Genomic DNA, 114,029 nt, shown 5'->3' on the forward strand with positions numbered 1-114,029 from the left:
AATTACCAGAAGGCGTGGAAATGGTAATGCCTGGTGATAACATCAAGATGACAGTAAGCTTAATCCACCCAATCGCGATGGACCAAGGTTTACGTTTCGCAATCCGTGAAGGTGGCCGTACAGTAGGCGCTGGTGTTGTAGCAAAAATTATCAAATAATTGATATATTCTTGAATGTCTTAAAGACAGAAAGAAGACAAAAGAAAAGTGCGGGGGAAATTCTCCGCACTTTTTGTTTATTCTATATCTGATACTTCGTTGAGTATTTACTAAATTATTTGATTTTTATAGTGATAGCTGTGGTGAATAATTCTCAGTGATTCCAACAAGTTCTTCTATTGAAATTAATTTTATCTTGCTGCTTTGAGGTAAAAGTGTGGTGAGATTTCTTGCTAAAATATCTTGTTTCAATATCATGCAATTCCCTTTACATTTTGCAAAATAATCAGGATATTTTACCGCCAATAGCACACCGTCTTGCCATAATACTACAGCATCTTTTTCTGTAATATATGAAAAATAGTCATCTAGTTCAGTTTTTGGATAATCTGATTGAGAAAATGTATAAAGCATAATATTCCTTAGAAAGTAAACAACTTTTCTGCTTGATTAAGCTTTTTTATCAATAAAGAGCGGTCAATTTTTTCACAAGATAGGATGAGTTCTTTATCCTCTAGCTTAAATTTCTGTAAAGACTCCGTACAGATAAAGCGTTGTTCTACATCATATAAATCTAATAATTTAAAGGTTCTAATGAAGTCTTTCTGTTGAATGATCTCAGGTTGTTGATGATTAATAAGATTTAGTACACCATCATCTATAAAAAATACGCCAATGTCATCTGGATCACAAAAAGCTGTTGCGGCAAGAATTGCATCTAAGCCTTCTCGTGAAATGGATGTGCCATGTGGAGATGTGCGAAATAAAAAGGCTATTTTCATAGGGTTATTACTCGATCTGCTTTTAAACTTGCTGCCATAAATTCACCAAGGCCTGCAATTGTGAATCTCTCTGCAAGATTGTAATGATCTGTGGTTGATGTGGTTAAGTTATCGACGACGCCTCGTCTTTGAGATGCTGTAACACATAAATGCAAAGGAACATTGTAGGTGATGGAAAACATTTGCCAATGTTTTTGTAAATTAACTTCATCATTAGCTGGATACACGAATGCATTTCCGTTACTCACGCCATCTTGAAAGAAAAAAATCTGTGAGATTTTGTGTCCTTTTTTGATTAAGGCGTCTGCAAATTGATAAGCTAAAAATGCCCCTTGTTTTCCGTAAATAGGGCTTTTGACGGCGATAACATAGCGCATTATTCTTGCTCTTGTTTGATTTGACGGATGTACAGGTAAACCGTATGTCGGGATATATCTAAACGTTCTGCGACTAAATTAATCGCATCTTTAATATCAAAAATACCTTTTTCGTAAAGAGAAAGGACGATTTGTCGGTTTTTAGTATTATTGGCAACAGAGCGATCCGCATTGACTTCTTCTATTGTTTTTTCAATAGTCTGCGCAACCAAGTCTTCAACTGAACTCGCAAAGTTCACTGGAGATGTTTCATTCGTATGCTCCGTTGGCATAAAGCATTGCAAAAATTGAGACACGGGTACATCTAAATTGATATTGATACAAAGCAAACCAATAATACGTTGAGTTTTATTACGAATGGCAATGGTGACTGATTTCATCAGTACGCTGCCTTTTGCTCGTGTAAAATAAGGCTTTGAAACACTTTCGCTTTGCATATTTCGTAGCGAACGTAAGGCAAGATCGGTGATTGGCGAACCAACTTGTCGATTAGTGTTATGTCCGTTAGCAATACAAATAGCAGAATGTTCAATATCTTCTAGAGAATGAAGTACGATTTCGCAGTGTTCGCCAATCAGTGCGCTTACACCATCAACGACCGCTTTGTAGGAGTTTATGATAGTGCGATCTTCGTCGGTGAAAGGATATTTGTCGTTTAAAGTCATGGTGTTAGGTTAAAAGTGCGGTAAAAATTTCGCTCGTTTTTATAATAAAAAGCACGCGTTAAAGAACGCGTGCTATTAAACTTATTAATTATTTTGTAGCTTTTGGATTGACGTCTAATACTTCCACATCAAAAATTAATGTTGAATTTGGTGGAATAGATGCGCCAGCACCTTGTTCGCCATAGCCTAATTCAGGTGCAATAACTAATTGAATTTTTCCGCCTTTTTTCACTAATTGAAGACCTTCAGTCCAGCCTTTAATTACCTGATCAAGTTGGAATTCTACAGGTTGACCACGCTCTACGGAGCTATCAAATACTTTTCCATTTGGTAATTTACCAGTGTAATGTACTTTAACCGTATCTGTTGCTTTGATTGCATCGCCTTTACCTGCGTTTTCAATTTTGTACATTAAACCAGATTGTGTAGTTTTTACATCTTTACCTTTAGCAAATTCAGCACGGAATTTATCACCTTCTTCTTTTGCTTGTTTAGCAATAGATTCTGCTTTTGCTTTTGATGCAGCCATTAATTTTGCTTCAATAGATTCTAAGGTTTTTTGGATTTTTTCATCTTTACGAACATCCACTTTACCTTCTAAGGCATCTTTTAAACCATCTAAAATACGCGCATTATCATATTTGATGACTTCTTTGTGTGAATCTACAAGATCTTTCATTTGACCACCCATGAGCGTACCTACGGCATAAGATGCAGCTTTCTCATCGAATGCGCTATCCTCTGCAAAAACTTGGCCAGAAATCACCGCACTTACCATTAATGCTGCGATAGATAATTTTTGAATTTTTAACATATGAGTTAATCCTTTATAATGAATGGAATAATACGAGGAATAGATTAAATGGCTTTCTATCTATTCTCAACTTTTTTTTAGAATTTAGAGAAAATTTATGCAAATTCAACAAATGTTAGAAAATCGCATCGAGGAACTTGAAACGAAAATTGCATTTCAGGAACAGTTATTAGATGAATTAAATCACGCTTTAGTTCAACAGCAATTTGATATTGATAAAATGCAAGTCCAATTGCGTTATATGGCAAATAAATTAAAAGATTTTCAACCCTCTAACATTGCAAGCCAATCTGAAGAAACGCCACCGCCCCATTATTGATTTTTGCAATAAATTCGAACAAATGAAAAGGGCGCTTAATGCGCCCTTTAAATTACATTCCCAAATAATAATCAGCTAAATACTTGCCTGCTTATGCAAAGTATTTTTCCAAATCGTCGCTACCGCCAATGTGTTTACCACCGATAAACACTTGTGGAACAGTAGTACGACCTGAAACTGCACGTACGCTCACGATTGTTGCATCGTGACCTAATACGATTTCTTCGAAGCTTAAGCCTTTATCGTGTAAAAGTTGTTTTGCTTTTGCACAGAAAGGACAGCCAGGTTTTGTGAAGATTGAAATAGACTCTTGCACTTGGTGTTGTGGCGCAAGGTATTTCAACATAGTGTCAGCATCTGATACTTTGAACGGATCGCCTGGTTCGTTTGGTTCGATAAACATTTTTTCAACTACGCCGTTTTTCACAAGCATAGAATAACGCCATGAACGTTTACCGAAACCTAAATCTTCTTTACCAACTAACATACCCATGCCTTCGGTAAATTCACCATTACCATCTGGAATGAAAGTGATGTTTTCAGATTTTTCATCTTCTTTCCATGCGTTCATTACGAAAGTATCATTTACAGATACAACAAGAATATCGTCTACACCGTATTTTTTGAATACTGGCGCTAATTCGTTGTAACGTGGTAAGTGTGATGATGAGCAAGTTGGAGTGAATGCTCCCGGTAATGAGAACACGATCACTGTTTTGTTATCAAATAATTCAGAGGTAGTTACATCAACCCATTTATCACCCTGACGAGTGCGGAATGTCACTTGAGGGACTTTTTTTCCTTCCATACTAGACATTGTTTTTTTCTCCTATTGGTTGTTAATTTAAATTTTACGCGCTGTATTATAGGGAAAATTATGATATAGTCATAATCAATTAATTCTATTCTTTTAATTGAATTTTTCTATAGGGAAAATCTCATGAATATCCGTGATCTAGAATATCTTGTTGCATTATCTGAATATAAACATTTCCGCCGTGCTGCCGATTCTTGTAATGTGAGTCAACCAACATTAAGTGGTCAAATTCGTAAATTAGAAGATGAGCTCGGTATTATCTTGTTAGAGCGCACCAGTCGTAAGGTGTTGTTTACTCAATCTGGGATGTTATTGGTTGATCAGGCTCGCACAGTTCTTCGAGAAGTAAAATTATTGAAAGAAATGGCAAGTAATCAAGGTAAAGAAATGACAGGGCCATTACACATCGGTTTAATCCCAACAGTTGGTCCTTATTTGCTCCCTTATATTGTGCCAACGTTAAAAGCGGCATTCCCTGATTTAGAAGTGTTTCTTTATGAAGCGCAAACACATCAATTATTAGAACAATTGGAAACGGGGCGTTTAGATTGCGCCATCGTTGCCACTGTTCCGGAAACTGAGGCTTTTATTGAAGTACCTATTTTCAACGAGAAAATGTTACTCGCCGTATCAGAGCATCATCCTTGGGCTCAAGAAAGCAAACTTCCAATGAACCAATTAAATGGTCAAGAAATGTTAATGCTTGATGATGGTCATTGTTTACGTAATCAAGCGTTAGATTATTGCTTCACTGCTGGCGCAAAAGAAAATTCCCATTTCCAAGCAACTAGTCTTGAAACTTTGCGCAATATGGTGGCAGCAAATGCAGGTATCACTTTTATGCCTGAATTAGCGGTATTGAATGAAGGCACTCGCAAAGGTGTGAAATATATTCCTTGTTATTCGCCAGAGCCATCACGTACCATTGCGTTGGTTTATCGCCCTGGTTCACCATTGCGTAATCGTTATGAGCGTGTGGCAAGTGCGGTCAGCGATAAAGTTAAATCTATTCTAGGTGGGTTGAAATAATGGCTGGTGTTCGTGCTGTTCAAAAAGAAAAGACTCGTCGCGCTTTAGTGGATGCGGCATTTAATCAACTTAGCGCAGAAAAAAGTTTTTCTAATTTGAGTTTGCGAGAAGTTGCTCGCGAGGCTGGAATTGCGCCTACATCTTTCTATCGCCATTTTAGCGATATGGATGAACTCGGCTTAGAAATGGTGGATGAAGCTGGTTTGATGTTGCGTCAATTAATGCGTCAAGCGCGTAAGCGTATCGATGCTGGCGGTAGCGTTATTTCTGTTTCTGTGGATACATTTTTTGAATTTATCACTAACAGTACGAACGTTTTCCGCTTGCTATTACGCGAAAGTTCCGGCACTTCTCAAGCTTTTCGTACTGCGGCAGCACGTGAAATTAAGCATTTTGTTGATGAGTTAGCAGAATATATTTCCTACAAACATCAATATTCGCAATATGTTGCTTATGTTCAAGCGGAAGGCATCGTAACAATCGTATTCACTGCAGGGGCTAATGCTTTAGATATGAGTAAAGCTGAACGTGAGCAACTTAAAGCTCGCGTGATTTTGCAATTGAGAATGCTTGCAAAAGGTGCTGATTTTGCAGCGAATAAGGAAAGAGGCAAGTAAGATAGTTTATATCTAGCCTATTAGTTTTCTCTTTGGGCTTAGATATTCACTATCTTTTATTTTTCCGAGTTATTTCTCATACCAAATTTTATTCACATAAAGTGTGATAAAACCTGAGGGCGTTTCTACCCGCACTTCGTCGTCTAATGTCTTTCCGATTAAAGCCCGAGCAACTGGGGAATCAATGGATATCCAATTTTTCGCAGGGGCAAATTCATCGCAACCGACGATACGATATTGCTTGATTTCACCATCTTCATTTTCCAATTCTACCCATGCCCCGAAGAAAACTTTTCCTTCTTGCTTTGGGTTGTAATCGACAATTTGTAGCACTTCCAATCTTTTAGTTAAAAAACGTACACGACGATCAATTTCACGTAAGCGGCGTTTACCATAAATATATTCGGCATTTTCGCTACGATCGCCTAAAGCAGCTGCATCTGAGACTGCTTGAGTGACTTTTGGGCGTTCTTCTTTCCACAAAAACTTGAGTTCTTGGTCAAGCTCATTCCAGCCTTGACGGGTAATATAATTTGATTTTGCCATAATAAAAATAAAAGAAAGTTTTTCGAATTATATTTGAGCCAACAGCCTAAAACCAGTATTCTATCCCCGTTTTTTCTCGAATCCTTTCATAACAAAGAAGTATGACAATGTTAAATCAACAAATTAGCCAAATTATTGCGGCTGAATTAACCGTTCAACCCCCACAAATCCTCGCCGCCATTCAATTATTAGATGATGGCAACACCATTCCATTTATTGCACGTTATCGTAAAGAGGCCACTGGTGGCTTGGATGACACCCAACTTCGTCATTTTGAAACCCGTTTAATTTATTTGCGTGAATTAGAAGATCGTCGTCAAACTATTTTAAAATCTATTGAAGAGCAAGGGAAATTGACTGATGAATTACGTGACAAAATCCATGCGACACAAAGCAAAACTGAATTAGAGGATTTATATTTACCGTACAAACCAAAACGCCGTACCAAAGGCCAAATTGCCATTGAAGCTGGTCTTGAGCCATTGGCTGATTTACTTTGGTGCGAGCCAAAAAATGATCCAGAATCAACCGCACTTTCCTTTGTTGATGCTGAAAAAGGCGTAGCTGATAGCAAAGCTGCGTTAGACGGTGCACGCTATATTTTAATGGAGCGTTTTGCTGAAGATGCGGGCTTATTAGCGAAAGTCCGTGATTATTTAGCGAAAAATGCCGTTATCGTATCCAAAGTGATCGAAGGCAAGGAAACGGAAGGCGCAAAATTCCAAGATTATTTCGACCACCAAGAATTATTGAAAAATGTGCCGTCTCACCGTGCATTAGCGATGTTCCGTGGACGTAATGAGGGGATTTTACAATTAAGCTTAAATGCTGATCCTGATGCAGAAGAGGGAAGTCGTCAAAGCTATTGTGAAGAGATTATTCGTGATTATTTAGATGTGCGTTTCACGGGACAGCCTGCGGATAAATGGCGTGAGCAAGTGATTGCGTGGACGTGGAAAATCAAAGTGTCGTTGCATTTAGAAACGGAATTAATGGCAAGTTTACGTGAAAAAGCGGAAGAAGAAGCCATTGATGTTTTCGCTCGAAATCTGACCGCACTTTTAATGGCGGCACCCGCTGGTGCGAAAAGTACTATGGGCTTGGACCCGGGCTTACGTACAGGTGTTAAAGTTGCGGTGGTGGATAACACAGGTAAATTATTAGATACCACCACCATTTATCCACACACGGGGCGTGAAGCTGAAGCGCAAGTGGCGATTTTCAGCTTAATCCGCAAACATAACGTGGAATTAATTGCCATTGGTAATGGTACAGCTTCTCGTGAAACCGAACGTTTTGCGAAAGAAGTGATTAAAGAAATCAAAGAGAATAAACCGCAAACCGTTGTGGTGAGTGAAGCTGGCGCGTCCGTTTATTCAGCTTCTGAATTTGCCGCAAATGAATTCCCGAATTTAGATGTATCTTTACGTGGTGCGGTCTCTATTGCGCGTCGTTTACAAGATCCATTGGCAGAATTAGTGAAAATCGAACCGAAAGCCATTGGTGTAGGGCAATATCAGCACGATGTAAACCAAACTCAACTTGCGCGTAAACTTGATGCGGTGGTGGAAGACTGTGTAAACGCAGTAGGCGTAGATTTAAATACCGCATCCGCACCATTGCTTGCTCGTGTGGCTGGAATGACGAAAACCTTAGCGCAAAACATTGTGGAATATCGTGATGAAAATGGTCGTTTTGAAAGCCGTAGCGAATTGAAAAAAGTACCGCGTTTAGGGCCAAAAGCCTTTGAGCAATGTGCGGGCTTTATGCGTATTGCAGACGGGAAAAATCCACTTGATGCTTCAGGTGTTCACCCAGAAGCTTATCCTGTGGTCGAAAAAATTTTGCAAGCCACTGCGCAATCTATCCAAGATTTAATGGGTAATGCGGGTGTGGTACGTCAGCTTGATGCAAAACAATTTATTGATGAGCAATTTGGTTTACCGACCGTCCAAGATATTTTCAAAGAGTTGGAAAAACCAGGGCGCGATCCGCGTGGTGAGTTTAAAACTGCTGTATTCGCAGAAGGCGTGGAAGAAATCACTGATTTAAAACCAGGTATGATTTTAGAAGGTACCGTCACCAATGTGACTAACTTCGGCGCATTTGTGGATATCGGTGTTCACCAAGACGGTTTAGTGCACATTTCATCATTAAGCGATAAATTCGTGGAAGATCCACATCAAGTGGTGAAAACTGGCGATATCGTAAAAGTGAAAGTCTTGGAAGTAGATGTGCCGCGTAAACGTATTGCCTTGACGATGCGATTAGATGAAAGTGCGGTCAAAAATGACGGCAAATCTGACCGCACTTTAAGTGCAAAACCAAGAAGTAATGCGCCTCGCCAAGATCGTAATCCAAGAGGAAATAGTATGATGGGCAATGCCTTTGCTGATGCGCTAAAAAATTGGAAAAAATAACAAGTTATAGGGCGAAATTAATCGCCCTTTTTTTATCGCTTTCCTTTCCCGAAAAGCATCGCCAAAACAGCGATTTTTTGCTATAATCCCGCCCAATTTTTATTTACAAAAGAATGAGATAAATTATGTCAGAAACGACCAATGATAACTATGGTGCATCGAGCATTAAAGTATTAAAAGGCCTTGATGCGGTGCGTAAACGTCCTGGTATGTATATCGGTGATACTGATGACGGTACTGGTTTGCACCATATGGTATTTGAAGTGGTGGATAATGCCATTGATGAAGCCCTCGCTGGCCATTGTTCCGATATTATTGTGACAATTCATGATGATAATTCTGTATCGGTGCAAGATGATGGGCGCGGGATTCCTGTGGATATTCACCCAGAAGAAGGTGTTTCTGCAGCAGAAGTTATCATGACTGTGCTTCATGCAGGCGGTAAATTTGACGATAACTCTTATAAAGTATCGGGCGGTTTACACGGTGTGGGCGTATCAGTGGTAAATGCGCTTTCTGATAAATTACAGTTAACCATTCGTCGTCAAGGTCACGTTCATGAGCAATTCTATCATTTAGGTGAGCCACAAGCGCCATTAACAGTGATTGGCGACACAGATGCAACGGGGACAACAGTTCGTTTCTGGCCAAGCTCAGATATTTTTGCTATCACAACCTTTGATTACAAAATCTTAGCAAAACGCTTACGCGAGCTTTCTTTCTTGAACTCAGGCGTATCTATTCGTTTAATTGATAAACGTGATGGCTCTGAAGATCATTTCCATTACGAAGGCGGTATTCAAGCATTTGTAGAATACTTAAACAAAAATAAAAACCCAATTCATCCAAAGCCATTTTATTTTACCGCTGAGAAAGATGGCATCGGTGTAGAAGTCGCATTGCAGTGGAATGATGGTGTAAATGAAAACGTGTATTGCTTCACCAATAACATTCCGCAACGTGATGGTGGTACTCACTTAGCAGGTTTCCGTGGGGCTTTAACCCGTAGCTTAAATAGCTATATGGAAAACGAAGGCATGCTGAAAAAAGAAAAAGTGGCGACTTCAGGTGATGATGCACGTGAAGGTTTGGTGGCGATTATTTCAGTTAAAGTGCCTGATCCAAAATTCTCATCGCAAACTAAAGACAAGCTCGTGTCGTCAGAAGTTAAAAGTGCGGTGGAATCCGCGATGAATGAAAAAATGCAGGAATATTTATTGGAAAATCCGGCAGATGCAAAAATCATCGTAAACCAAATTATTATGGCCGCTCGTGCGCGTGAAGCAGCACGTAAAGCTCGTGAAATGACACGCCGTAAAGGGGCATTAGATATTGCAGGTTTACCGGGTAAACTTGCAGACTGCCAAGAAAAAGATCCTGCGCTTTCTGAACTTTACTTAGTGGAAGGGGACTCCGCGGGTGGTTCTGCAAAAGTTGGTCGCGATCGTAAAACTCAAGCAATTTTGCCATTGAAAGGTAAAATTTTAAACGTAGAAAAAGCACGTTTCGACAAAATGTTGTCTTCCCAAGAAGTGGGCACATTAATTACTGCTTTAGGCTGCGGTATTGGTCGTGATGAATATAACCCAGATAAATTACGTTATCATCATATCATTATTATGACCGATGCTGATGTGGATGGTTCTCACATCCGTACGTTGCTTTTAACCTTCTTCTATCGTCAAATGCCTGAGCTTATTGAGCGTGGTTATGTTTACATTGCTCAGCCGCCACTTTACAAAGTGAAAAAAGGAAAACAAGAACGCTACATTAAAGATGCGGATGAAATGGAGCAATATGAATTAACGCTTGCGTTAGATGGCGCAGAATTACATATTAGCGCAAATGCACCAGCAATGAATGCCCTTGTATTTGAAAAATTGGTGGCAGAATATAATAGCGTACAAAAACTTATCAGTCGTTTAAGTCGCCATTATCCAACTCCAGTGTTGCAAGGATTAATTTATCAGTCGCCAATTTCTGTTGAAATGATGAAAGACGAAAGTGCGGTTGAAAATTGGGGTAAATCTTTTGTTGAACAACTGACTGCAAAAGAAACAGAAGCGCATCAATATTCAGTACGTACACAATTTAATGCGGAACGCCAAGTGTATGAAGCGGTGATTACTGTTCGTAAACACGGTATTGATACCGATTATTTCTTGAATTTTGATTTTGTTCACGGCAATGAATACGCGAAAATTGTTTCTCTTAATAAACAACTCAATGGTTTATTGGAAGAAGGCGCTTATGTTACACGCGGTGAAAAAGTACAACCAGTGCGTAGCTTTGAACAAGCCGTTGAATGGCTAGTGAAAGAATCTCGTAAAGGCCTTGAAGTACAACGTTATAAAGGACTTGGTGAAATGAACGCAGACCAACTTTGGGAAACTACAATGGATCCAAATTCACGTCGTATGTTGAAAGTTTCTATTAAGGATGCTGTTGCAGCGGATCAACTCTTCACGACCTTAATGGGAGATGAAGTTGAGCCACGTCGTGAGTTCATTGAGCTGAATGCGTTAAGAGCAAATCTGGACGTGTAAATTTTCGTCTATTTATATTAATAACTGAAAGGGCACTAAAGTGCCCTTTCTTTGTTTATCTTGTTATTTCATATCAGGATTACTATTGGTTTTTTGAACTTAAATGAGTAAACTAAATGCACTCATTTTCTCAACGGAGAACCTTTATGAAACCTTATCTTATCGCCCCATCAATTCTTTCTGCCGATCTCGCTCGTCTTGGTGATGATGTACAAAACGTACTTAATGCGGGCGCGGATGTTATTCATTTTGATGTAATGGACAATCATTATGTACCTAATCTCACTTTTGGGCCTGCGGTATGTCAAGCTTTACGTGATTATGGTATTACCGCACCGATTGATGTGCATTTAATGGTAAAACCCGTTGATCGCATTATTCCCGATTTTGCTAAAGCTGGTGCGAACTATATCACTTTCCACCCAGAATCTAGCGAACATATTGACCGCTCTTTGCAGCTTATTCGTGATTGTGGTTGTAAATCTGGATTAGTTTTTAATCCTGCAACGCCGTTGAGCTATTTAGATTACGTTTTGGATAAAGTGGATGTGGTTTTATTAATGTCAGTTAATCCTGGATTTGGCGGACAATCTTTTATTCCTGCAACATTGAAGAAATTACAACAGGCTCGTAAGATCATTGATGAAAGTGGTTATGATATTCGTCTTGAAGTAGATGGTGGTGTGAAGGTTGATAATATTGCAGAAATTGCAGCAGCAGGTGCTGATATGTTTGTGGCAGGTTCCGCAATTTTTGGTAAGCCAGATTATAAACAAGTTATTGACCAAATGCGTACACAGCTCGCGAGTATGGGCGCATAACCGTCGTTTTAATGAAATGCGATTGCAATAGAACAGAGAAAAACAATGAATACACAATTTAAACTTATTGGCTTTGATTTAGATGGCACCTTGGTAAATAGCCTGCCTGATTTGGCATTATCAGTAAATTCTGCCTTGGCTGAATTTGATTTACCGAAAGCGCCAGAAGAATTAGTGTTAACTTGGATCGGTAATGGTGCGCCTGTATTAATTGCCCGTGCGTTAGATTGGGCGCAAAAACAAACAGGAAAAGTGTTAACTGAAGAAGAGATTAAGCAGGTAACGGAGCGTTTTAATTTTTATTATGGCGAGAATTTATGTAATGTCAGTCGCCTGTATCCTAATGTAAAAGAAACACTAGAAACCTTAAAAGAAAAAGGCTATGTCCTAGCAGTTGTTACTAATAAACCCACAAGACATGTTCAACCTGTGTTGGCAGCATTTGGCATTGATCATTTATTTAGTGAAATGTTGGGTGGTCAGTCTTTACCTGCCATTAAACCACATCCAGGTCCGCTTTATTATTTATGTGGAAAATTTGGTTTTGAACCACGCCAAGTACTTTTCGTGGGCGATTCTAAAAATGATATTATCGCAGGGCATGCTACGGGCTGTGCGGTTGTTGGTTTAACTTACGGCTACAATTACAATATCCCTATCAGTGAATCCAATCCAGATTGGGTGTTTGATAATTTTGCCCAGCTATTAACGATTCTTTAAGTTTCCTATCTAACAAAAAAGTGCGGTGAAAATTCACCGCACTTCTTTTATCAAATGAATTGTTTTTTAAAGAATATTTGAAAATTCTTCTAACATTTCTTTTGGCCATACGCTTGATTGCACTTCACCGATATGTTTTTTACGAAGTAAAAGCATTGCTAAGCGAGATTGACCGATACCACCGCCGATAGTTAATGGTAATTTTCCGTTTAATAAATCTTGGTGCCAATCCATTTTTAAACGGTCTTCATCACCCGTTAGGCCAACTTGTAAGCGTAATGCACTTTCATCTACGCGAATGCCCATTGAGGAAAGTTCAAAGGCTTTGCCTAATTGGTCGTTCCATACCAAAATATCGCCGTTTAAACCTTTGTAGCCATTTTCAGATTCAGTTGTCCAGTCGTCATAGTCAGGCGCACGACCATCATGAGATTTGCCATCTGAAAGTTTGCCGCCAATGCCGATTAAGAATACTGCGCCGTATTCTTTACAAATTGCGTTTTCACGTTCTTTACTGCTTAAATCTGGATAGCGTTTTACTAAATCTTCGCTGTGCACAAAGGTAATGTGTTTTGGAAGAATTGAAGGAATATCAAAACGTGCTTCTACGGCTAATTCTGTTAAACGAATAGCACGATAAATAGAATTTACCGTTTCTTTTAAGTATGCAAAGTTACGACGACCTTCAGGAATCACTTTTTCCCAGTCCCATTGATCCACATAAACAGAGTGCGTTGGATCAAGAGAATCTTCATCTGGGCGTAATGCTTTCATATGAACAAACAAGCCTTCGCCTTCTTTAAAGTTGAAGCGAGCAAGGGTATGGCGTTTCCATTTAGCAAGAGAATGTACAACTTCAAATACAGCATTTGGAATACATTTCACGTTAACCTGAACGGCTTTCTCAATGCCAGATAAGTTATCTTGCATTCCGTTACCCACTTGGCTCAAGATAGGACCTTGTACTTCAATAATACCAAGTTGTTCAATAAGATTTTGCGTGAAAGTGTTCTTCACAAAGCTGATTTCTTGTTGTTGTAAAATAAATGTCTTTTTCATTTTGATAACCTTTTTTAATGAGGAATAATATTTTTAAGTATTATTCAATAAATTATGATTTTATTTCAAGTATTTTATTTACTTTCTTGTTTTGATTGAATAATATCTAATTCAGTAATGAAAAATTAAATAAAATCTAAAGGAGGCTATTTTATGCACAATATTGACAGTTTAGATCGGCAAATCTTACGTGTACTTACCAAAGATGCCAGAACCCCTTATGCAGAAATGGCAAAAAATTTCGGTGTTAGTCCAGGAACGATTCATGTTCGAGTCGAAAAAATGCGTCAATCTGGCATTATTGAAGGCACGAAGGTGATCATTGATGAGCGTAAATTAGGTTATGACGTATGCTGTTTTATCGGTATTATTCTAAAGAGTGCAAAAGATTATGAGAAGGTGATTAAAAAGCTAGAAAGTTTTGATGAGGTAGTGGAAGCCTATTATACAACGGGCAATTACTCCATTTTCTTAAAGGTGATGACACACACAATTGCAGAATTACATTCTGTTTTGGCGACCAAGATTCAGTTAATTGATGAAATTCAATCCACTGAAACCTTGATTTCAATGCAAAATCCAATTTTGCGAGATATTAAACCTTAAGAAAATAGAAAGTGCGGTGAAATTTTTATTCAAATTTATCCTGATGTTTAAATTTCAATAAATCTCTCCGCTCTTTTTTGTTTGGGCGACGATCAGGATGGGGCATGGAAAGCGAATTGTTTTTTCTTGCCCACGCGATTTCTTCTCTTTTTTTCACGCTACTTTCGGTTTCTTGATAGAGTAATTGTGCTTCTGGCGCACCTCGGCGTTGATCGCTTAAGGCGATAATTTTTATTTCTTTTTCTTCGTTTCCTTGACGAAGTTTTAACATTGCGCCGACTTCCACAATTTTACTTACTTTCGCACGTTGATTGTTGTAATGCACTTTGCCACTTTCAATCATCGCTTTAGCAATGCTACGTGTTTTGTAAAATCGTGCAGCCCACAACCATTTGTCTAAACGAATACCTTCTTTTTCTGCCATTATTTTCTCCTTATTTTAATTCGACAAAATAGTACCACAAAGTATGCTAATGAACTGTTATTAAAAATTTTATTCTTTAATAGGATTTTTATTAAATGAAAAAAATCAAAACAGGTTAATTTAAACATTTTTCAATAAAACAAAATTTATGTTAAAAAAACTTGAAAAATGGTCAAATTTTTGACAAGGTTGAGCGGTTTTCTTTTTTTACTCAAGGAACATTTTTATGCATAACGAAAACTTAAAAGAATTAACCGTTCGAGGAATTATCCTCGGCGCATTGATTACAGTGATTTTCACTGCATCCAATGTGTATCTCGGTCTAAAAGTGGGGATGACATTCGCGTCATCTATTCCGGCTGCCGTCATTTCAATGGCTGTGCTCAAATTTTTCAAAGATTCCAGTATCCTTGAAAATAACATGGTGCAAACACAAGCATCTTCAGCGGGGACACTTTCTTCTGTGATCTTCGTCTTGCCAGGCTTATTAATGATGGGTTACTGGCAAGACTTCCCATTCTGGCAAACTATGTTGATTTGTGCTGCGGGTGGTACATTGGGCGTGTTATTCACCATTCCATTACGCCGTGCGATGGTGGTAAACAGTGATTTACCTTACCCTGAAGGTGTAGCGGCTGCAGAAATCTTAAAAGCGGGTAATCATGCAGATGGCGATAGCGGTGTGAAAGATATTGCTTACGGTGGTGTTTTAGCAGGATTAGTTGCATTTTTAACGAACGGTTTACGCGTGATGGCTGATGGTGCAAGCGCTTGGATTCAAACTGGTAAAGCGGCTTTCCAATTACCAATGGGCTTTTCACTTGCCTTACTTGGTGCGGGTTATTTAATTGGTATCGTAGGCGGTATTGCGATGTTAATCGGTGTTATTTTGACTTGGGGTGTGGCTGTGCCATATTTCACTATGTCAGGTGATATCGCGGCAGACGCAAGCTTAATTGATGCTGCAATGATGGTTTGGAAAACGAAAGTGCGTTTTATTGGTGTAGGTACAATTGGTATTGCAGCGATTTGGACATTACTTATTTTAATGAAACCAATGATTGAAGGGATGGTACATTCTTTCCGTATGTTGAAAGGTGGACAAGCTGAATCTGAGCACCGCGTTGATATCGATCTTTCTCCAAAAACAATGATTTATATCTTAATCGCGACAGTTGTGTTAATTGTTATTTCATTACACCACTTTATCGCGGCTGCACCGATTTCACCTGAGCTTTCCATTTTATTAGTGGTAGTCTGTACTTTCTTAGCTGTATTTATCGGCTTCTTCGTGGCTGCAGCTTCTGGTTATATGGCAGGTTTAGTGGGTTCATCTTCAAGCCCAATTTCTGGTATCGGGATTATTTCTGTTATCGTGATTTCATTGGTATTGGTGTCAATCGGTAATGCATCTGGCTTATTTGAAACCGTGGATGGTCAGAAATTTTTGACCGCACTTACACTCTTTACTGCGTCAATTGTATTAACCACTGCAACGATTTCTAACGATAACTTGCAAGATTTAAAAACGGGCTTATTAGTGGATGCGACACCTTGGCGTCAACAAGTCGCATTAATTATCGGCTGCTTTGTCGGTGCGCTTGTTATCGCGCCAGTATTAGAAATCTTATATCACGCGTATGGTTTCAGCGGTGCATTACCACGTCCAGATATGGATCCTTCACAAGCCCTATCTGCACCACAAGCAACATTAATGACCACCATTTCTCAAGGTATTTTCACAAATAAATTGGAATGGACTTATATCTTAACTGGTGTCGGCTTAGGTGCGGTGTTAATTACGATTGATGCATTCTTGAAAAAAGTCAGCAACAAAGTCTTTGGCTTGCCAGTTATTGCTGTGGGGATTGGTATTTACTTACCACCATCAATTAATATGCCTGTGATTGTTGGTGCATTCTTAGCATGGATCATGACTCGTCATATTGCAAAAATTGGTAACAAAGAAGTATCAGCTAAAGCAGAACGTTTCGGTACGCTTTTCTCTGCAGGTTTAATCGTAGGTGAAAGCTTAATGGGTGTGATTTTAGCATTCATTATTGCGGCTTCTGTTACCACCGGTGGTTCTGAAGCACCATTATCCTTAAATCTTGAAAACTGGGATGCTATTGGCGAGTGGTTGGGTTTAATCGTATTTATCGTGGGCATTGTGATTTTTGCATCTCGCGTATTACGTGCGAAAAAATCTGATTAATTCTTAAATTTATTTTAGAATAGGCTACCTTTTGGATAGCCTATTTTTTTATTATGAAATCTTATTTAAAAACACTTATTTTTTTCCCTCTGATTTTACAGGTAATCGTCACCGCACTTTTGATTTGGTTTGATGATGATTCAAGTGGCGTTATCGTTCCTTTTTCTAGCTATGCTCTCACAGCATTTCTTCTCGCCACCATTCCCGCATTTTTAACCGCACTTTTAGCTGCAAAATTCCGTTACACACGTTATAACATTGCTTCGATTGTATTCGTTTCATCGATCATTTCATTTGTTTACTGCAATATGGCATCTTATTTTTATTTGTTATTGCTCGGTGAACAAGACACTTCGTTTTGGGGCTGGTTGACCGAAGGGGGATTATCCCTCGGCCTAATAAGCACATGCGGAATGGTATTTTATGCTCTGTTTGTGATGCCGTGGTTGCTACCAAAAACAAGAGAATAATTTTATGCTCACGCTAAACGAACACTTACTTAACCAAGTATTGCTAATTGCTTACCAAGCAGGTAAGCATTTGCAACAGTTTTATCAAAAACAGGTTCATGTTGAATTGAAAGAAGACAACACACCTGTGACGGAAGCGGATCTTTTTGTGAGCCAATTTTTAACAGAAAAATTGACCGCACTTTTCCCTAATGTCCCTGTTCTTTCGGAAGAAAATTGCCATATTTCCTTTAAAGAACGTAAAAATTGGAAAGAATATTGGTTGATTGATCCTCTTGATGGTACACAACAATTTATTAATCGTACCGATCAATTTTCTGTTTTGATAACCTTAGTTCGTAAAAATAAACCAGTGTTAAGCGTTATTCATGCGCCAGTTTTATCGACAACTTATTATGCAATGCGTGATTTCGGCACGTTTAAAAAACAACTCGATCAGGTAAAAAAACTTACTAAAAACACGACAAATTTTGACCGCCCTTTACGAATTGCGGTAGGTGCAACCACTTCACAAGAAAAAGTGCGGTCGATTTTGCCGAAGGATTTTCCTTGTGAATTTGTTGTGGTTGGTTCAAGTAGCTTAAAAAGCGGTTTAGTGGCTGAAGGCGCAGTAGATTGTTATGTTCGTTTAGGACAAACTGGTGAATGGGATACTGCTGGCGCTGAAGTGTTACTGGGTGAAACTCACGGTGCCATTTTTGACTCTCATTTTGAGCATTTAACTTATAACCAACGTGAAACCTTGATTAATCCGCATTTTGTCATGGTGGGTGATCAATCGCTCGATTGGCGTTCTGTCTTTCAATTTAATTGATTGGTTCGATTGGTTTTTTTCTCTAGAATACGGCATTATTTTCGACATTGCTCGGAATCTTATAAGGAATAATTATGCAAACTGATAATAACTGTATCGTCATCTTTGGCGCGTCTGGTGACTTAACTCACCGTAAACTCATTCCAGCTCTTTATAATCTCTACAAAATCGGGCGTTTGAGTGAAAACTTTTCCGTTCTTGGTGTTGCACGTTCTGAGTTGAACGATGAAACTTTCCGTAAAAAAATGCGTGAAGCGTTAATTCATAATGAAGAAACAACACCAGAAACCTTAGATGCTTTTTGCTCTCATCTTTATTACCAAGCAGTGAATACATCTGATGCGCAAGATTATGGCAAACTTGTTCCACGTTTAGACGAACTTCACGATAAATATCAAACTTGTGGTAACACGCTTTACTATATGTCCACTCCGCCAAGTCTTTATGGCGTAATTCCTGAGTGTTTGGCTGCACATGGTTTAAATACGGAAGAATATGGCTGGAAACGTATTATCGTTGAAAAACCGTTTGGTTATGATGAAAAAACAGCGCAAGCATTAGACGTACAAATCCACCGTTTCTTTGAAGAACACCAAATTTATCGTATCGACCATTATTTAGGTAAAGAAACCGTTCAAAACTTGCTCGTATTACGTTTTTCAAATGGTTGGTTTGAACCGCTTTGGAACCGTAATTTCATTGATTATGTAGAAATTACGGGTGCAGAATCTATTGGCGTGGAAGAGCGCGGTGGCTATTATGATGGTTCTGGCGCAATGCGAGATATGTTCCAAAACCATTTATTGCAAGTATTAGCGATGGTGGCAATGGAGCCGCCTGCGATTATTAATGCGAATTCAATGCGTGATGAAGTGGCAAAAGTGATGCATAGTTTACGTCCATTAACTGCCGAAGATATGGAGCATAATCTCGTTTTAGGTCAATATACTGCGGCTGAAATTAACGGCAAAATGGAAAAAGGCTATTTAGAAGAAAAAGGCGTACCGGCAGATTCTCGTACTGAAACTTACATCGCATTACGTTGTGAAATTGAAAACTGGCGTTGGGCTGGTGTGCCGTTCTATGTTCGTACAGGTAAGCGCTTACCAGCTCGTGTGACTGAAATTGTAATCCATTTTAAAACTACACCACATCCTGTATTCAGCCAAAATGCACCAGAGAATAAATTGATTATTCGTATTCAACCTGATGAAGCGATTTCAATGCGTTTTGGTTTGAAAAAACCAGGTGCAGGTTTTGAGGCGAAAGAAGTATCAATGGATTTCCGTTATGCAGATTTAGCTGGCGCACAAGTATTAACCGCTTATGAACGCTTATTGTTAGATGCGATGAAAGGTGATGCTACCTTGTTTGCTCGTACTGATGCTGTGCATGCCGCATGGAAATTTGTGCAACCGATTTTAGATTACAAAGCTAATGGTGGTCGTATTCATGAATATGAAGCCGGTACTTGGGGCCCTGTGGCAGCCGATAAATTAATTGCAAAACAAGGCAAAGTTTGGCGTAAACCGACAGGTTTAATGAAGAAAAAAGTTTAATTAATCTAATGTAGGGTGGGCTTTAGCCCACCGCTCTTAATATCGAATATAATAAATTGTGGGCTAAAGCCCACCCTACGGAACATCAATGAACACTATCAGCTTCCCAACTGCTCAACATGCAGTCGATAAAATTTCACAAGAATTTTTGATTTATAGTCAATTAAATCATCCCGTACATATTTCCCTTTCTGGTGGTTCAACGCCTAAGTTGTTATTTAAAACCTTAGCCAAAACGCCTTATGCGGAACAAATTAACTGGAAAAATCTGCATTTTTGGTGGGGAGATGATCGTATGGTTCCGCCATCTGATCCTGAAAGCAACTATGGCGAAGTACAAAAACTTTTATTCGATCACATTCAAATTCCAGCAGAAAATATCCACCGAATTCGTGGTGAAAATGAACCGCACTTTGAGTTAAAACGCTTCGAAGAAGAATTAAGTGCGGTCATTCCAAACGGTATTTTTGATTGGATTATTTTAGGCATGGGAACTGATGGTCATACCGCTTCTCTCTTCCCACATCAAACCAATTTTGATGATGAAAACCTTGCTGTCATTGCTAAGCACCCTGAAAGCGGCCAAATTCGCATTTCTAAAACAGTCAAACTCATTGAACAAGCCAAACGCATTACCTACTTGGTCACTGGAGAAAGCAAAGCGGATATTTTAAAAGAAATCCAAACTACTCCTGCAGAAAACCTGCCTTACCCTGCAGCAAAAATTAAAGCAAAAAATGGGGTGACGGAATGGTATTTGGATAAGGCAGCGGCGGAGTTGCTATAATAAGTTTAGAATCAAATATCTCAGGCTTGCAAAATGATAGACTACAAAGTGAATGAACCGATTTCAGTTAAACAATTTATTGCACTGCTAAATAAAACAACGCTCGGGGCACGCCGTCCGTTAGAGGATGAAAAACGCGTCGCGGCGATGTTGCACCATGCAGATTTATTAGTTACTGCTTGGGATGGTGAACAATTAGTGGGCATAGCACGTTCCGTGACGGATTTTGCCTATTGCTGTTATTTATCTGATTTAGCGGTTGATGAACAATATCAAAAACAAGGTATTGGATTGCAATTGATTGAACACACTAAACAAGCCTTACATCCACAAGCTAAAATTGTGCTGTTATCAGCTCCACAAGCTGTAGATTATTATCCGCATATTGGATTTACACAGCATATGAGTGCGTGGACGAGGAGTTAATTTATTAGCATTGTACGGACTAAAATAAGATATAGATACATCAGATGCGGAGTTACTTTAATGTTAAATTTAGATAATAAAAAATTTATTGCTGTTGAAAACACCGCAAATGGTGAGGTCAGCAGCCAAACCGAATTTCATTACCATCAGCAAGGTAAAATGATTTGGGCAGAATATGGTGGCGGTGAAATTTTAAAAGGTTTTTTAATTGGAAAATGGATTAACGATACTCAAGTTCAATTTACGTATCAACATTTAAATCAATCACTAGAAAATCGTTTGGGGCGTTGCTGTACAACATTTTCTTTAGAAAAAAGTAAACTCGTCGGTCATGAAAAATGGCAGTGGCTAGACACATTAGAGCAAGGCAGCTCTTTAATTAGAGAAATTTAAAATAAGTTTTGCTATAGAATATCTGAAACAAGCTTCTTATACTTTACAATAAATACTAAATGATAGGTGCATCGGTACCTCACAAACAGGAGAAAACAATGTCAGTAAAAGGCGACATCGGTGTTATCGGCTTAGCCGTAATGGGGCAGAACCTCATTTTAAATATGAACGACCACGGGTTTAAAGTGGTGGCGTATAATCGTACCACGTCAAAAGTGGATGAATTTTTACAAGGTGCAGCAAAAGGCACCAATATTATCGGCGCATACTCGTTAGAAGATTTGGCTTCTAAATTAGAAAAACCACGCAAAGTGATGTTAATGGTGCGCGCAGGTGATGTGGTGGATCAATTCATTGAGGCATTATTACCGCACTTAGAAGAAGGCGACATCATTATTGATGGTGGTAACTCAAACTACCCAGATACCAACCGTCGTGTAAAAGCGTTAGCGGAAAAAGGAATTCGCTTTATCGGTTCGGGTGTTTCTGGCGGTGAAGAAGGTGCACGTCATGGGCCATCTATCATGCCAGGTGGTAATCAAGAAGCATGGCAATATGTGAAACCAATTTTCCAAGCAATCTCAGCTAAAACAGAACAAGGCGAACCTTGCTGTGACTGGGTGGGCGGTGAAGGCGCTGGCCACTTTGTGAAAATGGTTCACAACGGTATCGAATATGGCGATATGCAATTAATCTGTGAAGCTTACCAATTCTTAAAAGAAGGTTTAGGCTTAAGCTATGAGGAAATGCAATCGATCTTTGCAGAATGGAAAAAAACTGAACTTGATAGTTATTTAATTGATATCACCACCGATATTCTTGGTTATAAAGATGCAGATGGTGAGCCATTAGTTGAAAAAATCTTAGATACCGCAGGCCAAAAAGGGACAGGTAAATGGACGGGTATCAATGCATTAGATTTCGGTATTCCATTAACCTTAATCACTGAATCTGTCTTTGCTCGTTGCGTATCTTCATTTAAAGATCAACGTGTTGCCGCTAACCAATTATTCGGCAAAACAATTCAACCAGTTGAAGGTGATAAAAAAGTTTGGATTGAAGCAGTGCGTAAAGCATTATTGGCGTCAAAAATCATCTCTTACGCACAAGGCTTTATGCTGATTCGTGAAGCCTCTGAACAATTTGGTTGGGATATTAACTATGGTGCAACGGCATTATTATGGCGCGAAGGTTGCATCATTCGTAGCCGTTTCTTAGGTAACATTCGCGATGCGTACGAAGCGAACCCAGATTTAATCTTCTTGGGGTCAGATAGTTACTTCAAAGGTATTTTAGAAAATGCATTAAGCGACTGGCGTAAAGTGGTGGCAAAATCTATCGAAGTGGGTATTCCAATGCCTTGTATGGCATCAGCTATTACCTTCTTAGATGGCTACACTTCAGCACGTTTACCAGCAAACTTATTGCAAGCACAACGTGACTACTTCGGCGCACATACTTATGAGCGTACTGATAAACCACGTGGTGAATTCTTCCATACTAACTGGACAGGTCGTGGTGGGAATACCGCTTCTACCACCTATGATGTGTAGTTAAAAATATCGATAAAAATTACCGCACTTTTGAGATATTAAAGTGCGGTATTTTTTTATCTCTTTTCTTTTTATATTTAGGAAATAAAAACGGTGCTATTTCAGCACCGTTCTTTGTTATGAAATCACATTTTAAAGAATAACGTGAGAAAGACCTAAACCGATTAATAAGCAGAAAAGCATACTCAATAAACCAGGAAGCATAAAGCTGTGGTTTAAAATGTATTTACCGATTCTGGTTGTACCTGTGGTATCGAAGTCAAGAGACGCGATGATTGGGCCATAGTTAGGGATAAAGAAGTAACCATTTACAGCAACAAATACACCGATTAATACTGGTGCTGGGATACCTAATGCGATACCAAGTGGGAACAATGTCGCTACTGTTGCACCTTGGCTGTTTACTAATACTGAAAGTACAAATAGCGCGAAAGCAAATGCCCATGGTGCAGTTTCAACTAAGCCTTTCACCATTTCTTTTACTTCAGTCATGTGCGCTTGCATCAATGTATCACCTAACCATGCAATACCGAAGATTGCGATTACTGCACGCATACCTGCGTGGAACACAGAACCTTTAGTGATTTCAGTGCCATCTGGTTTACAAGTTAAGATGATTAACGCACCAATCGCTAACATAATGATTTCGATAGTGTGTGCCATCCCCATTGGTTTACCATCAAATACTGGACGTAAAGATGGAACCGCACCCATGATTACAACAAGTAATGAACCAAATAAGAATAAAGAAACAGAAATCTTAGCTGTTTTGCTCACTTCTACTTCTTTGACTGAAGTGGTAGAAGCAAAAATATCTGCATATTTTGGATCATTTAAACGACGTTGATATTCTGGATCATCTTTTAATTCTTTACCCATTTTGTTTACGAATATGCAAGCAAGGAAAAGTCCTAAAATAGTTGAAGGAATGGTTACCATTAAAACATCGCCAAGATGAATGCCTTGTGGTTCAAGGTAAGCAACGACCGCTACAACAGCTGCCGCAATAGGGCTTGCTACGATAGCAAATTGTGATGCGATTACCGCCATTGACATTGGACGTTCTGGACGGATACCGTTTTGACGGCTCACTTCAGCGATAACTGGTAATACAGAATATGCTACGTGACCAGTACCCGCTAAGAAAGTGAATAACCAAGTTACTGCTGGCGCGATAAAAGTAATATGTTTAGGATTACGACGTAAGATTTTGGTTGCGATTTTGATCATGTAGTCTAAACCGCCAGCCGCTTGCATTGCTGCTGCTGCAGAAACTACAGCCATAATCATAAACATAACATCAATAGGTAAACCTGCTGGTTTTAGGCCAAAGCCAAAAGAAAGAATAGCAAGGCCTAAACCACCAAATACACCTAAACCGATACCACCTACTCGTGCACCCACAAAGATACACAATAATACGATGGCAAATTGTAGTAAGAACATTGCAGACATACTGCCCCCTAAGTTAATTAAAAAACATCTTTGTTTTATTTGTTAAAACAGCGCTTAATATAGCAACAAATAGGTATCGATTCCATAACATGGATCAATAAATTGTGGTCAAAAGTGCGGTTATTTCTAGTTTAGTTATAGATGTATAATTCAAGGTATTTAACGTTCATAAGAATTTTTTTGAAAGATAACCCAAGTGCGGTTATACTTGAACCCTATTTTGACGTACTTAATCAGTAGAGAAAACAATGCAAGAATTTATCCCAATGGCAATAGAGTTTGCTCAAAAACATTCTCTTTTAGCGGTTTCTTGGTTTGCGATTTTCGTGATGGTAATTTATACCTTCTATAAAGGCGCAACGAGTAAATTTAAAGTAATTACTCACAATGAGGTAATTCGTTTAATCAATGCGGATGAAGCTATTGTGGTGGATTTACGTAGTATTGAAGAATTTCAACGTGGTCATATCATTGATAGCATTAATTTACTTCCAAGTGAAATTAAAAACCAAAACATTGGTAAAATTGAACAACACAAAGAGAAAGCAATTGTGTTGGTTGATATTAACGGTGTTTCCGCACCAGCTTCAGCTACACTTTTAGCGAAACAAGGTTTTAACCGTGTGTTTGTGTTAAAAGAAGGCATTTCTGCATGGGCAGCGGCAAATTTACCTTTAGTTAAAAAACATAAATAATAAGGAATAGAAAATGTCAGAACAAAAACAAGACGTTGCAGCAACAGAAGAACAACAACCTGTTCTTCAAATTCAACGTATTTATGTGAAAGATGTGTCTTTTGAAGCACCAAATCTTCCACATATTTTCCAGCAAGAATGGAAACCAAAACTTGGTTTTGATTTAAGCACCGAAACAACCCAAGTTGGTGATGACTTATATGAAGTGGTATTAAACATTTCAGTTGAAACTACACTTGAAGATAGTGGGGATGTCGCATTTATTTGTGAAGTAAAACAAGCTGGCGTGTTCACTATTAGCGGTTTAGAAGATGTTCAAATGGCGCATTGTTTAACTTCTCAATGCCCGAATATGCTTTTCCCTTATGCGCGTGAATTAGTGTCTAACCTAGTAAATCGCGGCACGTTCCCTGCGTTGAATTTATCTCCAGTAAACTTTGATGCATTGTTTGTTGAATATATGAATCGCCAACAAGCAGAAAATGCAGAAGAAAAATCTGAAGAAGGTCAAACTAAACACTAATTAAGTGGTAAAACAAAAGGCAAGCTAGGAATCCTAACTTGCCTTTTTTGTTGTTAAAGTGCGGTCAATTAATAGCTTGAATTGATTAACACTTCTTCACCGTAGCCACCTAAAGTCGGCATTGGTTGGTAAGTTGAGTTTGCTGCACGCATTAAACGAATACCACGAATACCTGCTTCTTTAGCTGCTAATACATCATCATCGCTGTCGCCATAGTGAATGGTAACTTTGTGCGCAATAATACCAGGGGTTTTGTTGTATTTAGTTGTGCGCTCACGTCCGCCCATAAATTCAACAGGGTGCATATTTTTAATATCAAACGCTTTTTGTAATATAGGTGTTACACCATCCACGTTCCCTGCAGTACGACCTGTAATAAAATAAATTTGGTCTCCGCGTTCTTGGTGCATTTTGATCAAATCAGCAGCGATTTGTTTTGGAATGGAATATTTATCACAACCTGCGTTAACTTCATTCCAGAAATCTTGGTTTTTCAAATAGTCTTGTTTACCTGGAGAATATTTTTGTTGACCATAATAGAAACAAGAGCTGGTGAAAAGTACGGTATCATCAATATCAAAGCTGACATTAATTGGGCCTTTACCTTCTAATTCTTTTTTAATTTGATCTACTGAAATCCAGTGAATTGGTTGCTCTTGCAACATTTCTCGCGCATTTGTACCTGATTGGGTATAAGGCTCAGTTTTTCCTGCCATAGCTGGAATTGCTGCTGCGGTTAATAAAGCTACAACAGATAGCTTGATCATCTTTTTCATAAAAAAACTCCTAGTTGGATGGTCATTAAACGCGGAACATCATACACGTTTTATGCTTTATATCAATTTAAAGCAAACGTTTGCTATCTTGAAGTATGATCAGGCTCACATTTTTTGATTATTTTTGGCGAATAAATCGGCAAAAGAGTATTTTCCCTTGAATTTTGTTAATTTACCGCCATATAACGAACAACTTTTCACTTTATAAAGGACAGAACAATGACAACGATTGTAAGCGTACGTCGCAATGGACAAGTCGTCGTAGGCGGTGATGGACAAGTTTCTTTGGGAAATACCGTCATGAAAGGCAATGCACGAAAAGTGCGCCGTTTATATAATGGCAAAGTGATTGCTGGTTTTGCGGGTGGTACCGCAGATGCATTTACGCTTTTCGAATTATTTGAACGTAAACTTGAAATGCACCAAGGGCACTTACTAAAAAGTGCGGTGGAATTAGCAAAAGATTGGCGTACAGATCGTGCACTCCGTAAGTTAGAAGCGATGCTAATTGTGGCGGATGAAAAAGAAAGTTTAATCATCACGGGTATTGGCGACGTGGTTCAACCAGAAGAAGATCAAATTTTAGCAATCGGATCTGGTGGTAACTATGCGTTGTCTGCAGCACGTGCGTTGGTGGAAAACACCGAACTTTCTGCTCGTGAAATTGTTGAAAAATCTTTGAAAATTGCTGGTGATATTTGCGTGTTCACAAATACCAATTTCACTATTGAAGAATTACCGAATTAAGGAAAAAGCTATGTCTGAAATGACTCCTCGCGAAATAGTTTCTGAATTAGATCAACATATTATTGGTCAAGCCGATGCAAAACGTGCAGTGGCGATTGCGCTGCGTAATCGCTGGCGCCGTATGCAGCTTCAAGAACCTTTGCGTCATGAAGTAACCCCAAAAAATATTTTAATGATTGGCCCAACTGGTGTGGGTAAAACTGAAATTGCGCGCCGTTTGGCAAAATTAGCTAACGCGCCATTTATCAAAGTAGAAGCAACGAAATTTACCGAAGTGGGTTATGTGGGGAAAGAGGTAGATTCCATTATTCGTGATTTAACGGATAGTGCGATGAAGCTTGTTCGCCAGCAGGAAATTGCGAAGAACAGAGCAAGAGCTGAAGACGCGGCTGAAGAGCGTATTTTGGATGCTTTACTTCCTCCAGCAAAAAATCAATGGGGCGAAGTTGAAAGCCATGATAGTCACAGCAGTACTCGCCAAGCGTTCCGTAAAAAATTACGTGAAGGTCAATTAGATGATAAAGAAATCGAAATTGATGTGTCTACAGGCGTGTCTATGGGCGTTGAAATTATGGCTCCTCCGGGCATGGAAGAAATGACAAACCAGTTGCAATCATTGTTCCAAAATTTGGGTTCAGATAAAACGAAAAAACGCAAAATGAAAATTAAAGATGCGTTGAAAGCATTGATTGATGATGAAGCAGCGAAATTAATTAACCCTGAAGAACTTAAACAAAAAGCGATTGATGCGGTAGAACAAAATGGTATTGTTTTCATCGATGAAATTGACAAAATTTGTAAGAAAGGTGAATACAGCGGTGCAGATGTATCGCGTGAAGGCGTGCAACGTGATTTACTTCCGTTAGTGGAAGGCTCGACAGTTAGTACCAAACACGGAATGGTAAGAACTGATCATATCTTATTTATTGCATCTGGCGCATTCCAAGTTGCTCGCCCTTCAGATTTAATTCCAGAGTTGCAGGGGCGTTTGCCGATTCGTGTTGAACTTACCGCATTAAGTGCGGCTGATTTTGAGCGTATTTTAACGGAGCCACATGCCTCTTTAACCGAGCAATATAAAGCCTTGATGGCAACAGAAGGGGTGAATATTGAATTTACAACCGACGCAGTGAAGAAAATTGCTGAGGCTGCATTCCGTGTGAATGAAAAAACGGAAAATATCGGTGCGCGCCGTTTGCATACGGTAATGGAACGTTTAATGGATAAAATTTCTTTCAGTGCAAGCGACATGAATGGTCAAACAGTCAATATTGATGCGGCTTATGTTGCGGATGCACTTGGCGAAGTAGTTGAGAATGAAGATTTGAGTCGTTTTATTCTTTAAATATTTTCTTTTCTGATACAAGAAGTGCGGTGAATTTTCACCGCACTTTTTTGTTTTTTGAATTGAGAAATTAATTGGTTTTTAATTTGCTCCAATATTTTTCATAAATATCGACAGCTTCACCAACATCACCTTGCATAATCCCTTTTTCTATTTCTGATGCTGGTGGAAATAGTTTAGGATCATTGGCAACTTCTGGACTGAGTAATGCTTTGACTCCTTCATTTGGCATAGAAAAGCCCATGCGTTCTACTACAACTTTGGCATTTTCTGGACGAAGTAAGAAGTCAATGAACTTATGCGCGCCTTCAACATTTTTTGCTGTAGTTGGAATCGCATAGTTATCCATCCAGAAAATTGCGCCTTCTTTTGGATACACAAATTGGAGAGATGGATTTTCTTTATGTGCTAAATAAGCAGAACCATTCCAAATCATACCAATTGCAGCTTCACCTTGTACGTAAGGGACTTCTGGTGAGTCAGAGTTAAAGGTTGCCACATTTGGTAAAAGTTTTTCTAAACGCTCATAAGCTGTTTTGATGTCTTCTTCATTTGTGGTATTAGGCGATTTACCATCAAGCAATAATGCTACGTGGAACACTTCACGCGCATCACTGGTCATAAGAACTTTACCTTTAAATTCAGGTTTCCATAAATCCGCCCAGCTGGTGATGGTTTTAGGATCAATTTCATCTGCATTAACTTCAATACCTGTTAAGCCGTAAACATAAGGTAATGAATATTTATTTTCTGGGTCGAATTCTTTATTTAATAAATGTTTAGGGATTTGATGAATATTGGTCAATTTACTTTGATCAATCGGTTGAAGCATCTTTTCCTTAATCATTTTATTTACGTAGTAACTTGATGGAAACACCAAATCATAGCCAGAGCCTGTATTCTGAGTAAGTTTGAGTTTCGCGTACATTTCTTCGTTGCTTTCAAAGGTAGAATAAATCACCTCGATGCCGGTTTCTTTAGAGAACTGTGCGACTAAATCAGAAGGTACATAGTCTGTCCAGTTATAGACGTAAAGTTTGTTATTAGCAAAAGCGGAAGCCGCGAAAAGTGCGGTGGTGGAAAGGAAAAGATTTTTGAGTGAGTGAGCAAAGAATTTTTTCAATTTATTGACCTCCGAGGGTTATCGTTCATCATAAAACGCACAAATTTTGTGCGCGCGCAGTATAGCATTTTTTTCGTAAAAGGTTTGACATATTTCCCTTTCGGGGTAAGATTTTGCCAGTTTTTTCCTAAGAGATTTTTTATGCTTAATTTTGCCTATCAAGAACACGTTCGCTCTTATTATTTCGACTCTCGTAACCAAGATTTTCAATTCCCGCCGTTAACTCAAATTGAACATGCTGATGTATGTGTGATCGGGGCTGGATTTTTTGGTTTATCTGCGGCATTAGAACTGGCGGAGAAAGGAAAAAAAGTCATTGTATTAGAGGGCGCTAGAGTAGGCTTTGGTGCTTCTGGTCGTAGTGGTGGGCAGGCAATTAATGGCTTTGAAGAAGGCATTGATGAATACGTTAAACAAGTTGGCGAAGATAAAGCGCATAAACTTTGGAATATGTCATTAGAGGCCATTGATATTATTGATGAACGCATTGAAAAATATGGCATTCAATGCGACTGGAAAAAAGGCTATGCCACATTGGCATTAAATGAACGTCGAATGAATGACTTAATTCAAATTGAAAAAGAAAGTCATGAGAATTTTGGCTATCAGAATATGCAACTTTGGGATAAAACTAAATTAAAACAACACTTAGGCAGTGATATTTATGTGGGCGGCTTATTTGATAGTAACTCTGGGCATTTGCATCCACTAAATTATTGTTTAGGTTTAGCAAAAGCTTGTGTCGATCTGGGTGTTCAGATTTTTGAACAATCTCCCGTAGTGGATATGGTCGAGAAAAATGGTTGCGTTGAGGTTAAAACAACTAAAAGTGCGGTTATTTCTCAAGACGTTATTTTAGCCACCAATGCTTATATTGATGCTCTCCCGAAATCGATTCACCACGGAATTAATCGTAAAATATTGCCTGTGGAAAGTTTTATTATCGCCACAGAACCGTTAAGCCAAGCGGTTGCTGATTCTGTCATTAATAATGGCATGTCGGTGTGCGATAACAATTTATTATTGGACTATTATCGTTTAAGTGCGGACAATCGCCTGCTTTTTGGTAGTGATTCTAGCTCAGAAAAAGATATGGTCGCGATTATGCGGAAAAATATGTTGCGCGTATTCCCGCAACTTGAAAATGTAAAAATCGATTATGGCTGGGCTGGTCCGATTGATATGACGTTAAATTCAACGCCACATTTTGGTCGTATTTCTCCGCATATTTATTTTGCTCATGGTTATTCTGGTCACGGTGTTGCTTTGACTGGTCTTGCGGGGCGAATTGTAGCGGAGGCAATTTTGGGTGACGATGAACGTTTATCTATTTTTGAAAGCCTAAAAGTGCCTTCTGTTTATGGTGGTCGAATTATCAAAGATCTCACAACAAAGATTGGTGTGCAGTATTACAAATTTCTAGATAAATATCGTTAAGATATAAAAATGACCTAGTTTAAAAGCTAGGTCATTTTTTATAAGTGGACTTATTTATATTACATCACATGCTTTAATTGTTTCTGTTCAAGAATCAAAGAATGAATATTCGCTAAAAAATAAGTTTGTTCTGCTTCTGGAATAGAAAACGGCATTAGTTCGAGTAAATCTTGATGGATGGCTAAAACTTGTGGAAAAATGACCGCACTTTGAATCTCTTCAAGCATTTCTGGATAAAGTGGTGAAACGCAACCCCCTCGTTCTATTCGACCTAAACTGCAAGCAATGTGGAGTAGCATAAAATCCACTTGAGGCGTATTCACATCAACTTGCCAGTAATGAGCTAATCGATCTCGTAAACGAAATACTACATCAATAATAGATTGATTTATTTGCTTGCGAATTTTCCAACGTTCTAGTTGCTTAAATAACCGCATTTGTTTTTGTTAGTTCAAAATTTGTTCATTAATTTACCGCACTTTACTGAAATAAAACAGTGCACAGATCACAGTTTTGTAGCAAAATGGTAAAAAATTTGTAAGGATGTAAAAATGTTAGATTATGCGATGTTCAATCCATATGAAGGATTGATTTTTGATATGGATGGAACTTTAATTGATACAATGCCCGTGCATGCGCAGGCTTGGACGATGGTGGGAGAGCGATTTGGCTATGAATTTGATTGCCAAATTATGTATAACTTCGGCGGGGCGACGGTTCGAACCATTGCGGGAGAAATGATGAAAGCGGCGAATATGCCACTTGATCGAATTGAGGATGTGTTGGCTGCAAAACGAGAGTTGTCTTATCAACTTATTCCAACTCAATCAAAGTTATTGCCAACCTTTGAAATTGTTAAATCTTTTCATCAGAAAAAGCCGATTGCTCTGGGGTCTGGCTCACACCGTAAAATTATTGATATGTTGATGGATAAACTGGCTATTGCACCTTACTTTAATGCCATTGTCAGTGCAGATGATGTAAAAGAACATAAACCACATCCAGAAACTTTTTTACGTTGTGCGGAATTAATTCAAGCTAATCCAAGTCGTTGTATCGTATTTGAAGATGCTGATTTAGGCGTGCAAGCGGGATTAAATGCGGGAATGGACGTGTTTGATGTTCGCTCTCGAGAAATCATTTCGCCAAGATAATGGATATTTTTTCATTTTTTAGTGCTGATTTTTGGCAAACTCATGCGTTATGCCTTATGTTTGTCAGCGCATTTCTGAGTGCAACGGTATTACCAGGTAATTCAGAAGTTGTGTTTGTTACTCTTGCAGTCCCTAAATTGTCGTTGGGATCTTTATTTAGTATAGATATATTAGCACTCGTTTTTTTCGCCACGCTTGGCAATGGATTGGGGAGTTTAACCACTTACGGGATTGGGCGATGGATGCCAAAATTTGATCCAAAAAATCACCGCACTTTATGGGCAATAAATCAGCTACGGCGTTATGGGGCGATAACTTTACTTTTGAGCTGGTTACCTGTCGTTGGCGATTTATTTTGCGCTATAGCAGGTTGGTTAAGATTAAATTTTGTGGCAAGTAGTCTCTTTATCTTTCTTGGAAAACTGGTTCGTTATGTTGCGTTATTGTTTTTTAGTGCACCATTCTTATTATAAAATGCGCAAGAAAAAGCCCCACAATGAATGCAGGGCAAATAACCTAAGGAACCAATTTTATTAAAACAACTGCAAGTTGCTTGTTCTGTGAGACTAGCACTTTATAAGAAAGTTCAAATTTTCTGAAAATTTTTTAAATAAAAATTTGGGATAAAAAAAGCCCCACAATGAATGTGGGGCAAATAACCTAAGGAACCAATTTTATTAAAACAACTGCAAGTTGCTTGTCACATAAGACAATGAGCCTTGCCATAAAGTTCATTAGAATTTGCAAAAAATGAACATTTATTCAAATTTATTTTTAATTTACTGATTTATAAGGAAAATTTCATGCCATTACTTGATAGTTTTAAAGTGGATCATACCAAAATGAATGCACCAGCAGTACGTGTAGCAAAAACGATGCGTACGCCAAAAGGTGACGACATTACCATTTTTGATTTACGTTTTTGTATTCCAAATAAAGAAATTCTTCCTCCAAAAGGTATTCATACTCTTGAACATTTGTTTGCGGGTTTCATGCGTGATCATTTAAATAGCGATAGCGTTGAAATTATTGATATTTCTCCGATGGGATGTCGCACGGGATTTTATATGTCCTTGATTGGTACGCCAAATGAACAGCAAGTAGCACAAGCTTGGTTAGCTTCAATGCAGGATATTTTAGATGTGCAAGATCAAGCGACTATTCCTGAATTAAATATCTATCAATGCGGTACTTATACCGAACATTCTTTGGAAGAAGCACACGAAATTGCAAAAAATGTTATCGTACGCGGTGTAGGCGTGAATAAAAATGAAGATTTGGCACTCGATGATTCGTTATTAAAATAGGAGAAATCATGACAACACTTGGCACAGCATTAACCCCTAATGCAACCAAAGTAATGATGTTGGGTTCTGGTGAACTGGGTAAAGAAGTAGTGATTGAATTGCAACGTTTAGGCGTTGAAGTTATTGCAGTTGATCGCTATGAAAATGCCCCAGCACAACAAGTAGCACATCGTGCATACACCATTTCTATGTTAGATGGTAATGCATTGAAAGCGCTTGTGGAGAAAGAAAAGCCTGACTACATTGTTCCCGAAGTTGAAGCTATTTCGACAGCCACTTTGGTTGAATTAGAACAAGCCGGCTTTAATGTTGTGCCGACTGCAAAAGCAACTCAACTTACGATGAATCGTGAAGGGATTCGTCGTCTGGCTTCAGAAGAGTTAGGGCTACCAACTTCGCCTTACCAATTTGTGGATAATTTTTCAGATTTTCAAAGTGCGGTAGAAAAAATTGGTATTCCTTGCGTGGTGAAACCGATTATGTCTTCTTCTGGACATGGGCAAAGCATTTTAAAGTCTAAAGATGACATTCAAAAAGCTTGGGATTACGCGCAAGAAGGTGGGCGTGCGGGTGCTGGTCGAGTAATTGTTGAAGGTTTTGTCAAATTTGATTATGAAATCACGTTACTGACAGTACGCCATATCAATGGTACAAGTTTCCTTGCGCCAATAGGTCATCGTCAAGAAGATGGTGATTATCGGGAATCTTGGCAGCCTCAAGCTATGTCGGATATTGCATTATCAAAAGCGCAATCGATTGCTGAGAAGGTTACTGGTGCATTGGGTGGATTCGGTATTTTCGGTGTGGAGATGTTTGTGTGTGGTGACGAGGTGATTTTCAATGAAGTATCGCCTCGTCCTCATGATACGGGAATGGTAACGCTGATTTCTCAAGAGCTTTCTGAATTCGCTTTACATGCTCGTGCGATCTTAGGTTTACCAATTCCCGAAATTACGTTGATTAGCCCATCGGCATCTAAAGCTATTGTTGTTGAAGGCAAATCACAAAATGTGCAATTTGGTGGAATCGAAAAAGCACTGGCACAACCTCATACTAATATTCGATTATTTGGTAAAGGTGAAGTGAATGGTCATCGACGCTTAGGCGTTTTACTTGCGCGTGATGTATCCGTTGAAAAAGCGTTGGAAAAAGTAAAACAAGCTTATAAACAGCTAGAAATTAGTTTATAAAAATCGAAAGTGCGGTAAAAATTTATCGCATTTTATTAAATGACTAACAGTCGATTTTTTAGAGATATTAGGGACATAAAAAACGCACTTTCTACAAAGTGCGTTTTATTTTTAGAAGTGATTAATTAGCAAGCTTGTTTGCCATAAGCATCTTGACGAAGAATGTGACGAACACCTTCATCAAATTCTGCTAATACGCGATCTGCATCTTTTGGATCTTTACCGCGCGCATCCAAGTAGAATTTAATTTTTGGTTCAGTGCCTGAAGGACGAGCAATTAAGCGTCCGCCATTTTCCAAGTTAAATACAAGGATATCGCTTTGACGATCTGTTTTAGTATGATCGATAAATTGTGCCACTTTCACGCCAGCGATTTCTGCTGGTGGATTGTTACGAAGTGCGGTCATTAATTTTCCAATTTCTGAAAGATCGCTGACTCGAATAGAGATTTGTCCACTTACATAAGCACCAAATTCCTTGGTAAATTCATCAGCATAATCCGCTAAAGTTTTGCCTTGTTTTTTCAAGTTACGCACAAGATCTAAGAACACGATTGCTGCAGAAATACCGTCTTTATCGCGTACTTTGTCTGGGTCAACTAAATAGCCCAATGCTTCTTCAAAACCGAACAATAAGCCAGATACTTTACCGATATATTTGAAACCGGTTAAGGTTTCTTCTGATTGGAAACCATATTTTTTCGCAATTTCAGCAAGCGCAGGGGAAGAAACAAGTGAGCAAGCCAATGTACCTTGTTTACCTTGATATTGTTTTGCCAAGTACCAACCTAAGAAACAGCCTACTACGTTGCCGTGTAGTGATTTCCAGTTGCCTTGCGCATCAGGCACAGCAACGGCTAAACGGTCTGCATCTGGGTCATTAGCAATGATAAATTCAGCATTCTTTTCTTTTGCCACTTTAATTGCTAAATCCAACGCGCCTTTTTCTTCTGGATTTGGGAAGTTCACAGTTGGGAATGTGCCATCTGGCCAAACTTGATCTGCGACTACGTGAGGTTGTGGTAAGCCTGCTTTTGCCAGCGTTTTACTTAAAACTTCATAGCCAACACCGTGCATAGCGGTATAAACATAGTTAATGTTGCAAGCTGGCTCTTTAGCTAATGATGCAGTTTTTGCAATGTACGCATCTACCACTTCATCATTTAACACCACATAATTATCGCTACGTGGTAAATCTTGGATATTGCCAGCCGCAACTTTATCAATTAATGCTGCGATGTCTTTATCTGCTGGTGAAACGATTTGACCGCCACCATTTGCTTTACCTAAATACACTTTATAGCCGTTATCTTCCGGTGGGTTATGGCTTGCTGTTACCATTACACCTGCAGTGGTATCAAAATATTGGATAGCATAAGCTAAAACTGGCGTAGGTAATTTGCGTGGTAATAAATAAGCTTTTACGCCTGCACCCGCCATAATTTCAGCCGTGTCACGGGCAAAAACATCAGAGTTTTTACGTCCGTCGTAACCAATTACGATTGATGGTTCTTTATCGTAATCTTTTAAATATTCCGCTAAACCGCCAGCAGCTTGAGAAACTAAAACTCGGTTCATCCCCATTGAGCCAGCTTGTAAACGGCCACGTAAACCTGCCGTACCAAATTGTAAACGACCATCAAAGCGCGCATGTAATTCTGCTTCTGCTGCTTTATCTCCGCCTTTTGCCGCATCTAAAAGTGCGGTTAATTCTGCACGAGTTTCTGCGTCAGGATCTTGGTTTAACCAATTTTGCGCTATATGAAAAAGAGTTGTCATAGGATCATCCTTATTCTCTTGAAATAAATAAATCGCTGCTAGACTAGCCGAAATCACCCAAAATGGGAACGGATAATTATCAAAATTTTGATCTACTTAACATTTTTTGTTCACGCAATCGGTTATCCGAGCGAATTAGGAAAGCCGTTTGTTGCATAGGCATTTGTTTGAAAAATTCGCTATAATATCGCCTCAATATTTACGGCAAAATTTAACCGCACTTTAAGGATTTTCAATGTCATCCCAGCCTCGTTTCGTCCATCTTCGTACGCACACTGATTTTTCGATGATTGACAGTATCGTCAAAGTGAAACCTCTCGTGAAAGCTTGTGCAGCCAATGAAATGGTCGCAATGGGATTAACAGATTTTACTAATTTTTGTGGTGTGGTGCGTTTTTATGGGGAAATGATTTCTTCGGGTATGAAGCCTATTATTGGCGCTGATGTTAAAGTGAAAAATGCACTATGCGGTAATGAAATGTTTGATTTGACGCTTTTGGCAAAGAACAATGAAGGTTATAAAAACATTACATTATTACTCTCAAAAGCCTATCAGCGCGGTTACGATGACTATCCTTATATCGATCAAAATTGGTTAATTGAACACCGAGAAGGGTTGATTATTTTATCTGGTGGCACACAAGGCGATGTGGGTAAAAAATTGTTGAAAGAAAACGCAGCAGAAATTGAAAGTGCGGTCGCTTTTTACCAAGAATTTTTTGCGGATCATTTTTATCTTGCACTTACTCGTACTGGCAGACCCGATGAAGAACGTTATATCCAAGCCGCATTAAAATTAGCTAAAAGTCATGGATTGCCCTTGGTGGCGACGAACGATGTGATGTTTTTGAGATCTGATGATTTTGAGGCCCATGAAATTCGTGTTGCGATTCGTGATGGCTATACATTAGATGATCCTAAACGTCCAAAACGTTATACCCCACAGCAATATTTCCGCAGCGAAGACGAAATGTGTAAATTATTCGCTGACATTCCTTCCGCTCTCGAAAATACCTTATTAATTGCTCAGCGTTGTAGTGTGACTTTGCGCCTTGGTCAATATTTCTTGCCTCAATTCCCGACGGGAGATTTAAGTACAGAAGATTTCTTAGTGCAAAAAGCTAAAGAAGGTTTGGAAGAACGTTTAGCTTTTTTATTCCCTGATGAAAAAGTGCGGTTAGAAAAACGACCAAAATATGATGAGCGCTTGCAGGTTGAGCTGGATGTAATTAACCAAATGGGGTTCCCGGGTTATTTCTTGATCGTAATGGAATTTATTCAATGGTCTAAGGATAACGACATTCCTGTTGGGCCGGGTCGTGGTTCTGGTGCGGGCTCATTGGTGGCTTATGCATTAAAAATCACTGATTTAGATCCGCTAGAATTCGATTTGCTTTTTGAACGTTTCTTAAATCCAGAACGTGTATCTATGCCCGATTTTGACGTGGATTTTTGCATGGATGGTCGAGACCGAGTGATTGAGCACGTTGCTGAAACTTATGGCCGTGGCGCTGTATCACAAATTATCACCTTTGGAACCATGGCGGCGAAAGCTGTTATTCGAGATGTAGGACGAGTGCTGGGGCATCCGTATGGTTTTGTTGATCGTATTTCGAAATTAATTCCGCCCGATCCTGGTATGACGCTTGCGAAAGCATTTGAAGCTGAACCACAATTACAGGTAGCCTACGATAGCGATGAAGAAGTGCAAGCGTTGATTGATATGGCGCGTAAGCTGGAAGGCGTGACGCGTAATGCAGGTAAACATGCTGGTGGCGTGGTCATTTCACCAACCTTAATTACTGATTTTGCACCGCTCTATTGTGATAATGAAGGCTTACATCCTGTTACTCACTTTGATAAAAATGATGTGGAATATGCGGGGCTTGTGAAATTCGACTTCCTAGGCTTGCGTACTCTCACCATCATTAAATGGGCATTAGATATGATTAATGCTCGTATGGTGCGTGAAGGCAAGCCTCGAGTAGATATTGCCGCCATTCCACTTGATGATCCTGAATCTTTTGAATTACTTAAACGTTCCGAAACTACAGCCGTGTTCCAGTTGGAATCGCGAGGAATGAAGGATTTGATTAAGCGCCTGCAACCGGACTGTTTTGAAGATATCATCGCGTTGGTGGCATTGTTCCGTCCTGGTCCTCTGCAATCAGGCATGGTGGATAACTTTATCGACCGTAAACATGGGCGAGAAGAAGTATCTTACCCTGACGCAGAATATCAACATGAAAGCTTGAAACCTATTCTCGAGCCGACTTACGGTATTATTTTGTACCAAGAACAAGTGATGCAAATTGCGCAGGTATTGGCTGGCTATACGCTGGGTGGTGCTGACTTATTGCGTCGAGCGATGGGTAAAAAGAAACCAGAAGAAATGGCAAAACAGCGTTCTGTATTTAAAGAAGGTGCGGAGAAAAACGGCGTTGATGGCGATCTATCTATGAAGATTTTCGACTTGGTAGAAAAATTTGCTGGTTATGGTTTTAATAAATCGCACTCCGCTGCTTATGCCTTGGTGTCTTACCAAACCCTTTGGCTCAAAACCCATTTCCCTGCAGAATTTATGGCTGCAGTGATGACATCTGAAATGGATAACACGGATAAAATCGTAGGGTTATACGATGAATGTTTACGTATGGGCTTAAAAGTAACGCCACCAGATATTAATATCGGCAAACACCATTTTAGCGTTAATGAACAAGGTGAAATTGTATATGGGATTGGCGCGATTAAAGGTGTGGGGGAAGGCCCGATTGACGCACTTGTGACGGCAAGAAATGAAGGTGGGATTTTCAAAGATTTATTCGATTTATGCGCTCGTGTAGATTTGAAAAAAATTAACCGTCGTACCTTTGAAAGCCTAATTATGTCGGGCGCCTTTGATAAATTAGGCCCACATCGCGCCGCACTTTCTAAGAATTTAGAAGATGCACTTAGAGCTTCCGATCAGCATGCGAAAGATGAAGCAATGGGGCAAACGGATATGTTCGGTGTACTGACTGAAACCCATGAAGAAGTGGAAAATGCTTACGCTAATACACCGCCTTATACCGAAAAACAAATCCTTGACGGTGAACGTGAAACCTTGGGACTTTATTTAAGCAGCCATCCTGTTAGCCGTTATTTGAAAGAACTTTCTCATTACACATCGACAAGGTTGAAAGATCTTGCACCAAATCGTCGTGGACAAATTAGCACTGTAGCGGGGCTAGTCGTGGCATCGAGAATTGCGATGACGAAAAAAGGCAATCGGCTAGGTATTGCTACATTGGATGACCGTTCAGGTCGCTTAGATTTAACATTATTTGGTGAAAGTCTAGAACAATTTGGTGAGAAATTGCAAAAAGATACGGTGATTGTTGCTTCTGGGCAAGTGAGCTTTGATGATTTCTCTGGTGGCTTAAAAATGACGGTGCGAGAGTTAATGACCTTAGATGAGGCTCGTTCTCGTTATGTCAAATCCTTAGCTATTAGTCTTTCTGAGCATCAAATTACACCAAGTTTTATTAAACAACTTAAAGCATTACTTGAGCCGGTGAGTGGTGGAACGTTGCCGATTAACGTGTATTATCAAAGTCCGAAAGGCCGTGCGTTGTTACGTTTGGGCGTGCAATGGTCGATCATTCCAACGGATGAAATTCTGACGGAATTGGTGAATTTACTTGGCGAAAGTGCGGTGGAATTAGAGTTTGAATAATACAAAGGCGTGAAAAATATCACGCCTTTTTTATAAGATTAACGTAAGAAATAACGATAAGATTTGCTTTCTGTTACATCTTCAAAAACATAATTGAGTTGGGCAAGTGCCTGTTCAAATTCTGCTTGTTCGCATTCTTCAATTTGAAACCCAGCAAGGATATTTCCATAGTCTGCGCCGTGGGCACGATAGTGGAATAATGAAATATTCCAACGATTTTGTAATGTTTCCAAGAATTTTAATAACGCACCTTTTTGCTCTGGGAATTCGAACGTATATAAGCGTTCATTATCATTGGCTGCGCGACCACCCATTAAATAGCGAACATGCGTTTTAGCAATATCATCATCCGACATATCCTCAACATCAAAACCATTTTTAGTGAGGTCTGCAATAATGTCTGCTTTTTCTTGCTCATTTGTCGTTCTTACCCCAACAAACACACAAGCGCGTTTATCATCTGCATAACGATAACTGAATTCGGTTACAGCTCGGTTACCTAATACATAAGCAAATTTTAAGAAACTACCTGGTTGCTCAGGCATGGTCACAGCTAATAAAGCTTCTCGGTTTTCACCAATTTCACAACGTTCAGATACATAACGTAATGTGTGGAAATTCAAGTTCGCACCAGACAAAATTGCCGCCATATTTTTGCCTTCAATATGGTTTTGTTTTGCATATTTTTTCAAACCGGCTAAACCTAATGCACCTGATGGTTCTGCAACAGCACGAACGTTCTCAAACAAATCTTTCATTGCTGCGCACACTTCGTCACTATCGACTAATACCATATCATCAAGATATTGCTGACATAGACGGAATGTTTCGTCACCAATGCGTTTTACGGCAACACCATCCGCAAATAATCCAACATGGGTTAAATCTGTTGGTTCACCTTTATCGAGAGCGGCTTTTAAGCATGCAGAATCCTTTGATTCTACACCGATGATTTTAATTTCCGGCATAAATTGCTTAAGCAACATTGCCACACCCGCAGCTAAACCGCCACCACCGACTTGTACAAACACATAATCCAAATCTGCCACTTGTTGTAGCATTTCCATCGCTAACGTGCCTTGTCCTGCGATCACTAATGGATGATCGAATGGAGGAATAAATGTCATATTTTTTTCTTTTGAAAGCTCAATCGCTTTTGCTTTGGCTTCATCGAAATTAGCACCATGCAACAATACCTCACCACCAAAACCACGCACTGCATCCACTTTAATGCTTGGGGTGTTTTGTGGCATGACGATCAATGCTTTTAAGCCTAATTGTTTCGCTGATAATGCCACGCCTTGCGCATGGTTACCCGCAGATGCCGCTATTACGCCTGCTGCTTTTTGTTCTGCTGAAAGGCTAGAAATCATTGCGTAAGCGCCGCGTAGTTTAAAGCTATTTACTGGTTGGCGATCTTCGCGCTTGATCCAGATATTATTGTGCAGTCGTTCAGAAAGTTTTCCCATTTTTTGTAAAGGGGTCACTTGCGCAGCTTCATATACGCGCGAACCAAGTTTAACAATGGCATTGATATAATCGGATTGAGAGGGTTGAGGATTAGTGAGTAGGTTTTTCATAGTGTTTGTTTTGATGATGAAGTGCGGTTAGTTTTTCCTTTGTTTTATCCCCCTCTTATGAAGGAGGGGGAACCGTTAAATTATTTTAATAATGTTTTATCGCGTACCGCACCTTTGTCCGCTGAGGTCGCAAAGTGACCGAATACTTTCAATGCGAAAGATACTTCACGTTCACGGTGAGCGGGTTGCCAACCTTTTTGATCTTGTTCGGCTCTGCGTGCTGCGAGTTCTTCATTACTGATTTCTAAGTTAATTGCACGATTTGGAATATCAATGTTGATAATATCGCCATCGCGTACTAAGCCGATTGCACCGCCAGAGGCAGCTTCTGGTGAAGCATGTCCAATAGACAAGCCTGATGTACCACCAGAGAAACGGCCATCCGTTAATAAAGCACATTTTTTGCCCAAGCCCATCGATTTTAAGTAACTGGTTGGGTATAACATTTCTTGCATACCTGGTCCACCTTTAGGGCCTTCGTAACGGATAACAACGACATGACCTTCTTTGACTTTTCCACCTAAAATGCCTGCAACAGCATCTTCTTGGCTTTCAAATACGATAGCAGTGCCGGTAAATTTCCAAATAGATTCATCTACGCCCGCGGTTTTAACGATACATCCGTCTTCCGCGAGATTACCAAATAATACGGCTAAGCCACCTTCTTGAGAGATCGCATTTTCTTTATTGCGAATACAACCGTTTACACGATCATTATCGACAGTATCCCAGCGGCAATCTTGTGAGAATGCTTGAGTTGTGCGGATGCCTGCAGGGCCTGCACGGAAGAATTTATGTAATTCTTCATCTTGATTGCGAATAATATCGTATTGGTCTAGTTGTTCTCCCATGCTCATTCCAAGCACGGTGTGTGTATTTTTATGAATTAATCCAGCGCGATCTAATTCACCCAACAACCCCATAATACCGCCTGCACGGTGTACGTCTTCCATGTGGTATTTATTGGTGTTTGGCGCAATTTTGCTTAAACAAGGTACTTTGCGCGATAAACGGTCAATATCCTCCATTTTAAAATCTACGCCTGCTTCTTGTGCTGCCGCTAATAAGTGTAAAACAGTGTTACTTGAACCACCCATTGCGATATCGAGGCTCATTGCATTTTCAAAGGCATCAAAAGTACCGATTGAACGAGGCAATACGCTTGCATCATCTTGTTCGTAATAGCGTTTGCACAGCTCAACAATTTGACGACCTGCTTTTAAGAATAATTCTTTTCGGTCTGCGTGAGTGGCCAACATGGAACCATTGCCTGGTAAAGATAAACCTAAGGCTTCAGTTAAGCAGTTCATAGAGTTTGCGGTAAACATACCTGAGCATGAACCACAAGTTGGACACGCACTGCGTTCGATGGCATCAATACGTTCATCTGATACATTCGGATCGGCTGCCTCAATCATCGCATCTACTAAATCTAAGCGGATTAATTGCTCAGAAAGTTTAGTTTTACCTGCTTCCATTGGGCCGCCTGAAACGAAGATAGTTGGAATATTTAAACGCATTGCCGCCATTAACATTCCCGGGGTGATTTTGTCACAGTTGGAAATACACACCATCGCATCAGCACAGTGCGCATTGACCATATATTCTACGCTATCAGCGATTAAATCACGGCTTGGTAAGGAATAAAGCATCCCACCGTGACCCATTGCGATACCATCATCCACCGCAATGGTGTTAAATTCTTTTGCTACGCCGCCCGCTTTTTCAATTTCTGCGGCAACAAGCTGTCCCATATCTTTTAAATGTACATGCCCTGGCACAAATTGGGTGAAAGAGTTCACCACCGCAATAATCGGTTTACCAAAGTCATTTTCTTTCATTCCTGTTGCACGCCATAAGGCACGTGCGCCTGCCATATTACGACCTTGTGTACTGGTCGCTGAACGTAGTTTTGGCATAAATAATCTCTCCGAGTTTTAAAAGTATATTTTATTTGTTAGACTTTACTTAAAAGTAGTCTGAGGTATTGAATCATTTTTCTTTTAAATCAAAACGTTAGCTCTTAAGTTATTACTTCTGAGTAACTTCATAGTTTCGATAGAAAAAATCAGTTAGTCTGAACCGCTGTTTCGGATTATTATTACTTTCTTCTGTTTTCTCAATCCAGTTTTTTAAAACTAAAGGTTCTATAAATTTTTGGTATGAATAAGTGCTGTTAGCTTTATTGAGTAAAGCTAAAATATCTTTACGGCTTTTTTCTCCCGTAAGTAGAAACTCAATAATTTTTTGTTCTGTTTCGGTACATAAGGGTAAATTAGATTTTATATGTTCATTTTTTGCTGTGAATTCAATAAGAAAAAAAGTTCTATCCTCATCAAACTCAAATTTTGCAGGCTCAGATCCATTTTTACGCAATTCATTTTTAATCGTGGGTAATCCTGTTCCTTTTCCTTCTGATAGCTTAAGTTCTTTCAAAAAATCTCCAAGACGGCGATTTTTATAACGTCTCGCTCTAACATTACCCGCAATTAAATCTGCTTTTTGAATTGATTTATCAGGTCCATTATAACTAATGATCTCTAGTGAATTTGGTTGAATAATGATCTCTACTGGCTGTCTTTCTTGATAATTTCGATGATATAACGCATTAACTACAGCCTCTTCAAGAGCTTGATATGGATAATTAAATAACCGAATAGATTCTGCTTGTTCTTTTGGTTTTAATATAAATTCCTTGATTAGATTATTTCTGAGATAGCGTAGCGTATCATTAATAATAGAATCAATAGGGCCCTTTATTGATGGAATTTCCACAAAATAATCTGGGTTATTTACTTTCCCTTCAGGAAAAATAGTAATATCAACCTGAGTTTGAGGGAAAAATTGATCGGGAGTATCACAAAACATCATTAATGCAATATTTTTAGGATAATATACACCACCTATATTTTCTACTAAGTCTAATTGTTTTAATAAGGATATTTTATCTGTTTCTAGTACATAAGATGCTAATTTACTTTCTGTTTTGACTAAAAAATCATTAATACGGAGTAATGAAATATCATTGATATTAGCCTGTCTATTAATACGATCATCAAAAGGAATTTTATTTGCTAATTCCTTTAATTCTTGTTCCTGTTCGCTATTAGCAATGATAGATGATGTATTATATCGAATATAATATTCATATTGCTTTTGTCTAGATGTAATTGATTGAGGAACCTGATAAGGCCGATTTGAGCCACTAATAACCCATAAAATAATAACTTTTTTACCATCTAGTTCTTCTACATAAGTTTTTGGGAAATAATTAGGTGTTATCAAATGATTAAAACCCAACATCTCACGCTGAATACGATCTATATCAGAATCATCAAGTCCTTTAACTGGTCTTTTTGCAATTCCATTTTCTTCTTCAACGCCAATAAAAATATATCCTCCGCCAATATCCTCAATATCATTTGCAAAAGCACAAATAGAACGATAAATCGAATCTGGGTTCCAACCAGATTTAAATTCAATCCGATTACTTTCGATCGTTTTATGTGTGAGCAATGATTCAATATTGATTGGCAACATAATAGTATTTCTCTTAGTATGTTGGAGCAGTAATTACATCTGGCAATTTCGCCAACTGATTCACTAATAGATCTAAAGCGCGGTCAGATTTTACGGTGATTTTTAACCGCACTTGGGTTTCAATCAGTGTCATTTCCATCGTTGTAACGGTAAACCCGCGGTGACGTGCTACGCGTAAAATGCGTTCTAGTACCTCAGGACGATGGCGAGCGACGAGTTCAAGTTTATATTCATTCATTAATTCATCTCCTCTACCATATCCGCGTTACAGGCACCCGGTGGCACAAGTGGCCATACACATTCATCAGGTGGAATACATACTTGTAATAAATAGGCTGTTTTGCTGTTTAATAATCGGTTGAGTGCTGCATCCACATCATCGGCTGACTCAATACGTTCTGCAGGAATACCGAACGCGTTAGCAAGCATCACAAAATCTGGGTTGTCATCTAAAATGGTTTCACTGCGACGTTTATTCCAGAATAAATCCTGCCATTGACGAACCATACCTAAGCGTTGGTTATCCAATAGCAAAATTTTTACAGGTAAATTACCACGTTTGATTGAACCCAATTCTTGAATGTTCATCATTAATGAGCCATCGCCCGTAACCAAAATGACTTCATCTTGCGGGCGTGCTTTTTTTGCCCCTACTGCAGCGGGTAAGCCAAAGCCCATTGTGCCGAAACCTGCCGATGTAATGTAGTTCTCTGGTGCAAAATGTTTCATGTGTTGCGCTGACCACATTTGATGCTGCCCCACATCGGTACAAATTATTGCATTATTTGGTTTGCGATTAGATAGGGTGTTGAGTAATGCCCAAGGATCAATCGGGCGATTGCCTTGATTTTCAATATAAGTGAAATCTAATTTTGCTTTGAAATCTCTGATTTGCTCACGCCAAGGTTCAATATCAAGCTCTTGTTTGAGAGCATTAAGTGCTTGGATTAAATCTCCTTGTAGGGCAACATCTGCACGGCGTAATTTATGGATTTCTGCTGCATCAATATCACAATGAATCACTTTAGCATGAGGCGCAAAAGTATCAAGTTTACCTGTTACACGATCGTCAAAACGCGCACCGCATACGAGTAATAAATCGCTTTCTTGCACAGCAAAATTAGCAGCTTTTGTGCCGTGCATACCAATCATTCCCATATACACATCATCATTTGGATTAATTGCACCTAAACCTTTTAAAGTTGAGACTGATGGCATTTGGGTCTGGGCTAAAAATTCGCGTAATGCAGGAACAGCCTTCGCCATACCAACGCCGCCACCCACATACAGCACCGGTTTTTTAGCATTTTTTAATAATTCTTTTGCTTCAGCGAGTTTATCTACTGAAAGTGCGGTCGGTTTTTCTGGTTTTTTAACGTAGGCTTTTACATTCTCAGGCACTTCACCGATTTGGATATCGCGAGGCACATCAATAAGAACAGGGCCTGGACGTCCGCTTTGGGCAATTTCAAAGGCTTCCGCAAATACATCGGCTAATTCATCCGCACTTTGAACGATAAAGCTGTGTTTAGTACAAGCAAGGGAAAGACCAAGAACATCCGCTTCTTGGAACGCATCCGTGCCGATTAATGGCGAGGAAACTTGACCAGTAATAGCTACAACTGGAATGGAGTCCATCATAGCATCGCCTAATCCTGTGACTAAATTAGTCGCACCAGGGCCTGATGTTGCAATACAGACGCCCACTTTTCCTGTAGAGCGAGCATAGCCAATCGCAGCCATTGCAGCCCCTTGTTCATTACGACAAAGTAAGTGATCTAAGCCTGCGTCATAAAGGGCATCGTAGGTTGGCATGATTGCACCGCCTGGATAGCCGAAAAGAGTCGTGACATGGTGTGCTTTCAGGCACTCCATGATGAGTTGTGCACCTGTCATTGTGTTTGCGTCCTGTTGTTTTTATTTTGGGATAAGTTCAGCATTGTAGCGAAATTTCGAGTCATTGGTAGGGTTTGGGGCGAAAAAAAACGAAAAAAGTGCGGTGAAAATTGGCTTTTTTTGAATGTTTATGTTCTTTTTATTAAAAAATTTGTGAATTTTTACCGCTCTTTAAGCTTGCTTATTGACTGATTGTTAGATTTCATTATATTGAAACTCTTTTCATTTTTTTATATAGGATAATTTATGGCACACTCAGCCCAAAAAGCGCAAAAGCGTGAGACTTTTTCTGGTCGTCGTGCATTTATTATGGCCGCGATTGGCTCGGCCGTCGGTCTTGGTAATATTTGGCGTTTCCCTTATACCACTTATGAAAATGGTGGTGGAGCATTTATCATCCCTTACCTTATCGCGTTGTTAACCGCAGGGATTCCTCTTTTATTCTTAGATTATGCCATTGGGCACCGTCATCGTGGTGGCGCGCCACTTTCTTATCGCCGTTTTAGTGCACACTTTGAAGTGTTTGGCTGGTGGCAAATGATGGTAAATGTCATCATCGGATTATATTACGCTGTAGTATTAGGCTGGGCGGCAAGCTACACCTATTTTTCTTTCACTGGCGCATGGGGCGATAAACCTATTGATTTCTTCATCGGCGAATTTTTAAAAATGGGCGATATTAAAAACGGTATCAGCTTTGAATTTGTTGGTATGGTAACCTCACCATTAATTGCGATGTGGATTGTTGCCTTAGGCGTACTTTCTATGGGTGTTCAAAAAGGAATTGCTAAGGTCTCTTCCGTATTAATGCCAGTGCTCGTCGTGATGTTTATGGCGCTTGTGATTTATTCCTTATTCTTACCAGGCGCAGCAAAAGGTTTAGATGCATTATTTACGCCAGATTGGTCGAAACTTTCTAATCCAAGTGTGTGGATTGCGGCCTATGGGCAAATCTTCTTCTCTCTTTCTATCGGCTTTGGGATTATGGTGACTTACGCCTCTTATCTTAAAAAAGAATCCGATTTGACGGGTAGCGGCTTAGTTGTAGGTTTTGCTAACAGTAGCTTTGAAGTGTTAGCGGGTATCGGTGTATTTGCAGCATTAGGTTTTATTGCAACTGCGCAAGGTCAAGAAGTGAGTGAAGTGGCAAAAGGTGGAATTGGTTTAGCATTTTTCGCGTTCCCAACCATCATCAACAAAGCACCATTTGGTGAAGTGCTAGGCGTATTGTTCTTTGGATCATTAACCTTTGCGGCATTAACTTCATTCATCTCAGTAATTGAAGTTATTATCTCTGCAATTCAGGATAAAATTCGTATTAGCCGTGGGAAAGTGACATTCATCGTAGGCGTACCAATGATGTTAGTTTCTGTCATCTTATTCGGTACGACAACAGGCTTACCAATGTTAGATGTGTTCGATAAATTCGTGAACTATTTCGGTATCGTTGCCGTAGCATTTGCGTCTTTAATTGCGATTGTGGCAAATGAAAAACTCGGTTTATTGGGTAATCACTTAAACGAAACATCATCTTTCAAAGTGGGTTTCTTCTGGCGTTTATGCATTGTATTAACGAGTGGTGTTTTAGCATTTATGCTTTTCAGCGAAGGGGCAAAAGTCTTCTCTGAAGGTTACGAAGGTTATCCAAACTGGTTTGTAAACACCTTTGGTTGGGGGATGTCCATTAGCTTACTTGTCGTGGCATTCTTCCTTTCTCGCTTAAAATGGAAAAGCGAAACCAAGTTAACCATTGATGAAACTAAAGGAGAATAAAATGAGTACTGGTGCAATTATTATGATGATCGTGTCTCTCGCTTTGGTATGGGGTGGATTGGTTTACGCCCTGATTCGATTACCAAAAGAAGAATAATCATAAATCTGACCGCACTTCTAAGGTGCGGTTATTTTTTTACGCTCATGGAATGAAAATGAAAAAATATTTTTTGTCATTATTTGCCTTACCTATTTTTTGTTTTGCTCAAGAAGAACCCATAAATCCGGCATTGCTTGGATTGGGTCAGGCTTTCTTTTTTGATAAATCACTTTCTCACAATAAAACGCAGAGCTGTTCTACTTGCCATATGCCTGCAGCCGCTTTTGCGGATTTACGTCAAAATGATATCGATAAAATGGTTTCGCAAGGTGATGACCCTACAAAGTTTGGTAATCGCAATACACCAACGGCCATTTATGCAAAGTATTCCCCGGATTTTCATTTCGATGAAAAAATTAAGGATTATGTTGGCGGCCAATTCTGGGATGGTCGAGCAAAACATTTAGCGGAACAAGCGGGCGGACCTCCACTCAATCCTGTTGAAATGGGCATGAAAGATAAAGCCAGCGTGGTAAAACGTATTGCCGAAAATCAGGCAGTGAAAGACTACATTACCAAGCATTGGGGCGAGGAAATTTGGCAAGATGATGAGAAAATTTACGCCATTATGGAACAGGCACTGGCTGCGTTTCAGCAATTAGATTTGTTTGCTCAATTCAGTTCTAAATATGACCGCACTTTGGCAGGGCAAGATAAATTTACTGAGCAAGAGGCATTAGGCAAGGCGTTATTTTTTGATAAAGAAAAAACAACTTGCAGTAATTGCCATCAGATGAATGAAAAAGATCATCCTGAAGAAACTTTTACAAATTATCGTTATTTCAATCTCGGTGTGCCGAAAAATGAGGCATTGATTGCTCACAATAAATTAAGCGAAGATTGGGTGGATAATGGATTGTTAGATAATCCAATGGTGAAAGGTGATATTGCTCAAAAAGGAAAATTTAAAGTGCCGACATTGCGTAATGTCGCCGTGACCGCACCTTATATGCATAACGGCGTATTTAAAGAGCTGCGCACCGTATTATTATTTTTGGATAGCCATAACAACCCTGAGCGTAAGATAAATCCCGAAACGGGTAAACCTTGGTCGGCAGCAGAATATACTCCAACGATAAGTCATAGTGATCTTAAAGGTAAACCGCTTACTGATACAGAAATTGATGCGTTGGAAGCATTTCTGAAAACGCTGACTGATGCAGCCTATGATAAGGGCGGTGAGTAAGATAATTTCACCGCACTTAAAGCTAAAATTTAAGTCACATTTCTATGTTACAATTTATAGCATCATTTTAAGGGGGATATATGTCAGAGAATTTGTGGCTTTTTAGCTTGTTAGCAATCGTTGTTCTATTGATTTTATTACTTATTCTACGCCAGCAAAAATATACACATCTTCATCAAGAATTATCGAAAACGACTCAAGATTACAATCAACTTGCCAGTAAATTTGATGAGCTCAGCGGTATTAAAAACCAGTTTGAACAACAAATAATTAAGGTACAGACTGAAAATCAAGGGCTGCAATATCGTTTAACTGAACGTGATGAACAAGTACATCATCTCACACAAGAACGACAAAATTTGACTGAAAAATTGACCGCACTTTCTCAAGAATTAACGGGGTTACAAACAACCTTAGCTGAGAAAGAAAAACATTTTTCAGAGCAACAACAGAACTTTGAACAATCTAAGCAACAGTTGGGCGTGGAATTTCAAAATCTAGCTAATCGGATTTTGGATGAAAAAAGTCGATCATTTAGTCAATCAAATCAAACTGCTTTGGAAACGTTACTCAAGCCTTTCCGTGAGCAAATTGAAGGTTTTCAAAAACGTGTCAATGAAATTCATTCCGAATCCGTGAAAGGTAATGCTGGATTGGAAGCTGAAATTAAAAAAGTGCTGGAAATCGGTCTGAATATGTCGCAAGAGGCGAGTAATTTAACCTCTGCGCTGAAAGGCGAAAAGAAAACGTTAGGCAACTGGGGCGAAGTGCAATTAGAACGAGCATTGCAACTGGCAGGACTTGAAGAAAATGTACATTACCGTGCTCAAGCACATTTTAAAGATGAACAAGGCGGGCGTAATTATCCTGATTTTGTGTTGAATCTACCTGATGAGAAACACTTAATTATCGACAGCAAAATGTCGTTGGTGGCTTACGAAAGTGCGGTGAATTCTGACGATGATTTTGAACGTGAGCGTTTACTCAAAGAACATATTTCTGCATTAAAAACCCATATTAACGATCTGCATAAAAAAGATTACAGTAATCTTATTGGCATGCGTAGCCCGAATTTTGTTCTTATGTTTATTGCAGTAGAACCTGCGTATATTGAGGCTTTAAAAGCTGATCCTGCTTTATTTAATTATGGTTATGAACGTAACGTCATTATGGTTTCTCACACTACATTAATGCCGATTTTACGCACCGTGGCAAACCTCTGGCGTATCGAACGTGGTAATGCTGAGGCAAAAGAAATTGCTGAAAAAGCGGGCGAAATTTATAACCAAATTTGCTTGGTGGCAGAACGTTTAAGTAAGCTTGGCAATACGCTTTCCACCGTCAGCAACCAATACAACAGCACAGTCACCGCACTTGTAGGCCAACAAGGTTTAGTTGGCAAAGTAGAACGATTTAAAACCCTTTCCGCAAAAGCGAATAAAACGATGCCAGAAGTGGAATTATTGAATAATCAGATCGATTTGGCTAGGTTGGATACGTTGAACTAAGGTAATTTCAAATAATTTATTCTCCGATTGAATGTGAATTTGGTCGGAGAATTTTTTATTTTATCTAAACAAAAAATTTTGTGATTAATATCTCAAATTTGAAATTTCTCAGTTGTTTTTCTGTTTTGATTCTTTATATTTATTCCATCGAAACGTTTCGATTGGAATAGAAAGAGAAAATATATGAAAAAAACGATGTTATTAAATGCACAACTTTCTCGTTGTATCGCTTCTCTTGGTCACACAGAAAGTTTGACGATTTGTGATGCGGGGCTTCCTATTCCATTAAGTGTGGAACGTATAGATCTCGCATTAACTGCGGGAGTACCAAGTTTTTTACAAACTTTAGATACCGTGATCACTGAGATGTATGTCGAAAGAGTAGTGATTGCTGAAGAAATTAAAGAAAAAAATCCTGAAATTTTTACCGCACTTTTATATAAACTTAGTCAAATTGAGACTAATCAAGGTAATAAGCTTCAGATAGAGTTTGTATCACATGAAACTTTTAAAAAATATACACACCAAAGCAAAGCGATTGTTCGAAGTGGTGAGTGTTCTCCTTATGCCAATATAATTTTATATTCTGGTGTGCCATTTTGATTTAGGTGAAATTATGGAAACCTTACTTAAAATTTCTAGCATTGATAAATCTTTCCCTGGCGTGAAGGCTTTAAGTAATGCCTGTTTATCAGTTTATTCTGGTCGAGTTATGGCATTGATGGGTGAAAATGGTGCAGGTAAATCTACTTTGATGAAGGTGCTTACTGGTATTTATTCTAAAGATGCTGGCACTATTGAGTATCTCAGTAAGGAAGTGACCTTTAAAGGCCCAAAAGAATCACAAGAGGCAGGTATTAGTATTATTCACCAAGAGCTGAATTTGGTCGGCAATCTCACGATTGCTGAAAACATTTTCCTTGGTCGTGAATTTAAAACCTCGTGGGGGGCAATTAATTGGCAAAAAATGTATACCGAGGCAGATAAGCTGTTAGCTCGTTTAGGTGTAACCCATAGTAGTAAAAAATTATGCTCAGAACTTTCTATTGGTGAACAGCAGATGGTTGAGATTGCAAAAGCACTAAGTTTTGAATCTCAAGTAATCATTATGGATGAACCAACGGATGCATTAACCGATACTGAAACAGAGTCTTTATTTAATGTTATTCGTGAACTTAAAGCTGAAAATCGTGGCATTGTTTATATTTCCCATCGTTTAAAAGAAATTTTTCAGATTTGCGATGATGTAACGGTTCTGAGAGATGGGCAATTCATTGGTGAGCGTGCAGTAGCTGATATTGTTGAAGATGATTTAATTGAAATGATGGTTGGTCGTCGTCTTGATGAACAATATCCGCATTTATCACAAGAAAAAGGCGAATGTGTATTGGATGTGAAACATGTGAGCGGAAGCGGCATTGATGATGTTTCCTTCAAATTGCATGCCGGTGAAATTGTCGGCGTATCGGGCTTAATGGGCGCGGGTAGAACGGAACTCGGCAAGCTACTTTACGGTGCTTTGCCAAAAACGGCGGGAAAAGTGCGGTTAAAAAATCAGGATATTGAGAATCACACTCCTCAAGATGGTTTAGATAATGGCATTGTGTATATATCCGAAGATCGTAAAGGTGATGGCTTGGTTTTAGGAATGTCAGTAAAAGAAAATATGTCGCTCACATCGCTCGATCATTTTTCACAAAAAGGCAGTATTCGTCATCAAGCGGAAAAAATGGCAGTAGATGACTTTATTCTGATGTTTAACATTAAAACACCTAATCGTGATCAACAAGTAGGTTTGCTATCTGGTGGAAATCAACAAAAAGTGGCAATTGCTCGTGGATTAATGACTCGCCCAAATGTGTTGATTTTAGATGAACCAACTCGTGGCGTAGATGTTGGCGCGAAGAAAGAAATTTATCAACTTATTAATGAGTTTAAGAAGGATGGTTTGAGTATTTTGATGATTTCATCGGATATGCCAGAGGTGCTTGGTATGAGCGATCGAGTGTTGGTAATGCGTGAAGGTAAAATTAGTGCAGAATTTTCTCGTGAAGAGGCAACACAAGAAAAGTTATTAGCAGCAGCTATTGGTAAATAAGAGTAGGTAAGTATGATGAAAAATGAAACATCTAATTTTCAAATAGGAAGATTTTTGATTGAACAGCGTTCTTTTATTGCGTTGATTATTCTTATCGCGATTGTATCAATGATTAATCCTGATTTTTTTAGCGTAGATAATATTTTGAATATTTTACGCCAAACTTCGGTTAATGCGATTATTGCAGTGGGTATGACTTTCGTTATTTTAATTGCAGGTATAGATCTTTCTGTTGGATCTGTATTGGCATTGACTGGCGCTATTGCAGCCTCAATGGTAAGTATTGAATTGCCTATTTTTTTAGTAATTCCTGTGGTTTTATTGATTGGAACACTTCTTGGTGGCATAAGTGGTGTAATTGTGGCAAAAGGGAAAGTTCAAGCATTTATTGCTACCCTTGTTACGATGACATTATTACGTGGGGTGACAATGGTTTATACAGACGGTCGCCCTATTACGACAGGTTTTTCGGATAATGCTGATCTATTTGCTAGCATTGGTACAGGCTATGTTTTAGGTATCCCAGTACCAATTTGGATTATGAGTATCGTGTTTGCGGTTGCTTGGTATATTTTAAAACACACACCAATCGGTCGCTATATTTATGCTTTAGGTGGAAATGAGGCAGCGACCCAACTTTCTGGTATTAACGTCAATAAAATCAAAGTATTTGTTTTTGCGGTGAGTGGATTTCTTTCTACGCTGGCGGGTTTAATTGTAACTTCACGTTTATCTTCCGCTCAACCCACTGCTGGCGTATCTTATGAATTAGATGCAATTGCCGCCGTGGTAGTCGGTGGAACCAGTTTGATGGGGGGAAAAGGTCGTGTAATGGGAACTCTCATCGGTGCATTAATCATCGGATTTTTAAACAATGCATTAAATTTATTAGATATTTCATCTTACTATCAAATGATAGCAAAAGCGTTGGTTATTTTGGTTGCTGTTTTAGCCGATAACTATCTTGGTACAAAAAAACTGTAACTCACTTTAAGGAGAAACTATGAAAAAACTAACCGCACTTACTTCTGCTGTATTATTAGGTTTGGCTGTTTCTGGCTCTGCTTCTGCGCAAGACACAATTGCTTTGGCAGTATCTACATTAGATAACCCATTTTTTGTAACGTTAAAAGATGGCGCACAGAAAAAAGCGGATGAATTAGGTTATAAGTTAGTAGTGCTTGATTCACAAAATGACCCTGCTAAAGAACTTGCTAATGTCGAAGATTTAACTGTGCGTGGTGTAAAAATATTATTGATCAATCCGACTGATTCTGAAGCTGTTGGCAACGCAGTGGCGATTGCAAACCGTAATCATATTCCAGTTATTACATTAGATCGTGGTGCAGCTAAAGGAAAAGTAGTAAGCCATATCGCATCTGACAATATCGCAGGTGGTAAAATGGCAGGTGATTTTATCGCACAGAAATTAGGCGATAATGCCAAGGTGATTCAACTTGAAGGTATTGCGGGAACATCTGCAGCACGCGAACGAGGTGAGGGTTTCAAACAAGCTATTGATGCCCATAAATTCAATATGCTTGCCAGTCAGCCAGCAGATTTTGATCGAACAAAAGGTTTGAATGTAACGGAAAATTTGTTGGCATCTAAAGGTGATGTTCAAGCAATTTTTGCGCAAAATGATGAAATGGCATTAGGTGCATTGCGTGCAGTGAAAGCAGCAAATAAAAAAGTCCTTATCGTAGGTTTTGATGGTACCGATGATGGAGTAAAAGCTGTAAAAAGTGGCAAAATGGCAGCAACTATCGCACAACAACCCGAGCTTATTGGTTCATTAGGTGTTGTTACCGCTGATAAAATCTTAAAGGGCGAAAAAGTTGAAGCGAAAATTCCAGTAGATTTGAAAGTAATAAGTGAATAATCTATCTACTGAATGAGCTCGTTATATTACATTATGGGGCAAATTATATTTGTCCCATTGTATAGAAAGAAAAAATATAACAATACAGGATAAAATAATGAGAAAAACCCTCACGATTCTCGGTAGTATCAATGCTGATCACGTTATTTCTGTGCCTTACTTTGCTAAACCCGGTGAAACGCTAACTGGTCAAAATTATCAAATTACCTATGGTGGCAAAGGTGCCAATCAAGCAGTGGCAGCCGCTCGTTTAGGGGCAAAGGTCGCGTTCATTAGTTGCATTGGATCAGATAGCATTGGCAAAACAATGAAAAATTCGTTTGCGCAAGAAGGAATTGATACAACCCATATTAATACCGTTTCACAAGAAATGACTGGAATGGCATTTATTCAAGTTGCCCAATCAGGCGAGAACAGTATTGTGCTGGCTAGCGGTGCAAATGCACATTTGGGTGAGATGGTTATTCGTCAAAGTGAGGCGCAAATTGCACAATCGGATTGCTTGTTAATGCAATTAGAAACCCCACTTTCTGGTGTGGAGCTGGCTGCTCAAATCGCTAAGAAAAATGGTGTTAAGGTTGTGCTAAATCCTGCTCCAGCGCAGATTTTATCGGACGAATTATTGAGTTTGATTGATATTATTACACCAAATGAAACAGAAGCTGAAATCCTGACGGGGGTAGCGGTAACCGACGAGCAAAGTGCGGTGAAAGCTGCGAGTGTTTTTCACGATAAAGGAATTGAAACCGTAATGATTACCCTTGGCGCGAAAGGTGTGTTTGTCAGTCGAAAAGGTAAAAGCCACATCATTAAGGGCTTTTGTGTGCAAGCAATAGATACTACCGCAGCTGGAGATACATTTAATGGCGGTTTTGTTACGGCTTTATTGGAAGAAAAATCCTTTGATGAAGCCATTCGTTTTGGGCAAGCTGCGGCGGCGATTAGTGTGACAAAAAAAGGGGCTCAATCCTCTATTCCAACGCGTCAAGAAACTTTAGATTTTCTTGAACACGCTTAAAGTGCGGTGAATTTTTAGGGTGTTTTTATGGCGACAATGAAAGATATTGCACGACTGGCTCAAGTTTCGACTTCTACAGTATCTCACGTAATTAATGGGTCGCGTTTTGTCAGCGATGAAATTCGTGAGAAAGTGATGCGTATTGTCGCTGAACTGAATTATACCCCTTCAGCTGTTGCACGAAGTCTTAAGGTGCGCGAAACCAAAACTATCGGACTACTTGTCACCGCAACAAATAATCCATTCTTTGCGGAAGTGATGGCTGGGGTGGAGCAATATTGTCAGCAGCATCAATATAACCTTATCATTGCGACCACTGGCGGTGATGCCAAACGCCTACAACAAAATCTGCAAACTCTAATGCACAAACAAGTGGATGGTTTGCTTTTGATGTGTGGTGATAGCCGTTTTCAGGCTGATATAGAGTTAGCCATTTCGCTGCCACTCGTTGTGATGGACTGGTGGTTTACTGAGTTAAATGCAGATAAAATACTCGAAAATTCAGCACTTGGTGGCTATTTGGCGACAAAAGCATTAATTGATGCAGGACATCGTAAAATTGGCATTATTACGGGGAATCTCAAAAAATCTGTCGCACAAAATCGTTTGCAAGGTTATAAAAATGCACTGTCGGAAGCAAAAATTGCGTTAAATCCTCATTGGATTGTTGAAAGTCATTTTGACTTTGAAGGCGGTGTACTTGGCATACAATCTTTACTTACTCAATCTTCACGTCCAACAGCAGTTTTTTGTTGTAGTGACACCATTGCTGTTGGTGCATACCAAGCTATTCAGCAACAAGGCTTACGTATTCCGCAAGATCTTTCAATTATGGGCTATGATGACATTGAATTGGCTCGTTATCTCTCGCCTCCTCTCTCCACCATTTGCCAACCGAAAGCTGAACTTGGCAAACTTGCTGTAGAAGCACTATTGCAACGAATTAAAAATCCTAATGAAAATTACCGCACTTTGGTTTTAGAACCGACTTGTGTGCTAAGAGAGTCTATTTATACTTTCAAATAAAATTAGAATAACTCAATTTCCTTATTGCTATTTTCAAAAAAACTGCTATTTTCTTGCGGTTTTTTTGTTTATTTAACCCACTATTTAATTTAGGAATAAAATCGAATGGAAGAAAATAAACCTGTTGATCCTTATGCGAAATATAACGAACAATCGAATATTATCGCGAAAATAATTTTTGCTAGTCGCTGGTTGCAAGTGCCGATTTATTTGGGTTTGATTGTAACCCTTGCGATTTACTCTTATAAGTTTATTAAAGGCTTATGGGCGTTGGTGATTAATGTGAACGATATGGATTCAAACGCTATTATGTTAGGCGTATTGAATTTGATTGATGTCGTGATGATCGCAAACTTGCTTGTGATGGTGACTATCGGAGGTTATGAAATTTTCGTATCCAAATTGCGTACGCGTAATCACCCAGATCAGCCAGAATGGATGAGCCATGTAAATGCGACAGTGTTGAAGGTTAAACTTTCTATGTCTATTATCGGCATTTCATCTATCCATATGTTGCAAACTTTTGTGAATGCAAGCAATATGCCAGAAAAAACGATGATGTGGCAGTTATTGTTGCATTTGGGCTTTTTAGTGTCGGCAATTGCTTTAGCTTATACGGACAAAATTTTGTATAGCACAAGCCATAAAACGCATTAAAAATTTACCGCACTTTAACGCCATGATTAAATATAAAACGCCGTTCATTATTGAACGGCGTTTTGCTTTATGGAGATCAAGAAGTGCGGTAGGGTTTTCCTTGTTTTTTAACCTACTACAAATGGCAAGTAACCCGCACGAATCGCAAATGGAATGGATGTAATGATTACGCCTAATACCAATACGATAATTAAAGTCAGATTTCCTCCCCATACTTTGTATGGCAAATTAGCGTGGGCACGACGAGCTTTCCAAACAAGGCTAACTGGCAATACTACGGCATAGAATGCAAACATTTGACCTGCATAGCCTAGCGCTAAAATAAAGCCTTCAGGATAGAAAAGCGCAAAGACGAGTGGTGGAATGAACGTCATTAATCCAAGGGATATGCGCCCTGCGGAAATATTAAAAGATCGTTTTAATAAATCTTCGATACATTCCAACAAGCCAAGCCCTACGCCTAAGAAAGAAGTAACCAGCGCCAAAGTTGAGAATAATTTTACCGCACCTGCGATCAGGTTACTGCCAGTGATAGCAAGCGTTGCTTTTACTAAGCCATTTAAGGTGGCATCTTCTTTTAAGATTTGTAAGAACTCATTTTGTGTGAGCAAGCCGTGCGTCGACATTTGCCACAAAATATAAGCGCAAAGGGTAATGGCTGAACCGACCAAAATAGAAATGCGTAATGCTTTTACGTTGCCGTCTAAGTATTTATTTAAACTTGGAATGGAACCGTGGAAACCAAATGCTGTGAAAAATACAGGGCTTGCAGAGATAATTAAAGCGTTATCAATTGGCGTTGCCATTAAGTTATCAAATTTGATTTCTGGCAACATTAAGCTTAACACTACGGCAAAGGCCGCAAGCATCACAAAAAATAACACGCGATTAATTTTATCTACGCTATATGTGCCGATGACGATAAATGAACCGAAAATCACAGTGAATAATAAGATACTAACTTTATCGCCAAAACTTTCTGGTAATAAATCTTTTAGTAGTGAACCGCCACCGCTGATATAAGCGGCAATTAATGCGTATAAGAAAATAATTAGCACGGCTGTGGCAATAATGCGTCCTGCTTTACCAAAATATTGTTCAGCGAGTGTACCGATACCAGCATCACTTTCCGCAGTTTGATAGAGCTCAACAAATAAAAGTGCGCTAAAAGTTAATAATGCCCAAAGCCCTAATAATAAGACTAAAGTAAAGCCGAATCCGATGCCTGCAGAAGTGAGTGGCATAGCCAACATCCCCGCGCCAATCATCGTACCAGCAACGAGAAGTGTGCTGCCTACAGTTTTGTTCATGCTTGCTTCCTTATTGTGTAATAATAAATTTACGGTGATTGTATTTTAAAATTTACAGCATGTAAACAACAGAATACAAAATATCTTTATTATTTACCGCACTTTTCTTTTCCCTTTCTGTGTTCATCTCGTTAAAATACTTAGCGAATCAACTAAGACAGAGATAAGACAAAATAGGAGAGCTTATGATTTACAGTATGACCGCCTTTGCGCGCCTTGAAGTAAAAAAAGATTGGGGCGATGCAGTATGGGAAATTCGTTCCGTTAACCAACGTTATTTAGAAAACTTTTTCCGTTTGCCAGAGCAATTTCGTGGATTAGAAAACACGTTGCGTGAGAAACTTCGTCAAAGTCTTACTCGCGGTAAAATTGAATGTTCTTTGCGCATTGAAACGAAAAAACAAACAAATGCAGAATTGAATTTAAATAAAGAGCTTGCGAATCAAGTGATTCAGTCTTTGCAATGGATTAAAACTCAAGCTGGAGAAGGTGAAATTAATTTGACAGACGTGTTGCGTTATCCTGGTGTGGTGGAAGCGCAAGAGCAAGACTTAGATGCGATTAGTCAAGATTTGTTGACAGCCTTTGATGATTTACTGACAGATTTTATTGCAATGCGTGGTCGCGAAGGGGAAAAACTGAACGATATTATTCAACAACGCTTAGATGCCATTGCTGTGGAGGCCGATAAAGTGCGCTCACAAATGCCGACAGTTTTACAATGGCAACGTGAGCGTTTATTGCAACGTTTTGAAGATGCTCAAGTTAATCTTGATCCGCAACGTGTGGAACAAGAAATGATTTTATTGGCTCAACGCGTTGATGTGGCGGAAGAGCTCGATCGTTTACAAATGCACGTGAAAGAAACCACGAATATTTTGAAAAAAGGCGGCGCGGTTGGCCGTAAATTAGATTTTATGATGCAAGAGTTGAATCGTGAATCGAATACGCTTGCGTCTAAATCCATTAATGCGGATATCACGGCTTCTGCGGTTGAGCTAAAAGTGCTTATCGAACAAATGCGTGAGCAAATTCAGAATTTAGAATAGGGAAGCAGAATGTCTCAATTTATTTCTCTTACTCAATATCAACTGATTGAGGCCCATGGTGCGGATGCAGAAAAATATTTGCAAGGGCAGTTAACCACGGATGTTGTGCGATTAGCAAGTGGAGCAACAACTCTTACTACTCACTGCGATCCAAAAGGTAAAATGAATGCAATTTACCGTTTGTTTAAAGTAAGTAGTGAACAATTCTTTTTGCTGATTAAGAAAGATCTATTGCCAAGTGGGCTAGATGCCTTGAAAAAATATGCGGTATTTTCAAAAGTCAGTTTTGATTTACGTGATTGGCAAATCATTGGCGTGATAGGTGAAAAATGTGGAAAAATTACACCGCACTTTTCATGGGAAATTGATGGGCAGCGTTCAATTTTATTGAATGAAAATGAATTATCTGTGAATTTTAATGGTGATGAAAAAATTTGGGATGTAGCAGATATTCAAGCAGGATTGCCAAATTTAAGCCCGCAAACGCAAAATGAATTTATCCCACAAGCCCTAAATTTACAGGCTATTGAGCAAGCAATTTCTTTTACCAAAGGTTGCTATATTGGACAAGAAACGGTAGCTCGTGCGAAATATCGTGGGGCGAATAAACGCGCAATGTTTATCTTTAAAGCACAAACCCAGCAGGAAGTGGAAATTGGCAGTGAAATCGAAATGCAGATTGAATCCAATTGGCGAAAAACAGGCACGATTACAAGTGCGGTCAATTTATATGGTGTTTTATGGTTGCAAGTTGTGATGAATAACGACATTGATTCGGAACAACAATTTAGATTGCCGAACAGTGAAATACTGTTAGATCGAGTGCAGTTACCTTATTCGATTACTGAATAATAAAGCAAAAAAGATCAGGCATTAACCTGATCTTTTTTCTATTTAGTAAAGTACCCGCGCACGAATTGTGCCATCAATTTCCTTCAATTTTGTCAGTAATGGCGATGCATCATTCGTTTCTACATCAACGACAACATAACCAATTTTCGGGTCAGTTTGTAAATATTGCGCCGCAATATTGAGGTCGGCTTCGACGAAAATTTGGTTCAGTTTGTTCAATATACCAGGACGATTTTCGTGAATATGCAATAAGCGTTTTGTTCCCTCGTGTTCTGGTAAAGAGACCTCTGGGAAGTTTACCGAAGAAAGGGTTGAGCCATTGTCTGAATATTTAACAAATTTGCCTGCCACTTCAAAACCGATATTTTCCTGTGCTTCTGCTGTTGAACCGCCGATATGTGGAGTTAAAATCACATTATCAAATTCGCGTAACGGAGAGACAAATTCTTCATTAATTGACGCAGGTTCAATTGGGAATACATCAATGGCAGCGCCGTGAATTTTCCCGTCTTTTAATGCTTGAGCGAGAGCATCAATATCTACCACTGTACCGCGTGCAGCATTGATCAAAATTGCACCTTGTTTTAATTGTGCGATACGCTCAGCGTTCATTAAGTTTTTGGTAGATGGCAGTTCTGGCACATGTAATGAAACCACATCGCAAGAAGTGAGTAATTCTTCAAGGCTACGAACCTGTTTGGCATTGCCAAGCGGAAGTTTATTTTCAATATCGTAGAAATATACATCCATGCCTAATGATTCAGCAATAATACTTAACTGTGAGCCTATGTGGCCGTAGCCAATAATTCCTAGTTTTTTACCCCGCACTTCATGAGATCCCGCCGCTGATTTATTCCAGACGCCACGATGTACTTCGGCATTAGCTTGGGGCACATTGCGCATAAGTAATAAAATCTCACCTAATACAAGTTCTGCGACGGAACGAGTGTTTGAGAATGGGGCATTAAATACAGGGATTCCACGCGCTTTTGCTGCATTTAAATCCACTTGGTTGGTACCAATACAGAAACAGCCAACCGCGATTAATTTGGGTGCGGCTTCAATCATTTCTGCCGTTAAATGGGTGCGAGAACGCAAGCCGATAAAGTGTGCATCTTTAATGGCTTCTTTTAATTCATCACCATCTAGCGCTTTTTTATAGTAATCAATATTGGTATAGCCTGCCGCATGGAGCGTATCAAGTGCGCTTTGATGCACACCTTCAAACAATACAAATTTGATTTTTGATTTGTCTAGAGAGACTTTGTTTGTCATGTTTGCTTCCTTATGATTTTTATTATGAATTAGTCAATAATTTTGGCGCCTTCAGGCGTACCGACGATCACAACGTCTGCGCCACGTAACGCGAATATCCCGTTAGTGACGACACCCGCAATGTTGTTTAATTCTTTTTCCATTTCAACTGGATTTAAAATAGTGAAGTTGTGTACATCTAAAATCACATTGCCGTTATCAGTCACCACACCTTCACGATACTCAGGTGCGCCACCAAGTGCGGCTAATTTTCTGCCTACTTGTGAACGAGCCATTGGAATAACTTCAACGGGTAATGGGAAGGTCGAACCTAACACATCCACTTGTTTACTAGAATCCACAATACAAATAAATTTTTTGGCTAATGCCGCGACGATTTTTTCACGAGTGAGCGCTGCGCCGCCGCCTTTTATCATCATTTTTTGTGGATTGATTTCATCTGCACCATCCACATAAATATCTAAGCTAGAGACATCATTTGCATTAAATACTTCGATACCTTGTTTACGTAATAATTCTTCTGATGCTTTTGAAGCTGCCACGGCGCCTTGAATTTTATCTTTGATTGTACCCAAAGCCTCAATAAAGTAGTTCACCGTGGAGCCGCTTCCCACGCCAACAATTGTGTCAGCTTTTACATATTGTAATGCGGCTTGTGCGGCGAGTTTTTTCATTTCTAATTGATTCATTTCTTTTCCTTATTTTAATAAGTAAACGATTGCGTTACTTTATTACGGGAGTATTGAATAAACAAGTGTAATTTTCAGCAATGAGAGGTTTAACGGATAAGCTACGATTCCGTTAAAAATAATTCCAATAGTTCATTGAGAAATAACTTGCCATGCTCAGTGATTTGCCAAGAATCAGCGTTTTCCACAATATAGTTTTGTTGAATGGCAAAATCAATTTGATTTTTCACCGCACTTTGCGATAAACCCGTGTAATCTTCAAATTCTTGTTTGGGCACCGCTTCTAACAAACGAAAGCGATTCATAAAAAATTCAAAAGGGCGGTCAATTTCTAGCACGTTTTTTTCTTCGTAAAGATATTCGCCACGCAAATAACCTTTCGGGTGCTTGGTTTTAGAAAAACGGGTAATTTCACCATTCGGAAACGTCAATTTCCCGTGTGCGCCACAGCCAATGGCTAAATAATCCCCAAACCGCCAATAATTCAAATTATGTTTACATTGAAAACCCGCTTTTGCGTAAGCCGAGGTTTCATATTGCTGGTAGCCTGCTGCGGTTAAAAGTTGGTGGCCTTGCTCAAAAATATCCCAGAGCTCATCATCATCCGGTAATTTAGGTGGGCGGTAAGCAAACATCGTATTTGGCTCAATAGTAAGCTGATACCAAGAAAGATGGGGAGGGGATAGTTCAATTGCTTGACAAAGATCATCTAAAGCTTCTTGCAACGTTTGGTTCGGCAAACCGTGCATTAAATCTAAATTAAAACTGTTTAGCCCAGAAACTTTTGCTAAACTGACCGCACTTTTTGCCTCTGCTGCATTATGAATCCGCCCAAGACGCTGTAATTTATCATCATTGAAACTTTGAATTCCCATAGAAATTCGCGTAATGCCTGCTGAAACATAACCTTTAAAACGTTCAGCTTCTACCGTGCCAGGATTCGCTTCTAATGTGATTTCAATATTATCTTCAAAATCAATCTGCTTTTTTATTTCTTTTAATAAATACGCAATGCTTTCTGCCGAGAACAAACTTGGCGTACCGCCACCAATAAAAATTGAATGGAGTTTTCGTTGTTGAATAGAATAGTTAAAGCGATGTAAATCGGTCTGCAGATCTTGCAAAAGGTGATGAATATAGTCTTGTTCTGGTATATCGCCTTTTTGTGCGTGCGAATTAAAATCACAATAAGGGCATTTTTGAACGCACCATGGAATGTGTATATAAAGGGAAAGTGGAGGAAGTTTGAGCATGCTGTTATTTACAAGTTTTAAATGTGAGAACAGTTAGAAAAAGTACAAATCAATGTTGTGTAAAGATTAAATCGTATAGCGAAGATTGATAAAAAGGGCCTGTTTTCACAAGCCCTAAAACGTTCAATTAATTGACCGCTCTTTCTGTCTTACTGGTCGCTTTACGGCGGGGTGATTTTGCCGCTTTAGCTTCAACTTTGACAAACTCAATGCCTTCAGGTGGATTTTCCAATGCAAGACCAAGTACTTCATCAATGGTTTCTACTGCATGAATCGCAAGATTTTGTTTTACGTTTTCTGGAATTTCTTCGAGATCTTTAACATTCTCTTTTGGAATTAATAAGGTTTTAATTCCGCCACGATGTGCAGCAAGAAGTTTTTCTTTTAATCCACCGATTGGTAATACTTTACCGCGTAAACTGATTTCACCTGTCATGGCTACATCCGCACGTACAGGATTGCCTGTTAAACAAGAAACTAATGCAGTACACATTGCAATACCTGCACTCGGGCCATCTTTTGGTGTCGCACCATCTGGCACGTGAATGTGAATGTCGCGTTTTTCATGGAACTCAGAATTAATACCCAATTTATCCGCACGAGCACGTACAACCGTCATGGCTGCTTGGATGGATTCTTTCATCACATCACCTAATGAACCGGTAAATGTGAGTTTTCCTTTACCGACAACGGAGGCGGTTTCAATAGTGAGTAAATCACCGCCCACTTCTGTCCAAGCTAGACCTGTCACTTCACCAATGCGGTTTTGTGTGTCAGCTTTGCCAAATTCAAAGCGTTTGACACCAAGATAATCGTGCAGATTATCTGAATTTACCGTGATAGATTTAAGTTTTGGATTTACTAATAAATTTTTCACTGCTTTACGGCAGATTTTTGAGATTTCACGTTCTAATCCACGAACACCCGCTTCACGAGTGTAATAGCGAATAATATCTAAAATTGCACTTTCTTCGACAGTAAGCTCGCCTTTCTTCAAACCATTACGTTCAATTTGTTTCGCTAACAAATGATGCATCGCGATATTAAGTTTTTCATCTTCTGTATAACCAGAAAGACGAATAACTTCCATACGATCCAATAATGGGCCTGGAATGTTCATGGAGTTTGATGTAGCCACAAACATCACATCAGAAAGATCATAATCCACTTCTAAATAGTGATCGTTAAATGTAGTATTTTGCTCGGGATCTAATACTTCAAGCAATGCTGATGCTGGATCTCCTCGCATATCGGATGCCATTTTGTCGATTTCATCAAGCAAGAATAATGGATTTTTTACACCTACTTTTGCCATCTTTTGAATTAATTTACCTGGCAATGCACCAATATAGGTTTTACGGTGACCACGGATTTCTGCCTCATCGCGAACACCGCCTAATGCCATGCGTACATATTTACGACCAGTGGCATTAGCAATAGATTGACCAAGAGAGGTTTTACCTACGCCTGGAGGGCCAACTAAGCAAAGAATGGGTCCTTTCACTTTGTTTAAACGTGCTTGTACTGCAAGATATTCAAGAATACGTTCTTTCACTCGTTCTAAGCCATAGTGATCGGCATCTAATACTTGTTGTGCTTTCGAAATGTCTTTTTTCACTTTAGAACGTTGATGCCAAGGCACTTGGATCATCCATTCAATATAGCTACGAACAACGGTCGCTTCAGAAGACATAGCTGACATCATTTTGAGTTTTTGTAACTCATTTTCCACTTTGTCGCGTACCTCTGCCGGCATGCCTGCTGCTTCTACTTTTTGACGAAGTTGTTCAACTTCATCAATCGTGTCTTCATTTTCGCCACTATCCATTTCTTTACGAATGGCTTTAATTTGCTCGCTTAGATAATAGTTACGTTGGCTTTTCTCCATTTGTTTTTTTACGCGACCGCGAATGCGTTTTTCAACTTGGAGAATGTCCGCTTCTGATTCCATCATACCAAGCAAATATTCTAAGCGGTCTTGCACGTTAGCAAGTTCCAAGACGCTTTGTTTATGGCGAACACTTACTGGTAAATGAGCAGCCATTGTGTCTGATAAACGATCTGCATCACCAAGGCGATGAAGTGCATTTAATACATCAGCAGGGATTTTTTTATTTAAGGTGAGATAATTTTCGAATTCAGAAAGTACCGCTTTTTTCGCAACATCTAACTCTTTTTCATCACCATAAGTGGTTTCGATAGGGGTAATTTTTGCGGAAAAGCACTTTTCGCCATCTTCAAGGCTGTTAATTTTCGCGCGATTTTGACCTTCAACTAGCACTTTCACTGTGCCATCAGGTAATTTTAGTAATTGAATAATGTTAGCAATGGTACCCACATCAAATAAATCTTCAGGGGTAGGTTCTTCCAAGTCTGCTTCTCTTTGAGATACCAAAAGAAGCTGTTTATCATCGTTCATCGCTTCTTCAAGGGCATTAATTGATTTTGCACGCCCTACAAAAAGTGGCATCACCATATAAGGGAAAACGACGACATCGCGTAATGGCAATACGGGCATCGTACGTTGGGTATTCTTCGCCATAATTTATCTCTCTTAATTCTTTCCGATAATTTGGGTAAATATGGGGGTGGGGAAAAAGGAATTCAAGGAAAAGATTATAACAAAATCTGAGTTGTAAAGTGGGTTTTAAACAAAAAAGAATTTTGGCAAATGAAGTGATAATCGCTAAAATAACTGACAATTTTATTAAATTTCACAAAATATTGAGTTATGTCCACGAAAAATAATTTTATTTTCCCCACTTACGTTCAAATGTATCCTTATTCCAAGGATCGCCCTTTTCTCAAACAAGTGCGGGAAAAATTACGTTATTATGGCTATAAATGGTTGTATCAAAAGCAATGTAGCCAATTAGTGGATTTTCTTAATACAGAAACTCAATGGCAGCCTTTATTTACACAAGATTATTATCGTGTAAATACAGTGCTGACTACTTTTTGCGATAAACGCTTTTCTGCTTTAGAACGTTTAACGGCGATTACGGAGAATTTACGTTTGGCAGAAGAAAAAATGGGACGTTCGCTTTGCCAACAATTATTAGATCAACAAAATATTGTGTTAACACAATTAACTGATGATTTGCGTTTATTTTTGAGTATCAATCATATCGATCCCTTTGAAGGGTATTTTTCTATTAATATTCGTAATCAACATAATGAGCGAGTATATGATGCGTCTTTCACTTTTTTGAGCCCGAATAAATTGCTTATCGCCTCGATTCAAGGCCCCTCAAGTGACAATGCTCAAGAGCTTGTGAAACAGGCTACGAAAGCATTGCATGGTATGCGTCCAATGTTTATGTTGGTTAATGCGTTCAAAATACTTGCTGAAAAATGGCAATGTGAGTTAGTGGGCATTCCGCACAAAGCGCAAGGAAAATATCGTCTTTCTGCGCGCAGTAAGATTTTGTTTAATTACGATGAGTTCTGGCAAGAGAATCAAGGGGAATATCGCAATAATTATTGGCAATTACCTTTAGATATTGAACGCAAACAGTTAGAAGATATCGCAAGTAAAAAACGTTCTATGTATCGTAAACGTTATGAAATGTTAGACCAAATGGCATTGGATATTCAGCAACTTTAACGAAGAAAGTGATCTGCACCCCAAAACCTGGACACCTAATTTGAGGTGCAGATTATGTCCTACTCGTATCAATTTCGTTTGAAAATTATCAAACTCGTCACTGAACAGAATTATGGTATCCGTGAGGTGGCTAAACTTCATAAAATTTCCCATGCTCTCGTCATTTATTGGCTAAAAGCATTTCGAGAAAGAGGGCTTGATGGCGTAAAATCGCCTTATACAAATCTTCAAACCCCGAAAATAGTGAAGCCAAAGATGAAAAAGAAAGACATTGAAATTCCAGAAACTACAGACTTTTCACCTAAAGCGTTTAAAAAGTTACAACGAGAGCTCGCCTTGGCTCGTGCGGAGATTGCTTACCTAAATGAGTTGGAGGCGCTCGACCGTTAAAAACAGCGACAGAAAAAAGAAAAATCATTGAAAGATTGAAGCCAAACCACGCATTAAATGATTTACTTCGTGTGGCTAAAATGCCTCGCTCAAGCTTTTACTATAAAGAGATTAAGCGAAATTATCACGAGGCTAAAGAAGCTATTTTATCGCTGTATAAAAAGAACAGAAAACGAGATGGTTATCGCCCCATGACGTGTAAATTACGTCAAATGGGTTTTAATTTGAATCATAAAACGGTGTTAAAGCTAATGAACGAGTTAGGTATTCATTCCATTTTACGCAAGAAAAGCTTTATTTTTCACCGTTGATGGACTTGGCTAACCGAGAAATTATTGCCTATAACTTTGCGACACGCCCGAAGTTTTCATTGGTAAAAAAGATGTTAGAACAAGGGCTTAGTCGGCTTAAACCGACAGAATACCCGATTATTCATAGCGACCAAGGTGTATTGTATGGCTCGGCGGAATAGGTAAAGCGGTGCAAAGTATGATCCGCCGAGGAAATTGCTACGATAATGCGGTGATTGAAAGCTTTTTTGCGATATTAAAATCAGAGTGTTTTTACTCACGGACTTATCATTCAATTGCTGAATTGCAGGCTGAAATTGAAGAATATTTAGTGTATTACAACCAAAAACGCATTAAACTTGGTTTAAAAGGATTGAGCCCAGTGCAATACCGAGCTCAATATTTAAGTTAACTAACCTGTCCAACTTTTTGGGGGGCATATCAAAGTGCGGTAAAAATGAGAGAAATTTTTACCGCACTTCTCAATTAGTTTTCTTGTTTTTTCACTTCATCCCACAACAAATCTAACTCAATAAGTGGCACATCATTAACTTGATTACCTTGTTGTTGAACCGCTTGTTCTACTGCTCGAAAACGACGTTCAAATTTTAAATTCGCTTTCCGTAATGCATCTTCAGGATCACATTTTAAGTGGCGAGCAAGATTGACGGTTGCGAACAATAAATCGCCGATTTCTTCTTCCGCTTTATTTTGTTCAATCGACGTGCGGTGAATTTCAACTTGAACTTCTTCTAATTCTTCCCGCACTTTGTCAAATACGGGTGAAATTTCTTCCCAATCAAACCCTACTTTTGAACAACGTTTTTGCAATTTTGCCGCTCGCGTAAGAGAAGGTAAAGCACGAGGCACATTATCTAAAATAGAGGTTTCTTCACTTTTACCTTGTTTTTCTTTGGCTTTCATTTCGTTCCAACGGGAAAGGGCTTCTGTTTCGTCCCCCGCTTTTGCATCACCAAACACGTGAGGATGACGGCGCACAATTTTTTCAGCAACATCTTGCAATACATCATCAAAAGTAAAGTATTTATCTTCTGTAGCAAGCTGGCTGAAGAAAACGACTTGTAACAATAAATCCCCTAATTCTTCGCGTAAATTTGGTATGTCTTTTTTCTCAATCGCTTCGATTACTTCGTAAGTTTCTTCCGTTAAGCAAGGAATCATGGATTCATAATTTTGTTTTAAATCCCAAGGGCATCCGCCATTTGGATTACGAAGTTGGGCAATGAGTTGAATAAAATCTTGAATGGAGTAGCGCATAATTTTATTTCCTTTGATGGGATGTTTTGGATAGTATAACGAAGGATAAAAATGGTGCAAATACCATCGCTTTTTAGGCGTATTTTCTTTATACTTTGCGCATTAAAACATTATTGATAAAGCTGGGAAAAATGGAAAAAATTATTATCGACCACGATCGTTTTCTTCGCACGATTTCGCGTATTTCTCACGAAATTATTGAAAAACATCAAACGTTGGATGATCTTGTTATTGTTGGGATTAAACGCCGTGGTGCGGAAATTGCGGAATTATTACAACGTCGAGTTGAAGAATTAAGTGGTATAAATTTACCCTCAATGGAGCTGGATATCACCTTTTATCGCGATGATTTAACTTTGGTTGATCAGGAAGATAAAATGCCAGTTTATAGTGGTTCATCACAATATTTGAATATTCAAGATAAAACCGTCATTTTGGTTGATGATGTACTGTTTACTGGTCGAACCATTCGAGCGGCAATGGATGCTCTGACTGATTTTGGTCGTGCTGCAAAAATTGAATTAGTGATTTTTGTTGATCGTGGTCATCGTGAATTACCCATTCGTGCTGATTACGTAGGTAAAAATGTGCCAACAAGCCGTGATGAACTTGTACAAGTTCGAACTGAAAAACAAGATGGCTGTTACGAAGTTGCTATTCTAGGGAAATAAATCTTATCTATTGTGAACCTTCAGTAGAATTGTTACTCTAACCAACGTTATTGACTCTTTTTGGATGAAATGAAAATGAAAAAATTTGTTTTAAGATCTTTTTTATTGGCTGCTTTGGGATGTGTCGCTTTTGTTTCTATGACACAAGCGGAGGAACATGTTGTAGCAACGGTGGATGGTATTCCTGTATTAGAAAGTCAAGTACGTGCGAATATGGGTAAAAAAGGCGATCGCCAAAGCGCACTTGATAAAATTATTGATGATCTTTTAGTACAAAAAGCGATTCAAGAATCTGGTGTAAAAATTGATCCGCGTGAAATCGATCGTGTTGTGGAAGATACTGCGGCAAGAAATGGTTTAACTTATGGTCAATTTTTGGATGCGTTAGATTATCAAGGCATTTCATTAAATGCATTTCGTCAGCAAATTGCCAATCAAATGGTGATGGGGGCTGTACGTAACAAAGCTATTCAAGAAAGTATTGATGTAACGCGTGAAGAAGTGGTTGCACTTGGTCAAAAAATGTTGGATGAAGCAAAATCACAAGGCACCGCACAAAAAGTTACAGGTAAAGAATACGAAGTACGTCACATTTTGTTAAAACTTAATCCATTGTTAAATGATGCTCAAGCAAAAAAACAATTAGCTAAAATTCGTTCTGATATTATTGCAGGTAAAACAACTTTCGCTGATGCCGCATTAAAGTATTCTAAAGATTATTTATCAGGTGCAAATGGTGGAAGTTTAGGTTATGCGTTCCCAGAAACTTATGCACCACAGTTTGCGCAAACCGTTGTGAAAAGTAAACAAGGTGTGATTTCTGAACCATTTAAAACCGAGTTCGGTTGGCATATTTTGGAAGTAACTGGCACACGTGATGGCGATCTTACAGCAGAATCCTACACACAAAAAGCATATGAACGTTTAGTGAACACTCAATTACAAGATGCGACAAAGGATTGGGTAAAGGCATTGCGTAAAAGAGCGAATATTCAGTATTTTAATAAATAACAAAGTATCAAAAAGAAAGGGGCTTTAATTGCCCCTTTTGTTGTTTTTTATTTTCTCTTTCTTATACCTTATGAAGAAATTTTTAATTGCGATTTTACTTTTAATTTTGATTTTAGCGGGCGTGGCTAGTTTTGGTTATTACAAAATGACTGAATTTGTAAAAACACCAGTAAATGTGCATACAGATCAACTTTTAACTATTGAACGTGGCACAACAGGTTTAAAATTAGCCGCACTTTTTGAGCAAGAAAAATTAATTGATGATGGGAAATTATTGCCTTATTTGCTTAAATTGAAACCCGAGCTAAATAAAATAAAAGCAGGCACTTATTCTCTTGAAAATGTTAAAACTGTGCAAGATTTACTGGATTTGCTTAATTCAGGTAAGGAAGTGCAGTTCAATGTAAAATGGATTGAAGGAAAAACTTTCAAGGATTGGCGAAAAGATCTTGAAAATGCACCGCACTTAAAACAAACCTTGCAAGGTAAAAGTGATAAAGAAATTATGGCGTTATTGGATATTCCAGCCGTTGCAAAAGCCGTTTACGAATGGAATAACATGGAGGGGTGGTTATATCCAGATACCTATAACTACACGCCAAACTCGACTGATCTTGAATTATTAAAACGTTCAGCTACTCGTTTACAAAAAGCCTTAGATAAAGCGTGGAATGAGCGCGATGAAAATCTCCCATTAGCGGATCCGTATCAGATGCTGATTTTGGCTTCTATTGTGGAGAAAGAAACGGGGATTGCAGAGGAGCGTCCACAAGTGGCTTCGGTATTTATTAACCGTTTAAAAGCTAATATGAAACTACAAACTGACCCAACGGTGATTTATGGAATGGGTGAGAGCTATACCGGTAATATTCGTAAGAAAGATTTGGAAACGATAACTCCTTACAATACCTATATGATTGAGGGGCTACCACCAACACCGATTGCGATGGTGAGTGAAAGTGCTTTGCAGGCTGTGGCGCATCCAGCGAAAACGGACTTTTATTATTTTGTTGCCGATGGCAGCGGCGGCCATAAATTTACCCGAAATTTGAATGAACATAACAAAGCGGTACAAGAATATTTACGTTGGTATCGCAGTCAGAAAAATGCCAAATAAAAGTGCGGAAGAAAATATGAAAGGAAAATTTATTGTCATTGAAGGGTTGGAAGGCGCGGGGAAAAGCTCCGCTCATCAGTCTGTTGTGCGAGTCTTGCATGAACTGGGGATTAAAGATGTGGTGTTTACTCGCGAACCGGGCGGAACACCATTGGCAGAGAAATTACGTCATCTAATTAAACATGAAACCGAAGAACCTGTGACAGCGAAAGCAGAGTTATTAATGCTTTATGCAGCGCGTATTCAGTTGGTGGAAAATGTGATTAAACCTGCTTTAATGCAAGAAAAATGGGTGGTAGGTGATCGTCACGATATGTCATCTCAGGCGTATCAAGGTGGTGGACGTCAATTAGACCCGCATTTTATGCTTACTTTGAAAGAAACCGTATTAGGCAATTTTGAGCCAGATCTCACGATTTATTTGGATATAGATCCGAGTGTCGGTTTAGCGCGAGCTCGTGGACGTGGCGAGTTAGATCGTATTGAACAAATGGATTTGGATTTTTTCCATCGCACTCGAGCACGCTATTTAGCGTTAGTAAAAGATAATCCAAAAGCAGTCATAATTAATGCAGAGCAGAGTATTGAACTTGTGCAAGCTGATATCGAAAGCGCGGTAAAAAATTGGTGGAAATCAAACGAAAAATGACCGCACTTTTAAAATAAAAAAATCGGCAGTGAATTTCCCTGCCGATTTTATTTTGTTACAACTTAACTTAAAACGTCCACTGTAAATTCAGCGCACCTTGTTTAGCGTGATGATGTTTGCCTGTTTGGCGATTGAATGTGGCTTGTAAGGTTAAGCCCGTAGGGTGGGCGTAAGCCCACGAAAAAAAAGAATATTATTAATAATACGCGTGGGCTTACGCCCACCCTACATTGACTGGCATTGAAAGTGCGGTAAAAAATTGGTGGAAATTACACGAAAAATAACCGCACTTTTAAAATAAAAAATCGGCAGTGAATTTCCCTGCCGATTTTATTTTTTACTATTTAACTTAAAACATCCACTGTAAATTCAGCGCACCTTGTTTAGCGTGGTGATGTTTGCCTGTCTGGCGATTAAATGTGGCTTGTAAAGTTAAGTGAGATTTGATTTTCACTGCTATACCAAATTGGCTTTCAATCGTGGTTTTGTTGTTTATCACTCGACGTTCACCGTCTATTTCAACACCGAAAGGTTTTTGTTGGTAGATTGAATTGACGGCAACAAATGGTTGGAAAATGACTCCATTAGTGAAAGCAAATTGTGCTTTAGCTTGAACGCCCACTCGGCTTTGTAATTGGCGAGAGCCAAGTAAATTCACTTTACTATTACCACTATCGGTTAAGCCGCCATTTACACCCAAATAAGTCAGTTGTGCCTGTGGTTGTAGGTAAAAACGAATTTGAGTCCCTTTCCCCGTTAAGTGTTCTGCCAATAAAGCATTGTAACCTGCTTCAATTGAGGCGGTGATACCTTTTGAAGTAAAGTGTTCTACCCCCTCTTCACTATTGATGTTATGGCGGAAGCGTTGATATTGTGCCCAGCTATCAACATATGCCCCTGTTTGTTTATCTTGAAGTTGATGCCAAGTGGCATAAATGCCCGCACCAAAGCCTTTCATATTTCCTGTTGTAAGATTGCCTGTATCTGTGTTACGGAAAGTGCTGTGTTGTTCTGCTTGTCCGCCCATTAAGCCAATAGAAAGTTGATTATTTTCGTTTTGCCATGTGAATACTTCGCCGCCGAGTTGCACACCTTTTCGATAGCTTTCTACAGGTGCTGTTTTGCCTTGCACCCATTGCTTAGAATGTCCGTCAATCACACGCAACCACAAGCCTTTGCGTGGCAAAGTGCGGTCGAAAATATCGCTGTTTTTATCGTTCAAACGCAAGGCGAATAACGTATTGGCAGCCTGAGCCTGTTGTGCATAAATCGCAATATCATCGCGTTCTTGCACTTTGGTAAAAAAGCCCTCTGGGCGTTGTTGTAAAGAGAGCGTATAAATTCCCTTTCGGTATTTACCAGAAAGTCTAAATGCATTTTTATCTGCGGTGCCATTTACTTTGACAATTTGATGTCCGTCTAGGTGTTTCAAATTATCCAACGCTTTTCCCTCAAAAATAATATCTGATGTGCCAGTTATCTTTTTTTCAAAAGTTAAAACTGGTGTTTCAGGGACTTTATCTTTTAGATCGTAAGCAAAACGAAAACGAGCTCCGCCAGCATAATCTTCTTTTACGAGTAAACTTTCATTTTTAGTATTAAAACGGATGTCTGCATTTTCTGTTTCCAATAGTTCAACATCAGAGTCCCAACGGGGTTCCCAGAGAGAGTTATATAGATTAAATTCTACTAAATCAATTGTTTGCCCTATAACATGTGAATTGCCAACAGTAAGAAAAAATGGGTTGCTGTAGAAATGTTTTATAAATGCATTATAACGGCGTTCAAGTTCTTTTTTTACCAGGTGGGTATAATTTCCGACTGCCAAAATTTCACTGTTAATATTGCTATCTTCGATATATATATATCTTCGGAAAAGGTTGCTGTACAACCTAATTTTTCTCAAAAAATCATCTGTCGTTCCTGAATTATGGGCGGTTGGGTTTTTACAGTGGCTACTGGAATTAAAAGCATCCCCCGAATTTAAACATTCCTTAAGATATTTTCGTATCGGTGCCTCTTCCTCCCCATTTCTTCTTTCAACCCCTAAACCTTCTGCAAACCCCACAAGATAATCTTTAGTATATTCTTTATCATAAAAAGAAATTTTCTTTTTTTTATCTATAATTATGTCGTTCGAGGTAGGACCCGTAGATAGAGGATGATGAAGCCAAGCAATTGCAGGTGCCTCAGGAGGAAGATTACCTAAAGAATAAGTTTCTTTTTTCCAGTATTCGCTGTTTTTATCTCTCAATTTTTTTAATCGTTCAATTTGGTCAGGTGTCAGTTTGGCTGAGTCGTAAACATAATCAACAGCCAAAAGCGGGGAAGAATAAAGAACAGAAAACAATAGACTTAAAATAAATGATTTTTTAAACTTTTTGCTTGCTTGCTTGCTTGCTTGCTTGCTTGCTTGCTTGCTTGCTTGCTTGCTTGCTTGCTTGCTTGCTTCGAGTTTCATAATAAATTTTCCTTTGTCAAGTAAAAATGAGGAATAACTATTTTAGCAAAAAAAATGAGGGAAATATGTGATTTAGTTCATATTTTCTGTATTTAGTTCCTACTTATAAAAGAAAACGTTTGTTTTTGCTATTTTGTCAAGCCAGTTTGAAAATGTGTATAATTGCCCTCGTTATTCTCAAAAATTTCTGGAAAAATGACCGCACTTTACCCTTGGCTAATGCCAATTTATCATCAAATTGTTCAAACCTTTGACGAAGGTTTGGGGCATCATGCTGTGCTGATTAAAGCGGATGCTGGTTTAGGCGTGGAACGTTTATTTAATGCACTTGCACAGAAAATAATGTGTGTGGCTCAAGGTGATAAACCTTGTGGTCAATGCCATTCTTGTCATTTAATGCAAGCCCATAGCCATCCAGATTATCATGAATTAAGCCCGATTGACGGTAAGGATATTGGCGTTGATCAAGTACGCGACATTAATGAAATGGTTGCTCAACATGCACAACAAAACGGCAATAAAGTGGTGTATGTGCAAGGAGCGGAACGTTTAACGGAAGCGGCTGCTAATGCGTTATTGAAAACATTGGAAGAGCCTCGTCCAAATACTTATTTTTTGCTTCAAACGGATAGTTCAGCAAGTTTATTAGCAACCATTTATAGTCGATGCCAAGTGTGGAATCTTTCCGTGCCTAATGAACAAATGGCTGTTGATTGGTTGAAATCAGAAAGTGCGGCTGAAAATCAGGAAATTTTGACCGCACTTGCGATGAATCTTGGACGACCACTTTTAGCATTGGAGACTTTACAACAAGGGCTGATTGAACAGCGTAAAAACTTCTTGCGTCAATTTTGGGTGTTCTATCGTCGACGTTCACCATTGGAATTGCTTCCGTTGTTTGATAAAGAACGCTATGTTCAGCAAGTGGATTGGATTTTAGCTTTTCTTTCCGATTGTTTAAAACATAAACTTGAAATTGATAGTCATCGACAAGTGGCTGATCTCGGGCGTGGTATTGAACAATTCAGCGATGAGCAAACCGCTCTTGGTTTATTACAAGCCATTAAAATTATGCAAAAAGTGCGGTCAGATTTACTGACGATTAATGGCGTGAATGTGGAATTGATGCTATTAGATGGTTTGACGCGATTAGTCACCGAAGTATTTGAAACGCAATAAATTAAAGATATATCGCCTATGGCGTTCAAGCCTTAGGCATAAGGAAAAATAATTATGTTCATTGTTGATTCCCACTGTCATTTAGATGCGTTGGATTATGAAAATTTACATAAAAACATCGCAGATGTGGTGGAAAAAGCGCGCGCGCGTGATGTGAAACATTTGCTCGCGATTGGTGTAACCTTAAGCCGTTTTGAGCAGGCTTATGACTCTTTACGCGAATTTAATAATGTCTCCCTTGCTTGCGGTGTTCATCCCCTCGATTTTGAAGAAGAACCTTATGACGCAGAACGCTTGTTGCGTTTGGCGCAAGATCCAAAAGTGATTGCGATTGGCGAAATTGGCTTAGATTATTATTACAGCGCGGACAATAAAGCGGCGCAACAAGCGGTGTTTGGTAGCCAAATCGATATTGCAAACCAATTAGATAAGCCTGTAATTATTCATACACGTTCAGCAGGTAATGACACCATTGCAATGTTACGCCAGCACCATGCTGAAAAGTGCGGTGGCGTTATTCATTGTTTTACGGAAACCATGGAATTTGCGAAAAAAGCGTTGGATTTAGGTTTTTACATTTCTTGTTCTGGCATTGTAACCTTTAAAAATGCCGAAGCGATTCGTGAGGTTATTCGTTATGTACCAATGGATCGTTTATTAGTGGAAACGGATTCGCCTTATCTTGCGCCAGTGCCTTATCGCGGAAAAGAAAACCAACCAGCTTATACGAGAGAAGTATGTGAATACGTGGCAACCTTAAAGGGTGTTTCGGCTGAGGCGTTTGCTAGAATCACTACGCAAAATTTCGAGCGTTTATTTAAAATTCGTGTAGAATAAATGCACAGTTCTGACAAGGGAAAAGTATGCGAAAGTTTTTTAAATATTTCTTATTTATTGTTGTTTTTTTATTCCATGGTTTTATGTTTTCTGTGGTGAATTATGTGTTCCCTCATTATGATGTGACACGTGTTACTGGCGTAGAAGTAAAACGCGTTGATAAAGACGGCCCGATCACAAAATCGAACCCAGCTGATGGCCCAACACGTGATGTGTATTACATTAATACGCAAAATGACGATGGCAAAATTATGGTGTATCGCAATGAAGATACACGTTGGGGTTTTCCGTTCTACTTCAAATTTGGATCAGCCAATTTACAGGCTGAAGCGCAGGCTTTGGGTAATGACAACAAACTTGTGCAAATTAAATACTATGGTTGGCGTATTACGATGATGGATGAATACCGTAATGCAACCTCAATTAAAGAAATTACTGCTGATGACACGCCAAGTCATCCAATCGTTTCTTGGATTTTCTATGCATTCCTGTTAGCTACTTTATTCTTGTCTATTCAATTTGTTCGCGGCTGGTTTGACAGCGAAGAGTAATATCCTGAACGGCCGCAAAGTGCGGTCGTTTTCTTTCATATTTTTGAGTAATGATTATGGAATTATTTCATACTATTTTGGCGATTATTGCCTTAATTCTAATTAGTGCAGTTGTTTCTTCCGCAGAAATTTCACTGGCGGGTTCGCGTAAATTGAAACTACAAACCCTTGCGAATGAAGGGGATGTGCGCGCGCTTCAAGTGCTTAAATTGCAAGAGCATCCCGGTCGTTTTATTACTGTGGTTCAAATCGGTTTGAATATGGTGGCGATTCTTGGCGGGGGAATTGGTGAAAGTGCACTAAGCCCTTATATCGCGGAAATTTTAAGTCGTTCTTTTGTGGGAGATTGGATTGAACCAACCGCTTCTACAATCGCATTTGTATTGGTTACTTGTTTCTTTATCTTATTTGCTGATCTTATTCCAAAACGTATTGCCATTACTTATCCTGAAATGGTGGCGCTGCGCGTTGTCGGCATTATGAATTTCAGTATGTTTGTCTTTAAGCCGCTTGTATGGTTTTTTGATACGATTGCTAATGTATTTTTCCGCTTATTTCGTATTTCCACTGTGCGTGAAGATGGCATGACATCTGAAGATATTTTCGCCGTAGTAGAAGCGGGTGCAGAGGCTGGAGTATTAAAAACTCAAGAGCATTATCTCATCGAAAATATTTTCGACATGCAATCCCGTACAGTGACTTCCACCATGACTACGCGTGAAAATATCGTGTATTTAGACCGCACTTTTTCTCGCCAAGAAGTCATGGATACGCTTTCTCGTGATTCTCATTCTAAAATTGTGATTTGTGACAATAGCCTAGACAAAATATTAGGTTATGTAGAATCCCATACGTTGCTCACCATGTATTTGCAGAATGAAAATGTGGTGCTCACAGATCCTAAACTACTCCGTAAAGCATTATTTGTGCCGGATACGCTTTCTCTTTACGAAGTATTGGAATTGTTTAAATCGACTGGCGAAGATTTTGCGATTATTGTAAATGAATACGCCCTTGTAGTGGGTATCGTTACGCTAAATGATGTGATGAGTATTGTTATGGGTGAATTGGTTTCTAACGAAGAAGAATATATTGTGAGTCGTGATGAAAATTCGTGGCTTATTGATGGCGCAACGCCATTAGAAGATGTGACACGAGTGTTAGATATTGAATCTTTCCCAGATGAAGAAAATTACGAAACCATCAGTGGCTTTATGATGTATATGTTACGTAAAATCCCGAAAAAAACCGATTCTGTGGTTTACGGAAAATACAAGTTTGAAGTGATCGATACAGAAAACTTTAAAATCGATCAGATTTTGGTGTCTTTAGTAAAAGAGCAGGAGTAGAAGTGCGGTAAATTTTTATCCATTTCTCTACAAAATTATGTTATAAAACCATAAAAATATGAGGTTAAATATGGAACTAAGACAACAAATTCCAACAGGCTGTATTAAGCAATTCGGGCAATTTGGCGTGCCTTATGTGGTTGGCGAGGTTGCGGAATTTTTGCCAGATGGCGATGCGTTGGTGAATATCACATTGTTACAATCTGGAGAAAAAGACATTTATCGCTTATCTCACCTGCTTGAAGATCCCGAAGCTGAATAAGGAAAATTATGTACGCGATTGCTTTTGATTTAGTTGTAAAAGACACTCAAGATTATCATCCAAAGGGCGTTCAACAGGCTTATACAGACATTGGCGCAACCTTAGCAAAATTTGGTTTTGTTAGAACACAAGGAAGTTTATATACCAATACGAATGAAGATATGGCGAATCTTTTTCAGGCAATGAACGCACTAAAACAGTTGGCGTGGATTTCTCAGTCTGTACGAGATATTCGCGCTTTTCGTATTGAGCAATGGTCTGACTTCACTGACTTTATACGAAATTAAGCATTTGTTTAAATGGAGCTTATAGGCTTCCTTGCTTAATCACGCGCAGCCAGTATAATGGCTGCGTTTTTATTGATTCTCAATTAGGTATGACTATGTTTAAAAAAATCTCTGTTTTATTTTTTACGTTAATGTTGGCAGGTTGTTCTTCTTGGTCATCGGTTACCAACTATATTCCATTTATGGGGAACGATAAAAAAGTGATTGATTTAGATAAAGATAAAATCGATCAGAAATCCTATGCAGCAGCTTATGAAGCGACAGTGGTGACATATAAAGGTCGTGTGAATGAAAATTTCTTTGTAGATAATTTTGCAAGTGGGGCGAATGACTGGTATTTAGGCCGTATTTTAGTTCCTGTGAAACAAATTCAGGATAAACTTTACACTGGCGGCCATGATTCTGATGTATATGCTTACTATAGCGGTGTGTTACATGCTGAAGCCTTGCAAGCGAACCTTAAACGTTTGAGCGCAAATTGTTGGGAAAAAGTGGATTCGCAAAGCATGACTCAAGGTATTTATGATGCGATGCGTGATTTGCAAAAAGGCAAAGAGCGCGGTGAAAATGATGAATATATTGCGCAAGGTAGTGAAGCACTGCTGAAAGCCTGTACATCTAAATAATTGTTTTTCAACAAGCTGCTGGTCGATTTATTTCACCAGCAGCTTTATTTTTAAATTATTAAGGAGCAAGAATGTTAGAACTTTCGGAAAGCAACATTCATTTAAATGCTAACGCAGCGGATAAACAACAAGCGATTGAAATGGCAGCGTCCGCATTAGTTCAAGCAGACAATGTGGAAAATGGTTACTTACAAGGAATGTTAGCGCGCGAACAGCAAACTTCAACCTTTTTAGGCAATGGCATCGCTATTCCTCATGGCACTTTGGATACTCGTTCGATGGTAAAGAAAACGGGTGTGCAAGTGTTTCAATTTCCTCAAGGAATTGAATGGGGCGAGGGCAATATTGCTTATGTCGTGATTGGTATTGCGGCGCGATCTGATGAGCATTTGTCTTTGTTGCGCCAGCTTACTCATGTGTTGAGTGATGAAGATACCGCAGCGAAATTAGCAAAAGTAACGGATGTTGCTGAATTTCGTGCGATTTTAATGGGTGAAACTATCGAACCGTTTGAAATTCCTGCTGCTAATATCAGTTTAGATGTGGATACCCAAAGTTTATTAACTTTAGTCGCGATTAATGCGGGGCAATTGCAGGTGCAAAGTGCGGTAGAAAATCGCTTTATTTCTGAGGTGATTAATAATGCGGCATTACCGCTTGGAAAAGGGTTATGGGTAACGGATTCTGTCGTCGGAAATGTGAAAAATGCCTTAGCATTTAGTCGTGCCAAAACGATTTTTAGCCACAATGGCAAAGCGGTAAAAGGCGTGATAACCGTTTCAGCTGTTAGTGATCAAATTAATCCAACTTTAGCGCGTTTATTAGATGATGATGTTCAAACAACCTTGCTCAATGGTAATTCAACAGAAATTTTGACCGCACTTTTGGGTTCATCGAGTAATGTTGAAACTCAATCCGTAGAAGGTGCTGTTGTAGGAACCTTTACGATTCGTAATGAACACGGTTTACATGCGCGTCCAAGTGCCAATTTGGTTAATGAAGTGAAAAAATTCACTTCGAAAATTACTGTGCAAAATCTTACTCGTGAAAGTGAAGTCGTCAGTGCAAAAAGCTTGATGAAGATTGTTGCGCTTGGTGTAACACAAGGTCATCGTTTACGTTTTGTGGCAGAAGGGGAAGATGCCAAACAAGCTATTGAAGCATTGGGCAAAGTGATTGCCGATGGCTTGGGAGAGAATGTTTCTGCGGTGCCACCATCTGAACCAGATACTATTGAGATTATGGGGGAACAAATTCACGCACCAGCGGTAAGCGAAGATCATAACTTGCCAGCAAATGCTATTGAAGCCGTGTTTGTGATAAAAAACGAACACGGTTTGCACGCTCGCCCAAGTACGGTGTTGGTAAACGAAGTGAAAAAATATAATGCCTCTGTAGCGGTTCAGAATCTTGATCGTAATTCTCAATTAGTGAGCGCTAAAAGCTTGATGAAAATTGTGGCATTAGGCGTAGTGAAAGGGACTCGTTTACGTTTTGTTGCGACGGGCGATGAAGCGCAACAAGCTATTGATGGAATCGGTGCTGTGATTGAATCGGGTTTAGGTGAATAGTATGGCAAGCGTCGTAACAATTACTTTAAATGCCGCCTATGATTTAGTCGGCCGTTTAAATCGTATCCAACTTGGTGAAGTAAATACCGTAGAAACCCTTGGCTTATTTCCTGCTGGGAAAGGCATTAATGTCGCAAAAGTACTAAAAGATTTAGGCGTTGATGTTGCAGTAGGCGGTTTCTTGGGCAAGGATAATTCAGCTGATTTCGAGCAAATGTTTAATAAGCACGGTTTGGAAGATAAATTCCACCGAGTTGATGGCAAAACGCGTATCAATGTAAAAATTACCGAGACTGAAGCTGATGTGACAGATTTAAATTTCTTGGGATATCAAATAAGCCCACAAGTTTGGCAACAATTTGTGACGGATTCTTTGGCTTATTGTTTAAATTATGACATTGTCGCAGTGTGTGGCAGTTTACCTCGAGGTGTGTCTCCTGAATTATTTGCTGATTGGTTGAATCAGCTTCACCAAGCTGGCGTTAAAGTGGTGCTTGATAGTAGCAATGCTGCGCTCACCGCTGGATTAAAAGCGAAACCTTGGCTAGTAAAACCCAATCATCGAGAACTTGAGGCTTGGGTTGGTTATCCATTAAATCGTCTTGAAGAAATTATTGCCGCTGCACAGCAACTCAAAGCGGAAGGCATTGAAAATGTGATTATTTCAATGGGCGCAGAAGGTTCTTTATGGATTAATAATGAAGGCGTGCTCAAAGCCGAACCACCAAAATGTGAAAATGTAGTGAGTACTGTTGGAGCAGGGGATTCCATGGTAGCAGGCTTAATTTATGGTTTTGAAAAAGGTTTATCGAAAGCTGAAACCTTAGCGTTTGCTACGGCTGTGTCCGCTTTTGCAGTGTCTCAAAGTAATGTCGGTGTGAGTGATTTGAGTTTACTTGACCCCATTTTAGAAAAAGTACAAATAACGATGATTGAAGGATAGTATGAAGTTATTTTTAACCCAATCAGCTAATGTAGGCAATGCGAAAGCCTATTTATTACATGAAGTTTTTCGAGCAGCTGCGCAAAAAGCGAATGTCTCTATTGTAGAAACACCAGCCGAAGCAGATCTTGTTCTCGTATTTGGTTCTGTATTACCAAATAACCCCGCTTTAGTCGGTAAAAAAGTCTTTATTATCGGAGAAGCTATCGCCATGATTTCTCCTGAAGTCACGCTGGCAAATGCCTTAGCGAATGGGGCAGATTATGTTGCACCGAAAAGTGCGGTGAGTTTTACAGGTGTTTCTGGTGTAAAAAATATTGTTGCGGTAACTGCTTGTCCAACAGGCGTTGCACATACGTTTATGTCAGCCGAAGCGATTGAAGCCTATGCGAAAAAGCAAGGTTGGAATGTAAAAGTTGAAACCCGTGGTCAAGTTGGGGCTGGCAATGAAATTACTGCAGAAGAAGTCGCAGCGGCTGATTTGGTATTTGTTGCAGCAGATATTGATGTGCCTTTAGATAAATTTAAAGGTAAGCCAATGTACCGCACTTCAACAGGATTAGCCTTGAAGAAAACCGAGCAAGAATTTGATAAAGCATTTAAAGAAGCCAAAATTTTTGATGGTGGAAATAATGCGGGATCGAAAGAAGAAAGCCGTGAGGAAAAAGGTGTGTACAAACACTTAATGACAGGTGTTTCTCATATGTTACCGTTAGTGGTTGCGGGTGGATTGTTGATCGCGATTTCCTTTATGTTCAGTTTTAATGTGATTGAAAATACTGGGATTTTGCAAGATCTTCCAAATATGTTGATGAATATCGGTAGTGGTGTGGCGTTCAAGTTAATGATTGCCGTGTTTGCCGGTTACGTTGCATTTTCTATCGCTGATCGTCCAGGGCTTGCAGTTGGTTTGATTTCGGGGATGCTGGCAAGTGAAGCGGGCGCAGGGATTCTTGGCGGTATTATTGCGGGTTTCTTAGCGGGCTATGTGGTGAAAGGGCTGAATGTGATTATTCGATTGCCAGCAAGCCTGACTTCATTAAAACCGATTTTAATTTTACCGCTCTTGGGTTCGATGATTGTTGGCTTGACGATGATTTATCTCATCAATCCACCAGTGGCTGAAATTATGAAAGAGCTAAGTAATTGGCTTACTTCAATGGGCGAAGTGAATGCGATTGTGTTAGGCGCAATTATCGGCGCAATGATGTGTATCGATATGGGCGGACCGGTAAATAAAGCAGCGTACACTTTTTCTGTTGGATTGATTGCTTCCCAAGTTTATACGCCAATGGCTGCGGCAATGGCCGCGGGTATGGTTCCTCCAATTGGTATGACAGTGGCGACTTGGATTGCTCGCAATAAATTCACAGTTAGCCAACGCGATGCGGGGAAAGCATCATTTGTTCTTGGTTTATGTTTTATTTCTGAAGGTGCATTACCATTTGTGGCAGCAGATCCAATTCGAGTCATTATTAGCTCTGTGATTGGTGGTGCCGTGGCTGGTGCGATTTCAATGGGATTAAATATTACATTACAAGCTCCACACGGCGGATTATTTGTTATTCCATTTGTATCTGAGCCATTGAAATATTTTGGTGCCATTGCGATTGGTGCTTTATCAACAGGTGTGGTTTACGCCATTATTAAATCGAAAAACAATGCGGAATAATATCGCACTTTGAATGTAAAAAAGCCGATTCATTTGAATCGGCTTTTGTTTTGGAATAGATTTATTTTTCACGATCGTCGATCGTTTGTAGCAAATAATTTCCTTCGGCGTCAGCAAGACTACGGAAACCTACATTCGTGATTTTGTAGGGATACTTCGTTCGATAAGTAAAGTTTTCGTGATGATGTCCGTGGAATACTTGCTTAACTCCCATTTTCATCGCCAAATCATTGATTACTTGGAAACCCATCGGATGTGGTTTAGGGGCTTCGTGACAAATCAACACATCCGCTAGTTGGTTTTCTAAGATTTCAATATCTGATGGAAAAATTGACGTGCGATGACGCAAAGGCACACCGCCTCGCCAGATTTTCTCTTGTGGACTATATTGGCAATAATGAATAGGATCAAAAAACATGGGGCGATTTGGCGGCATCCAGATTTGCCCGCGGAATACGCCGCCTAATCCCGCAATGCGGGTTCCTTGAATATCAACTACGCGATTGTGTAAATTCCGTGATTGCCATTCAGAACCCCAAATCGCATCAAAAGCACTAATTGTTTTGCTATCATGATTTCCATGAATAAACCAAATATCACAATGTTGAGCAAGTTTATCCAACTCATCTGTTGTGGTGAGCTGTAAATCGCCTAAAATTATGAGTGCGACATTTTCCTGTTCTCTCACAAAAGGGTAAATATGATCGTAGCTTCCGTGTGGATCACCGGCAAATAAGATCATTGATGTTTTCCTTTTATAACAAATGGACTATTTTGTAATTCACTGATTTCTTCTTCATTTAACACTTTCTCAATGACTGCTTTCACTTGGTTATAGCGATCAAGATAACTTGGCGATTCAATCTCTATGTAAGGGACTTTATATTTATCTAACAGTTTTTTGAGTAGTTGTTGAAATTGTTGGCGTTGCTTTTGTGAACCTAAACTGCGCAAGCCATCATCCACCCATTCAGTATTATTTTTAAGCAAAATAGTGACATCGAAGGGATATTCTTTAATCATCGAGTCTAAAAATGGATGGGCTTTTCCTTCATATTGAATGCAGAACGCTTGCGTGGTGATGAAATCCGTATCTATAAACGCAATTTTATGTGCATGGCGCACGGCATAATCAATGTATCGTTGATGACCAAGAGCCATTTGCGGATAGTCAGAATATTGCATAGCCTGCTCATTACCACCGAGCTTTTCGAATACAAATTCACGCCCGTATTCCCACGCGGAAGTGGTATTAAATACGGCGGCTAACTTATTCACCAGCACGCTTTTACCACTACTTTCTCCCCCTAAAATTGCCACCGTTTTGGCAAAGAAAGGACGAACTTCTTTCGGAATAAATTTCCAATATTGGAATGGTGTCGTACGAATTTTTGTGGCGGACACATTAAAGAAAGTGCGGTCAGGATCGACTAACGAAACTTCTAAACCTAAGTATTTCTCGTAAGGCGCTTTATCTTGAGGTTCGCTACTAAATACGATTGAAGGTTCAAAATGTTTTTCATGGAATAGGGTTTTAACCGCTTCACTCCAAGATTGCCAGCCGTTTGGATAACTTGGAATACCGTCTTCAACCAAATGATGAATAAAAATCTGATTTTTTTGATATTTGAAAATTTGCTGCATCCAACGTAAACGATCCTGCACGGTTGGCATGCGTTTCATTTTACTATCGTAAAACAATTTCAAATCGCGCTGCGTATCGCTACATACTATAACGTGTAGTTCATCTACTTTACTGAACGCTTCATAAATCATATTTATGTGGCCTGTGTGTACGGGATAAAATTTCCCGAAAATGACACCGACTTTTTTCTCTTTTGCTTTTGACATAATCCGCTCTTGGTAGCGTAAGAATTGAGTGCGTTTATTGTAGGCTAAATGAAAATATTTTTCACGTTCTGATTTAGTGACTAGGTATTTTGCGCTATACTTAATTCGCATTCTCAGGGCAGGGTGAAATTCCCTACCGGTGGTAAAGCCCACGAGCGTTTAAAAGTGCGGTCAAATTTTGGCAAATTTTTCCTGCTAAATTGTCCTGATTTTCACTTTTAAAGTCAGCAGATTTGGTGAAATTCCAAAGCCGACAGTAAAGTCTGGATGAAAGAGAATAAAACGGTTGGCTTCCCAAATCGTTTATTTTATTTGCATTTCTCAGCCCTGATTCTGGTATTTAATTGAAATCTCAAATTAGGAAATTACTATGAATCAGTCAATTTTATCTCCATTCGGCAATACCGCTGAAGAACGCGTACTTAACGCAATTAATGCCTTCAAAAATGGAAATGGCGTATTAGTTTTAGATGATGAAGATCGTGAAAATGAAGGCGATTTAATTTTCCCAGCAGAAACAATCACGCCAGAACAAATGGCAAAATTAATTCGTTATGGCAGTGGTATCGTTTGTTTATGCATTACTGATGAACGTTGCCAACAACTCGATTTACCGCCAATGGTAGAACACAATAATAGTGTAAATAAAACGGCTTTCACTGTGACGATTGAAGCTGCAAAAGGTGTTTCTACAGGCGTATCTGCCGCAGACCGAGTAACAACCATTCAAACGGCTATTGCTGATAATGCAGTTCCAACAGATTTACATCGTCCTGGTCATGTCTTCCCACTTCGCGCAGCAAATGGTGGCGTACTTACCCGTCGTGGACATACTGAAGCTTCCGTTGATTTAGCGCGTTTGGCAGGATTTAAAGAAGCAGGCGTTATTTGTGAAATCACGAATGACGACGGCACAATGGCTCGCGCCCCTGAGATTGTAGAATTTGCGAAAAAATTTGGTTATTCTGTGCTAACCATTGAAGATTTGGTTGAATATCGTTTAACGCATAATATTTAGCATGAAGAAGTGCGGTGAAAATTTCTATGATTTTTGATCTGACCCCAAAAAGTTAGACTGTCATTTAAAGGATTATTTTCGATATTGTATCGGACTCAGTCCTTTTAATTTTAGTTGAATCCGACGGTGGCTATAATAGTCCAAATAATCCTTTACTGCTTCAACTATCTCTTCTTTTGTTTTAAATTCCTTGCCATAAAAGTATTCTGTTTTTAATCGCCCAAAGAAACTTTCCATTGCTACGTTATCTAAGCAATTCCCTTTTCTTGACCGCACTTGAAGCCCAAGTACCTGCATTAAACGTTGGACTTTTTTATGATTCACACCAGGCAAACAGGCATGAACGCGTCGGTAGCCATAATCAGGATGATTGGCTTTGATGCGTTTAATGGCCTCTTTCAGCGGCTCATCCTTATCCAGTTTAATCTGACGTTTAGCAAAAAACGTACTACGCGCTAACTGTGCAAAGCCTAAAAGCCATTTTAACGGATAGCGTGTTCTTAACCTTTGGATAATTTCTGTTGCTCGGCTTCGTCCTGAAGCCTGAGCCTTCTCAACTCCTTTAGGTAGGCTACCTCCGCTTCAAGCTGTAAAATTCTCAAACGTAAACGGTCTTCTTCAGTTTTGGGTGGCGGTGGTATTTTTGCATATTTGGGTTTCATTGGCGGTCGTCCTGATGGTTTACGGGGAATCAGTCCTTTTATGCCACTTTTTTCAAACCGTTTCAACCATGTTCCGACTAGGGCGTTGGAAGGAATATTGTAAAAACGAGCCGCTTCTCTAATACTCATTTTCCCATTCAAAATAGGTTGGAGAACCTGTAATTTAAATTCGATTGTGTAGTGTTTACCCGTAAAAAATCTGCACCTTAATTGTTGGTTGGTTAGTCCAGCTTTTGGGGTGCAGATCACCGTACTTTTTTATTTAAGCTGTTTATTGTATCGTTCTAAACTATAAACAAACTGAAGTGATTAATAAATGGCGAGAATCTAATTCAAATGAAACTAATGTTTTGGGCACGCGTAGGAAACGCGCCATCGTGGAGGTTGTTTGAAAAACCGTAGGGTGGGCATTCTTGCCCACCTTTTTCATTTTAAGCGATAAAGAGTATGCTAAAATAATTAAAATTTATTTATTGAACAAAGAATAAAATGAAATTTACTCAAGCCGATATTGATTCCATCATAACCGCTCAAGAAAACGATAACCTGACTGTTTTTATCGGGGCGGGATTTTCCAAATTTTCTGAAACGGCAACAATCAAATTTCCCTCTTGGGGAGAGTTGATGATTGCTTTAAAGAATGATTTAAATACCCAAGAAACAGATTTTCTCAAAATAGCACAGCTATACTATCTTGAATTTGGTGAGTACAAGCTATATCAAAAATTGAGAGAATTTGTACCTTTGCATGCAGAACCATCAGATCTTCACCTTCAAGTATTTCAATTATTAAAACCCAAATATGTTATCACCACCAATTGGGACAACCTGCTGGAAAAAACAGTTTCCAATAATGGATTATTTTATGATGTTATTAAGACAGAAGCTGATTTAATAAAATCTAACCTGCCCAAAAAACTAATTAAAGTTCATGGTAGCTTTGATACCCATAATATTGTATTTAAAGAAGATGATTATTTAAATTACAACATCAACAATTCCATCTTTGATAACTTTTTAAAGCATATATTATCTACTACTACAGTCTTGTTTTTAGGCTATTCATACAGTGATAGCAACTTGAAGCAAATCATTAAATGGATTGAAAAAAATTCAGAAGTTTCCCCACCGAGATTTTTGTTGCAAAAAGAAAATTATTCTTCACAAAGAAAATATCTTGAAAATCATGGTATAAAGTTGCTTACCCCTGTATCTTCTTCTAAAAATTATGAGTACAAGCACTTATATGAACATTTCTTTTCCTTTACAAAAAATACGAAAGGCGGAATCAAATTAGATAATAATGAAGAGCCAGATACGGATGTAATAAACTATTTTTATAAAAAATTAGTTGGATTGGCTGAATTAAATTGTTTATTACCAGAACAAATTACATATTTATTCTCAAATTGTACAGTTGAGTATCATAAAAATTGCTTTGGGCTATATTTTCATAGCAATCTTCTGACAACAGATTATGATCCAGATGTGAGAAAAATATACAGCAAATTTTTTGATATAATTAAAACCCCTGAAAAATTAGAACAATATTCAGATAAGCTAAATACTATTTTTAGTTGTTTCCTTTCTGCCAGAGTATTTTTTATAAAAAATTCTGAGATGCCAATTAATATTTATGATTTAATTGAAGATAAAAGCAATGAATCAGAAGATTCGGATTGCTTCTATGACTTTATATCATTTTCTAAGTCTATATCTAAAACCTTATTTAATCTGCTCACATATAACGCCAATTCTATAAATAAAGATGAAACTGAAGAACGGGAGCTATTAAATAAAAATATAGAATTATTTAACCAGCTATCCTCAGAAATTATAGATAATATGGCTAATAAGCGGTATTTGTCTGCAATGATTTCCAAATTTAACAAATCAATAATAGCAAAAAAATTAGCAAATGACTTAAATCTAGATAATAATATTCGAAATGAATTTTTAAAAGAGCAGCATTATGATTTCACAGGCGAACTAATTGATAATAATTATCCATCAATATATAGAGGATATATTCAACCATTAGTTGATTTATTAGGATTTAAGTCTATATATAAATTCTACTATGATTCAGCTTCTGACAATGAAGAACATCTAAATTTAGAAGAAAATAAAAATAATGGCGGTTTTGGGTTTACTGATAAAGAGCAACGCTCTAATGACAGATTAATTCAACTGCTAAATTTTTGTGCCTATAATGATGTTGCTTTGGATGCTTATACAGAATTTCAAAAGCTGATGCAATCGTATGTTTTGGGAAAAATTAAAATTCATGAAGTAAGAGAAAAATTTGAATTAACAAAAGTCGATCTATTTATTCTTATTAAATATTTTAAGTTCAAAGAGCTTTGGTCGGTTATCGTTAAACGTATTTTAGGTTTTGTTAAAGATGAACCCCAAGAGGGAAATGGTGGTAAATTTTTATCATTTTCTCAGGATGAAAAAGATTACCTAGCAGATGCTTTTAAGAATTTATCAGATTTATTTATCATATATGGTCATTACTTTTATTCAAATACGATTTCCAATTCATTTCTAAATTTAATTATGATTATAGGGTTGGTTAAATGGGTAGATACGGAGTTAGATAAGTTTTTAAGCTCTATAAAATCTATCTTCTTAAAAATAAGTGTTCCTATTGATTATATTAGTTCAGTGAATTATTTCATCTTAATTCAGTATAAACTGTATAAGACGACCAACCCCAAAATTTTAGAATTGGTTGATGTTATATTAGAAGGTTTTATATCAGGTGAATTTAGAAAACCTTTTTACCAAAGAATAAACAATGATCTCTCATCTGTTTATCGATATGCCTATGTAACTTCTATGCAATATACAAATGTAAAATTAGTAGAAAAAGCATTATTTTCTCTTAATAATGATTTTGAGAAAAATCTGGAGATGCAACGATATTTCTTGGAAAAAATTTTTCTACCGATTTATCAAATATCAAATGCAGGCATTAAAGAACTGTTCACACCGTATTTTGATAAAATACGAATTTCAGATTGGAATCAAATCAGTAAAGGCCAGTTGTACGAAGAAATACTCCGTGAATTAGACTTTTTGCAGTATGGTTTTGAAGTGAAACAAGAATTTATAGATTTTATGACTCATTGGATAAAAAATGATTTAAACAAGGATATTTTTTCCAGTTTAGCTTTATTAAAGGTAGGTGGAGCAGAAGAACTTCTTAATTTTATTGACTTTTTGATTACTTCCAGAAATATTTCTCAGTTGGAGGAATTGAGAGGGTTATTAAAAGAAAAAATACAGTCTATTATTGACAGTGCTGAGAACACCCAACAAACCACATAATCCATTAAAGGGTGTATAGAGATAAAGGTCGTCTGAAAACGAACGAAGTGAGTTTCGCTAAAAACCAATCCGTTTTCAGACGACCTTCCATTAACCCTTTCTGCCCAACCACACAAACACGTCCAAGCCGATGAATGAGAGTAGCGCTCCTACGGTGCCGACGTAAGCCAAGCCGAAGTGGTTGATGACGAGCCTGCCTGCAAACGATCCGAAGGCGATGGCGAGGTTGAAGCCTGCGGCGACACTGTCGGAGGTGTTGTGCCGGTGTGCGGTCTGCAATAAAACGTCTTATAAGGACGGTACGATGGCGAAGGTGAAGAGGCCCAATACAGCGACCAAAATTTTCATCAGAATCGGCGAGCCACCAAGCCAAGAAATTAGCAATGAAGAGAGGGCAAGCATTGAGATTAAGGCGATGTTGGCACGGCGGATACCGAATCTATCGGTGAGTTTGCCGCCTTGATGGCGCAAGCGTCCACGCTTGTGCCATTACAATCTATTATAGTTCTGGAGTTAGCAAAATCCCGAGGCAAGCTCACGGATAAAGTTTACTGGAAAATATAGTGGTATTTGGTGATAAAGTGATTACCTGTTCAAGTTCTTCATTTTCTCCCACATAGCGCGCGTCTCCTGACGCGTGCTTATATCTATCTAAAAATAAACAAAATGAAGTTATTAATGAAAATAGTATAAATCTAAATTAAACGAAATTAATGTTTAGGCACGCGTTAGAAAACGCGAGCCATCACGCATAGCATCTTTTGTGGCTACCTTAAAATTAGTTTAATGTTTTCCATAAAAAATCTGCACCTCAATTGTTGGTTTATTTAGTCCAACTTTTGGGGTCAGCTCAAAAATCTTATTAAATTTTAACCGCACTTTTTTGTTTATTTTACTTCTGGCAAATTTACTGCACCTTCATAGCCTAATTGTCGCCAAGCTTCATAAACCGTTACTGCGACAGAATTAGACAAGTTCATACTGCGGCTATTGGCTGTCATTGGAATGCGGATTTTTTGTTCCATCGGCATTTCATTTAAAATTGACATAGGAATGCCGCGAGTTTCTGGGCCAAACATTAAATAATCCCCAAGTTCAAATTTCACTTGGCTATGGGCTGGGCTACCTTTTGTTGTAAGTGCAAAGAGACGTTTGGGTTTTTCGCTTTCTAAAAAGGCTTCAAAAGTCTTGTGACGTTTGATTTCTGCAAATTCGTGATAATCCAAACCTGAGCGGCGTAAGCGTTTATCATCCCAAGTAAACCCTAGCGGTTCAATTAAGTGCAAGCGAAATCCTGTATTGGCACAAAGGCGAATAATGTTACCGGTATTTTGTGGGATCTCTGGTTCATATAAAACGATATCTAACATAATTTTTTCTCTAATTCTGATATAAACGATAACTCACCATTCCCGTTGTTTTTTCTTTCAATAACGTCCAGTTTTCAGGCGTGGTGAGTGGTTTGTCTTTCTCTGTTTCTACGTAAATTAACGCATTGGGTTTTAGCCAATTATTTTCACAAAGCAAGTTAATTGCTTGTTCTGCCAAATTAAAATGAAAGGGTGGATCTAAAAATACCACATCAAAGTGCGGTTGATTTTGTGGCTGTTTTAGAAAATCCAAACTACTTTGATTAATCACTTCAGCCTGTTCTGATGAGCATTTAAGCGTTTGTAAATTCTTTTTTAATTGATTGGCGACGATTTTATCTAGTTCTAAAAAAGTCACCTTCTTCGCTTGGCGGGAAAGTGCTTCAAAACCTAACGAACCACTCCCCGCAAAGCCATCTAAACATTTAGACTGATGGATATAAGGCATTAACCAATTAAAAAGCGTTTCTTTCACTCTATCACCAGTTGGGCGTAAGCCTTCTGAATTTAATACGGGAAGTTTTCGCCCTCGCCACAGTCCAGCAATAATGCGAACTTCGCCCTTTGCATTTGGCGTTTGTATTTTTTTCATAAAGATTCGATTTTTATTGAAAATTGTGCTTAGTTTAGACGATTTTTTGCTAGAATAAACGACATTTTTATCGGATTACAGTTAAGAGAGCATTTTATGGCTGAAGAAAATAAAAAAGGCGGATTTTGGGCATCGTTATTTGGGCGTAATAAAAAGCAAGATGGCCCTAAAATTGAGCCAATAATTGAAGAAGAAAAGATAAAAGATATCGAGTCGTCTATTGAAAAACTTGAAACGCATGATTTAGTTGAAGAACCGTCTGAATTAGGGGCAGTAGAAAGTGCGGTGGATTCTGAGCCGTTTTTAGTAGAAAGCATTGAAACGAATGAAATCGTTGAAGAAGAAAAAATACAGGAAATTTCAACCGCACTTGAGCCGATTGAAGAAATCATCGAAGCGAAAAATTTAGAAGATGATCTTCCGATTACAGAAACCGTGGTTGAATCTGAAATTGTTGAAGATATTAAAAATGAGCTTCAGCCTGTTGTTGAAATTGAAACTCGCGAAAAACCAAGTGAAGGGGGCTTTTTTAGTCGTTTAGTTAAGGGATTACTGAAAACTAAACAAAATATTGGCGCAGGTTTTCGTAGTTTTTTCTTAGGAAAAAAAATTGATGATGAGTTGTTTGAAGAATTAGAAGAACAACTGTTGATTGCGGATATTGGCGTGCCGACAACAAGTAAAATCATCAAAAATTTGACTGAACATGCAAGCCGCAAAGAATTACAAGATGCTGAGCTTTTATATCAACAATTAAAAGTAGAAATGGCTGATATTCTTGAGCCAGTAGCACAGCCGTTAAAGATTGATAGCTCGAAAAAACCTTATGTGATTTTAATGGTGGGCGTAAATGGCGTGGGTAAAACGACGACAATTGGTAAGCTTGCACGTAAATTTCAGTCTGAAGGAAAATCAGTGATGCTTGCTGCGGGCGATACTTTCCGTGCAGCGGCCGTTGAGCAGCTTCAAGTTTGGGGAGAACGCAATCACATTCCAGTTGTTGCCCAAAGCACAGGTTCTGATTCTGCATCGGTGATTTTTGATGCGATGCAATCAGCGGCTGCCCGCAATATTGATATTCTTATTGCGGATACGGCGGGTCGTTTACAAAATAAAAATAACTTAATGGACGAACTGAAAAAAATTGTTCGTGTTATGAAAAAATATGACGAAACTGCGCCACATGAAATTATGCTTACGCTGGATGCTGGCACGGGACAAAATGCGATTAGTCAAGCGAAGTTATTTAATGAGGCTGTCGGTTTAACAGGGATATCTCTAACAAAATTAGATGGCACGGCAAAAGGCGGTGTGATTTTTGCCATAGCCGATCAGTTTAAGTTGCCTATTCGCTATATCGGTGTAGGCGAGAAAATTGAAGATTTACGTGAGTTTAATGCTAAAGAATTTATTGAGGCATTATTCGTTCATGAAGAAGAATAAAAAGAATAAGGAAAAATTGTGATTAAGTTCTCAAATGTTTCTAAAGCCTATCATGGTGCAACGCAGCCAGCGTTACAGGGCTTGAATTTTCATCTTCCTGTGGGAAGTATGACTTACTTGGTTGGGCATTCAGGCGCAGGGAAAAGTACATTACTCAAGCTTATTATGGGAATGGAAAAAGCCAACGCGGGGCAAATTTGGTTTAACGGGCATGATATTACTCGCTTGTCAAAATATGAAATTCCATTTCTGCGTCGCCAAATTGGTATGGTTCACCAAGATTATCGTTTACTAACAGATCGTACGGTGGTGGAAAATGTGGCATTGCCATTGATTATTGCAGGTATGCATCCAAAAGATGCGCATACACGTGCGATGGCATCTTTAGATCGTGTAGGATTGCGTAATAAAGCGCACTATTTGCCACCACAAATTTCTGGAGGGGAGCAGCAACGCGTTGATATCGCGCGTGCGATTGTGCATAAACCTCAGCTCTTACTAGCAGATGAACCAACGGGTAATTTAGACGATGAACTTTCTTTAGGCATTTTTAATTTGTTTGAAGAATTTAATCGCCTTGGAATGACGGTGTTAATTGCTACTCACGACATTAATTTAATTCAACAAAAACCAAAACCTTGTCTTGTGCTTGAACAAGGTTATTTACGTTATTAAGGAATAATCATGAGCCGACCAACGGATGCATCCTTTTTTGTTCAAACAGCCTATACTTTGCGTGCAGTATGGGCGGATTTATGGCAACGTAAATTTGGCACGCTGCTCACGATTTTGGTGATTGCTGTATCTCTGACGATCCCAACTGTTAGCTATTTAATGTGGAAAAATTTACATTTAGCGACCACACAATTTTATCCAGAAAGTGAATTGACGATTTATCTTCACAAAAATTTAAGTGAAGAAGATGCGAATTTAGTGGTAGAGAAAATCCGCCAGCAAGAAGGAGTAGAATCACTGAATTATGTCTCTCGTCAAGAAAGTTTAAAAGAATTCAAAAGTTGGTCTGGCTTTGGTGAAGAATTAGAAATTCTAGATGATAATCCATTACCTGCAGTCGTGATGGTAAAACCAACGAGCGAATTTAATGTTTCAGAAAAACGTGATGAGTTACGTACGAATTTAAATAAAATTAAAGGCGTGCAAGAAGTTCGCTTAGATAACGATTGGATGGAAAAATTAACCGCACTTTCTTGGTTAATAGCCCATGTGGCAATTTTCTGCACTGTATTAATGACGATAGCGGTATTTTTAGTTATTGGTAACAGTATTCGCTCTGATGTGTATAGTAGCCGATCAAGTATTGATGTGATGAAATTGCTTGGTGCAACAGATCAATTTATCCTTCGTCCTTATCTTTATACAGGGATGATTTATGCTGTGTTAGGTGGGTTAGTTGCTGCAATTTTTAGTAGCTTTATTATCAGCTATTTTACTTCTGCCGTGAAATACGTAACGGATATTTTTGCCGTTCAATTCAGTTTGAATGGATTAGGCGTTGGCGAATTTGTATTCTTATTAGTGTGCTGTTTAATTATGGGATATGTTGGTGCGTGGATTATAGCAAAACGACATATTGCACTATTAGATAACCATCAGTAATTTTAATATGCTAAGTGCGGTGATTTTTCTAGGTATTTTTCGATTAGAAAATATGGCGATAAATGACCGCACTTTTTATTTGCTTTGAATAAATCCCTTGCAATTTGTTTAACTTTTGTGTAGTATTTGCAGGCTTTCAGTATGAAAGCCGTTTAATGTAATCATTTATTAAACGAGCATGACGATATGTCACGCTAAACAATGTTTCCGATTTGGAGACTATATAACAGGTAACTTGCACCTCCTTTTCTATTTTGAAGTTAGAATTGTGATTGGTGTTAGTTTTTTTATTAGCTAAATTTTATTGGAGCTCTGGTCTAATGCAGAACCAAAGAATCCGTATCCGCTTAAAAGCTTTCGATCACCGTTTGATCGATCAATCTACTGCGGAGATCGTAGAAACAGCTAAACGTACTGGTGCACAAGTTCGTGGTCCAATTCCTTTACCAACTCGTAAAGAGCGTTTCACCGTGTTGGTTTCTCCACACGTAAATAAAGACGCACGTGACCAATACGAAATTCGTACTCACAAACGTTTAGTAGATATCGTAGAGCCAACAGAAAAAACTGTTGATGCATTAATGCGTTTAGATTTGGCTGCCGGCGTGGACGTGCAGATCAGCCTAGGTTAATTAAGAGGTTATTACAATGATTGGTTTAGTCGGTCGTAAAGTTGGTATGACCCGTATCTTCAATGAAGACGGTGTTTCTGTACCAGTTACCGTTATCGAAATCGAAGCCAACCGCGTAACTCAAGTTAAAACTCTTGAAAACGATGGCTATACTGCAGTTCAAGTTACTACTGGTTCTAAAAAAGCGAATCGTGTAACTAAACCTGAAGCAGGTCATTTCGTGAAAGCAGGTGTTGAAGCTGGTCGCGGTTTATGGGAATTTCGTACTGAAGGTGAAGAATTCACTTTAGGTCAAGAAATCAATGTTGACATCTTTGCAGATGTTAAAAAAGTAGATGTTACTGGTACTTCTAAAGGTAAAGGTTTCCAAGGTGGTGTTAAACGTTGGAACTTCCGTACTCAAGATGCGACTCATGGTAACTCTTTATCACATCGTGTACTTGGTTCTATTGGTCAAAACCAAACTCCAGGTCGTGTGTTTAAAGGTAAAAAAATGGCAGGACATTTAGGTGCTGAACGTGTAACTGTTCAATCACTTGAAGTTGTTCGTGTAGATGCTGAGCGTAAATTGCTATTAGTAAAAGGTTCTGTACCTGGTGCTATCAATGGCGATGTTATCGTTAAGCCAGCAGTTAAAGCATAAGTCTAGGAGATAGAGATGGAATTACAAGTTGTAGGTGCAAACGCACTAACTGTTTCTGAAACTACCTTCGGACGTGAGTTTAACGAAGCGTTGATCCACCAAGTTGTTGTTGCTTATGCAGCAGGTGCGCGTCAAGGTACTCGTGCGCAAAAAACTCGTGCTGAAGTGTCTGGTTCAGGTAAAAAACCTTGGCGTCAAAAAGGTACAGGTCGTGCTCGTGCTGGTGATATTAAATCACCAATCTGGCGTTCTGGTGGTATAACCTTCGCGGCTAAACCACAAGATCACAGCCAAAAAGTGAACAAGAAAATGTACCGTGGTGCTATCAAAAGCATTCTTTCTGAATTAGTTCGTCAAGACCGTTTGGTTGTTGTTGAAAAATTCGAATTAGATGCACCAAAAACTAAAGTTTTAGTACAAAAATTAAAAGATTTAGCAGTTGAAGATGCATTAATTATCACAGCAGGTTTAGATGAAAATCTATTCTTAGCAGCACGTAACTTATATAAAGTTGATGTACGTGATGTTCAAGGTATCGATCCAGTTAGCTTAATCGCTTTCGATAAAGTGATTGTTACTGTTGACGCTGTGAAACAAATTGAGGAGATCCTAGCATGAGTCAAGAACGTTTGCTAAGCGTGCTACGTGCACCGCACATCTCTGAAAAAGCAACTAACAATGCTGAAAAATCTAACACTGTTGTACTTAAAGTTGCTTTAGATGCGAACAAAGCTGAAATTGCTGCTGCTGTTGCTCAATTATTTGAAGTAAAAGTTGACTCTGTTCGTACCGTGGTTGTTAAAGGTAAAACTAAACGCCGTGGTAGCAAAATGGGTCGTCGCAGCGACTGGAAAAAAGCTTATGTAACTTTAGCCGAAGGCCAAAACTTGGACTTCGTGGACAGTGCAGAGTAATCGGAGGAAATTAGAGAATGGCTATCGTTAAATGTAAGCCGACCTCCGCTGGTCGTCGTCACGTTGTTAAAATCGTGAACCCTGAATTACACAAGGGTAAACCTTACGCACCTCTTCTAGATACTAAATCTAAAACTGGTGGTCGTAACAACTATGGTCGTATTACTACTCGTCACATTGGTGGCGGTCACAAACAACACTACCGTTTAATCGATTTCAAACGTAACAAGTTAGACATCCCAGCGGTTGTTGAGCGTTTAGAATATGATCCAAACCGTTCTGCTAACATTGCTTTAGTGCTTTATAAAGATGGTGAACGCCGTTATATCTTAGCACCTAAAGGTCTGTCAGTAGGCGATCAAATCCAAGCTGGCGTAAACTCACCAATTAAAGTGGGTAACTCATTACCAATGCGTAATATCCCAGTTGGTTCAACAGTACATAACGTTGAATTAAAACCAGGTAAAGGCGGTCAAATCGCTCGTTCTGCTGGTGCTTATGTACAAATCATCGCACGTGAAGGCAACTATGTAACTTTACGTTTACGTTCTGGCGAAATGCGTAAAGTATTAGCTGAATGTGTTGCCACAATCGGTGAAGTTGGTAACTCAGAACATATGCTTCGCGTATTGGGTAAAGCTGGTGCTAACCGCTGGAGAGGTATTCGCCCTACAGTTCGTGGTACTGCAATGAACCCAGTAGATCACCCACACGGTGGTGGTGAAGGTCGTAACTTTGGTAAACACCCAGTAACTCCTTGGGGCGTTCAAACCAAAGGTAAGAAAACTCGTCACAACAAACGTACTGATAAATATATCGTACGTCGTCGTGGCAAATAATAGATTAAATTAAAGAGGATTAGCCATGCCACGTTCTCTCAAGAAGGGTCCTTTCCTTGACCTACACTTGTTGAAGAAGGTAGAGAAGGCGGTGGAAAGCGGGGATAAAAAACCAATCAAAACTTGGTCCCGTCGTTCAATGATCATTCCATCAATGATCGGATTGACCATCGCAGTCCATAATGGTCGTCAGCACGTTCCTGTTTATGTATCTGATGAAATGATCGGTCATAAGCTTGGTGAATTTGCACCGACTCGTACATACCGCGGTCACGCGGCAGATAAGAAAGCTAAGAAATAAGAGGTAAATAGATGGAAACTATCGCAAAACATCGTTACGCTCGCACTTCTGCCCAAAAAGCTCGCTTAGTTGCCGATTTAATTCGTGGTAAAAAAGTTGCGCAAGCATTAGAAATCTTAACTTTCACTAACAAAAAAGCAGCAGCTTTAGTGAAGAAAGTTTTAGAATCAGCTATTGCAAACGCAGAGCACAATGACGGTGCAGATATCGATGATCTTAAAGTTGCTAAAATCTTCGTTGATGAAGGTCCTAGCATGAAACGTGTTATGCCACGTGCTAAAGGTCGTGCAGATCGTATTTTAAAACGTACTAGCCACATTACTGTGGTTGTGTCAGATCGTTAATAAGTAGAGGAATAGCAATGGGTCAAAAAGTACATCCACATGGTATTCGCCTAGGTATTGTTAAACCTTGGAGCTCTACTTGGTTCGCGAATACACAAGACTTCGCTGACAATCTTGAAGGCGATTTCAAAGTACGCAAATTCTTAAATAAAGAATTAGCAAATGCTTCAGTTTCACGTATTACTATTGAGCGTCCAGCTAAAAGTATTCGTGTAACTATTCACACAGCTCGTCCTGGTATCGTAATCGGTAAAAAAGGCGAAGATGTTGAAAAATTACGTAACGCAGTGTCTAAAATCGCTGGCGTTCCTGCTCAAATCAACATTGCTGAAGTGAAAAAACCTGAATTAGATGCGAAATTAGTTGCAGATAGCATCGCTTCTCAATTAGAACGTCGTGTAATGTTCCGTCGTGCAATGAAACGTGCGGTACAAAGCGCAATGCGTTTAGGTGCTAAAGGTATCAAAGTTGAGGTTAGCGGTCGTTTAGGTGGTGCAGAAATCGCACGTTCAGAATGGTATCGTGAAGGTCGCGTACCTCTACATACTCTTCGTGCGGACATCGATTATAACACTGCAGAAGCTCATACAACTTACGGCGTAATCGGCGTTAAAGTGTGGATCTTCAAAGGTGAAATTCTTGGTGGAATGGCTGCCGTTGCGCAATCAGAACAACAACCTGCCGACAAGCCTAAAAAGGCTCCTCGCGGTAAAGGTCGTAAGTAAGGAGAAACGCTAAATGTTGCAACCAAAACGTACAAAATTCCGTAAAGTTCACAAAGGCCGCAACCGTGGTATCGCGGGCGGTACTGAAGTTAGTTTCGGTACTTACGGTTTAAAAGCAGTTGGTCGTTGTCGTTTAACCGCTCGTCAAATCGAAGCGGCACGTCGTGCAATGTCACGTGCAGTAAAACGTCAAGGTAAAATCTGGATTCGTGTATTCCCAGATAAACCAATTACTGAAAAACCATTAGAAGTCCGTATGGGTAAAGGTAAAGGTAACGTTGAGTACTGGGTAGCCTTAATCCAACCGGGTAAAGTGCTTTATGAAATGGATGGTGTGTCTGAAGAAGTAGCAAGAAACGCATTTGCATTAGCAGCTGCTAAATTGCCAGTTAAGACCACTTTCGTAACTAAGACGGTGATGTAATGAAAGCTCAAGATTTACGTACAAAAAGTGTTGAAGAGCTGAATGCTGAATTAGTAAACCTTTTAGGTGAACAATTCAAGTTGCGTATGCAGACAGCCACCGGTCAGCTTCAACAAACCCATCAGGCTAAACAAGTGCGTCGTGATATTGCACGTGTAAAAACTGTATTAACCGAAAAGGCGGGTGAGTAATGACTGATAAAATTCGTAGCGTACAAGGTAAAGTTGTTAGCGACAAAATGGAAAAATCTTTCGTTGTTGCTATTGAACGTAAGGTAAAACACCCTTTATATGGTAAATTTATCCGTCGTACAACTAAATTACACGTACACGATGAGAACAATGAAGCCAAAGTTGGTGATACCGTAGAGATTCGCGAATGTCGCCCTCTATCAAAAACCAAATCTTGGACTTTAGTTCGTGTTGTTGAGAAAGCGGTAATCGCTTAATTCACAATGTAACAATAAAAGGCCAATGGTTAATTCCATTGGCTTTTTTTACATTTAAAGTATTGTAAATTTCAACCGCATTTTTAGTAAATGGGTTAAGAGGATAAAGGTAAATTATCATTGCCTTTCTCTTTTTCTTTTGATAGAATCCGCCACCTATCCGCCATTCTGTCTCAGTAGTGCGGATGGGTTCGTCCCGAAAGGGTGTTTTTTTAATCTTAACGGAGCACTAATATGATCCAAGAACAGACTATGCTGGATGTTGCTGATAATTCAGGCGCTCGCAGCGTAATGTGTATCAAGGTTCTAGGTGGATCGCACCGTCGTTATGCTGCGATTGGTGACATCATCAAAATTACTGTAAAAGAAGCAATTCCACGCGGTAAAGTAAAAAAAGGTGATGTATTAAAAGCAGTTGTTGTGCGCACCAAGAAGGGTGTTCGTCGCCCAGATGGCTCAGTTATTCGTTTCGATGGTAATGCTTGTGTAATTTTAAATAATAACACTGAGCAACCAATCGGTACTCGTATTTTTGGACCAGTGACTCGTGAACTTCGTTCTGAGAAATTCATGAAGATCATTTCTTTAGCTCCAGAAGTACTGTAAGGGGAATGTAATGGCTGCTAAAATCCGTCAAAATGATGAAGTAATTGTTCTTACTGGTAAAGATAAGGGCAAACGTGGCAAGGTAACTAAAGTGTTACCAAACGGTAAAGTGTTTGTTGAAGGTATCAACATTATTACTAAACATGAAAAACCAGTTCCTGCATTAGGAAAAGCTGGTGGTTTAGTGAAAAAAGAAGCTGCAATTGACGCTTCAAATGTTGCGATTTTCAATCCTAAAACAAATAAAGCTGACCGTGTAGGTTTTAGATTCGAAGACGGCAAAAAAGTACGTTTCTTCAAATCTAACAATGAAATTATCTAACAAACTGGAGTAATGCGATGGCGAAACTGCATGATTACTACAGAGATCAAGTAGTAAGCGAATTAAAAAATAAATTCGGCTACAAATCTGTCATGCAAGTCCCACGAATCGAAAAGATTACCCTGAATATGGGTGTGGGTGAAGCATTGACCGACAAAAAATTGCTAGACAACGCAGTAGCGGACTTAGCAGCAATCAGCGGTCAAAAACCTTTAGTAACTAAAGCTCGTAAATCTGTTGCTGGCTTTAAAATCCGTCAGGGATATCCAATCGGTTGTAAAGTAACACTGCGTGGTGAGCGTATGTGGGAGTTCTTTGAACGTTTAATTACAATTGCTGTTCCACGTATTCGTGACTTCCGCGGTTTAAGTGCGAAATCATTCGATGGTCGTGGTAACTATAGCATGGGTGTGCGTGAACAAATCATCTTCCCTGAAATCGATTACGATAAAGTAGATCGTGTACGTGGTTTAGATATCACTATCACAACTACTGCTAAGAATGATGAAGAAGGTCAAGCACTACTTGCTGCCTTTAATTTCCCATTCCGTAAATAAGGCAGGTTATAATGGCTAAACAATCAATGAAAGCACGCGATGTAAAACGCGTTAAATTGGCTGAAAAATTCTACGCAAAACGTGTTGAATTAAAGAAAATCATTTCTGATGTCAATGCCTCTGATGAAGATCGTTGGGATGCAGTGTTAAAGTTACAAACTTTACCACGTGATTCTAGCCCATCTCGTCAACGTAACCGTTGCCGCCAAACTGGACGTCCTCATGGCGTTTTACGTAAGTTTGGTTTAAGCCGAATTAAGGTTCGTGAAGCTGCAATGCGCGGTGAAATCCCAGGCCTTAAAAAAGCGAGCTGGTAATATACCACTTTATTTTGGAATCGGAGAAAAAGTACAATGAGTATGCAAGATCCAATCGCAGATATGCTGACCCGTATTCGTAACGGTCAAGCTGCGAACAAAGTTGCAATCAATATGCCTTCTTCCAAGCTAAAAGTGGCAATTGCCAACGTATTAGCTGCTGAAGGTTATATCGAAAGCGTAAAAGTTTTAGAAGGTGCTAAACCTGAATTGGAAATTACTTTAAAATATTTCCAAGGCAAACCAGTTGTAGAAAGCATCCAACGTGTAAGTCGTCCTGGGCTTCGTATTTACAAACGTAAAGATGAATTACCAAAAGTTATGGGCGGTTTAGGTGTTGCAGTTATTTCTACATCTAAAGGTGTTATGACTGACCGCGCTGCTCGTCAAGCAGGTTTAGGCGGTGAGATCATCTGTTATGTAGCTTAATAGAGAGGTAGGAAAATGTCTCGTGTTGCAAAGGCACCTGTTAATATTCCTGCCGGCGTTGAAGTTAAACTCGACGGTCAGCTATTAACAGTAAAAGGTAAAAATGGCGAGTTATCTCGCAAAATTCATGAATCAGTTGAAGTAAAACAAGATAACGGACAATTTACGTTCACTCCACGTGAAGGTTTTGTTGAAGCAAATGCTCAATCGGGTACTGCACGTGCATTAGTTAATGCAATGGTTATCGGTGTTACTGAAGGTTTCACTAAAAAATTAGTATTGGTGGGTGTAGGTTACAGAGCTCAACTTAAAGGCAATGCAATTGCATTAAGTTTAGGCTATTCTCACCCAGTAGAGCACACTTTGCCGGCAGGTATTACTGCAGAATGTCCATCTCAAACCGAAATCGTGTTGAAAGGTGCAGACAAACAGTTGATCGGTCAAGTTGCAGCAGATATTCGTGCTTATCGCCGTCCTGAGCCTTATAAAGGTAAAGGGGTACGTTACGCTGATGAAGTGGTGCGTATCAAAGAGGCTAAGAAGAAATAATTAAGGTAACACTATGGATAAGAAATCAGCTCGTATCCGTCGTGCAGCTCGTGCACGTCATATGATGAGAGAGCAAGGTGTAACTCGTTTAGTTATTCACCGTACTCCGCGTCATATCTACGCACAAGTTATTGCACCAAACGGTTCAGAAGTGCTTGCCGCTGCTTCAACTGTTGAAAAAGCAATTCGTGAGCAAGTAAAATACACCGGTAATAAAGATGCTGCTGCTGCAGTAGGTAAAGCTGTTGCAGAACGCGCATTAGCAAAAGGCGTTCAAGCTGTTGCTTTTGATCGTTCCGGTTTTAAATATCATGGTCGTGTCCAAACTTTAGCGGACGCTGCACGTGAAGCTGGTCTACAGTTCTAATGAGGTAAATTGAGATGTCAAACATCGAAAAACAAGCTGGTGAACTGCAAGAGAAGCTAATCGCAGTAAACCGTGTATCAAAAACTGTAAAAGGTGGTCGTATTATGAGTTTCACTGCATTAACTGTGGTGGGCGATGGTAATGGCCGAGTAGGTTTTGGTTATGGTAAAGCACGCGAAGTTCCAGCAGCGATCCAAAAAGCAATGGAAAAAGCACGTCGTAATATGATTAACGTTGCTTTGAATGAAGGTACATTACAACATCCAGTTAAAGGTGTTCATACTGGTTCACGTGTATTTATGCAACCAGCAAGCGAAGGTACAGGTATCATCGCTGGTGGTGCAATGCGTGCAGTATTGGAAGTTGCAGGTGTACGTAACGTTCTTTCTAAAGCGTATGGTTCTACCAACCCAATTAACGTTGTTCGTGCAACTATTGATGCATTAGCAAACATGAAATCACCAGAAATGGTTGCTGCAAAACGCGGTAAAACTGTTGATGAAATCTTGGGGTAATGAATAATGGCTAAAACTATTAAAGTAACACAAGTTCGTAGCTCAATTGCTCGTTTACCGAAGCATAAAGCTACCTTGCGTGGTCTTGGTCTTCGCCATATGCACCACACTGTTGAGTTGATTGATACGCCTGCAGTACGTGGTATGATTAACCAAGTTTCATACATGGTTAAAGTGGAGGAGTAAGAGATGCGTTTAAATACTCTATCTCCGGCTGAAGGTGCAAAGCATAGCGCTAAACGCCTCGGTCGTGGTATTGGTTCAGGTTTAGGCAAGACTGGTGGCCGTGGTCATAAAGGTCAAAAATCTCGTACTGGTGGCGGTGTTCGTCGCGGTTTCGAAGGTGGTCAAATGCCGTTATACCGTCGTTTACCAAAATTTGGTTTTACTTCAATGAAAGCTGCAGTAACTGCAGAAGTTCGTTTGAATGAGTTAACCAAAGTTGAAGGTAATGTAGTAACCTTAGAAACATTAAAAGCAGCAAATATCTTAACTAAAGATATCCAATTCGCTAAAGTAGTTTTAGCGGGTGAAGTGAAATCTGCAGTAACAGTTCGTGGTTTGCGTGTAACTAAGGGTGCAAAAGCAGCAATTGAAGCTGCTGGCGGTTCAGTTGAGGAATAATTAGCAAATGGCTAAACAACCAGGTTATCAAGCAAGAAGTACTAATAGCGGTAAAGGTGAATTAAAAAGCCGATTACTTTTCGTTTTAGGTGCGCTTATCGTTTACCGAATTGGTTCTTTCATTCCGGTTCCTGGTATTGATGCGGCTGTGCTAGCTCAATTAGTTGAACAACAAAAAGGCACCATCATTGACATGTTTAACATGTTCTCTGGTGGTGCATTAAGCCGTGCATCTATCTTAGCATTAGGTATTATGCCGTATATCTCGGCATCTATTGTAATTCAGTTGCTTGCAACGGTTTCTCCTGCTTTAGCAGAATTAAAGAAAGAAGGTGCTGCTGGTCAACGTAAAATTTCTAAGTATACACGGTATGCGACAGTTGTTTTTGCAACCATTCAGGCAGTAGCTATTTCAACAGGTTTACCAAATATGTTACCTGGCTTAGTGCCAAATGTTGGATTTGGTTTTTACTTCACTTCAGTTGTTAGCTTAGTAACTGGAACGATGTTCCTCATGTGGTTAGGTGAACAAATCACTGAAAGAGGTATTGGTAACGGTATTTCAATTCTTGTTTTTGGCGGTATCGTAGCTGGTTTACCATCAGCTATACTTCAAACTATTGAGCAGGCTCGTCAAGGACAGATGCATCCATTAGTGCTTCTTCTGATCGCAGCTATTGTATTTGCAGTAACTTATTTCGTTGTTTTTGTTGAAAGAGGACAGCGCAGAATTCGCGTTGAATATGCAAAGCGTCAACAAGGTCGTCAAATTTTAGGTGGTCATTCGACACATTTACCATTGAAAGTAAATATGGCAAACGTAATGCCGGCAATTTTTGCCTCAAGTATTATTTTATTTCCAGCTACCTTAACTCAATGGTTTGGACAAAATGATAAGTTTGAGTGGTTAAATAACTTATCTATGTTGTTGAATCCTGGTCAGCCTCTTTATTTACTTGTTTATGCTGTAGCAATTATTTTCTTTAGCTTCTTTTACACTGCAATGCAGTATAATCCGCGAGATACAGCAGATAATCTAAAAAAATCTGGTGCATTTATTCCAGGAATTAGACCAGGGGAACAAACCTCTCGTTATATTGATAAAGTTATGACTCGTCTTACACTAATTGGCGGTCTTTATGTAACGTTTGTGTGTTTAGTTCCTTATATTATGACATCGGCTTGGGATGTTAAATTTTACTTTGGTGGAACATCTCTTTTAATTGTAGTCGTTGTAATTATGGATTTCATCGTGCAGGTTCAGAGTCACTTAATGTCGTCTCAATATGAATCTGCGTTGAAAAAAGCAAACCTTAAAGGTTTTGGACAATAATTGTTCATTTAGTAGAAAAGGATAAGCAATGAAAGTTCGTGCTTCTGTAAAGAAAATGTGTCGTAACTGTAAGATTGTTAAACGTGAAGGTGTTGTACGTGTATTGTGCAGCGATCCTAAACATAAACAACGTCAAGGTTAATTCATATTTTTTCTTGCAAAGAACCAGTTGAGCAGTTATACTGCTCAACTCATTTATGTCCTTGGCATTCTGTTTGAGTATCCTGAAAACGGGCTTTTCAAGATCAGAGTGCCAAATTAGTTAAAATAATAGGAGTGCATAGTGGCCCGTATTGCAGGCATTAACATTCCTGATCACAAACACGCTGTAATCGCTTTAACTGCAATTTACGGTATCGGTAAAACTCGTTCTAAAGCTATTTGTGCTGCAGCGGGTATTGCTGAAGATGTTAAGATCAGAGAATTGTCTGAAGAGCAGATTGACAAACTGCGTGACGAAGTTGGTAAATTTACCGTTGAAGGTGACTTACGTCGTGAAGTAACACTAAACATCAAACGTCTTTTAGACTTAGGTTGTTACCGTGGTTTACGTCATCGTCGTAGTTTACCGGTACGTGGTCAACGTACTAAAACTAATGCGCGTACCCGTAAGGGTCCACGTAAGCCGATCAAAAAATAGTCGGGGTAAATAAAGAATGGCTAAAACACCAGTTCGTGCACGTAAACGTGTAAAAAAACAAGTTGTAGATGGCGTAGCACATATTCACGCGTCTTTCAATAATACAATCGTAACCATTACTGACCGTCAAGGTAATGCACTAGCTTGGGCAACTGCTGGTGGTTCAGGTTTCCGTGGTTCTCGTAAATCAACTCCATTTGCTGCTCAAGTTGCTGCAGAGCGTTGCGCAGAAATGGTTAAAGAATTTGGTTTAAAGAATTTGGAAGTTATGGTTAAAGGTCCGGGTCCAGGTCGTGAATCAACAATTCGCGCGTTAAACGCAGCGGGTTTCCGTATCACGAACATTACTGATGTGACTCCGATTCCTCATAACGGTTGTCGTCCACCGAAAAAACGTCGTGTTTAAGACGTAATAGGATTGTTGGAGAAAGAAAATGGCAAGATATTTGGGTCCAAAACTCAAGCTCAGCCGTCGTGAAGGCACTGATTTATTCCTTAAATCAGGCGTGCGTGCGATTGATTCAAAATGTAAAATTGATACAGCACCTGGTCAACACGGTGCTCGTAAACCGCGTTTGTCTGACTATGGTAGTCAATTACGTGAAAAACAAAAGGTTCGTCGTATCTATGGTATTTTAGAACGTCAATTCCGTAACTACTATAAAGAAGCAAACCGTTTAAAAGGTAACACTGGTGAAAACTTATTAGTGTTATTAGAAGGTAGATTGGATAACGTTGTTTATCGCATGGGATTTGCTGCAACTCGCGCAGAAGCTCGTCAATTAGTGAGCCACAAAGCGATTGTTGTAAATGGTCGTGTTGTTAATATTCCATCATTCCAAGTTTCAGTAAATGATGTTGTTGCTGTTCGTGAGAAATCTAAAAAACAAGCACGTATTAAAGCATCATTAGAATTAGCAGAACAAAGAGAGAAACCAACTTGGTTAGAAGTTGATTCTGCGAAAATGGAAGGTGTGTTCAAACGTGTTCCTGAACGTTCTGATTTATCAGCAGACATTAACGAACATCTGATCGTTGAGCTTTACTCTAAATAATAGTTAAGCTTAAAAGCAAAGAGAGGATAAAATGCAGGGTTCTGTTACAGAATTTTTAAAACCACGTTTAGTAGATATTGAACAAATTAGTTCAACTCATGCTAAGGTGATCTTAGAACCGTTAGAGCGCGGTTTTGGCCATACTCTAGGTAATGCATTGCGTCGTATCCTTCTGTCTTCAATGCCAGGTTGTGCTGTAACTGAAGTAGAAATTGATGGCGTATTGCACGAATATAGTAGTAAGGAAGGTGTTCAAGAAGATGTTCTTGAAGTACTTTTAAACCTTAAAGGTCTAGCGGTTAAAGTACAGAATAAAGATGACGTTATTCTGACACTAAATAAATCTGGAATTGGCCCTGTTGTTGCGGCGGACATTACCCACGATGGTGATGTTGAAATTGTGAATCCGGATCACGTAATCTGTCACTTAACAGATGAGAATGCATCGATTAGTATGCGTATTCGTGTTCAACGTGGTAGAGGATATGTTCCAGCTTCAGCTCGTACACATAGCCAAACTGAGGAGCGTCCAATCGGTCGTTTATTAGTGGATGCTTGTTATAGCCCTGTAGATCGCATTGCATACAATGTAGAAGCAGCGCGTGTAGAACAACGTACGGACTTAGATAAGCTTGTTATTGAGTTAGAAACTAACGGTACGCTTGAGCCTGAAGAAGCAATTCGTCGTGCAGCAACAATTTTAGCAGAACAACTCGATGCATTCGTTGATTTGCGTGATGTTCGTCAACCTGAAGTTAAGGAAGAAAAACCGGAATTTGATCCGATTTTACTACGTCCTGTAGATGATTTAGAGTTGACAGTTCGTTCTGCTAACTGTTTGAAAGCAGAAACAATTCATTATATCGGTGATTTAGTACAACGTACAGAAGTCGAATTATTAAAAACACCTAATCTTGGTAAGAAATCTCTTACTGAAATTAAGGATGTACTCGCTTCACGTGGCTTGTCACTTGGTATGCGCCTTGAAAATTGGCCACCAGCAAGTATTGCTGAAGACTAGTTTGGTCATAGGTTAAGATTTTTCTGAGAAGGATAAGATCATGCGCCATCGTAAGAGTGGTCGTCAACTAAACCGTAATAGCAGCCATCGCCAAGCGATGTTTCGTAACTTAGCAAGTGCTTTAGTTAGTCATGAAATCATTAAGACTACTTTGCCTAAAGCTAAAGAATTACGCCGTGTAGTTGAACCGTTAATTACATTAGCAAAAGTAGATAGCGTTGCAAACCGTCGTTTAGCATTCGCTCGTACTCGCAACGTTGAAACTGTTGCAAAATTATTTAATGAATTAGGTCCACGTTTTGCTCAACGTGCAGGTGGTTACACTCGCATTTTGAAATGTGGTTTCCGTGCAGGCGATAATGCACCAATGGCATACATTGAGTTAGTTGATCGCCCAGAAGTTGCTGAAGCAGCTACTGAGGAATAAAAATCAATTCAAAGGAAAAGCTCACTTTATAGTGAGCTTTTTTATTTTATATGTAAGTAAAAGCGCTTTATTTACTGAAATATTATTTAGATAGATAGTTCAAAACCATAATCTTAAATTTAAGAGCAGATTCGTAAATGTCTTGTATTTTTGTCTAGAATTCCTTGTTTCTTTAATTCTTGACTAATACGAATAGCCGTTTCTGTTTCGCATCCACAAAATTCAGCTACTTCTCGGTAGGTCCAAGGGTAATCGGGATAACTTTCAGTTAGATTTTCAATTGCATCAATTATACGCTCGTAGCTTCGTTTATAGGCTGTACTACTTACTCGGTGTTCTGCGTCATATAATTCATTCGAAAGTTGTTTCATAAGATAGCAGGAAAAATCAGGATTATTTGCGATAAAAGTAGTGTGATTTCCAGGAAATATACGAATAATATCTGCTTCTAGTAACACCTTTGCACTACAATGATAAGTTGTTTCACTAAAGATTGTTCTAAACCCAAAATATTCGTTAGCATGATAAAGTCGAATCAAGGTTTCTTTACCATTTTCTAAGCTATGATAAAGCCCGACAAGCCCTCGTTTTAAAAAATAAAATTCTTTAGGTTTTTCACCTTGAGTATAAATTAAGCTGTTTTTCCCTAGTGTTTTACTTTCAGAAATAATGCATTGGTGTAAGTTTTGAGGTAAGTAAGGTGATGAGTTTGACATAATATCCTCTTAATACATAAAATAACTTTAGGTTACTATACAAATTTCTGTTTTTATCCGCTATAAGCAAGTTTTAAAAGTGTTAACTTGGTAACAAAATTTTTATTTTAAATGAATAATATTATTTTGCTTTACCAAAGCATTTTGCAAATTCTTTCAAATAGGGTTCCATGTGAGAGAGCGCCATATAATAGGCTTCACAGAGTTGATTATGTGGTTTTCCAAATCCTTGAACAGTTCGATGTTTTGGGCAACCTCCATGACAAGCAAAACGAAATTTACAGCTTTTGCATCGTTCGGAAAGAAAGGATTTCGTTGAGCCGAAATGTTTTTGTTTTATGTTATCAACTAATGTTATTAGTGGTGTTTCTATGAGGTTTCCCAACTTGTACTCAGGGTAAACATAATGATCGCAACTATAAATATCCCCATTTTGTTCAATAACTAATTGATTACCGCAGGTTTCACGAAAAATACATAAACTAGGTTGTAATCCAAGATAGGCCATAAACCATTGCTCAATAAACTGAATCCCAATTTTTCCTACATCATTAGCGTACCATTCATCAAAAATATTAATTAGAAACTGCCCATAATCCTTTACAGGGGCTTGTTGCTTATAATCTCCCATTAGTGGAATAAATTGCATATATGGCGATCCAATTCGTTTTAGAAAATGATAGATTTCTTTGCCATGTAGGACATTTAGATTATGCACTACCGTGAGAGTATTAAAAGATACTTGATAGTTATGTAGTAAATCTAGTGCATCTATTACTTGTTGAAATGTGCCTTTGCCATTTTTAGTTAAACGATAGGTATCGTGTAAGTGCTTAGGTCCATCTATAGAAAGCCCTACAAGAAAGTGATGATCGTGAAGAAAACGGCACCAATCGGCATTAAGTAATACTCCATTCGTTTGTAGAGAATTTTCAATTTGTTTGCCATTAGCATATTTATGCTGAAAATTGACCGCTCTTTTGTAGAAATCAAGACCTGCTAGGGTTGGCTCGCCGCCTTGCCATAGGAAAGTAACTTGTTGTTGAGGCGTTGTTTCAATATAGGATTTGATATAGGCTTCTAATACTTCATTAGTCATAGCCCGTTGGTTTAAGTGAGGTTTTTCCAAGTAAAAGCAATATTGACAATCTAAATTACAAATTGAACCAGTAGGTTTTGCCATTAATTGAAATGAATTCATATCTACGTATCCTCCTTATTCTTTTTATCATAACAGAATAATTTTAACTGTATATGATAGCGATCATAAGTTGCGCATATGCTCTTACGTCAAAATGAAGTATGATTAAATGAATTTTTAAATAGGATCTAAGATGGCACTTAGCACAATTTTTATCTTACTGATTTGCGGTATTTGTACCAATATGGTTTCTGCTATTTTTGGTATTGGCGGTGGGGTATTGATGGTGCCAATTTTACGTACATTATTTCCCGAATTGCCGATTCAAGTTATTTCAGCTACATCACTTACCATTGTGATGTGTACCGCATTGATTAACTTATTATTTTTCCATAAGCAAAAAATTAAAATTGATCATATCAATATGATTTTATGGTCTATAGCAATGGTTATTGGCGTGCAAATTGGTTTTGAATTAAGTTTTTATTTTTCTACAGCGATAATTAGTTTAATTTTTACAGTAAGTTTGAGTGCACTAGCGATTAAAACATTTTTAAACAGATCGAGAACACAAATAGAAGTGCCTAATATGTCTCCTATAGAACGAGCGAAAGGTAGCATTAGCT

The 114,029-nt window shown here is 38.9% G+C and carries 125 protein-coding genes, 2 pseudogenes and 1 riboswitch (1 of these 128 running past the window's edge); of the genes and pseudogenes, 93 read left to right on the forward strand and 34 right to left on the reverse strand.

Annotated elements, in window-relative coordinates:
- Positions 1-158: EF-Tu C-terminal domain-related protein (locus DV434_RS02195; protein ID WP_463013968.1), on the forward strand; the 158-nt coding region annotated here is incomplete at its 5' end.
- 126 nt (positions 159-284) lie between these two features.
- On the opposite strand, the gene DV434_RS02200 is transcribed toward DV434_RS02195, so the two are convergent.
- From DV434_RS02200 to fkpA, 5 genes are all read right to left on the reverse strand, one after another.
- The gene (locus DV434_RS02200) at positions 285-572 is read right to left on the reverse strand and encodes a DsrH/TusB family sulfur relay protein (RefSeq protein WP_118785171.1); all 288 of its coding nucleotides are present in this window, start codon (positions 570-572) and stop codon (positions 285-287) included.
- Between the two features lie 8 nt (positions 573-580).
- Positions 581-940: a sulfurtransferase complex subunit TusC gene (tusC, locus tag DV434_RS02205; RefSeq protein WP_118785172.1), complete on the reverse strand. Its 360-nt coding sequence runs from the start codon at positions 938-940 to the stop codon at positions 581-583.
- Positions 937-1,317 carry a sulfurtransferase complex subunit TusD gene (gene tusD, locus DV434_RS02210; protein WP_118785173.1) on the reverse strand — a complete coding sequence of 127 codons (381 nt, stop codon included), beginning with the start codon at positions 1,315-1,317 and terminating at the stop codon, positions 937-939. Before tusD ends, tusC begins: the two co-directional genes overlap by 4 nt.
- Entirely contained in the window at positions 1,317-1,982 is a 666-nt protein-coding gene (locus DV434_RS02215) for a helix-turn-helix transcriptional regulator (RefSeq protein ID WP_118785174.1), read from the reverse strand. Before DV434_RS02215 ends, tusD begins: the two co-directional genes overlap by 1 nt.
- An 88-nt stretch (positions 1,983-2,070) precedes the next feature.
- A complete protein-coding gene (gene fkpA / locus DV434_RS02220; RefSeq protein WP_005635645.1) occupies positions 2,071-2,796 on the reverse strand; it encodes an FKBP-type peptidyl-prolyl cis-trans isomerase in 726 nt (241 codons plus the stop codon).
- A gap of 97 nt (positions 2,797-2,893) precedes the next feature.
- Here fkpA and DV434_RS02225 point away from each other — a divergent pair, with 97 nt between their 5' ends.
- Complete coding sequence (locus tag DV434_RS02225) at positions 2,894-3,115, forward strand: SlyX family protein (protein ID WP_005630530.1); 222 nt, start codon at positions 2,894-2,896, stop codon at positions 3,113-3,115.
- 91 nt (positions 3,116-3,206) lie between these two features.
- Here DV434_RS02225 and pgdx read toward each other — a convergent pair whose 3' ends face one another.
- Entirely contained in the window at positions 3,207-3,932 is a 726-nt protein-coding gene (gene pgdx, locus DV434_RS02230; protein ID WP_005630531.1) for a hybrid peroxiredoxin PGdx, read from the reverse strand.
- Positions 3,933-4,055: 123 nt separating this feature from the next.
- Here pgdx and oxyR point away from each other — a divergent pair, with 123 nt between their 5' ends.
- Positions 4,056-4,961, forward strand: coding sequence for a DNA-binding transcriptional regulator OxyR (gene oxyR / locus DV434_RS02235; RefSeq protein ID WP_053466033.1), 906 nt, complete (start codon positions 4,056-4,058; stop codon positions 4,959-4,961).
- A complete protein-coding gene (gene fabR, locus DV434_RS02240; RefSeq protein ID WP_005629669.1) occupies positions 4,961-5,578 on the forward strand; it encodes an HTH-type transcriptional repressor FabR in 618 nt (205 codons plus the stop codon). The genes oxyR and fabR overlap by 1 nt, the downstream gene beginning before the upstream one ends.
- A 69-nt stretch (positions 5,579-5,647) precedes the next feature.
- On the opposite strand, the gene greB is transcribed toward fabR, so the two are convergent.
- On the reverse strand, positions 5,648-6,124 hold the full coding sequence (greB, locus tag DV434_RS02245; protein WP_005630533.1) for a transcription elongation factor GreB: 477 nt from the start codon (positions 6,122-6,124) through the stop codon (positions 5,648-5,650).
- Between the two features lie 107 nt (positions 6,125-6,231).
- On the opposite strand from greB, the gene DV434_RS02250 reads away from it, so the two are divergent.
- The 4 genes from DV434_RS02250 (at position 6,232) to DV434_RS02265 (ending at position 12,631) form a co-directional block, all read left to right on the forward strand.
- On the forward strand, positions 6,232-8,544 hold the full coding sequence (locus tag DV434_RS02250) for a Tex family protein (RefSeq protein ID WP_118785175.1): 2,313 nt from the start codon (positions 6,232-6,234) through the stop codon (positions 8,542-8,544).
- A gap of 125 nt (positions 8,545-8,669) precedes the next feature.
- The gene (gene gyrB / locus DV434_RS02255) at positions 8,670-11,090 is read left to right on the forward strand and encodes a DNA topoisomerase (ATP-hydrolyzing) subunit B (protein WP_118785176.1); all 2,421 of its coding nucleotides are present in this window, start codon (positions 8,670-8,672) and stop codon (positions 11,088-11,090) included.
- Positions 11,091-11,236: 146 nt separating this feature from the next.
- Positions 11,237-11,911 carry a ribulose-phosphate 3-epimerase gene (gene rpe, locus DV434_RS02260; protein WP_118785177.1) on the forward strand — a complete coding sequence of 225 codons (675 nt, stop codon included), beginning with the start codon at positions 11,237-11,239 and terminating at the stop codon, positions 11,909-11,911.
- 45 nt (positions 11,912-11,956) lie between these two features.
- Positions 11,957-12,631, forward strand: coding sequence for a phosphoglycolate phosphatase (locus tag DV434_RS02265; RefSeq protein WP_118785178.1), 675 nt, complete (start codon positions 11,957-11,959; stop codon positions 12,629-12,631).
- A gap of 66 nt (positions 12,632-12,697) precedes the next feature.
- On the opposite strand, the gene asnA is transcribed toward DV434_RS02265, so the two are convergent.
- Positions 12,698-13,690, reverse strand: a complete 993-nt coding sequence (asnA, locus tag DV434_RS02270; RefSeq protein ID WP_118785179.1) for an aspartate--ammonia ligase — start codon at positions 13,688-13,690, stop codon at positions 12,698-12,700.
- 153 nt (positions 13,691-13,843) lie between these two features.
- Here asnA and asnC point away from each other — a divergent pair, with 153 nt between their 5' ends.
- Entirely contained in the window at positions 13,844-14,296 is a 453-nt protein-coding gene (gene asnC, locus DV434_RS02275; protein ID WP_006995222.1) for a transcriptional regulator AsnC, read from the forward strand.
- A gap of 25 nt (positions 14,297-14,321) precedes the next feature.
- Here asnC and hslR read toward each other — a convergent pair whose 3' ends face one another.
- A complete protein-coding gene (gene hslR, locus DV434_RS02280) occupies positions 14,322-14,720 on the reverse strand; it encodes a ribosome-associated heat shock protein Hsp15 (RefSeq protein WP_005630545.1) in 399 nt (132 codons plus the stop codon).
- 226 nt (positions 14,721-14,946) lie between these two features.
- On the opposite strand from hslR, the gene DV434_RS02285 reads away from it, so the two are divergent.
- The 8 genes from DV434_RS02285 to gnd all read left to right on the forward strand — a co-directional run bounded on the left by DV434_RS02285 (position 14,947) and on the right by gnd (position 22,937).
- Positions 14,947-16,935 (forward strand): OPT family oligopeptide transporter, encoded by a 1,989-nt coding sequence (locus tag DV434_RS02285; RefSeq protein ID WP_118785180.1) that lies wholly within the window; start codon positions 14,947-14,949, stop codon positions 16,933-16,935.
- Between the two features lie 53 nt (positions 16,936-16,988).
- Positions 16,989-17,405 (forward strand): hypothetical protein, encoded by a 417-nt coding sequence (locus DV434_RS02290; RefSeq protein ID WP_118785181.1) that lies wholly within the window; start codon positions 16,989-16,991, stop codon positions 17,403-17,405.
- Positions 17,406-17,409: 4 nt separating this feature from the next.
- Entirely contained in the window at positions 17,410-18,219 is an 810-nt protein-coding gene (gene cysQ, locus DV434_RS02295) for a 3'(2'),5'-bisphosphate nucleotidase CysQ (protein ID WP_118785182.1), read from the forward strand.
- 74 nt (positions 18,220-18,293) lie between these two features.
- The gene (gene zwf / locus DV434_RS02300) at positions 18,294-19,778 is read left to right on the forward strand and encodes a glucose-6-phosphate dehydrogenase (protein WP_118785183.1); all 1,485 of its coding nucleotides are present in this window, start codon (positions 18,294-18,296) and stop codon (positions 19,776-19,778) included.
- Positions 19,779-19,866: 88 nt separating this feature from the next.
- Entirely contained in the window at positions 19,867-20,565 is a 699-nt protein-coding gene (gene pgl / locus DV434_RS02305) for a 6-phosphogluconolactonase (RefSeq protein WP_118785184.1), read from the forward strand.
- A 33-nt stretch (positions 20,566-20,598) separates the two neighbouring features.
- A complete protein-coding gene (locus DV434_RS02310) occupies positions 20,599-20,991 on the forward strand; it encodes a GNAT family N-acetyltransferase (RefSeq protein ID WP_114908439.1) in 393 nt (130 codons plus the stop codon).
- A 60-nt stretch (positions 20,992-21,051) separates the two neighbouring features.
- Positions 21,052-21,384, forward strand: a complete 333-nt coding sequence (locus DV434_RS02315; protein ID WP_114908440.1) for an avidin-fold protein — start codon at positions 21,052-21,054, stop codon at positions 21,382-21,384.
- A 98-nt stretch (positions 21,385-21,482) separates the two neighbouring features.
- Positions 21,483-22,937: a decarboxylating NADP(+)-dependent phosphogluconate dehydrogenase gene (gene gnd / locus DV434_RS02320; RefSeq protein ID WP_118785185.1), complete on the forward strand. Its 1,455-nt coding sequence runs from the start codon at positions 21,483-21,485 to the stop codon at positions 22,935-22,937.
- A 132-nt stretch (positions 22,938-23,069) separates the two neighbouring features.
- Here gnd and DV434_RS02325 read toward each other — a convergent pair whose 3' ends face one another.
- Entirely contained in the window at positions 23,070-24,392 is a 1,323-nt protein-coding gene (locus DV434_RS02325; protein ID WP_118785186.1) for an anaerobic C4-dicarboxylate transporter, read from the reverse strand.
- A 248-nt stretch (positions 24,393-24,640) separates the two neighbouring features.
- Here DV434_RS02325 and DV434_RS02330 point away from each other — a divergent pair, with 248 nt between their 5' ends.
- On the forward strand, positions 24,641-25,087 hold the full coding sequence (locus DV434_RS02330) for a rhodanese-like domain-containing protein (protein WP_118785187.1): 447 nt from the start codon (positions 24,641-24,643) through the stop codon (positions 25,085-25,087).
- Positions 25,088-25,100: 13 nt separating this feature from the next.
- Positions 25,101-25,610 (forward strand): protein-export chaperone SecB, encoded by a 510-nt coding sequence (gene secB / locus DV434_RS02335; RefSeq protein ID WP_005629412.1) that lies wholly within the window; start codon positions 25,101-25,103, stop codon positions 25,608-25,610.
- 68 nt (positions 25,611-25,678) lie between these two features.
- Here the strand turns inward: secB and aphA are convergent, their stop codons facing one another.
- A complete protein-coding gene (aphA, locus tag DV434_RS02340) occupies positions 25,679-26,386 on the reverse strand; it encodes an acid phosphatase AphA (protein ID WP_065246407.1) in 708 nt (235 codons plus the stop codon).
- Positions 26,387-26,605: 219 nt separating this feature from the next.
- Between aphA and hslV the strand changes: the two genes are divergently transcribed.
- The gene (gene hslV, locus DV434_RS02345) at positions 26,606-27,133 is read left to right on the forward strand and encodes an ATP-dependent protease subunit HslV (protein WP_005629407.1); all 528 of its coding nucleotides are present in this window, start codon (positions 26,606-26,608) and stop codon (positions 27,131-27,133) included.
- A gap of 10 nt (positions 27,134-27,143) precedes the next feature.
- On the forward strand, positions 27,144-28,478 hold the full coding sequence (hslU, locus tag DV434_RS02350) for an HslU--HslV peptidase ATPase subunit (RefSeq protein WP_118785188.1): 1,335 nt from the start codon (positions 27,144-27,146) through the stop codon (positions 28,476-28,478).
- Positions 28,479-28,548: 70 nt separating this feature from the next.
- Here hslU and DV434_RS02355 read toward each other — a convergent pair whose 3' ends face one another.
- On the reverse strand, positions 28,549-29,601 hold the full coding sequence (locus DV434_RS02355; RefSeq protein WP_114892468.1) for an extracellular solute-binding protein: 1,053 nt from the start codon (positions 29,599-29,601) through the stop codon (positions 28,549-28,551).
- A 141-nt stretch (positions 29,602-29,742) separates the two neighbouring features.
- Here DV434_RS02355 and DV434_RS02360 point away from each other — a divergent pair, with 141 nt between their 5' ends.
- Entirely contained in the window at positions 29,743-31,038 is a 1,296-nt protein-coding gene (locus DV434_RS02360) for an NAD(P)/FAD-dependent oxidoreductase (protein WP_118785189.1), read from the forward strand.
- A 59-nt stretch (positions 31,039-31,097) separates the two neighbouring features.
- Here DV434_RS02360 and DV434_RS02365 read toward each other — a convergent pair whose 3' ends face one another.
- Positions 31,098-31,475, reverse strand: coding sequence for a PRD domain-containing protein (locus DV434_RS02365; protein ID WP_118785190.1), 378 nt, complete (start codon positions 31,473-31,475; stop codon positions 31,098-31,100).
- A 114-nt stretch (positions 31,476-31,589) separates the two neighbouring features.
- Between DV434_RS02365 and DV434_RS02370 the strand changes: the two genes are divergently transcribed.
- From DV434_RS02370 to purT, 4 genes are all read left to right on the forward strand, one after another.
- Positions 31,590-32,192: a beta-phosphoglucomutase family hydrolase gene (locus tag DV434_RS02370; protein ID WP_118785191.1), complete on the forward strand. Its 603-nt coding sequence runs from the start codon at positions 31,590-31,592 to the stop codon at positions 32,190-32,192.
- Positions 32,192-32,665: a YqaA family protein gene (locus DV434_RS02375; protein WP_118785192.1), complete on the forward strand. Its 474-nt coding sequence runs from the start codon at positions 32,192-32,194 to the stop codon at positions 32,663-32,665. The genes DV434_RS02370 and DV434_RS02375 overlap by 1 nt, the downstream gene beginning before the upstream one ends.
- Positions 32,666-32,995: 330 nt before the next feature.
- The gene (luxS, locus tag DV434_RS02380) at positions 32,996-33,499 is read left to right on the forward strand and encodes an S-ribosylhomocysteine lyase (RefSeq protein ID WP_118785193.1); all 504 of its coding nucleotides are present in this window, start codon (positions 32,996-32,998) and stop codon (positions 33,497-33,499) included.
- 8 nt (positions 33,500-33,507) lie between these two features.
- The gene (gene purT / locus DV434_RS02385) at positions 33,508-34,689 is read left to right on the forward strand and encodes a formate-dependent phosphoribosylglycinamide formyltransferase (protein WP_118785194.1); all 1,182 of its coding nucleotides are present in this window, start codon (positions 33,508-33,510) and stop codon (positions 34,687-34,689) included.
- Positions 34,690-34,814: 125 nt separating this feature from the next.
- Here purT and DV434_RS02390 read toward each other — a convergent pair whose 3' ends face one another.
- Complete coding sequence (locus DV434_RS02390) at positions 34,815-36,467, reverse strand: phospho-sugar mutase (protein WP_118785195.1); 1,653 nt, start codon at positions 36,465-36,467, stop codon at positions 34,815-34,817.
- A 235-nt stretch (positions 36,468-36,702) separates the two neighbouring features.
- Between DV434_RS02390 and dnaE the strand changes: the two genes are divergently transcribed.
- Entirely contained in the window at positions 36,703-40,182 is a 3,480-nt protein-coding gene (dnaE, locus tag DV434_RS02395) for a DNA polymerase III subunit alpha (protein WP_118785196.1), read from the forward strand.
- Positions 40,183-40,220: 38 nt separating this feature from the next.
- Here dnaE and ilvA read toward each other — a convergent pair whose 3' ends face one another.
- The 5 genes from ilvA to ilvG form a co-directional block, all read right to left on the reverse strand.
- Positions 40,221-41,762 carry a threonine ammonia-lyase, biosynthetic gene (gene ilvA / locus DV434_RS02400; protein WP_118785197.1) on the reverse strand — a complete coding sequence of 514 codons (1,542 nt, stop codon included), beginning with the start codon at positions 41,760-41,762 and terminating at the stop codon, positions 40,221-40,223.
- 80 nt (positions 41,763-41,842) lie between these two features.
- Positions 41,843-43,681, reverse strand: a complete 1,839-nt coding sequence (gene ilvD, locus DV434_RS02405; RefSeq protein WP_118785198.1) for a dihydroxy-acid dehydratase — start codon at positions 43,679-43,681, stop codon at positions 41,843-41,845.
- Positions 43,682-43,793: 112 nt separating this feature from the next.
- The gene (locus DV434_RS02410) at positions 43,794-45,302 is read right to left on the reverse strand and encodes an RNA-binding domain-containing protein (RefSeq protein ID WP_118785199.1); all 1,509 of its coding nucleotides are present in this window, start codon (positions 45,300-45,302) and stop codon (positions 43,794-43,796) included.
- Between the two features lie 13 nt (positions 45,303-45,315).
- On the reverse strand, positions 45,316-45,540 hold the full coding sequence (gene ilvM / locus DV434_RS02415; protein ID WP_118785200.1) for an acetolactate synthase 2 small subunit: 225 nt from the start codon (positions 45,538-45,540) through the stop codon (positions 45,316-45,318).
- On the reverse strand, positions 45,540-47,198 hold the full coding sequence (gene ilvG, locus DV434_RS02420; RefSeq protein WP_118785201.1) for an acetolactate synthase 2 catalytic subunit: 1,659 nt from the start codon (positions 47,196-47,198) through the stop codon (positions 45,540-45,542). Before ilvG ends, ilvM begins: the two co-directional genes overlap by 1 nt.
- A 246-nt stretch (positions 47,199-47,444) precedes the next feature.
- Between ilvG and DV434_RS02425 the strand changes: the two genes are divergently transcribed.
- The 11 genes from DV434_RS02425 to DV434_RS02475 all read left to right on the forward strand — a co-directional run bounded on the left by DV434_RS02425 (position 47,445) and on the right by DV434_RS02475 (position 58,446).
- Positions 47,445-48,971 carry a sodium-dependent transporter gene (locus DV434_RS02425; RefSeq protein ID WP_118785202.1) on the forward strand — a complete coding sequence of 509 codons (1,527 nt, stop codon included), beginning with the start codon at positions 47,445-47,447 and terminating at the stop codon, positions 48,969-48,971.
- 1 nt (position 48,972) lies between these two features.
- On the forward strand, positions 48,973-49,068 hold the full coding sequence (locus DV434_RS02430; protein ID WP_005629210.1) for a methionine/alanine import family NSS transporter small subunit: 96 nt from the start codon (positions 48,973-48,975) through the stop codon (positions 49,066-49,068).
- Between the two features lie 58 nt (positions 49,069-49,126).
- A complete protein-coding gene (locus tag DV434_RS02435; protein WP_118785203.1) occupies positions 49,127-50,257 on the forward strand; it encodes a cytochrome-c peroxidase in 1,131 nt (376 codons plus the stop codon).
- A gap of 80 nt (positions 50,258-50,337) precedes the next feature.
- Complete coding sequence (locus DV434_RS02440) at positions 50,338-51,765, forward strand: DNA recombination protein RmuC (protein WP_118785204.1); 1,428 nt, start codon at positions 50,338-50,340, stop codon at positions 51,763-51,765.
- Between the two features lie 183 nt (positions 51,766-51,948).
- Complete coding sequence (gene rbsD / locus DV434_RS02445) at positions 51,949-52,368, forward strand: D-ribose pyranase (RefSeq protein ID WP_118785205.1); 420 nt, start codon at positions 51,949-51,951, stop codon at positions 52,366-52,368.
- 13 nt (positions 52,369-52,381) lie between these two features.
- The gene (gene rbsA, locus DV434_RS02450; RefSeq protein ID WP_118785206.1) at positions 52,382-53,863 is read left to right on the forward strand and encodes a ribose ABC transporter ATP-binding protein RbsA; all 1,482 of its coding nucleotides are present in this window, start codon (positions 52,382-52,384) and stop codon (positions 53,861-53,863) included.
- Positions 53,864-53,878: 15 nt separating this feature from the next.
- Entirely contained in the window at positions 53,879-54,847 is a 969-nt protein-coding gene (gene rbsC / locus DV434_RS02455; RefSeq protein WP_162790810.1) for a ribose ABC transporter permease, read from the forward strand.
- A 19-nt stretch (positions 54,848-54,866) separates the two neighbouring features.
- Positions 54,867-55,745 carry a ribose ABC transporter substrate-binding protein RbsB gene (gene rbsB, locus DV434_RS02460; RefSeq protein WP_118785207.1) on the forward strand — a complete coding sequence of 293 codons (879 nt, stop codon included), beginning with the start codon at positions 54,867-54,869 and terminating at the stop codon, positions 55,743-55,745.
- Positions 55,746-55,842: 97 nt separating this feature from the next.
- Positions 55,843-56,763: a ribokinase gene (rbsK, locus tag DV434_RS02465; RefSeq protein WP_118785208.1), complete on the forward strand. Its 921-nt coding sequence runs from the start codon at positions 55,843-55,845 to the stop codon at positions 56,761-56,763.
- Between the two features lie 27 nt (positions 56,764-56,790).
- Complete coding sequence (locus DV434_RS02470) at positions 56,791-57,789, forward strand: substrate-binding domain-containing protein (protein ID WP_105891155.1); 999 nt, start codon at positions 56,791-56,793, stop codon at positions 57,787-57,789.
- Between the two features lie 105 nt (positions 57,790-57,894).
- A complete protein-coding gene (locus tag DV434_RS02475; protein ID WP_118785209.1) occupies positions 57,895-58,446 on the forward strand; it encodes a TIGR00645 family protein in 552 nt (183 codons plus the stop codon).
- 107 nt (positions 58,447-58,553) lie between these two features.
- Here the strand turns inward: DV434_RS02475 and DV434_RS02480 are convergent, their stop codons facing one another.
- Positions 58,554-59,756 carry an aromatic amino acid transporter gene (locus tag DV434_RS02480; protein ID WP_118785210.1) on the reverse strand — a complete coding sequence of 401 codons (1,203 nt, stop codon included), beginning with the start codon at positions 59,754-59,756 and terminating at the stop codon, positions 58,554-58,556.
- Between the two features lie 185 nt (positions 59,757-59,941).
- Between DV434_RS02480 and DV434_RS02485 the strand changes: the two genes are divergently transcribed.
- Entirely contained in the window at positions 59,942-60,805 is an 864-nt protein-coding gene (locus tag DV434_RS02485) for a YicC/YloC family endoribonuclease (protein WP_118785211.1), read from the forward strand.
- 9 nt (positions 60,806-60,814) lie between these two features.
- Positions 60,815-61,657: a CAF17-like 4Fe-4S cluster assembly/insertion protein YgfZ gene (ygfZ, locus tag DV434_RS02490; RefSeq protein WP_118785212.1), complete on the forward strand. Its 843-nt coding sequence runs from the start codon at positions 60,815-60,817 to the stop codon at positions 61,655-61,657.
- A 42-nt stretch (positions 61,658-61,699) separates the two neighbouring features.
- Here the strand turns inward: ygfZ and serA are convergent, their stop codons facing one another.
- The 4 genes from serA to lon form a co-directional block, all read right to left on the reverse strand.
- On the reverse strand, positions 61,700-62,932 hold the full coding sequence (gene serA / locus DV434_RS02495) for a phosphoglycerate dehydrogenase (RefSeq protein WP_118785213.1): 1,233 nt from the start codon (positions 62,930-62,932) through the stop codon (positions 61,700-61,702).
- A 29-nt stretch (positions 62,933-62,961) separates the two neighbouring features.
- On the reverse strand, positions 62,962-63,621 hold the full coding sequence (rpiA, locus tag DV434_RS02500; protein ID WP_118785214.1) for a ribose-5-phosphate isomerase RpiA: 660 nt from the start codon (positions 63,619-63,621) through the stop codon (positions 62,962-62,964).
- 101 nt (positions 63,622-63,722) lie between these two features.
- Entirely contained in the window at positions 63,723-64,874 is a 1,152-nt protein-coding gene (hemW, locus tag DV434_RS02505) for a radical SAM family heme chaperone HemW (RefSeq protein WP_118785215.1), read from the reverse strand.
- 127 nt (positions 64,875-65,001) lie between these two features.
- Entirely contained in the window at positions 65,002-67,416 is a 2,415-nt protein-coding gene (lon, locus tag DV434_RS02510; RefSeq protein WP_118785216.1) for an endopeptidase La, read from the reverse strand.
- Positions 67,417-67,605: 189 nt separating this feature from the next.
- Here lon and DV434_RS02515 point away from each other — a divergent pair, with 189 nt between their 5' ends.
- From DV434_RS02515 to DV434_RS02535, 5 genes and pseudogenes are all read left to right on the forward strand, one after another.
- Positions 67,606-68,481 (forward strand): VirK/YbjX family protein, encoded by an 876-nt coding sequence (locus tag DV434_RS02515; RefSeq protein WP_118785217.1) that lies wholly within the window; start codon positions 67,606-67,608, stop codon positions 68,479-68,481.
- Positions 68,482-68,535: 54 nt separating this feature from the next.
- Entirely contained in the window at positions 68,536-68,871 is a 336-nt protein-coding gene (locus tag DV434_RS02520) for a transposase (RefSeq protein ID WP_118785218.1), read from the forward strand.
- 80 nt (positions 68,872-68,951) lie between these two features.
- Positions 68,952-69,182: an IS3 family transposase gene (locus DV434_RS11095; RefSeq protein ID WP_118785298.1), complete on the forward strand. Its 231-nt coding sequence runs from the start codon at positions 68,952-68,954 to the stop codon at positions 69,180-69,182.
- Positions 69,167-69,343, forward strand: a pseudogene (locus DV434_RS02530) (IS3 family transposase); the annotation flags it as partial. The gene DV434_RS11095 and the pseudogene DV434_RS02530, both read left to right, overlap by 16 nt.
- Positions 69,344-69,360: 17 nt before the next feature.
- On the forward strand, positions 69,361-69,573 hold the full coding sequence (locus DV434_RS02535) for an IS3 family transposase (RefSeq protein WP_118785220.1): 213 nt from the start codon (positions 69,361-69,363) through the stop codon (positions 69,571-69,573).
- Positions 69,574-69,647: 74 nt separating this feature from the next.
- On the opposite strand, the gene mazG is transcribed toward DV434_RS02535, so the two are convergent.
- A complete protein-coding gene (gene mazG, locus DV434_RS02540; RefSeq protein ID WP_118785221.1) occupies positions 69,648-70,439 on the reverse strand; it encodes a nucleoside triphosphate pyrophosphohydrolase in 792 nt (263 codons plus the stop codon).
- Positions 70,440-70,570: 131 nt separating this feature from the next.
- Here mazG and pyrR point away from each other — a divergent pair, with 131 nt between their 5' ends.
- The 4 genes from pyrR to tmk all read left to right on the forward strand — a co-directional run bounded on the left by pyrR (position 70,571) and on the right by tmk (position 73,887).
- Complete coding sequence (gene pyrR, locus DV434_RS02545; protein WP_005626142.1) at positions 70,571-71,110, forward strand: bifunctional pyr operon transcriptional regulator/uracil phosphoribosyltransferase PyrR; 540 nt, start codon at positions 70,571-70,573, stop codon at positions 71,108-71,110.
- Between the two features lie 75 nt (positions 71,111-71,185).
- Positions 71,186-72,121, forward strand: coding sequence for a peptidylprolyl isomerase (locus DV434_RS02550; protein WP_192881469.1), 936 nt, complete (start codon positions 71,186-71,188; stop codon positions 72,119-72,121).
- Between the two features lie 70 nt (positions 72,122-72,191).
- Positions 72,192-73,238 carry an endolytic transglycosylase MltG gene (gene mltG, locus DV434_RS02555; protein WP_118785299.1) on the forward strand — a complete coding sequence of 349 codons (1,047 nt, stop codon included), beginning with the start codon at positions 72,192-72,194 and terminating at the stop codon, positions 73,236-73,238.
- Between the two features lie 16 nt (positions 73,239-73,254).
- On the forward strand, positions 73,255-73,887 hold the full coding sequence (gene tmk / locus DV434_RS02560) for a dTMP kinase (RefSeq protein ID WP_192881470.1): 633 nt from the start codon (positions 73,255-73,257) through the stop codon (positions 73,885-73,887).
- Positions 73,888-74,236: 349 nt separating this feature from the next.
- On the opposite strand, the gene DV434_RS02565 is transcribed toward tmk, so the two are convergent.
- Complete coding sequence (locus DV434_RS02565) at positions 74,237-76,348, reverse strand: autotransporter outer membrane beta-barrel domain-containing protein (protein WP_192882515.1); 2,112 nt, start codon at positions 76,346-76,348, stop codon at positions 74,237-74,239.
- A 195-nt stretch (positions 76,349-76,543) separates the two neighbouring features.
- Between DV434_RS02565 and DV434_RS02570 the strand changes: the two genes are divergently transcribed.
- The 10 genes from DV434_RS02570 (at position 76,544) to DV434_RS02615 (ending at position 85,625) form a co-directional block, all read left to right on the forward strand.
- Positions 76,544-77,527: a DNA polymerase III subunit delta' gene (locus tag DV434_RS02570; protein ID WP_118785224.1), complete on the forward strand. Its 984-nt coding sequence runs from the start codon at positions 76,544-76,546 to the stop codon at positions 77,525-77,527.
- A gap of 54 nt (positions 77,528-77,581) precedes the next feature.
- Positions 77,582-78,364 (forward strand): YchF/TatD family DNA exonuclease, encoded by a 783-nt coding sequence (locus tag DV434_RS02575; protein ID WP_118785225.1) that lies wholly within the window; start codon positions 77,582-77,584, stop codon positions 78,362-78,364.
- A gap of 26 nt (positions 78,365-78,390) precedes the next feature.
- Positions 78,391-78,915: a DUF1523 family protein gene (locus tag DV434_RS02580; RefSeq protein ID WP_005626131.1), complete on the forward strand. Its 525-nt coding sequence runs from the start codon at positions 78,391-78,393 to the stop codon at positions 78,913-78,915.
- A gap of 50 nt (positions 78,916-78,965) precedes the next feature.
- Positions 78,966-80,264, forward strand: coding sequence for a polyamine export protein PaeA (paeA, locus tag DV434_RS02585; RefSeq protein WP_118785226.1), 1,299 nt, complete (start codon positions 78,966-78,968; stop codon positions 80,262-80,264).
- 70 nt (positions 80,265-80,334) lie between these two features.
- Positions 80,335-80,526 carry a DUF5397 family protein gene (locus DV434_RS02590; RefSeq protein ID WP_012055040.1) on the forward strand — a complete coding sequence of 64 codons (192 nt, stop codon included), beginning with the start codon at positions 80,335-80,337 and terminating at the stop codon, positions 80,524-80,526.
- A gap of 8 nt (positions 80,527-80,534) precedes the next feature.
- Complete coding sequence (gene vapD / locus DV434_RS02595) at positions 80,535-80,813, forward strand: virulence-associated protein VapD (RefSeq protein WP_118785227.1); 279 nt, start codon at positions 80,535-80,537, stop codon at positions 80,811-80,813.
- A 95-nt stretch (positions 80,814-80,908) separates the two neighbouring features.
- On the forward strand, positions 80,909-81,439 hold the full coding sequence (locus DV434_RS02600) for a hypothetical protein (protein ID WP_192881471.1): 531 nt from the start codon (positions 80,909-80,911) through the stop codon (positions 81,437-81,439).
- Positions 81,440-81,510: 71 nt separating this feature from the next.
- The gene (gene fruB / locus DV434_RS02605) at positions 81,511-83,010 is read left to right on the forward strand and encodes a fused PTS fructose transporter subunit IIA/HPr protein (RefSeq protein ID WP_118811449.1); all 1,500 of its coding nucleotides are present in this window, start codon (positions 81,511-81,513) and stop codon (positions 83,008-83,010) included.
- A 1-nt stretch (position 83,011) separates the two neighbouring features.
- Positions 83,012-83,953, forward strand: coding sequence for a 1-phosphofructokinase (gene fruK / locus DV434_RS02610; protein WP_005632741.1), 942 nt, complete (start codon positions 83,012-83,014; stop codon positions 83,951-83,953).
- A 1-nt stretch (position 83,954) separates the two neighbouring features.
- Positions 83,955-85,625, forward strand: a complete 1,671-nt coding sequence (locus tag DV434_RS02615) for a fructose-specific PTS transporter subunit EIIC (protein ID WP_118811450.1) — start codon at positions 83,955-83,957, stop codon at positions 85,623-85,625.
- A 61-nt stretch (positions 85,626-85,686) separates the two neighbouring features.
- On the opposite strand, the gene DV434_RS02620 is transcribed toward DV434_RS02615, so the two are convergent.
- Both DV434_RS02620 and nadR read right to left on the reverse strand, forming a co-directional pair.
- The gene (locus DV434_RS02620) at positions 85,687-86,367 is read right to left on the reverse strand and encodes a metallophosphoesterase family protein (protein WP_118785232.1); all 681 of its coding nucleotides are present in this window, start codon (positions 86,365-86,367) and stop codon (positions 85,687-85,689) included.
- A pseudogene (gene nadR, locus DV434_RS02625) lies at positions 86,364-87,605 on the reverse strand (multifunctional transcriptional regulator/nicotinamide-nucleotide adenylyltransferase/ribosylnicotinamide kinase NadR); the annotation flags it as partial. The gene DV434_RS02620 and the pseudogene nadR, both read right to left, overlap by 4 nt.
- A riboswitch (FMN riboswitch) is annotated at positions 87,582-87,759 on the forward strand. Its footprint overlaps the pseudogene before it by 24 nt.
- A gap of 87 nt (positions 87,760-87,846) precedes the next feature.
- Here nadR and ribB point away from each other — a divergent pair.
- Entirely contained in the window at positions 87,847-88,494 is a 648-nt protein-coding gene (ribB, locus tag DV434_RS02630; protein ID WP_118785234.1) for a 3,4-dihydroxy-2-butanone-4-phosphate synthase, read from the forward strand.
- Between the two features lie 72 nt (positions 88,495-88,566).
- On the opposite strand, the gene DV434_RS10760 is transcribed toward ribB, so the two are convergent.
- Together DV434_RS10760 and DV434_RS02640 are read right to left on the reverse strand one after the other, a co-directional pair.
- Positions 88,567-89,010: an IS3 family transposase gene (locus tag DV434_RS10760; protein WP_118785235.1), complete on the reverse strand. Its 444-nt coding sequence runs from the start codon at positions 89,008-89,010 to the stop codon at positions 88,567-88,569.
- Positions 88,995-89,285, reverse strand: coding sequence for a helix-turn-helix domain-containing protein (locus DV434_RS02640; RefSeq protein WP_153065687.1), 291 nt, complete (start codon positions 89,283-89,285; stop codon positions 88,995-88,997). Before DV434_RS02640 ends, DV434_RS10760 begins: the two co-directional genes overlap by 16 nt.
- Positions 89,286-89,645: 360 nt before the next feature.
- Between DV434_RS02640 and DV434_RS02645 the strand changes: the two genes are divergently transcribed.
- Positions 89,646-92,492, forward strand: a complete 2,847-nt coding sequence (locus DV434_RS02645; protein ID WP_118785237.1) for an SIR2 family protein — start codon at positions 89,646-89,648, stop codon at positions 92,490-92,492.
- 887 nt (positions 92,493-93,379) lie between these two features.
- On the opposite strand, the gene trmL is transcribed toward DV434_RS02645, so the two are convergent.
- Positions 93,380-93,862, reverse strand: coding sequence for a tRNA (uridine(34)/cytosine(34)/5-carboxymethylaminomethyluridine(34)-2'-O)-methyltransferase TrmL (trmL, locus tag DV434_RS02650; RefSeq protein WP_005636234.1), 483 nt, complete (start codon positions 93,860-93,862; stop codon positions 93,380-93,382).
- A 10-nt stretch (positions 93,863-93,872) separates the two neighbouring features.
- Positions 93,873-94,454, reverse strand: a complete 582-nt coding sequence (gene rsmD, locus DV434_RS02655; protein ID WP_118785239.1) for a 16S rRNA (guanine(966)-N(2))-methyltransferase RsmD — start codon at positions 94,452-94,454, stop codon at positions 93,873-93,875.
- A gap of 96 nt (positions 94,455-94,550) precedes the next feature.
- Here rsmD and ftsY point away from each other — a divergent pair, with 96 nt between their 5' ends.
- The 31 genes from ftsY (at position 94,551) to rplQ (ending at position 111,546) form a co-directional block, all read left to right on the forward strand.
- Positions 94,551-95,897, forward strand: a complete 1,347-nt coding sequence (ftsY, locus tag DV434_RS02660; RefSeq protein ID WP_192881473.1) for a signal recognition particle-docking protein FtsY — start codon at positions 94,551-94,553, stop codon at positions 95,895-95,897.
- A gap of 18 nt (positions 95,898-95,915) precedes the next feature.
- Complete coding sequence (gene ftsE / locus DV434_RS02665; protein ID WP_005635730.1) at positions 95,916-96,572, forward strand: cell division ATP-binding protein FtsE; 657 nt, start codon at positions 95,916-95,918, stop codon at positions 96,570-96,572.
- A 9-nt stretch (positions 96,573-96,581) separates the two neighbouring features.
- Positions 96,582-97,514 carry a permease-like cell division protein FtsX gene (ftsX, locus tag DV434_RS02670; RefSeq protein ID WP_118785241.1) on the forward strand — a complete coding sequence of 311 codons (933 nt, stop codon included), beginning with the start codon at positions 96,582-96,584 and terminating at the stop codon, positions 97,512-97,514.
- A 320-nt stretch (positions 97,515-97,834) separates the two neighbouring features.
- On the forward strand, positions 97,835-98,146 hold the full coding sequence (gene rpsJ, locus DV434_RS02675; RefSeq protein ID WP_118785242.1) for a 30S ribosomal protein S10: 312 nt from the start codon (positions 97,835-97,837) through the stop codon (positions 98,144-98,146).
- 16 nt (positions 98,147-98,162) lie between these two features.
- Positions 98,163-98,789, forward strand: a complete 627-nt coding sequence (gene rplC, locus DV434_RS02680) for a 50S ribosomal protein L3 (protein ID WP_005632753.1) — start codon at positions 98,163-98,165, stop codon at positions 98,787-98,789.
- A gap of 15 nt (positions 98,790-98,804) precedes the next feature.
- Positions 98,805-99,407, forward strand: coding sequence for a 50S ribosomal protein L4 (rplD, locus tag DV434_RS02685; RefSeq protein WP_118785243.1), 603 nt, complete (start codon positions 98,805-98,807; stop codon positions 99,405-99,407).
- Positions 99,404-99,703, forward strand: a complete 300-nt coding sequence (rplW, locus tag DV434_RS02690; protein ID WP_005625900.1) for a 50S ribosomal protein L23 — start codon at positions 99,404-99,406, stop codon at positions 99,701-99,703. Before rplD ends, rplW begins: the two co-directional genes overlap by 4 nt.
- A gap of 17 nt (positions 99,704-99,720) precedes the next feature.
- Positions 99,721-100,542: a 50S ribosomal protein L2 gene (gene rplB / locus DV434_RS02695; protein ID WP_005625898.1), complete on the forward strand. Its 822-nt coding sequence runs from the start codon at positions 99,721-99,723 to the stop codon at positions 100,540-100,542.
- 25 nt (positions 100,543-100,567) lie between these two features.
- Positions 100,568-100,843 (forward strand): 30S ribosomal protein S19, encoded by a 276-nt coding sequence (gene rpsS / locus DV434_RS02700; protein ID WP_005539416.1) that lies wholly within the window; start codon positions 100,568-100,570, stop codon positions 100,841-100,843.
- Between the two features lie 11 nt (positions 100,844-100,854).
- A complete protein-coding gene (gene rplV / locus DV434_RS02705) occupies positions 100,855-101,187 on the forward strand; it encodes a 50S ribosomal protein L22 (RefSeq protein ID WP_005625897.1) in 333 nt (110 codons plus the stop codon).
- A gap of 17 nt (positions 101,188-101,204) precedes the next feature.
- Positions 101,205-101,912 (forward strand): 30S ribosomal protein S3, encoded by a 708-nt coding sequence (rpsC, locus tag DV434_RS02710; RefSeq protein ID WP_005625894.1) that lies wholly within the window; start codon positions 101,205-101,207, stop codon positions 101,910-101,912.
- 13 nt (positions 101,913-101,925) lie between these two features.
- Positions 101,926-102,336, forward strand: a complete 411-nt coding sequence (gene rplP, locus DV434_RS02715; RefSeq protein WP_005625890.1) for a 50S ribosomal protein L16 — start codon at positions 101,926-101,928, stop codon at positions 102,334-102,336.
- Complete coding sequence (gene rpmC, locus DV434_RS02720) at positions 102,336-102,527, forward strand: 50S ribosomal protein L29 (protein WP_005625888.1); 192 nt, start codon at positions 102,336-102,338, stop codon at positions 102,525-102,527. The genes rplP and rpmC overlap by 1 nt, the downstream gene beginning before the upstream one ends.
- Positions 102,527-102,784: a 30S ribosomal protein S17 gene (gene rpsQ, locus DV434_RS02725; RefSeq protein WP_005625886.1), complete on the forward strand. Its 258-nt coding sequence runs from the start codon at positions 102,527-102,529 to the stop codon at positions 102,782-102,784. Before rpmC ends, rpsQ begins: the two co-directional genes overlap by 1 nt.
- 234 nt (positions 102,785-103,018) lie before the next feature.
- Positions 103,019-103,390 (forward strand): 50S ribosomal protein L14, encoded by a 372-nt coding sequence (gene rplN / locus DV434_RS02730; RefSeq protein WP_005548786.1) that lies wholly within the window; start codon positions 103,019-103,021, stop codon positions 103,388-103,390.
- A gap of 10 nt (positions 103,391-103,400) precedes the next feature.
- Positions 103,401-103,712, forward strand: a complete 312-nt coding sequence (gene rplX, locus DV434_RS02735) for a 50S ribosomal protein L24 (RefSeq protein ID WP_005635734.1) — start codon at positions 103,401-103,403, stop codon at positions 103,710-103,712.
- A gap of 17 nt (positions 103,713-103,729) precedes the next feature.
- A complete protein-coding gene (gene rplE, locus DV434_RS02740; protein WP_005625881.1) occupies positions 103,730-104,269 on the forward strand; it encodes a 50S ribosomal protein L5 in 540 nt (179 codons plus the stop codon).
- An 11-nt stretch (positions 104,270-104,280) separates the two neighbouring features.
- Positions 104,281-104,586 (forward strand): 30S ribosomal protein S14, encoded by a 306-nt coding sequence (gene rpsN / locus DV434_RS02745; protein ID WP_005625879.1) that lies wholly within the window; start codon positions 104,281-104,283, stop codon positions 104,584-104,586.
- Positions 104,587-104,622: 36 nt separating this feature from the next.
- Positions 104,623-105,015, forward strand: a complete 393-nt coding sequence (gene rpsH, locus DV434_RS02750; RefSeq protein WP_005625877.1) for a 30S ribosomal protein S8 — start codon at positions 104,623-104,625, stop codon at positions 105,013-105,015.
- A 15-nt stretch (positions 105,016-105,030) separates the two neighbouring features.
- On the forward strand, positions 105,031-105,564 hold the full coding sequence (gene rplF, locus DV434_RS02755) for a 50S ribosomal protein L6 (RefSeq protein WP_005625876.1): 534 nt from the start codon (positions 105,031-105,033) through the stop codon (positions 105,562-105,564).
- A 13-nt stretch (positions 105,565-105,577) separates the two neighbouring features.
- On the forward strand, positions 105,578-105,931 hold the full coding sequence (gene rplR / locus DV434_RS02760; RefSeq protein WP_005625873.1) for a 50S ribosomal protein L18: 354 nt from the start codon (positions 105,578-105,580) through the stop codon (positions 105,929-105,931).
- Positions 105,932-105,945: 14 nt separating this feature from the next.
- Complete coding sequence (gene rpsE / locus DV434_RS02765) at positions 105,946-106,446, forward strand: 30S ribosomal protein S5 (RefSeq protein WP_046943115.1); 501 nt, start codon at positions 105,946-105,948, stop codon at positions 106,444-106,446.
- Between the two features lie 6 nt (positions 106,447-106,452).
- A complete protein-coding gene (gene rpmD, locus DV434_RS02770; RefSeq protein WP_005543631.1) occupies positions 106,453-106,632 on the forward strand; it encodes a 50S ribosomal protein L30 in 180 nt (59 codons plus the stop codon).
- Positions 106,633-106,635: 3 nt separating this feature from the next.
- Positions 106,636-107,070, forward strand: coding sequence for a 50S ribosomal protein L15 (gene rplO, locus DV434_RS02775; RefSeq protein WP_005625870.1), 435 nt, complete (start codon positions 106,636-106,638; stop codon positions 107,068-107,070).
- A gap of 7 nt (positions 107,071-107,077) precedes the next feature.
- On the forward strand, positions 107,078-108,403 hold the full coding sequence (secY, locus tag DV434_RS02780) for a preprotein translocase subunit SecY (protein WP_005625869.1): 1,326 nt from the start codon (positions 107,078-107,080) through the stop codon (positions 108,401-108,403).
- Positions 108,404-108,431: 28 nt separating this feature from the next.
- Complete coding sequence (rpmJ, locus tag DV434_RS02785; protein ID WP_005625868.1) at positions 108,432-108,545, forward strand: 50S ribosomal protein L36; 114 nt, start codon at positions 108,432-108,434, stop codon at positions 108,543-108,545.
- A 141-nt stretch (positions 108,546-108,686) separates the two neighbouring features.
- Positions 108,687-109,043 (forward strand): 30S ribosomal protein S13, encoded by a 357-nt coding sequence (gene rpsM / locus DV434_RS02790; protein WP_005625867.1) that lies wholly within the window; start codon positions 108,687-108,689, stop codon positions 109,041-109,043.
- Between the two features lie 16 nt (positions 109,044-109,059).
- Positions 109,060-109,449: a 30S ribosomal protein S11 gene (rpsK, locus tag DV434_RS02795; RefSeq protein WP_012072238.1), complete on the forward strand. Its 390-nt coding sequence runs from the start codon at positions 109,060-109,062 to the stop codon at positions 109,447-109,449.
- Positions 109,450-109,477: 28 nt separating this feature from the next.
- Positions 109,478-110,098 carry a 30S ribosomal protein S4 gene (gene rpsD / locus DV434_RS02800; RefSeq protein ID WP_005625866.1) on the forward strand — a complete coding sequence of 207 codons (621 nt, stop codon included), beginning with the start codon at positions 109,478-109,480 and terminating at the stop codon, positions 110,096-110,098.
- A gap of 31 nt (positions 110,099-110,129) precedes the next feature.
- Complete coding sequence (locus DV434_RS02805) at positions 110,130-111,119, forward strand: DNA-directed RNA polymerase subunit alpha (RefSeq protein ID WP_005632767.1); 990 nt, start codon at positions 110,130-110,132, stop codon at positions 111,117-111,119.
- A gap of 40 nt (positions 111,120-111,159) precedes the next feature.
- The gene (gene rplQ, locus DV434_RS02810; RefSeq protein WP_005635737.1) at positions 111,160-111,546 is read left to right on the forward strand and encodes a 50S ribosomal protein L17; all 387 of its coding nucleotides are present in this window, start codon (positions 111,160-111,162) and stop codon (positions 111,544-111,546) included.
- A 119-nt stretch (positions 111,547-111,665) separates the two neighbouring features.
- On the opposite strand, the gene DV434_RS02815 is transcribed toward rplQ, so the two are convergent.
- Together DV434_RS02815 and DV434_RS02820 are read right to left on the reverse strand one after the other, a co-directional pair.
- Entirely contained in the window at positions 111,666-112,262 is a 597-nt protein-coding gene (locus tag DV434_RS02815; RefSeq protein WP_118785244.1) for a Crp/Fnr family transcriptional regulator, read from the reverse strand.
- 121 nt (positions 112,263-112,383) lie between these two features.
- Complete coding sequence (locus tag DV434_RS02820; RefSeq protein ID WP_118785245.1) at positions 112,384-113,463, reverse strand: anaerobic sulfatase maturase; 1,080 nt, start codon at positions 113,461-113,463, stop codon at positions 112,384-112,386.
- Positions 113,464-113,596: 133 nt separating this feature from the next.
- On the opposite strand from DV434_RS02820, the gene DV434_RS02825 reads away from it, so the two are divergent.
- Positions 113,597-114,029, forward strand: partial view of a sulfite exporter TauE/SafE family protein gene (locus DV434_RS02825; RefSeq protein ID WP_105898947.1) — the 5' portion only. It continues 377 nt past the right edge of the window; only the first 433 of its 810 coding nucleotides appear in the window; its start codon is at positions 113,597-113,599; the stop codon falls past the right edge of the window.

This window comes from Haemophilus haemolyticus, assembly GCF_003493685.1.
Taxonomy (GTDB): Bacteria; Pseudomonadota; Gammaproteobacteria; order Enterobacterales; family Pasteurellaceae; genus Haemophilus; species Haemophilus haemolyticus_O.

Bases quoted from the DNA above. Each gene is read 5' to 3' on its own strand.
- DV434_RS02200 (WP_118785171.1), bottom strand. From the start codon at position 572: ATGCTTTATACATTTTCTCAATCAGATTATCCAAAAACTGAACTAGAT.
- tusC (WP_118785172.1), bottom strand. From the start codon at position 940: ATGAAAATAGCCTTTTTATTTCGCACATCTCCACATGGCACATCCATT.
- tusD (WP_118785173.1), bottom strand. From the start codon at position 1,317: ATGCGCTATGTTATCGCCGTCAAAAGCCCTATTTACGGAAAACAAGGG.
- DV434_RS02215 (WP_118785174.1), bottom strand. From the start codon at position 1,982: ATGACTTTAAACGACAAATATCCTTTCACCGACGAAGATCGCACTATC.
- fkpA (WP_005635645.1), bottom strand. From the start codon at position 2,796: ATGTTAAAAATTCAAAAATTATCTATCGCAGCATTAATGGTAAGTGCG.
- DV434_RS02225 (WP_005630530.1), top strand. From the start codon at position 2,894: ATGCAAATTCAACAAATGTTAGAAAATCGCATCGAGGAACTTGAAACG.
- pgdx (WP_005630531.1), bottom strand. From the start codon at position 3,932: ATGTCTAGTATGGAAGGAAAAAAAGTCCCTCAAGTGACATTCCGCACT.
- oxyR (WP_053466033.1), top strand. From the start codon at position 4,056: ATGAATATCCGTGATCTAGAATATCTTGTTGCATTATCTGAATATAAA.
- fabR (WP_005629669.1), top strand. From the start codon at position 4,961: ATGGCTGGTGTTCGTGCTGTTCAAAAAGAAAAGACTCGTCGCGCTTTA.
- greB (WP_005630533.1), bottom strand. From the start codon at position 6,124: ATGGCAAAATCAAATTATATTACCCGTCAAGGCTGGAATGAGCTTGAC.
- DV434_RS02250 (WP_118785175.1), top strand. From the start codon at position 6,232: ATGTTAAATCAACAAATTAGCCAAATTATTGCGGCTGAATTAACCGTT.
- gyrB (WP_118785176.1), top strand. From the start codon at position 8,670: ATGTCAGAAACGACCAATGATAACTATGGTGCATCGAGCATTAAAGTA.
- rpe (WP_118785177.1), top strand. From the start codon at position 11,237: ATGAAACCTTATCTTATCGCCCCATCAATTCTTTCTGCCGATCTCGCT.
- DV434_RS02265 (WP_118785178.1), top strand. From the start codon at position 11,957: ATGAATACACAATTTAAACTTATTGGCTTTGATTTAGATGGCACCTTG.
- asnA (WP_118785179.1), bottom strand. From the start codon at position 13,690: ATGAAAAAGACATTTATTTTACAACAACAAGAAATCAGCTTTGTGAAG.
- asnC (WP_006995222.1), top strand. From the start codon at position 13,844: ATGCACAATATTGACAGTTTAGATCGGCAAATCTTACGTGTACTTACC.
- hslR (WP_005630545.1), bottom strand. From the start codon at position 14,720: ATGGCAGAAAAAGAAGGTATTCGTTTAGACAAATGGTTGTGGGCTGCA.
- DV434_RS02285 (WP_118785180.1), top strand. From the start codon at position 14,947: ATGCATAACGAAAACTTAAAAGAATTAACCGTTCGAGGAATTATCCTC.
- DV434_RS02290 (WP_118785181.1), top strand. From the start codon at position 16,989: ATGAAATCTTATTTAAAAACACTTATTTTTTTCCCTCTGATTTTACAG.
- cysQ (WP_118785182.1), top strand. From the start codon at position 17,410: ATGCTCACGCTAAACGAACACTTACTTAACCAAGTATTGCTAATTGCT.
- zwf (WP_118785183.1), top strand. From the start codon at position 18,294: ATGCAAACTGATAATAACTGTATCGTCATCTTTGGCGCGTCTGGTGAC.
- pgl (WP_118785184.1), top strand. From the start codon at position 19,867: ATGAACACTATCAGCTTCCCAACTGCTCAACATGCAGTCGATAAAATT.
- DV434_RS02310 (WP_114908439.1), top strand. From the start codon at position 20,599: ATGATAGACTACAAAGTGAATGAACCGATTTCAGTTAAACAATTTATT.
- DV434_RS02315 (WP_114908440.1), top strand. From the start codon at position 21,052: ATGTTAAATTTAGATAATAAAAAATTTATTGCTGTTGAAAACACCGCA.
- gnd (WP_118785185.1), top strand. From the start codon at position 21,483: ATGTCAGTAAAAGGCGACATCGGTGTTATCGGCTTAGCCGTAATGGGG.
- DV434_RS02325 (WP_118785186.1), bottom strand. From the start codon at position 24,392: ATGTCTGCAATGTTCTTACTACAATTTGCCATCGTATTATTGTGTATC.
- DV434_RS02330 (WP_118785187.1), top strand. From the start codon at position 24,641: ATGCAAGAATTTATCCCAATGGCAATAGAGTTTGCTCAAAAACATTCT.
- secB (WP_005629412.1), top strand. From the start codon at position 25,101: ATGTCAGAACAAAAACAAGACGTTGCAGCAACAGAAGAACAACAACCT.
- aphA (WP_065246407.1), bottom strand. From the start codon at position 26,386: ATGAAAAAGATGATCAAGCTATCTGTTGTAGCTTTATTAACCGCAGCA.
- hslV (WP_005629407.1), top strand. From the start codon at position 26,606: ATGACAACGATTGTAAGCGTACGTCGCAATGGACAAGTCGTCGTAGGC.
- hslU (WP_118785188.1), top strand. From the start codon at position 27,144: ATGTCTGAAATGACTCCTCGCGAAATAGTTTCTGAATTAGATCAACAT.
- DV434_RS02360 (WP_118785189.1), top strand. From the start codon at position 29,743: ATGCTTAATTTTGCCTATCAAGAACACGTTCGCTCTTATTATTTCGAC.
- DV434_RS02365 (WP_118785190.1), bottom strand. From the start codon at position 31,475: ATGCGGTTATTTAAGCAACTAGAACGTTGGAAAATTCGCAAGCAAATA.
- DV434_RS02370 (WP_118785191.1), top strand. From the start codon at position 31,590: ATGTTAGATTATGCGATGTTCAATCCATATGAAGGATTGATTTTTGAT.
- DV434_RS02375 (WP_118785192.1), top strand. From the start codon at position 32,192: ATGGATATTTTTTCATTTTTTAGTGCTGATTTTTGGCAAACTCATGCG.
- luxS (WP_118785193.1), top strand. From the start codon at position 32,996: ATGCCATTACTTGATAGTTTTAAAGTGGATCATACCAAAATGAATGCA.
- purT (WP_118785194.1), top strand. From the start codon at position 33,508: ATGACAACACTTGGCACAGCATTAACCCCTAATGCAACCAAAGTAATG.
- DV434_RS02390 (WP_118785195.1), bottom strand. From the start codon at position 36,467: ATGACAACTCTTTTTCATATAGCGCAAAATTGGTTAAACCAAGATCCT.
- dnaE (WP_118785196.1), top strand. From the start codon at position 36,703: ATGTCATCCCAGCCTCGTTTCGTCCATCTTCGTACGCACACTGATTTT.
- ilvA (WP_118785197.1), bottom strand. From the start codon at position 41,762: ATGAAAAACCTACTCACTAATCCTCAACCCTCTCAATCCGATTATATC.
- ilvD (WP_118785198.1), bottom strand. From the start codon at position 43,681: ATGCCAAAACTACGTTCAGCGACCAGTACACAAGGTCGTAATATGGCA.
- DV434_RS02410 (WP_118785199.1), bottom strand. From the start codon at position 45,302: ATGTTGCCAATCAATATTGAATCATTGCTCACACATAAAACGATCGAA.
- ilvM (WP_118785200.1), bottom strand. From the start codon at position 45,540: ATGAATGAATATAAACTTGAACTCGTCGCTCGCCATCGTCCTGAGGTA.
- ilvG (WP_118785201.1), bottom strand. From the start codon at position 47,198: ATGACAGGTGCACAACTCATCATGGAGTGCCTGAAAGCACACCATGTC.
- DV434_RS02425 (WP_118785202.1), top strand. From the start codon at position 47,445: ATGGCACACTCAGCCCAAAAAGCGCAAAAGCGTGAGACTTTTTCTGGT.
- DV434_RS02430 (WP_005629210.1), top strand. From the start codon at position 48,973: ATGAGTACTGGTGCAATTATTATGATGATCGTGTCTCTCGCTTTGGTA.
- DV434_RS02435 (WP_118785203.1), top strand. From the start codon at position 49,127: ATGAAAAAATATTTTTTGTCATTATTTGCCTTACCTATTTTTTGTTTT.
- DV434_RS02440 (WP_118785204.1), top strand. From the start codon at position 50,338: ATGTCAGAGAATTTGTGGCTTTTTAGCTTGTTAGCAATCGTTGTTCTA.
- rbsD (WP_118785205.1), top strand. From the start codon at position 51,949: ATGAAAAAAACGATGTTATTAAATGCACAACTTTCTCGTTGTATCGCT.
- rbsA (WP_118785206.1), top strand. From the start codon at position 52,382: ATGGAAACCTTACTTAAAATTTCTAGCATTGATAAATCTTTCCCTGGC.
- rbsC (WP_162790810.1), top strand. From the start codon at position 53,879: ATGAAAAATGAAACATCTAATTTTCAAATAGGAAGATTTTTGATTGAA.
- rbsB (WP_118785207.1), top strand. From the start codon at position 54,867: ATGAAAAAACTAACCGCACTTACTTCTGCTGTATTATTAGGTTTGGCT.
- rbsK (WP_118785208.1), top strand. From the start codon at position 55,843: ATGAGAAAAACCCTCACGATTCTCGGTAGTATCAATGCTGATCACGTT.
- DV434_RS02470 (WP_105891155.1), top strand. From the start codon at position 56,791: ATGGCGACAATGAAAGATATTGCACGACTGGCTCAAGTTTCGACTTCT.
- DV434_RS02475 (WP_118785209.1), top strand. From the start codon at position 57,895: ATGGAAGAAAATAAACCTGTTGATCCTTATGCGAAATATAACGAACAA.
- DV434_RS02480 (WP_118785210.1), bottom strand. From the start codon at position 59,756: ATGAACAAAACTGTAGGCAGCACACTTCTCGTTGCTGGTACGATGATT.
- DV434_RS02485 (WP_118785211.1), top strand. From the start codon at position 59,942: ATGATTTACAGTATGACCGCCTTTGCGCGCCTTGAAGTAAAAAAAGAT.
- ygfZ (WP_118785212.1), top strand. From the start codon at position 60,815: ATGTCTCAATTTATTTCTCTTACTCAATATCAACTGATTGAGGCCCAT.
- serA (WP_118785213.1), bottom strand. From the start codon at position 62,932: ATGACAAACAAAGTCTCTCTAGACAAATCAAAAATCAAATTTGTATTG.
- rpiA (WP_118785214.1), bottom strand. From the start codon at position 63,621: ATGAATCAATTAGAAATGAAAAAACTCGCCGCACAAGCCGCATTACAA.
- hemW (WP_118785215.1), bottom strand. From the start codon at position 64,874: ATGCTCAAACTTCCTCCACTTTCCCTTTATATACACATTCCATGGTGC.
- lon (WP_118785216.1), bottom strand. From the start codon at position 67,416: ATGGCGAAGAATACCCAACGTACGATGCCCGTATTGCCATTACGCGAT.
- DV434_RS02515 (WP_118785217.1), top strand. From the start codon at position 67,606: ATGTCCACGAAAAATAATTTTATTTTCCCCACTTACGTTCAAATGTAT.
- DV434_RS02520 (WP_118785218.1), top strand. From the start codon at position 68,536: ATGTCCTACTCGTATCAATTTCGTTTGAAAATTATCAAACTCGTCACT.
- DV434_RS11095 (WP_118785298.1), top strand. From the start codon at position 68,952: ATGCCTCGCTCAAGCTTTTACTATAAAGAGATTAAGCGAAATTATCAC.
- DV434_RS02535 (WP_118785220.1), top strand. From the start codon at position 69,361: ATGATCCGCCGAGGAAATTGCTACGATAATGCGGTGATTGAAAGCTTT.
- mazG (WP_118785221.1), bottom strand. From the start codon at position 70,439: ATGCGCTACTCCATTCAAGATTTTATTCAACTCATTGCCCAACTTCGT.
- pyrR (WP_005626142.1), top strand. From the start codon at position 70,571: ATGGAAAAAATTATTATCGACCACGATCGTTTTCTTCGCACGATTTCG.
- DV434_RS02550 (WP_192881469.1), top strand. From the start codon at position 71,186: ATGAAAAAATTTGTTTTAAGATCTTTTTTATTGGCTGCTTTGGGATGT.
- mltG (WP_118785299.1), top strand. From the start codon at position 72,192: ATGAAGAAATTTTTAATTGCGATTTTACTTTTAATTTTGATTTTAGCG.
- tmk (WP_192881470.1), top strand. From the start codon at position 73,255: ATGAAAGGAAAATTTATTGTCATTGAAGGGTTGGAAGGCGCGGGGAAA.
- DV434_RS02565 (WP_192882515.1), bottom strand. From the start codon at position 76,348: ATGAAACTCGAAGCAAGCAAGCAAGCAAGCAAGCAAGCAAGCAAGCAA.
- DV434_RS02570 (WP_118785224.1), top strand. From the start codon at position 76,544: ATGACCGCACTTTACCCTTGGCTAATGCCAATTTATCATCAAATTGTT.
- DV434_RS02575 (WP_118785225.1), top strand. From the start codon at position 77,582: ATGTTCATTGTTGATTCCCACTGTCATTTAGATGCGTTGGATTATGAA.
- DV434_RS02580 (WP_005626131.1), top strand. From the start codon at position 78,391: ATGCGAAAGTTTTTTAAATATTTCTTATTTATTGTTGTTTTTTTATTC.
- paeA (WP_118785226.1), top strand. From the start codon at position 78,966: ATGATTATGGAATTATTTCATACTATTTTGGCGATTATTGCCTTAATT.
- DV434_RS02590 (WP_012055040.1), top strand. From the start codon at position 80,335: ATGGAACTAAGACAACAAATTCCAACAGGCTGTATTAAGCAATTCGGG.
- vapD (WP_118785227.1), top strand. From the start codon at position 80,535: ATGTACGCGATTGCTTTTGATTTAGTTGTAAAAGACACTCAAGATTAT.
- DV434_RS02600 (WP_192881471.1), top strand. From the start codon at position 80,909: ATGTTTAAAAAAATCTCTGTTTTATTTTTTACGTTAATGTTGGCAGGT.
- fruB (WP_118811449.1), top strand. From the start codon at position 81,511: ATGTTAGAACTTTCGGAAAGCAACATTCATTTAAATGCTAACGCAGCG.
- fruK (WP_005632741.1), top strand. From the start codon at position 83,012: ATGGCAAGCGTCGTAACAATTACTTTAAATGCCGCCTATGATTTAGTC.
- DV434_RS02615 (WP_118811450.1), top strand. From the start codon at position 83,955: ATGAAGTTATTTTTAACCCAATCAGCTAATGTAGGCAATGCGAAAGCC.
- DV434_RS02620 (WP_118785232.1), bottom strand. From the start codon at position 86,367: ATGATCTTATTTGCCGGTGATCCACACGGAAGCTACGATCATATTTAC.
- ribB (WP_118785234.1), top strand. From the start codon at position 87,847: ATGAATCAGTCAATTTTATCTCCATTCGGCAATACCGCTGAAGAACGC.
- DV434_RS02640 (WP_153065687.1), bottom strand. From the start codon at position 89,285: ATGAGTATTAGAGAAGCGGCTCGTTTTTACAATATTCCTTCCAACGCC.
- DV434_RS02645 (WP_118785237.1), top strand. From the start codon at position 89,646: ATGAAATTTACTCAAGCCGATATTGATTCCATCATAACCGCTCAAGAA.
- trmL (WP_005636234.1), bottom strand. From the start codon at position 93,862: ATGTTAGATATCGTTTTATATGAACCAGAGATCCCACAAAATACCGGT.
- rsmD (WP_118785239.1), bottom strand. From the start codon at position 94,454: ATGAAAAAAATACAAACGCCAAATGCAAAGGGCGAAGTTCGCATTATT.
- ftsY (WP_192881473.1), top strand. From the start codon at position 94,551: ATGGCTGAAGAAAATAAAAAAGGCGGATTTTGGGCATCGTTATTTGGG.
- ftsX (WP_118785241.1), top strand. From the start codon at position 96,582: ATGAGCCGACCAACGGATGCATCCTTTTTTGTTCAAACAGCCTATACT.
- rpsJ (WP_118785242.1), top strand. From the start codon at position 97,835: ATGCAGAACCAAAGAATCCGTATCCGCTTAAAAGCTTTCGATCACCGT.
- rplC (WP_005632753.1), top strand. From the start codon at position 98,163: ATGATTGGTTTAGTCGGTCGTAAAGTTGGTATGACCCGTATCTTCAAT.
- rplD (WP_118785243.1), top strand. From the start codon at position 98,805: ATGGAATTACAAGTTGTAGGTGCAAACGCACTAACTGTTTCTGAAACT.
- rplW (WP_005625900.1), top strand. From the start codon at position 99,404: ATGAGTCAAGAACGTTTGCTAAGCGTGCTACGTGCACCGCACATCTCT.
- rplB (WP_005625898.1), top strand. From the start codon at position 99,721: ATGGCTATCGTTAAATGTAAGCCGACCTCCGCTGGTCGTCGTCACGTT.
- rpsS (WP_005539416.1), top strand. From the start codon at position 100,568: ATGCCACGTTCTCTCAAGAAGGGTCCTTTCCTTGACCTACACTTGTTG.
- rplV (WP_005625897.1), top strand. From the start codon at position 100,855: ATGGAAACTATCGCAAAACATCGTTACGCTCGCACTTCTGCCCAAAAA.
- rpsC (WP_005625894.1), top strand. From the start codon at position 101,205: ATGGGTCAAAAAGTACATCCACATGGTATTCGCCTAGGTATTGTTAAA.
- rplP (WP_005625890.1), top strand. From the start codon at position 101,926: ATGTTGCAACCAAAACGTACAAAATTCCGTAAAGTTCACAAAGGCCGC.
- rpmC (WP_005625888.1), top strand. From the start codon at position 102,336: ATGAAAGCTCAAGATTTACGTACAAAAAGTGTTGAAGAGCTGAATGCT.
- rpsQ (WP_005625886.1), top strand. From the start codon at position 102,527: ATGACTGATAAAATTCGTAGCGTACAAGGTAAAGTTGTTAGCGACAAA.
- rplN (WP_005548786.1), top strand. From the start codon at position 103,019: ATGATCCAAGAACAGACTATGCTGGATGTTGCTGATAATTCAGGCGCT.
- rplX (WP_005635734.1), top strand. From the start codon at position 103,401: ATGGCTGCTAAAATCCGTCAAAATGATGAAGTAATTGTTCTTACTGGT.
- rplE (WP_005625881.1), top strand. From the start codon at position 103,730: ATGGCGAAACTGCATGATTACTACAGAGATCAAGTAGTAAGCGAATTA.
- rpsN (WP_005625879.1), top strand. From the start codon at position 104,281: ATGGCTAAACAATCAATGAAAGCACGCGATGTAAAACGCGTTAAATTG.
- rpsH (WP_005625877.1), top strand. From the start codon at position 104,623: ATGAGTATGCAAGATCCAATCGCAGATATGCTGACCCGTATTCGTAAC.
- rplF (WP_005625876.1), top strand. From the start codon at position 105,031: ATGTCTCGTGTTGCAAAGGCACCTGTTAATATTCCTGCCGGCGTTGAA.
- rplR (WP_005625873.1), top strand. From the start codon at position 105,578: ATGGATAAGAAATCAGCTCGTATCCGTCGTGCAGCTCGTGCACGTCAT.
- rpsE (WP_046943115.1), top strand. From the start codon at position 105,946: ATGTCAAACATCGAAAAACAAGCTGGTGAACTGCAAGAGAAGCTAATC.
- rpmD (WP_005543631.1), top strand. From the start codon at position 106,453: ATGGCTAAAACTATTAAAGTAACACAAGTTCGTAGCTCAATTGCTCGT.
- rplO (WP_005625870.1), top strand. From the start codon at position 106,636: ATGCGTTTAAATACTCTATCTCCGGCTGAAGGTGCAAAGCATAGCGCT.
- secY (WP_005625869.1), top strand. From the start codon at position 107,078: ATGGCTAAACAACCAGGTTATCAAGCAAGAAGTACTAATAGCGGTAAA.
- rpmJ (WP_005625868.1), top strand. From the start codon at position 108,432: ATGAAAGTTCGTGCTTCTGTAAAGAAAATGTGTCGTAACTGTAAGATT.
- rpsK (WP_012072238.1), top strand. From the start codon at position 109,060: ATGGCTAAAACACCAGTTCGTGCACGTAAACGTGTAAAAAAACAAGTT.
- rpsD (WP_005625866.1), top strand. From the start codon at position 109,478: ATGGCAAGATATTTGGGTCCAAAACTCAAGCTCAGCCGTCGTGAAGGC.
- DV434_RS02805 (WP_005632767.1), top strand. From the start codon at position 110,130: ATGCAGGGTTCTGTTACAGAATTTTTAAAACCACGTTTAGTAGATATT.
- rplQ (WP_005635737.1), top strand. From the start codon at position 111,160: ATGCGCCATCGTAAGAGTGGTCGTCAACTAAACCGTAATAGCAGCCAT.
- DV434_RS02815 (WP_118785244.1), bottom strand. From the start codon at position 112,262: ATGTCAAACTCATCACCTTACTTACCTCAAAACTTACACCAATGCATT.
- DV434_RS02820 (WP_118785245.1), bottom strand. From the start codon at position 113,463: ATGAATTCATTTCAATTAATGGCAAAACCTACTGGTTCAATTTGTAAT.